At 41.8% G+C, this 111,492-nt stretch carries 100 protein-coding genes, 2 tRNA genes, 3 rRNA genes, 3 pseudogenes and 1 riboswitch; of the genes and pseudogenes, 37 read left to right on the plus strand and 71 right to left on the minus strand.

Annotation, left to right across the window (positions count from 1 at the left end):
* A partial coding sequence (locus tag E3K36_10605; GenBank protein ID MCF6155683.1) for a carboxypeptidase-like regulatory domain-containing protein occupies positions 1-1,016 on the plus strand: 1,016 nt, incomplete at its 5' end.
* Positions 1,017-1,175: 159 nt separating this feature from the next.
* On the opposite strand, the gene E3K36_10610 is transcribed toward E3K36_10605, so the two are convergent.
* The 4 genes from E3K36_10610 to E3K36_10625 all read right to left on the minus strand — a co-directional run bounded on the left by E3K36_10610 (position 1,176) and on the right by E3K36_10625 (position 7,114).
* Positions 1,176-3,248, minus strand: a complete 2,073-nt coding sequence (locus E3K36_10610; protein ID MCF6155684.1) for a glycogen debranching protein — start codon at positions 3,246-3,248, stop codon at positions 1,176-1,178.
* Positions 3,229-4,062 (minus strand): enoyl-CoA hydratase/isomerase family protein, encoded by an 834-nt coding sequence (locus E3K36_10615; GenBank protein ID MCF6155685.1) that lies wholly within the window; start codon positions 4,060-4,062, stop codon positions 3,229-3,231. The genes E3K36_10610 and E3K36_10615 overlap by 20 nt, the downstream gene beginning before the upstream one ends.
* 265 nt (positions 4,063-4,327) lie before the next feature.
* A complete protein-coding gene (locus E3K36_10620; protein MCF6155686.1) occupies positions 4,328-6,352 on the minus strand; it encodes an FAD-binding protein in 2,025 nt (674 codons plus the stop codon).
* A gap of 579 nt (positions 6,353-6,931) precedes the next feature.
* Complete coding sequence (locus tag E3K36_10625) at positions 6,932-7,114, minus strand: putative motility protein (protein ID MCF6155687.1); 183 nt, start codon at positions 7,112-7,114, stop codon at positions 6,932-6,934.
* A 355-nt stretch (positions 7,115-7,469) separates the two neighbouring features.
* On the opposite strand from E3K36_10625, the gene E3K36_10630 reads away from it, so the two are divergent.
* Together E3K36_10630 and E3K36_10635 are read left to right on the plus strand one after the other, a co-directional pair.
* Positions 7,470-8,786, plus strand: coding sequence for a hypothetical protein (locus E3K36_10630; GenBank protein ID MCF6155688.1), 1,317 nt, complete (start codon positions 7,470-7,472; stop codon positions 8,784-8,786).
* Between the two features lie 120 nt (positions 8,787-8,906).
* Positions 8,907-10,442, plus strand: a complete 1,536-nt coding sequence (locus E3K36_10635) for a hypothetical protein (protein ID MCF6155689.1) — start codon at positions 8,907-8,909, stop codon at positions 10,440-10,442.
* Positions 10,443-10,770: 328 nt separating this feature from the next.
* On the opposite strand, the gene E3K36_10640 is transcribed toward E3K36_10635, so the two are convergent.
* The 5 genes from E3K36_10640 to E3K36_10660 form a co-directional block, all read right to left on the minus strand.
* Complete coding sequence (locus tag E3K36_10640; GenBank protein ID MCF6155690.1) at positions 10,771-11,001, minus strand: methyltransferase domain-containing protein; 231 nt, start codon at positions 10,999-11,001, stop codon at positions 10,771-10,773.
* Between the two features lie 6 nt (positions 11,002-11,007).
* On the minus strand, positions 11,008-11,250 hold the full coding sequence (locus E3K36_10645; protein ID MCF6155691.1) for a methyltransferase domain-containing protein: 243 nt from the start codon (positions 11,248-11,250) through the stop codon (positions 11,008-11,010).
* Between the two features lie 38 nt (positions 11,251-11,288).
* On the minus strand, positions 11,289-11,477 hold the full coding sequence (locus E3K36_10650; GenBank protein MCF6155692.1) for a hypothetical protein: 189 nt from the start codon (positions 11,475-11,477) through the stop codon (positions 11,289-11,291).
* 598 nt (positions 11,478-12,075) lie between these two features.
* Positions 12,076-13,365 carry a site-specific integrase gene (locus E3K36_10655; protein ID MCF6155693.1) on the minus strand — a complete coding sequence of 430 codons (1,290 nt, stop codon included), beginning with the start codon at positions 13,363-13,365 and terminating at the stop codon, positions 12,076-12,078.
* 64 nt (positions 13,366-13,429) lie between these two features.
* The gene (locus tag E3K36_10660) at positions 13,430-13,879 is read right to left on the minus strand and encodes a hypothetical protein (protein ID MCF6155694.1); all 450 of its coding nucleotides are present in this window, start codon (positions 13,877-13,879) and stop codon (positions 13,430-13,432) included.
* A gap of 88 nt (positions 13,880-13,967) precedes the next feature.
* On the opposite strand from E3K36_10660, the gene E3K36_10665 reads away from it, so the two are divergent.
* On the plus strand, positions 13,968-14,162 hold the full coding sequence (locus E3K36_10665; protein ID MCF6155695.1) for a hypothetical protein: 195 nt from the start codon (positions 13,968-13,970) through the stop codon (positions 14,160-14,162).
* Between the two features lie 258 nt (positions 14,163-14,420).
* Here the strand turns inward: E3K36_10665 and E3K36_10670 are convergent, their stop codons facing one another.
* The 11 genes from E3K36_10670 to E3K36_10720 form a co-directional block, all read right to left on the minus strand.
* Positions 14,421-15,203 carry a DNA adenine methylase gene (locus E3K36_10670; GenBank protein MCF6155696.1) on the minus strand — a complete coding sequence of 261 codons (783 nt, stop codon included), beginning with the start codon at positions 15,201-15,203 and terminating at the stop codon, positions 14,421-14,423.
* Positions 15,204-15,316: 113 nt separating this feature from the next.
* Positions 15,317-15,526, minus strand: a complete 210-nt coding sequence (locus tag E3K36_10675) for a DNA-binding protein (protein MCF6155697.1) — start codon at positions 15,524-15,526, stop codon at positions 15,317-15,319.
* A 2-nt stretch (positions 15,527-15,528) separates the two neighbouring features.
* The gene (locus E3K36_10680; GenBank protein MCF6155698.1) at positions 15,529-15,759 is read right to left on the minus strand and encodes a hypothetical protein; all 231 of its coding nucleotides are present in this window, start codon (positions 15,757-15,759) and stop codon (positions 15,529-15,531) included.
* A 203-nt stretch (positions 15,760-15,962) separates the two neighbouring features.
* Positions 15,963-16,265, minus strand: a complete 303-nt coding sequence (locus E3K36_10685; GenBank protein MCF6155699.1) for a hypothetical protein — start codon at positions 16,263-16,265, stop codon at positions 15,963-15,965.
* The gene (locus E3K36_10690) at positions 16,225-17,583 is read right to left on the minus strand and encodes a hypothetical protein (protein ID MCF6155700.1); all 1,359 of its coding nucleotides are present in this window, start codon (positions 17,581-17,583) and stop codon (positions 16,225-16,227) included. The genes E3K36_10685 and E3K36_10690 overlap by 41 nt, the downstream gene beginning before the upstream one ends.
* Positions 17,528-18,064, minus strand: a complete 537-nt coding sequence (locus E3K36_10695; GenBank protein MCF6155701.1) for a bifunctional DNA primase/polymerase — start codon at positions 18,062-18,064, stop codon at positions 17,528-17,530. Before E3K36_10695 ends, E3K36_10690 begins: the two co-directional genes overlap by 56 nt.
* A 307-nt stretch (positions 18,065-18,371) precedes the next feature.
* On the minus strand, positions 18,372-19,604 hold the full coding sequence (locus E3K36_10700) for a hypothetical protein (protein MCF6155702.1): 1,233 nt from the start codon (positions 19,602-19,604) through the stop codon (positions 18,372-18,374).
* Positions 19,605-19,643: 39 nt separating this feature from the next.
* Complete coding sequence (locus E3K36_10705) at positions 19,644-20,381, minus strand: DUF72 domain-containing protein (protein ID MCF6155703.1); 738 nt, start codon at positions 20,379-20,381, stop codon at positions 19,644-19,646.
* Positions 20,342-20,899 carry a carboxypeptidase regulatory-like domain-containing protein gene (locus E3K36_10710; GenBank protein MCF6155704.1) on the minus strand — a complete coding sequence of 186 codons (558 nt, stop codon included), beginning with the start codon at positions 20,897-20,899 and terminating at the stop codon, positions 20,342-20,344. The genes E3K36_10705 and E3K36_10710 overlap by 40 nt, the downstream gene beginning before the upstream one ends.
* Before the next feature lie 36 nt (positions 20,900-20,935).
* Positions 20,936-21,181 carry a type II toxin-antitoxin system RelE/ParE family toxin gene (locus tag E3K36_10715; GenBank protein MCF6155705.1) on the minus strand — a complete coding sequence of 82 codons (246 nt, stop codon included), beginning with the start codon at positions 21,179-21,181 and terminating at the stop codon, positions 20,936-20,938.
* Between the two features lie 10 nt (positions 21,182-21,191).
* Positions 21,192-21,416, minus strand: a complete 225-nt coding sequence (locus E3K36_10720) for a hypothetical protein (GenBank protein MCF6155706.1) — start codon at positions 21,414-21,416, stop codon at positions 21,192-21,194.
* A gap of 778 nt (positions 21,417-22,194) precedes the next feature.
* On the opposite strand from E3K36_10720, the gene E3K36_10725 reads away from it, so the two are divergent.
* Positions 22,195-23,898: a tetratricopeptide repeat protein gene (locus E3K36_10725; GenBank protein ID MCF6155707.1), complete on the plus strand. Its 1,704-nt coding sequence runs from the start codon at positions 22,195-22,197 to the stop codon at positions 23,896-23,898.
* Positions 23,899-23,929: 31 nt separating this feature from the next.
* On the opposite strand, the gene E3K36_10730 is transcribed toward E3K36_10725, so the two are convergent.
* Positions 23,930-25,504, minus strand: coding sequence for a DEAD/DEAH box helicase (locus E3K36_10730; GenBank protein MCF6155708.1), 1,575 nt, complete (start codon positions 25,502-25,504; stop codon positions 23,930-23,932).
* Positions 25,505-26,032: 528 nt separating this feature from the next.
* On the opposite strand from E3K36_10730, the gene E3K36_10735 reads away from it, so the two are divergent.
* The gene (locus E3K36_10735) at positions 26,033-27,514 is read left to right on the plus strand and encodes a transporter substrate-binding domain-containing protein (GenBank protein MCF6155709.1); all 1,482 of its coding nucleotides are present in this window, start codon (positions 26,033-26,035) and stop codon (positions 27,512-27,514) included.
* Positions 27,498-28,253, plus strand: a complete 756-nt coding sequence (locus tag E3K36_10740) for an amino acid ABC transporter ATP-binding protein (GenBank protein ID MCF6155710.1) — start codon at positions 27,498-27,500, stop codon at positions 28,251-28,253. The genes E3K36_10735 and E3K36_10740 overlap by 17 nt, the downstream gene beginning before the upstream one ends.
* Before the next feature lie 76 nt (positions 28,254-28,329).
* Here the strand turns inward: E3K36_10740 and E3K36_10745 are convergent, their stop codons facing one another.
* The 11 genes from E3K36_10745 to E3K36_10795 form a co-directional block, all read right to left on the minus strand.
* Positions 28,330-29,076 carry a hypothetical protein gene (locus tag E3K36_10745; protein MCF6155711.1) on the minus strand — a complete coding sequence of 249 codons (747 nt, stop codon included), beginning with the start codon at positions 29,074-29,076 and terminating at the stop codon, positions 28,330-28,332.
* Positions 29,077-29,123: 47 nt separating this feature from the next.
* Positions 29,124-29,723 carry a hypothetical protein gene (locus E3K36_10750; GenBank protein MCF6155712.1) on the minus strand — a complete coding sequence of 200 codons (600 nt, stop codon included), beginning with the start codon at positions 29,721-29,723 and terminating at the stop codon, positions 29,124-29,126.
* A 141-nt stretch (positions 29,724-29,864) separates the two neighbouring features.
* A complete protein-coding gene (locus E3K36_10755) occupies positions 29,865-30,140 on the minus strand; it encodes a hypothetical protein (protein MCF6155713.1) in 276 nt (91 codons plus the stop codon).
* 85 nt (positions 30,141-30,225) lie between these two features.
* Positions 30,226-31,137 (minus strand): tetratricopeptide repeat protein, encoded by a 912-nt coding sequence (locus E3K36_10760; protein MCF6155714.1) that lies wholly within the window; start codon positions 31,135-31,137, stop codon positions 30,226-30,228.
* A 342-nt stretch (positions 31,138-31,479) separates the two neighbouring features.
* Complete coding sequence (gene mgtE, locus E3K36_10765; GenBank protein MCF6155715.1) at positions 31,480-32,844, minus strand: magnesium transporter; 1,365 nt, start codon at positions 32,842-32,844, stop codon at positions 31,480-31,482.
* 29 nt (positions 32,845-32,873) lie between these two features.
* The gene (locus tag E3K36_10770; GenBank protein MCF6155716.1) at positions 32,874-34,064 is read right to left on the minus strand and encodes a DUF362 domain-containing protein; all 1,191 of its coding nucleotides are present in this window, start codon (positions 34,062-34,064) and stop codon (positions 32,874-32,876) included.
* 203 nt (positions 34,065-34,267) lie between these two features.
* On the minus strand, positions 34,268-35,731 hold the full coding sequence (locus E3K36_10775; protein MCF6155717.1) for a radical SAM protein: 1,464 nt from the start codon (positions 35,729-35,731) through the stop codon (positions 34,268-34,270).
* A gap of 244 nt (positions 35,732-35,975) precedes the next feature.
* Positions 35,976-38,630: an EAL domain-containing protein gene (locus tag E3K36_10780; protein ID MCF6155718.1), complete on the minus strand. Its 2,655-nt coding sequence runs from the start codon at positions 38,628-38,630 to the stop codon at positions 35,976-35,978.
* A complete protein-coding gene (locus tag E3K36_10785) occupies positions 38,627-40,753 on the minus strand; it encodes a nitrate reductase catalytic subunit (GenBank protein ID MCF6155719.1) in 2,127 nt (708 codons plus the stop codon). Before E3K36_10785 ends, E3K36_10780 begins: the two co-directional genes overlap by 4 nt.
* A 446-nt stretch (positions 40,754-41,199) precedes the next feature.
* The gene (cobK, locus tag E3K36_10790; GenBank protein ID MCF6155720.1) at positions 41,200-41,958 is read right to left on the minus strand and encodes a precorrin-6A reductase; all 759 of its coding nucleotides are present in this window, start codon (positions 41,956-41,958) and stop codon (positions 41,200-41,202) included.
* An 88-nt stretch (positions 41,959-42,046) separates the two neighbouring features.
* Positions 42,047-42,271: a hypothetical protein gene (locus E3K36_10795; protein MCF6155721.1), complete on the minus strand. Its 225-nt coding sequence runs from the start codon at positions 42,269-42,271 to the stop codon at positions 42,047-42,049.
* Between the two features lie 27 nt (positions 42,272-42,298).
* Here E3K36_10795 and E3K36_10800 point away from each other — a divergent pair, with 27 nt between their 5' ends.
* The 5 genes and pseudogenes from E3K36_10800 (at position 42,299) to E3K36_10820 (ending at position 47,186) form a co-directional block, all read left to right on the plus strand.
* Positions 42,299-43,360 carry a DUF362 domain-containing protein gene (locus E3K36_10800; GenBank protein ID MCF6155722.1) on the plus strand — a complete coding sequence of 354 codons (1,062 nt, stop codon included), beginning with the start codon at positions 42,299-42,301 and terminating at the stop codon, positions 43,358-43,360.
* Complete coding sequence (lhgO, locus tag E3K36_10805) at positions 43,357-44,568, plus strand: L-2-hydroxyglutarate oxidase (protein ID MCF6155723.1); 1,212 nt, start codon at positions 43,357-43,359, stop codon at positions 44,566-44,568. The genes E3K36_10800 and lhgO overlap by 4 nt, the downstream gene beginning before the upstream one ends.
* 77 nt (positions 44,569-44,645) lie before the next feature.
* A pseudogene (locus E3K36_10810) lies at positions 44,646-44,868 on the plus strand (BrnT family toxin).
* Between the two features lie 3 nt (positions 44,869-44,871).
* On the plus strand, positions 44,872-46,434 hold the full coding sequence (locus E3K36_10815; protein ID MCF6155724.1) for a hypothetical protein: 1,563 nt from the start codon (positions 44,872-44,874) through the stop codon (positions 46,432-46,434).
* A gap of 87 nt (positions 46,435-46,521) precedes the next feature.
* Positions 46,522-47,186: pseudogene (locus E3K36_10820) on the plus strand (DUF2278 family protein).
* Positions 47,187-47,558: 372 nt separating this feature from the next.
* Here the strand turns inward: E3K36_10820 and E3K36_10825 are convergent.
* From E3K36_10825 to cobS, 8 genes are all read right to left on the minus strand, one after another.
* Entirely contained in the window at positions 47,559-48,044 is a 486-nt protein-coding gene (locus tag E3K36_10825) for a DUF1566 domain-containing protein (protein MCF6155725.1), read from the minus strand.
* Between the two features lie 96 nt (positions 48,045-48,140).
* Entirely contained in the window at positions 48,141-49,916 is a 1,776-nt protein-coding gene (locus E3K36_10830; protein MCF6155726.1) for a hypothetical protein, read from the minus strand.
* Between the two features lie 259 nt (positions 49,917-50,175).
* Positions 50,176-51,468: a replication-associated recombination protein A gene (locus tag E3K36_10835; GenBank protein ID MCF6155727.1), complete on the minus strand. Its 1,293-nt coding sequence runs from the start codon at positions 51,466-51,468 to the stop codon at positions 50,176-50,178.
* A gap of 94 nt (positions 51,469-51,562) precedes the next feature.
* Positions 51,563-52,777, minus strand: coding sequence for a HAMP domain-containing protein (locus tag E3K36_10840; GenBank protein MCF6155728.1), 1,215 nt, complete (start codon positions 52,775-52,777; stop codon positions 51,563-51,565).
* Positions 52,778-52,856: 79 nt separating this feature from the next.
* Positions 52,857-53,507, minus strand: coding sequence for a fructose-6-phosphate aldolase (gene fsa, locus E3K36_10845; protein MCF6155729.1), 651 nt, complete (start codon positions 53,505-53,507; stop codon positions 52,857-52,859).
* Positions 53,508-53,609: 102 nt separating this feature from the next.
* A complete protein-coding gene (gene holA, locus E3K36_10850) occupies positions 53,610-54,602 on the minus strand; it encodes a DNA polymerase III subunit delta (GenBank protein ID MCF6155730.1) in 993 nt (330 codons plus the stop codon).
* Positions 54,602-55,222 carry a bifunctional adenosylcobinamide kinase/adenosylcobinamide-phosphate guanylyltransferase gene (gene cobU / locus E3K36_10855; GenBank protein MCF6155731.1) on the minus strand — a complete coding sequence of 207 codons (621 nt, stop codon included), beginning with the start codon at positions 55,220-55,222 and terminating at the stop codon, positions 54,602-54,604. Before cobU ends, holA begins: the two co-directional genes overlap by 1 nt.
* Before the next feature lie 163 nt (positions 55,223-55,385).
* Complete coding sequence (cobS, locus tag E3K36_10860) at positions 55,386-56,216, minus strand: adenosylcobinamide-GDP ribazoletransferase (GenBank protein ID MCF6155732.1); 831 nt, start codon at positions 56,214-56,216, stop codon at positions 55,386-55,388.
* A 141-nt stretch (positions 56,217-56,357) separates the two neighbouring features.
* Between cobS and E3K36_10865 the strand changes: the two genes are divergently transcribed.
* The 3 genes from E3K36_10865 (at position 56,358) to E3K36_10875 (ending at position 58,807) form a co-directional block, all read left to right on the plus strand.
* Entirely contained in the window at positions 56,358-57,182 is an 825-nt protein-coding gene (locus E3K36_10865) for an ABC transporter permease subunit (GenBank protein ID MCF6155733.1), read from the plus strand.
* Positions 57,175-58,254 carry an ABC transporter ATP-binding protein gene (locus tag E3K36_10870; GenBank protein MCF6155734.1) on the plus strand — a complete coding sequence of 360 codons (1,080 nt, stop codon included), beginning with the start codon at positions 57,175-57,177 and terminating at the stop codon, positions 58,252-58,254. Before E3K36_10865 ends, E3K36_10870 begins: the two co-directional genes overlap by 8 nt.
* A 340-nt stretch (positions 58,255-58,594) precedes the next feature.
* Positions 58,595-58,807: a DUF2442 domain-containing protein gene (locus E3K36_10875; GenBank protein MCF6155735.1), complete on the plus strand. Its 213-nt coding sequence runs from the start codon at positions 58,595-58,597 to the stop codon at positions 58,805-58,807.
* Between the two features lie 201 nt (positions 58,808-59,008).
* Here the strand turns inward: E3K36_10875 and E3K36_10880 are convergent, their stop codons facing one another.
* The 4 genes from E3K36_10880 to E3K36_10895 form a co-directional block, all read right to left on the minus strand.
* Positions 59,009-59,929 carry a DUF1016 family protein gene (locus tag E3K36_10880; GenBank protein ID MCF6155736.1) on the minus strand — a complete coding sequence of 307 codons (921 nt, stop codon included), beginning with the start codon at positions 59,927-59,929 and terminating at the stop codon, positions 59,009-59,011.
* A gap of 285 nt (positions 59,930-60,214) precedes the next feature.
* Entirely contained in the window at positions 60,215-60,430 is a 216-nt protein-coding gene (locus E3K36_10885) for a type II toxin-antitoxin system HicB family antitoxin (GenBank protein ID MCF6155737.1), read from the minus strand.
* A 76-nt stretch (positions 60,431-60,506) separates the two neighbouring features.
* Positions 60,507-60,902 (minus strand): type II toxin-antitoxin system VapC family toxin, encoded by a 396-nt coding sequence (locus E3K36_10890; protein ID MCF6155738.1) that lies wholly within the window; start codon positions 60,900-60,902, stop codon positions 60,507-60,509.
* Positions 60,889-61,104, minus strand: a complete 216-nt coding sequence (locus tag E3K36_10895) for an AbrB/MazE/SpoVT family DNA-binding domain-containing protein (protein MCF6155739.1) — start codon at positions 61,102-61,104, stop codon at positions 60,889-60,891. The genes E3K36_10890 and E3K36_10895 overlap by 14 nt, the downstream gene beginning before the upstream one ends.
* Before the next feature lie 638 nt (positions 61,105-61,742).
* On the opposite strand from E3K36_10895, the gene E3K36_10900 reads away from it, so the two are divergent.
* Positions 61,743-63,782, plus strand: a complete 2,040-nt coding sequence (locus E3K36_10900) for a tetratricopeptide repeat protein (GenBank protein MCF6155740.1) — start codon at positions 61,743-61,745, stop codon at positions 63,780-63,782.
* 292 nt (positions 63,783-64,074) lie between these two features.
* Here E3K36_10900 and proB read toward each other — a convergent pair whose 3' ends face one another.
* Both proB and E3K36_10910 read right to left on the minus strand, forming a co-directional pair.
* Positions 64,075-65,217, minus strand: a complete 1,143-nt coding sequence (proB, locus tag E3K36_10905; protein MCF6155741.1) for a glutamate 5-kinase — start codon at positions 65,215-65,217, stop codon at positions 64,075-64,077.
* A 24-nt stretch (positions 65,218-65,241) separates the two neighbouring features.
* Positions 65,242-66,225 carry an integron integrase gene (locus E3K36_10910; GenBank protein ID MCF6155742.1) on the minus strand — a complete coding sequence of 328 codons (984 nt, stop codon included), beginning with the start codon at positions 66,223-66,225 and terminating at the stop codon, positions 65,242-65,244.
* A 145-nt stretch (positions 66,226-66,370) separates the two neighbouring features.
* On the opposite strand from E3K36_10910, the gene E3K36_10915 reads away from it, so the two are divergent.
* From E3K36_10915 to E3K36_10935, 5 genes are all read left to right on the plus strand, one after another.
* The gene (locus E3K36_10915) at positions 66,371-66,901 is read left to right on the plus strand and encodes a hypothetical protein (protein MCF6155743.1); all 531 of its coding nucleotides are present in this window, start codon (positions 66,371-66,373) and stop codon (positions 66,899-66,901) included.
* Positions 66,902-66,974: 73 nt separating this feature from the next.
* Positions 66,975-67,886 (plus strand): restriction endonuclease, encoded by a 912-nt coding sequence (locus tag E3K36_10920; GenBank protein ID MCF6155744.1) that lies wholly within the window; start codon positions 66,975-66,977, stop codon positions 67,884-67,886.
* A gap of 90 nt (positions 67,887-67,976) precedes the next feature.
* Positions 67,977-70,061 carry an ATP-binding protein gene (locus tag E3K36_10925; GenBank protein MCF6155745.1) on the plus strand — a complete coding sequence of 695 codons (2,085 nt, stop codon included), beginning with the start codon at positions 67,977-67,979 and terminating at the stop codon, positions 70,059-70,061.
* A 79-nt stretch (positions 70,062-70,140) separates the two neighbouring features.
* Positions 70,141-71,187: a hypothetical protein gene (locus E3K36_10930; protein MCF6155746.1), complete on the plus strand. Its 1,047-nt coding sequence runs from the start codon at positions 70,141-70,143 to the stop codon at positions 71,185-71,187.
* Positions 71,188-71,408: 221 nt separating this feature from the next.
* A complete protein-coding gene (locus E3K36_10935) occupies positions 71,409-71,825 on the plus strand; it encodes a hypothetical protein (protein ID MCF6155747.1) in 417 nt (138 codons plus the stop codon).
* Between the two features lie 827 nt (positions 71,826-72,652).
* On the opposite strand, the gene E3K36_10940 is transcribed toward E3K36_10935, so the two are convergent.
* Positions 72,653-72,853 (minus strand): hypothetical protein, encoded by a 201-nt coding sequence (locus E3K36_10940; protein MCF6155748.1) that lies wholly within the window; start codon positions 72,851-72,853, stop codon positions 72,653-72,655.
* A gap of 669 nt (positions 72,854-73,522) precedes the next feature.
* Between E3K36_10940 and E3K36_10945 the strand changes: the two genes are divergently transcribed.
* Positions 73,523-73,792, plus strand: coding sequence for a Uma2 family endonuclease (locus E3K36_10945; GenBank protein ID MCF6155749.1), 270 nt, complete (start codon positions 73,523-73,525; stop codon positions 73,790-73,792).
* Positions 73,793-74,063: 271 nt separating this feature from the next.
* Entirely contained in the window at positions 74,064-75,554 is a 1,491-nt protein-coding gene (locus E3K36_10950; protein ID MCF6155750.1) for a DUF853 family protein, read from the plus strand.
* Positions 75,555-75,611: 57 nt separating this feature from the next.
* On the opposite strand, the gene E3K36_10955 is transcribed toward E3K36_10950, so the two are convergent.
* Positions 75,612-75,851 carry a hypothetical protein gene (locus E3K36_10955; protein MCF6155751.1) on the minus strand — a complete coding sequence of 80 codons (240 nt, stop codon included), beginning with the start codon at positions 75,849-75,851 and terminating at the stop codon, positions 75,612-75,614.
* A gap of 28 nt (positions 75,852-75,879) precedes the next feature.
* Here E3K36_10955 and E3K36_10960 point away from each other — a divergent pair, with 28 nt between their 5' ends.
* Entirely contained in the window at positions 75,880-76,416 is a 537-nt protein-coding gene (locus tag E3K36_10960; GenBank protein ID MCF6155752.1) for a flavin reductase family protein, read from the plus strand.
* Between the two features lie 355 nt (positions 76,417-76,771).
* Positions 76,772-77,323, plus strand: coding sequence for a Uma2 family endonuclease (locus E3K36_10965; GenBank protein ID MCF6155753.1), 552 nt, complete (start codon positions 76,772-76,774; stop codon positions 77,321-77,323).
* A 176-nt stretch (positions 77,324-77,499) separates the two neighbouring features.
* On the opposite strand, the pseudogene E3K36_10970 reads toward E3K36_10965, so the two are convergent.
* The 12 genes and pseudogenes from E3K36_10970 to E3K36_11025 all read right to left on the minus strand — a co-directional run bounded on the left by E3K36_10970 (position 77,500) and on the right by E3K36_11025 (position 88,730).
* Positions 77,500-78,081, minus strand: a pseudogene (locus E3K36_10970) (Uma2 family endonuclease).
* A gap of 70 nt (positions 78,082-78,151) precedes the next feature.
* Positions 78,152-79,588, minus strand: coding sequence for an Asp-tRNA(Asn)/Glu-tRNA(Gln) amidotransferase subunit GatB (gene gatB / locus E3K36_10975; protein MCF6155754.1), 1,437 nt, complete (start codon positions 79,586-79,588; stop codon positions 78,152-78,154).
* Positions 79,589-79,614: 26 nt separating this feature from the next.
* A complete protein-coding gene (gene gatA / locus E3K36_10980; GenBank protein MCF6155755.1) occupies positions 79,615-81,090 on the minus strand; it encodes an Asp-tRNA(Asn)/Glu-tRNA(Gln) amidotransferase subunit GatA in 1,476 nt (491 codons plus the stop codon).
* A gap of 27 nt (positions 81,091-81,117) precedes the next feature.
* Positions 81,118-81,399, minus strand: a complete 282-nt coding sequence (gene gatC / locus E3K36_10985) for an Asp-tRNA(Asn)/Glu-tRNA(Gln) amidotransferase subunit GatC (GenBank protein MCF6155756.1) — start codon at positions 81,397-81,399, stop codon at positions 81,118-81,120.
* Between the two features lie 35 nt (positions 81,400-81,434).
* Positions 81,435-81,665, minus strand: a complete 231-nt coding sequence (gene rpmB, locus E3K36_10990; protein ID MCF6155757.1) for a 50S ribosomal protein L28 — start codon at positions 81,663-81,665, stop codon at positions 81,435-81,437.
* Positions 81,666-81,668: 3 nt separating this feature from the next.
* Positions 81,669-82,142 (minus strand): transcriptional repressor, encoded by a 474-nt coding sequence (locus E3K36_10995; protein ID MCF6155758.1) that lies wholly within the window; start codon positions 82,140-82,142, stop codon positions 81,669-81,671.
* 95 nt (positions 82,143-82,237) lie between these two features.
* A 5S ribosomal RNA gene (rrf, locus tag E3K36_11000) occupies positions 82,238-82,347 on the minus strand.
* A 71-nt stretch (positions 82,348-82,418) separates the two neighbouring features.
* Positions 82,419-85,422 (minus strand): 23S ribosomal RNA (locus tag E3K36_11005).
* 120 nt (positions 85,423-85,542) lie between these two features.
* Positions 85,543-85,618 (minus strand) — tRNA-Ala (locus tag E3K36_11010).
* Between the two features lie 21 nt (positions 85,619-85,639).
* Positions 85,640-85,717, minus strand: a tRNA-Ile gene (locus E3K36_11015).
* Between the two features lie 129 nt (positions 85,718-85,846).
* Positions 85,847-87,440 (minus strand): 16S ribosomal RNA (locus tag E3K36_11020).
* Together the 16S, 23S and 5S rRNA genes with 2 tRNA genes alongside form the textbook arrangement of a ribosomal RNA operon.
* Positions 87,441-87,749: 309 nt before the next feature.
* A complete protein-coding gene (locus tag E3K36_11025; protein MCF6155759.1) occupies positions 87,750-88,730 on the minus strand; it encodes an acetyl-CoA carboxylase carboxyltransferase subunit alpha in 981 nt (326 codons plus the stop codon).
* A gap of 204 nt (positions 88,731-88,934) precedes the next feature.
* Between E3K36_11025 and bamC the strand changes: the two genes are divergently transcribed.
* From bamC to E3K36_11065, 8 genes are all read left to right on the plus strand, one after another.
* Positions 88,935-89,420: an outer membrane protein assembly factor BamC gene (bamC, locus tag E3K36_11030; GenBank protein MCF6155760.1), complete on the plus strand. Its 486-nt coding sequence runs from the start codon at positions 88,935-88,937 to the stop codon at positions 89,418-89,420.
* 136 nt (positions 89,421-89,556) lie between these two features.
* Positions 89,557-91,353: an FMN-binding protein gene (locus E3K36_11035; GenBank protein ID MCF6155761.1), complete on the plus strand. Its 1,797-nt coding sequence runs from the start codon at positions 89,557-89,559 to the stop codon at positions 91,351-91,353.
* Positions 91,319-91,855: a hypothetical protein gene (locus tag E3K36_11040; protein MCF6155762.1), complete on the plus strand. Its 537-nt coding sequence runs from the start codon at positions 91,319-91,321 to the stop codon at positions 91,853-91,855. Before E3K36_11035 ends, E3K36_11040 begins: the two co-directional genes overlap by 35 nt.
* Before the next feature lie 248 nt (positions 91,856-92,103).
* Positions 92,104-92,213, plus strand: a riboswitch (cyclic di-GMP riboswitch).
* A 94-nt stretch (positions 92,214-92,307) separates the two neighbouring features.
* Positions 92,308-93,015, plus strand: a complete 708-nt coding sequence (locus tag E3K36_11045) for a hypothetical protein (protein ID MCF6155763.1) — start codon at positions 92,308-92,310, stop codon at positions 93,013-93,015.
* A gap of 80 nt (positions 93,016-93,095) precedes the next feature.
* On the plus strand, positions 93,096-94,157 hold the full coding sequence (locus E3K36_11050) for a radical SAM protein (protein MCF6155764.1): 1,062 nt from the start codon (positions 93,096-93,098) through the stop codon (positions 94,155-94,157).
* A gap of 397 nt (positions 94,158-94,554) precedes the next feature.
* A complete protein-coding gene (locus E3K36_11055; protein MCF6155765.1) occupies positions 94,555-95,424 on the plus strand; it encodes a prephenate dehydrogenase in 870 nt (289 codons plus the stop codon).
* 5 nt (positions 95,425-95,429) lie between these two features.
* Complete coding sequence (purL, locus tag E3K36_11060) at positions 95,430-98,321, plus strand: phosphoribosylformylglycinamidine synthase subunit PurL (GenBank protein MCF6155766.1); 2,892 nt, start codon at positions 95,430-95,432, stop codon at positions 98,319-98,321.
* A gap of 459 nt (positions 98,322-98,780) precedes the next feature.
* A complete protein-coding gene (locus E3K36_11065) occupies positions 98,781-99,167 on the plus strand; it encodes a hypothetical protein (GenBank protein ID MCF6155767.1) in 387 nt (128 codons plus the stop codon).
* Positions 99,168-99,756: 589 nt separating this feature from the next.
* Here the strand turns inward: E3K36_11065 and E3K36_11070 are convergent.
* The 4 genes from E3K36_11070 to E3K36_11085 form a co-directional block, all read right to left on the minus strand.
* Entirely contained in the window at positions 99,757-100,803 is a 1,047-nt protein-coding gene (locus E3K36_11070) for a DUF4209 domain-containing protein (GenBank protein MCF6155768.1), read from the minus strand.
* On the minus strand, positions 100,712-101,599 hold the full coding sequence (locus E3K36_11075; protein ID MCF6155769.1) for a hypothetical protein: 888 nt from the start codon (positions 101,597-101,599) through the stop codon (positions 100,712-100,714). Before E3K36_11075 ends, E3K36_11070 begins: the two co-directional genes overlap by 92 nt.
* 443 nt (positions 101,600-102,042) lie before the next feature.
* The gene (locus E3K36_11080; GenBank protein MCF6155770.1) at positions 102,043-102,228 is read right to left on the minus strand and encodes a hypothetical protein; all 186 of its coding nucleotides are present in this window, start codon (positions 102,226-102,228) and stop codon (positions 102,043-102,045) included.
* Between the two features lie 5 nt (positions 102,229-102,233).
* Complete coding sequence (locus tag E3K36_11085; GenBank protein MCF6155771.1) at positions 102,234-102,467, minus strand: hypothetical protein; 234 nt, start codon at positions 102,465-102,467, stop codon at positions 102,234-102,236.
* A gap of 429 nt (positions 102,468-102,896) precedes the next feature.
* Between E3K36_11085 and E3K36_11090 the strand changes: the two genes are divergently transcribed.
* Complete coding sequence (locus tag E3K36_11090; protein MCF6155772.1) at positions 102,897-103,376, plus strand: hypothetical protein; 480 nt, start codon at positions 102,897-102,899, stop codon at positions 103,374-103,376.
* An 11-nt stretch (positions 103,377-103,387) separates the two neighbouring features.
* Entirely contained in the window at positions 103,388-103,702 is a 315-nt protein-coding gene (locus tag E3K36_11095) for a hypothetical protein (protein ID MCF6155773.1), read from the plus strand.
* 112 nt (positions 103,703-103,814) lie between these two features.
* Here the strand turns inward: E3K36_11095 and E3K36_11100 are convergent, their stop codons facing one another.
* From E3K36_11100 to E3K36_11120, 5 genes are all read right to left on the minus strand, one after another.
* Complete coding sequence (locus E3K36_11100) at positions 103,815-104,453, minus strand: hypothetical protein (protein MCF6155774.1); 639 nt, start codon at positions 104,451-104,453, stop codon at positions 103,815-103,817.
* Positions 104,446-105,099 (minus strand): hypothetical protein, encoded by a 654-nt coding sequence (locus tag E3K36_11105; protein MCF6155775.1) that lies wholly within the window; start codon positions 105,097-105,099, stop codon positions 104,446-104,448. The genes E3K36_11100 and E3K36_11105 overlap by 8 nt, the downstream gene beginning before the upstream one ends.
* Positions 105,100-105,304: 205 nt before the next feature.
* A complete protein-coding gene (locus tag E3K36_11110; protein MCF6155776.1) occupies positions 105,305-105,874 on the minus strand; it encodes a hypothetical protein in 570 nt (189 codons plus the stop codon).
* Between the two features lie 24 nt (positions 105,875-105,898).
* Complete coding sequence (locus tag E3K36_11115; GenBank protein ID MCF6155777.1) at positions 105,899-106,972, minus strand: hypothetical protein; 1,074 nt, start codon at positions 106,970-106,972, stop codon at positions 105,899-105,901.
* A gap of 165 nt (positions 106,973-107,137) precedes the next feature.
* The gene (locus E3K36_11120; GenBank protein MCF6155778.1) at positions 107,138-107,470 is read right to left on the minus strand and encodes a hypothetical protein; all 333 of its coding nucleotides are present in this window, start codon (positions 107,468-107,470) and stop codon (positions 107,138-107,140) included.
* A 559-nt stretch (positions 107,471-108,029) separates the two neighbouring features.
* Here E3K36_11120 and E3K36_11125 point away from each other — a divergent pair.
* Positions 108,030-109,124, plus strand: coding sequence for a DUF2786 domain-containing protein (locus E3K36_11125; GenBank protein MCF6155779.1), 1,095 nt, complete (start codon positions 108,030-108,032; stop codon positions 109,122-109,124).
* Between the two features lie 75 nt (positions 109,125-109,199).
* A complete protein-coding gene (locus E3K36_11130) occupies positions 109,200-109,889 on the plus strand; it encodes an RluA family pseudouridine synthase (protein ID MCF6155780.1) in 690 nt (229 codons plus the stop codon).
* A 151-nt stretch (positions 109,890-110,040) separates the two neighbouring features.
* On the opposite strand, the gene E3K36_11135 is transcribed toward E3K36_11130, so the two are convergent.
* The gene (locus E3K36_11135) at positions 110,041-110,484 is read right to left on the minus strand and encodes a hypothetical protein (GenBank protein ID MCF6155781.1); all 444 of its coding nucleotides are present in this window, start codon (positions 110,482-110,484) and stop codon (positions 110,041-110,043) included.
* Between the two features lie 202 nt (positions 110,485-110,686).
* On the minus strand, positions 110,687-111,492 hold an 806-nt coding region (locus E3K36_11140; protein MCF6155782.1), incomplete at its 5' end, for a DEAD/DEAH box helicase.

Genomic DNA, 111,492 nt, shown 5'->3' on the forward strand with positions numbered 1-111,492 from the left:
TTGCTGCCGGAGATTACACCCTTACTGCGTCTGCAACAGGCTACACTTCTGCATCCCAGTCTGCTACGGTAATAACAGGCAAGAACACCAGGGCTGATTTCGCATTGACATCTGGAGGGACGCCCACACCAACACCCGGAACAGGCAATCTCGGAGGGCAGGTAACGGACACCGGGACAGGGGCAGGTATTGTTGGTGCAACGGTATCGACCGATACGGGGCTTACATCTACTACGGTCAAAAACGGTGCCTACGCATTCCGCAACATTGCTGCCGGAGATTACACCCTTACTGCGTCTGCAACAGGCTATGCATCTGCATCCCAGTCTGCTACGGTAATAACAGGCAAGAACACCAGGGCTGATTTCGCATTGTCATCCGGAGGGACACCCACACCAATACCAACGCCATTGTTAACCCCGACGCATGGAACAGGTAACCTTGGAGGTCAGGTAACAGACCTAGGAACAGGGGCAGGTATTGTTGGTGCGACGGTATCGACCGATACGGGGCTTACGACCGCTACGGTCAAAAACGGTGCCTACACATTTCGCAACATTGCTGCCGGAGATTACACCCTTACTGCGTCTGCAACAGGCTATGCATCTGCATCCCAGTCTGCTACGGTAATAACAGGCAAGAACACCAGGGCTGATTTCGCATTGTCATCTGTTGTAACGCCAACACCCGCACTGACACCGCCACCAACATGCGAAGCCAACCTGTTAGTGGCGTTTCCAAAAAGACTAAGGCTACAAACAGAGGAAAGCGCCGAAGAAACAATAACAGTGTTCTGTGAGAACGGTACCCCTCTTCCAGGTGAAATGATAACGTGGAATATTAGGTCTGGTAAAAAACGGATAACGATCACACCGAACAGTGCTGTAACAGACGCTAACGGCGAGGCCAGATTCACGATTACAGCTACAGACAGGATCGGTGGTGCAAAGATCAAATTTAAAGATGAATCAGCTGATCTTAAGATGACAGTAACCGTAAAGGTTATGAGTAAATAGACTCCCTGTTCAAATCAACACAGGGAAAAGTGAATTCCCTGTTGAAGTTTTTCTAAAAAAGCTAAAACATACGAATCTTCTCGTTAACTATTCGTATGCCAGATTCTGGATGGTTACCGGATTACGGACATGTCTTAACAATTTTTATAATACTCATTGTCAAGCCCCGTAAATATGTTCAAAATAAACCCGTAATATCTCCGCTACGCTCCATGCCTGTGAGATACACCCCCGGGGTGTATGCGGAGGGTCCCCATCAAATATCTCAGAAATAGTCCCCAGACCCGCTTCAAATAAGTGTGCATAAAACGGCCCGAATAATCCTTTGAGATATTTTGGGGTATCTTCACTGCCTGCATATACCCTGGCGTAGGCTGAAATGTATGGGCCTATCAGCCATGCCCATACCGTACCCTGATGATACGCCCTGTCCCTCTCATACTGATTTCCATGATATTGATTGATGTAGTCTTTGTCTTCCGGTGACAGGCTTCGCAAACCATACGGTGTTAATAAATGTGTTTTTACGATTTCTATCACGCTCCTTTGTCTTTGTATGGATAGCATCGAATATGGCAGGCTCACGGCAAATATCTGATTCGGTCGAATGGCCTTATCCCTTATTTCACCGTCGATACAGTCATAGAGATATTGTCCCTTATCAAACCAAAAGATGTTATGAAATGATTCGCTTACTTTTTGGGCCAGCGAATTATACTCATTACCTTCCTCGCTTAAATCCATCTCACGAGCAAAGAAGGCCATGATTTTCAAGGCATTATACCACAAGGCATTGATTTCCACGGCCTTTCCCCTGCGGGGAGTCACAACCCAATCACCCACCTTTGCATCCATCCACGTTAGTTGCACTCCCTCGGCACCGGCATGGATTAACCCATCTGAATCCATATGAATGTTATAGCGTGTCCCTTTCCTGTAATACTCAATGATCTCTTTTAACACACTATAGAGATCCTTACGAATAGTCTCCAAATCCTTTGCAAGGCGCAGGTACTGGTATACAGCATGAATGTACCACAACGATGCATCAACGGTATTGTATTCAGGCATCTCACCATAATCGGGGAATCGGTTAGGTATCATCCCCTTGTCAACAAACCGGGCATAGGAAAGTAATATCTCTCTGGCGTCTTCAAATCTGCCCCGTATGAGAGTAAGCCCGGGTAGTGAGATCATCGTATCACGTCCCCAATCGCCAAACCAGTGATATCCAGCAATGATGCTCTTTTTATTATTTCCCCGTTTCACAATAAAACTGTCTGAGACGGCCAACAATGATTCAACCAATTTGGCAAGTTCGTTGAAAGGTGTCGGCTGTCTGGTGCCAGGTGTCAGGTGTTCGTGTTCCTTTTTCTGATCCCTGATCCCCGACCCCTGATCCCTATTTTCCGTTTGGCTGAGACGATAGTTCAATAGTATGTTCTTCCTGCGGTCTATTTCTTTATTTAATAATTCAAAAACATCTAATGTGTCATATTCTTTTGTAGAGGCCACAACATAGCAATCCGTCCCTTTATTCAAATCAAAGTGCAGTGCAAAGGGACTGAAGTGGCCTTCGTGGGCATCCATACCGCGTTCGATCTCCTTTGGATATTCCATATTTTTATACCAAAATGAAGAATTATCCATTGATTGTGCATTAAAAAAGAGATACAGGGGTGGAAGTGTATCGTAAGGTTGTAAACATATTCCATTTGCCAGAATTTTGTAGTCCGTCTTAAAAGACGGATTTTCCCTGGTGAGCCAGTGATAGTCCCGAAACGCTACCATAACTCTCACCTTCATAGTAAGGGTGGACGGCAGTTTGTCTCTACTTTTTACCTGATAGAGGATTACGGTAGTGTTTTCTCCATGAACCATAAACACGATTTTTTTGACATGTATTCCGTCGATAGAATAATGAAATGTCGGAAACGGTGTTAAGCTAAACTGGGTAAGATTTTTATATCCGGAAGGATAGACAGCATCAGGATAGAGGTTTGTTGACAGCGGAAACTCTTTGTCTTCTATGGAAAGAAATTCTTCTAATTTGGAGAGCATTAGGGTACGTCCGAGGGGAGGTCTCGTTGCGGCCATGAGCAGACCATGATAACGTCTTGTATTGGCCCCGATTATCGTAGAGGAGGCATAACCGCCAATTCCGTTGGTCTCCAGCCATTCCTTTTCGATAGCCATAGAGACATTATGGCAGTTATCTTCGTTGAGTACCATCGTTATTTTGTTTGTTTTTGTTCACGAGCTTCAGGCGCATCATCTCTGCAAAGAGCCCTACCTCATATTCGATGCCTTTGAGAATATCGTTCTCTACAGCAAAGTTAATACACTTCTTCATCTCTTTGAGTGCCCTCGCATCCCTTTCCAGTAAAGTCTTTGCCAAAGTTACGGCATGATCTAACACCTCTTTATGAGGTGATATTTGGTTGACAAGACCCCACTCCAGGGCTGTTTCGGCACGAATCATCTTTCCCAGGAACAGCATCTCCTTGGCACGGGCTGCACCAATATAGCGAGGCAGGCGCTGTGTACCACCCAGGCCTGGGATAATGCTCAATTCAGGTTTTGCCTCTGGCAGACTGAAAAATGAAAGTTCTGATGCAACGCGCAGGTCACATAGCATGGCAAGCTCCAGGCCTGCCCCGATTGTAACACCGTTAATAGCGGCGATAACGGGTTTTTTGCAATTTTCAATTTCTACGAACATGTCATGTGCGCGTTTAAACCGCTCGTAGTTTTTTTCGGCCACAAGGCCAGAGATCCAGGAACCAAAGAGCTCGTCACGGTCAGCGCCATCGCTGAAGACCCCCCTAAGTTTGCTGGCAATGATAATAGCGCCAATCTTATCATCTCCCTCGTATTGATCCATTTTGTCGTAAATGGCATCCAAAAGCCATGAACCTATAGAGTTTCGCGGAGGTTTTTTCATGGAGATAATGCCAATTGCCTTACCATTATCTCCGGAAATTTCTTCAAATTCGATGTGGTTATAACCGGAGTTATCACCACGGTTCATACGGATGTCTTTCATTTTTATTTACAAATTTAGTATTTGTTCATGTAAGTTTTAAACACACATATATATATATGCACTTATTCACCAGATAATTTCGGAGGGGCTTGTAACCAGAAGAATAAATAATAAAGTTCATTGGTAAATTCGTAACTCCCGGGTCCGCGTTCTTTGTCCTTCTTTGTATTTCTTCGGTTCTGCCAATAAAAAATTCTAATGGCACAGGAACACCCGGCGTAAATGGTGAATATTCTTTAATCATAATTATATTTTCCGAATGTTTTTATATTTTAAAAGCCACTTCAAACCCTTCGTGAATGGCTTCAAGTGCGGTACGCACTTTTACACAATCGCCAATGAAGTATGTTTCCGGGAATTTACCTTCCAATTGCTTTTGTAGATCGGTATTAGGGCTGTATCCCACTGCAATGATAACGGTATCGGCCTTGATAAAATGTTCCTCTCCATTCTTTTCATATATCACGCCCCCATTTCTTCGCCCGTTTTCTCCGGGGTTGTTTACAATTTCTTTTACTTGTACTTCCGTTATCTCTTTTACACCCGCATCTTTTAACTCCTTGAGAATAATCCATCTTGTGGAGATGCCAAACCCACCTCCTATTTTTTTCCTCATCTCCAGCATAGTAACATTCTTATTTCCCCTTGTCGTATACTCAATTACGTCTTTGGCGTCAATAACCTTTTGTTTGAGGAGAAAGCAAGCCACATCCGGTCTCATTGCACCCTGTCTGGCCGCATGTAAAGCCACTTCACAGCCAACCGTTCCCCCTCCAATAATAACAACATCTTTCCCTACGGACACCCCCCCATCCAATACCGCACTGGCAGCATATACATTTTTCCCTTTTATTCCAGGGAAACCAGGCATTATAGGATTCCCACCCGTAGCCACAATTACCGCATCAGGGCACTCTTCTTTTATGATCTGTAAATCTGCCTCCATTCCGGTTTTTATCTTTACCTGAAGCTTTGAAATCTGCCTTTCCAGATACGTTATAATATTTTGTATTTCTTCACGTCCGGGAGGAATAAAGGCATATCGTAATTGGCCACCCAACTGGTTATTTCTTTCGTAGAGTGTAACTTCATGTCCCCTTAATGCCAGAACGCGGGCTGCTTCCATCCCGGCAGGTCCACCACCCACGACTACAACTTTTTTGGGTCTGTTCGTCCTGGTTATCTTATATTCACCCTCATGTCCTGCTATTGCATTATACGTGCAGGAAACGGGCTTAAAATTAAGCAGGGAATCGAAACATCCCTGATTACATGCAATACATGTCCTGATGTCATCAAGTTGCCCATTTTTATATTTATTCGGTAATTCGGGGTCTACGATGAGCGGTCTTCCGATAGACACCATATCGGCCTGTTCATTATCTAAAATCTCTTCAGCCAATTGAAGATCATTTATCCTCACAGAGGCAATCACTGGGACTTTTACCTGAGATTTGATCTTCTCTGAAAGAAATACATAAGCCATCCGCGGAATAACCATCAGCATGATCGGCGTCTTGCTCTCATGCCAGCCGGGAGATACGTTAAAGACGTCCACACCTGCCTTCTCTAAAATCCTGGCAATTTCTATACTCTCGTCTATCTTGAGCCCTTCTTCTACAAAGTCATCCCCTGACATCCTAAAAATAATAGGATAATCCTTCCCGACAGTCTCTCTTATCGCAAGAACCATTTCTCTGGCAAAACGGGCCCTGTTTTCAAGGCTTCCACCGTATTCATCATCACGTTTGTTGGTAGCTTTTGAGAGAAACTGATTAATGAGATATCCCATCCCACCGTGAAGTTCCACGGCATCGAAACCTGCCTTTTTTGCCCTCACGGTAGCACTGACATAGTTATCAATAACAATTTTGATCTCGGGAACCGTTAAGGCATGGGGTTCCTGCTTAATACTTCTATGTGTTAGTGAGGAGGGCGCAACAGGCTGCATCTTTGTAAAAAAAGACGATGCGCTTCTGCCACCATGGAGAAGTTGCGCTGCCACACGGACGTCATACAAGTGAATGGTATCGGTTAATCTTCTTAATCCGGGAATGAGTTCATCCCTATCCAGCCCAATAATACTCTTCCAGACTTTACCATTCATTTCCGGATAACAACCACCCACGACAATAAAACCGATGCCACCCTTTGCCCGTTCCTCGTAAAATTTGATAATCCGGCCATTGATAGTGCCATCCGAGGTAAATCCCAGATCCATGGCAGACATGATTATCCTGTTTTTTAAAGTCATCTGACCGATCTTTATTGTGTCAAACAGTTTGCTCATAATTCATTCTTAAATTAATCTGAACGCTGATTCTCATAAATATACAAGATAAGTATTTATCAATCATTTTTTAAAATTATTCCGTTATCAACGGCTATACATTTCCAACAATACTACTCTATTTACAATTTAAGCTATTTGCGGTATTTAATGAAGTGACCCTTTAATCGTTGAAACAATCAATGACCAATATTTCACAAAGGGCAAGGGAATAAGATGAAGATATTTGAAGCAACGTAGTTATCCTTCTTCGAGAATTTTTATGGAAAATATGTCAATAATTGTAAACAATAACATGTTCTCATTCTGAAATGTCAGGCACTTTGGGATTATAAGATTCACACCTGCTTTTGTCAAGTTTATCCTTACGTGAACGCAATTTCACATTCCCAATCAAAAAATTTAGGGTGTGCCGGTAAGGTATGGGATACGAGTGAAAAGGGTGGAAGTAAAGAAGAGTGGAAAATCTTTAAATAATTACATACTCAAAAGTATGCTTTGTATTCATCTTTCGATGGTGAAACATCAAAGATGAATTTCCGGATAGTTTTATCACAACAATTTCGGATCTAAACTCATTTAAGCATAAACATCAACATTTTTACCAACCCCTTCTGGATTGCTAAAACTTTCATTTGCCTGTTTTTGTTCTTCGATGAGCTTTAATACCGTTTCACCCTGCATCTTCATGAAGTCCATAGCTTTTTTTACCATCTCTATATTATTATCAACGGACATTTTTGGCGTAATATTGCCTATCATTATAATTTCCTCCTTATATTGATGAGGGTTTATGGATACAGCCGGAACTGGAAAATGATATTCTCATACCGTCCTGATCTATAAAAAGAATGACATGAAGCATTTTTTATTATCGGAATATTCCAGGAATTGTTTAATACTTTTTTAGAAAATTATTTTGACATTTTGATGACACATTTATCACAATAATACAACAAAATAATTTTCAATGTAAACCTTTATGATCGGAAGGCTCGCAGAAGCGCATGGGAATATATCCCCTCCCTGAAAGTCTTCCCATCGTTTGCAGAAAAGATTCCTCACCCCCTTGCAGGAGATGATAAAAGTGAGGGATAATTTCAGATGAAATATTACTGTGATTATCAATCCTGAACAAATCAAGACTTTTGTCAATACAAACTACCCTTACCTCGGCGTAAATAAACAGCAAGAGGTCTCCCGGCTTCTGTTTGAGATTGCCAAGCGTGAACGCATAGATTATACAGAGGTAGCTGAGCGCTTGCCAAAACCACCAAGTCGATTTTCCCTGCTGAAAGATTATCTTCTGAAACGACGTTATCCATCTCTTGCCGTTAAGGGCCATAAAATCAGGCCGTCTTTTCCCGATATTAGCATTAATCCGGCATTGCAAGTGGATGTTACTTTGAAACCGCGGATCAACCCCGGAAATCTGTTCATAGAAGAATCTGTTTTGCATACTGAAATGGTGAAAAGGGTAGTAGCTCAATTCCCAAAGAGCAATATTGAAATAATCAAGACTTATAAAGAACATACGGAGAAGAAACAGTTTAGCATCGAAGACTATAACAGAAGGTCAGAGAATTTTTACCTTGTGCGCGAGAACTATGATTTCTATAAACGGTGTCCTTGTTCCAGCAAATCTGCATCATGTGGTTATTTTATTGTTAATCTGGGAAGTGGATGTGTGTATGAATGCTCTTATTGTGTTTTGCAGGATTATATCAATTCACCCGGCATTATCCTGCCAGCCAATATCGAGGACTTTTTTTTGGCTTTTCAGAATTTGAAGCATGACATCCGTTGCGGCTCGTGCGAGTTAACCGATTCTCTGATCTTTGATCACATTACAGGATACTCACCGCAGATCGTCGAATTCTTTCGTCACTATCCCAGAAGCACGTTCGAGTTTAAAACAAAGAGCGATAATATCGGGCTTTTGACCTCAGTGCCGGGGGCAAACAATATAGTCGTCTCCTGGTCAATGAACCCCCAGCTTATTGTGGACACCGTTGAATATTTTACCGCTACGTTACCTCAACGTTTAGCAGCTGCACAGAAATGCGTTGATTGCGGATACAGGGTCGCCTTCCATTTTGACCCGATTATTTACTACCCAGAATGGGAAGCCGATTATGAAACATTGATTAATGACATCTTTGATACCATCGATGGAGGAGATATCGCATGGATAAGTCTTGGAACACTGCGCATGACACCACGACTGAAAAAGATCATTGAAAATCGTTTTCCAGATAACACAATACTCGATGAGGAATTTTTCGTTGGCCACGATGGCAAACTCAGATATCCACGGGATGTTAGGGCTTTCATATACAAAAATATGACATCCTGGATTCGCAAGCGCAGTAAAGACGTTCCTGTTTATCTGTGTATGGAAGAAAAGTCAATGCATTTAGACCATGCAACTTAAAATTAACCCTGTCAGGGTTCTAAACCCTGACAGGGTTGACTCACGAATTTCGTGCCTCTGATTTTGTCTTTTCCGACTTGTTCAGGTTAGGAATTTTCATTTTATTTAGATGGAGATAGTGTGAAAACTCTATTGATGAATACCCTCAAAACATCCAAAAACATTGCTTGTTTGATAACATGCAATTTTCTACTTCTTGTTCTTTTCGGTTGTGCTCAATCACCGCAGCATGACGAGACAGAAACATATTTCGGCGTCCTCGATAACATCAAAATAACAAAGAAAAGGCAAATAATCGACTATTTTAACAAGATAAAACAAACAGTTCATGGGGTGAACAAAGACGATAAAATATTACATTGTTTCACTGTAATGAGAAACTACTATAATTCAAATCCAACGAGGGCAGATGCCCCATCTCTTTACAAGTTAGAGTATGAAATGGATGTGCATTATGTAAAAAAATATGGAGATTTTTATGATATCCTTTTCGTAGACAATAAGGGTTTTGTTTTTCACAGTATCAAACATGAGGCAGACTACCACACAAATCTTTTTACCGGACAATTCTCTGATACGCAACTGGCAAAGCACATGAAAAATAATCCGGATAGTGAATTTGTGGATTATGAATTTTATTTCCCATCAGACGAGCCCGCTGCCTTTTTTCTGAAACCAGTACAGGAAAACAACGAAATGCTCGGGTGGTTGGCACTCCAATTCCCCATCAATAAAATCAACGCCATACTTTCTGATCATGAAGGTCTGGGGAGGACTGGTGAAGTTTACCTTGTAAACAAGAACAAACTCATGCTAACCGATTCGAGGTTTATTGAAGACAGTACTATTCTCAAACTGAAAATCGATACAGAAGCTATCAGATTAGCCCTTACCAGAGAAACCGGGAAAATGATAATAAATGATTACCGGGGCGTAAGGGTTCTCAGTTCTTTCGAACAATTTGATGTCTTCGGGCATTCCTGGATAATCATTGCTGAGATTGACGAAGACGAAGCTGTTTCAAATCATTATCAAAGACATAAAAAATTCTACCTTCCCAGGATAGTAGAGTATTATACCAACATGGCTTCCAAAATTAACGCATCTGGAAAAGAAATGAGCAGGGACAAAAAAGGGAAAAGGGTTGATATGAATGAGTTCTGTATGACAAGATCGGGAGAAGTACTTGAAACGCAAGGGGTTGGACCGTGTACTTCAATAATCATTTATTATCCAAAAAAATTTGGGTATCTTGTCCATATTAGCCCAACAGACGAAATTTATCAAAAACCTCTCCTGGTAAAATATTTGCCATGGGGGAAAAAAACGTGCCTTCTGGAAGAGTTAATAAAGAGAATCCAATATTATGACATCTATCCATACCAACTGAAGGACCTACAATTTGTCATAATTGCCACCCATGATAAGAGCCTTGAAACTATTATTAATCAACTATACAAAGCGGGAGTAAATCTTGCTCAAATAAAGTTTTTATATAATCCACTGGCGAATTATGCAAATGTTGCGTTCAATCAGTCAGATGATTCTGTTTCTGTAGAATGGCTATCTCAAAATGGGGGAAAAGCCTCCTTTTCTGAACATGCCTCTGCTATTGATTCGATTGGATCCATTGTAAAAAAGATAACAATTCAATGATTCAGTAGTAAATCAGATCCGAGGCAACTTTTCTGATCACCAGGACGCCGGGTTACAGCGAAAAAAACTATTCATCAATTTGTCATATACCAGAAATATTTCTTTTATAAGGCACTGTATTTTTCTCAAATAAGCCATACTTTGGAAATGAAAAACTCGTTTAGGAATGGCGTTTCTTTCATTTAAAAGAACCATTGCATGTCCGAAACGTCGCTCCGATTGTATACCTGGAGGTTATCATGCCGGTCGTCCCTGCATACTCCACCAGAACAAAGCCCACACTCTTCATTAACCCGACAAGATCCCGAACCGGGATCGCACCCCCAATTCAGTCCGACCAAGTCTCAAGACTGTTAATTATCCCGGCAGGAAGATCCAACTTCAAGACGATATCTGCAAACCGAAGACGGCCATTGGGCTTAAGGATGCGGTATATCTCCCGAAAACACCTCTCCTTCATTGGTAAGAAATTCAGCACGCCATTGGAAATCACCACGTCAAAGACGCTGTCGTAAGGGATCGCTTCAGAACCCGCAAGATGAACTGCGCCATTAGACACACCCGCTCATCTCAGGTTCATCCGGGCGCTCTCTACCATTTCCGGCGTAAGGTCAATTCCGCATACCCGTCCCGTTTTACCAATAAATCTACTTGCGACGATGAGGCCAAATCCTGCGCCACAGCCTACGCCCAGGATGGCCTCTCCAGGATTAATCGGGCCAAGGGAGAAGGGATTCCCTACATTAGCAGAATAAATGGCACCTACCCAATCTGGAAAGAAAAAACCTGATGTACCAATCTTAATCATACCTTATGAGGTTGAAGAATCTGTGTAATTTTAATGGTCTAGACATTGAGTTGCATAACTCCAACGCATTTCGTTCTGACATTTGAAACCCCTTCACACCCCGATCGAAACTGAGCTTCGAGGTTGCGAATGAGCAATGAAATTTGTTCATCCATTTCTTTTAGGTTTGAGGCAGCATGATTTTCTTTCCATTCTTGTTGCATGAGAAGTTCAACATCGCTTTTCATTTGCCTGCCCAGTAAAATGAATTCTTTATATAATTCTTTTTTTATTAACCAATGGTTTTTTAATCCCGAAGAGATAATATATTCTTGTTATTGTTGTTCTTGCTATTATATTCCACCTCTTCGGGGTTATATGATGTATTGCGGTTTTTTCCTATAAGCATATCATCCCTTCGGGATTTTTTTTCTTTCGCATTCCCCGAAAAGAGTTTTAACCACAAAACACGAAGGTCACGAAGAAAAGCTTACAAAAAGGCATGAAAAAGAACCTTTTCATACCATGCCGTGCAAAAACTCCTTCAGTTTTATCTGCATCAGATCTATGTCTTGTAAATACGTTGTTACTTTCCAGTGTTGTAAAAAACCCGGTACTTTTGTCGTACCGAATCATAAAAAGATATCGAAAAATGGTGAAAAGGGACAAAGATTAAATTCCTTTGAATGACCCAGAGATTACTGGTAAAATCAAGGCATACCGAACACAGTAAACGCGCATAAAAGCCTGAAAACAGCCTGGAAATAACTATTTGTTATTTGCCTGTCTTCTGTAAGTCTTACCGCAACAAGAGTATATAAAAACCTGTATTTGCCCATGTCGTACTTATGCCGTACCCGCTTGGGATATCATCGGTGTTACAGCCCTTTCACTCATGGTTAGGATATGGTCTGTTAAAGCCTGTGATGCCTTTCTCTTACTATCTAATCCAATATGGGAATATTTCAAGGTCATACGCAGATCGCTATGTCTCAGCATTTCCTTTACGGTAACGGCGCCGGTTCCCAAGTCACCCTGTAAACTGGCGAAGGAATGTCTTAGACAGTGGTAAGTAAAGCCATGAATTCTCAGTTGTTCAAACAACTCTTTAAAATGCTTACTACGGCATGTAATGAGCGACTGGTTTATTTCTGAATCCTCAAACAGATTATTGCTTTTACAATTGCCCTTATAGCCTGTTAGTTCCTTTAGCATGAAATCGGACAAGGGAACAGTCACTTGTTTTCCTGTCTTGGATTGAGTAAGCGTTAACAGGTTTCTGGTAAAATCAAAATTATCCCATGTTAACTTTAATGTTTCGTTTAGCCGTAATCCACAAAACAAGCCAAGTAAGACTGCCATACGGTCACGGCCTTGTAATGTGTTCAACAATATACGTATCTCTGATTCAGATAAAACCCTGTCTCTGGACTGCATTGCCTTTAGCCGTTTAACGTCCTTACATGGGTTTCCATCAATGACGCCCTCTTTTATGGCCGTATTGTATAAATGCGACAGTATAGCCAGGTCATGATTAACCGTGATAGCACCTACTTTGTCTGTTTCCTGCCTGGAAAGCTTGAATCGCTCAACGATAAACGGTGTCAATTTATCCAGCCGATAATCCCCTAAATACTTCGTTAAGGCATTTACCGCCCGCTCTCTTCCAAGTCGTGTGTTTTCTTTATCACTTTTGTAATGCTCTAAATATCTTTGGCAATATTCGGCAAGGGTAGAAATAACCTTTTTCTTTGGCAATTGCAGTTTGCCACGTTCCCGATCACCAATAAACATAGCCAGTCGTTTCTCTGCTTCCGTCTTGTTCCTTACGTCCTTGAAGGTCAGGGATTGCCATTCCTTCCGATCGTCAAAGAATTCAATGCACCATGTCCCACAGGTCTTATACTGTCCGTTTTCCTTCTTAGGCCGATCCCCTGGACAATACTTCCCCTGTCTGCCATTACAGGGAATAGGCTTACATTGCTGGAAATATTTGCGATACCTAACAGCCATTGTTTCACCGTCCTTTCTGAAATAAAAAAGGCAACTAACACCCTGTAGGACGGTACAGGATGCCGTTGCCTTCGCTACCTGGTAAGCCGGGTACCAGGTATTATATTCATGCGTTCCGTCCAACGCCTCATTTTCCGTACGTCCTACCGTACCTTTTCAGTTATTGCAAGGATATTTTTATTTCTTTTCATGTCTTTTCATGAGTCTTTATTTCTTCTACATGTATTTCTTTTAAAAGTTCCTCTTTGCGTTTACGAATTTCCTCTAACGATGCTTGAAATGTGAATTGGTCGTGAATCTCCGTTGCCTGGCCTTTTGTAAGCCTATTGGCGTTAAAAACTTGCTGGAACGTATAAGCAGTATTATTGAGACTAGCCTTTTGTAAAGTCTCTGGGTCAAGCATCTTCTGTAACATCTCCATTTCAATACTGCTTAGAATAGCCGACTTGTTTTCTTCGTATGCCCGGAGTACATCAGGGTCTTTGAGAATAGCCAGAAACTTGGATAAACGTTGTTGTACCGCTTGTGCGCTGCAATCGAATCTTTTCCCTATTTCCTCAAAGGATAATCTATGCTTAATACGCAATTTTAACGCTTCCTCAACATCAATCTTTCGCTCAATTTTAGGTAATGGCATTGTTTACCTTTCTTATTGTTAACTGTTTTTATCTATCCTTTTTTCTTTTGACGTGTTTTAGTGAAATTGGTATTATTCTATGAGACGTATGAATGAGAAACAAAAGACCAATCTTGCCAAATTCTTTTACGATATAGCCAAGATTGATTTTGCTGCCTTAGTGGTAGCTCAATTTGCAAACCCTGCTAATTTAAAATACTGGATATTGGTTGTTGGAATAATAGCAACCATAATCCCGGTTATCGTTGGTCTCGTTATTGATAAACAGGAGACAGAAAAATGACAGGACTTGGAATTATTTACGCCATAGTGATCGTATCTTGCCTTATTTTTCTTGCCTGGTTGAAATACAGCCAGAAGCATTCTAAGCATACGCATTAATGCCATTGCAAGACCGTCCAGATCATCCAGCAAACCGCCCTTGTTAGTTCAAAACTTATCATCCAGAATAGAAAGTCATACCAATTCATATTCATTCCTTAATTGCCGGAAAATAAGGACTTCTGTTTAACTGTGAAGTTGCAGAGTAAAATTTCTTTCGTTACTGGCTTAGACTCACCTGTAGACTTGTGACTACCCTTAAAAGATTGATACTCATACCGATTCCAGCCCTTGTATAATTCATCGTATAGGCCATTCTGATAGTGTGAGACATAACTTTACCCTTTACCGCGCTCAAGAGTTCTGCAAGCTTATAGTGGCCTTCCTGGCTAAAGAAATCATTACCGTAATAGTGTTCTGCATTCAAATAAGGGGGGTCACAATAAAACAGGGTGTCTTGACTGTCATACCGTTTGATACATTCCGCATAAGGTAAATTCTCAACGGTAACGTTCTTAAGCCTTCTGGCTACATCCTCAAAGGTATCAATTGCCGTTCTAAATGATTGTGCTGGATTACGGCCAGTTACGGAAGGTATTGCAAACCCGCCCCGCTTCTGATCACCGGCAAAGGTAGTTTTATTGAGATAATACCACCATGCCGCCCTATCAATCTCATCTACAGGGATATTTCCAGCCTTCCACCTAAAACGTATATCTTGCCAGAGTTTTCTTGAATACAGCATGCTATCAAGTGTTTGTATCAGCTTTGACCTTTTCGTATCATTCCTTAAGAGTTCAAAGAAACCTATCAAATAACCGTCAATATCGTTTATAACTTCCACCTGAGAAGGTTCTTTGGCAAAAAATAAATGTCCAGCCCCGCAAAACGGTTCACAATAAAGTGTATGCTGTGGTATATGCTGGACAAGAAAATCCCGCAAATAGAATTTACCACCAAAGCGATTAACAGGACTCTTTAAGGCATTACTCATTTTTGTCATTCTTTATTTGTTCTGGTTTCTTTATACCTTTTTCAATAAGCAGTTCATCAAATATCTTTTCTTGCTCTCTCTGAAACTCAGCCCATTCCCTTTGGAGTTCTTCCTTGCTCTTTCTAATGTACATCATTTGCCCCTTGAATATGCGATTCAATCCACTTATCCAAGTCCTGACGTCTGAATCTGTTTAGCCGTCCGATTTTCACAAACGGTATTTCACGTTTCATACACATTTGATAGACCTTGCTAAGCTTAATACCTAAATAGTCACCCGCTTCTTGTGGGGTAAGAAGCTTGCCGTTGAATTTTTCTATTTTCTCATCCATATTTAGCCCTCTTTATTAAGTTTTATATGTCCTTTTGCCTTTTGAAGTATGTTTACCAATTCGCTTATTTTTGCAGGTGGTAACGTTATACCTTTCTTCGTGAAACACCATTCGTCTTTATCGTTCAAGAAAAAGGTACGAATGTCCAGGTAATCAAAGCCCTTGTATTCCTTCATAGACACCAGTATCTTTTCACCTTCCTTCTTACAAATTTCGCCTATCACGTTCGACATTTTTTTTTACCTCTCAAAAAGTTAAAGCTGAATAAATCAAAACAAATAAAAGAAAATCAAAATAACTTCGTACCCTTACGTACCCTTGTACCCATAAGTCTGGAAAGTCCCTATACGAGAAAAATCTAAAAAACTTTAGAGAATTAAGGGTACATGGGTACGCATGGGTACGGATTTCACGTTTGTTTAATGCCGATACCTTTTCAAAAATTACCCCCTGATTTCACTTTTTCTAAACCCCGTTCTGCCAACCGTAATCCAAAAATACGTTGCGTTAACAGGAATTCACCATTACTTTCACACCATTTTTTATATAATTCATACAGGTCGCCTGCTTTAGCTTTTACCTCTGGTGTTAAAATGCAACATTCTGAAAGAAACGCCCCGATAACGTCCATTTCCTCACGACAACTATTCGTTGCGGATTTTACCTCATCGGGTGTTTGCAGTCCAATGCGCTGCCATTCAAGGCAACCCTGGACAGCCCAAACAAGTATCCCAGGCATTTCGTCTTTCAACTTCTCCAAAAGTTTGGGATCCTTTTTGTCTTCTGGAATGGTTACGGTAAATGGAATTAGCCGAATACGTCTCCTTGATATTAGGCTTATGGTTAGCGGCCAGCCATATCTTGAATGTTGGTCGAAAGTCGAAATACTCACCGAAAAGGAATCTTGCCGTAATGGTATCCCCGCCTGTTAGCTGTTTGATTAATACTTCAGCCAGTCGCCTTTCGCCTTCTGTTTCAACAGCTGAAATAAATCGTTTGCCTGTCATCCTTGCCAGGTCGTTTCGAATTGTTTCGTTTTTTCTGATAAGAAATGTTTCAAAATCCGCAGCCTGTGCATAGTCACCAAGCAACATCCCTAAACATGCCAAGAAAGTAGTTTTGCCGTTACTTCCTGTACCATGTAAAAGAAAAAGGCATTGTTCGGAAACATCACCTGTCAGGGCATACCCAATAGCCCTCTGCAAATACCGAATAAGGTCGTAATTCCAATTAAAAATGGTTTCAAGAAATTCAATCCATGTCGGACAGGGAGCTCTTGGATTGTATTCGGCAGGTATTATCTTCGTGATGAAGTCTTTCGGATCATGCGGTTTGAGTATTCCCGTTTTCAGGTCAATCAATCCATTAAGGCAATTTAGAAAGTATGCACCAACGTCAAGCTCTTGTGGTGAAATCGGAATACCCGGTTCACTTTGTGCAAGCGATACCATAGCATTTAATCTATGTTCTGATTCGCTAAATACTGCCCACTTAGCTATACTCTGCCGTTGTTGTGTATCGATGATCGTTGCTGCTTCCGTGTAGATTTGTTTAACGGTGTCCTTTGCAAGTCTCAGAATTTGGCCATTATTGTCAATGTGCCAGGTCTTGTCGTCCCAAATAAGCCATTTCTTCCAGGCAAAGCAATATCGGATTATGTGTCCGTATTGTGAAACCAGCCTTTTGGCGTTACCCAAATCAGTACAATTAAAACTAACAATTCCCGTTAGTTCATATCTATAAGCAGAATTGAGAATATTTTTAACTTCTGTTTCTGACAATGGCGGATTACACCGCTTTTGGTTTTCAGCTTCCAATGTGGATAATGCCGTATCATAGGACACATCCTTTGCCCTGAGACTACAGGCAAGCTTAAATAGCGTATCATTCCGTTGACCTTCGGGGATAGAATTATTTGCCGTTCTCGGAACAGTTATCTTTTCGCTGATATTCCGTCTGTTAAACACCCATGACGGCACTTCTGGCAAGACTATATCTGGATTAACACCATTCATAACGCCTCCCGCTAATATGTACACTGGGTGGGGCAACGACATAACCACCCTCTGCCTTTATATCGACCTTATTGACGAAGCCTGGCTGCGTTTTTATCGGCGTCTTTGACTTAAAATAGTAATGTACCCCCCGGCCTGTTCTCACGCATGGTACTGATTCATTTTGCAAGTCTTTAATACGTTCCCGACCTAAAGCCTCAAAGCCCTCATCGCCGTCAACATCGATGACCACAAGACCACTTTTACCACCAGTCACAAGACCGATATTGCTTGGTAAAGCTGATTCTTTCGGCCACCACTTTTTAATCTGCTCAATATCTGATGTGGCGTCCTTTAGTCCATTTTTAGTTTTTGGATGTTTACCTGGACTTTCACAATCTTTAGCCATGCCACAGGTACAATAGCCTTTCTGGTTAATTGTGTGTAATGGAATGACTGGCCACCCTAACGCTGCATAATCCAAAGCATATTTTAAAAATACTTCGCTTTCTGTTTCGTTGGTAAAATGATTTCTTTCAGGCATTTCTACTGTCTCCTGAACACTCACATTTTTTATTTTTCAAGAAAGCCTCAATCGCATTCCTAAGAGTTTCTGATCTGGATTGCCCCATTTTTCTGCTAACCTCAGTTAGTTCCCTATGCATTTTCGTTGGAATCAAACCTTGAACAAATCTGTAACCGTCTTTTACAACCATAACTTAAACCCCCAAATAAAAAAATCCTTCGCAAATAAAATCGTTAAGACAACGACCAATCTGCGAAGGATTTTATTAATTTATTAATACTTTTGCAAAATTATCGGGCAATAGCTTTAATCAGGAATAAAGCCATTACCTATCAGTTGTTGGTTTTAAATGATCATCAATGGTTTCTCCGTTTCTTACCGCTTCTTTAGCCATAATCTTGGCTTCTTCTTTAGGATAGCCACGTTCTTCGAAGTAATGAGTAAGTTTAGAAATTTTATTATTTACCTCACTTATTTTTTTACGCCTCTTGCATTCTTGTGAAGCCTTACTATTCTTTTTTCTGGAAGGTTGATTAAATATGTCTTCGCATCCTTTACAATACTTTCTAGGCTGTCCTTTGCTTTTAATTCTTATAAAGAATGTCCCACATAACGGGCATTGCTTTAAACGTGAGTGTAATTCCTTATTGTTAATTCCGAAATCCAGAATACAGGCATAAATCGCATGTGGTATCATACCGTAGTGTGGAAATGGTTTTTTATATTGCATACTATCCATTACCAGAGTATTCCTACCTCTGTATTTCCTTCCATCAAATGTTTCCTCGTCTTCTGCCGGTAATTCGTCCTCTTTCCACCATTCCAAATAAGGTTTTCTGATTGTTTCCATATAACTCTGTAAAACTTCACTTGCAGGACGTTCGTTATCATAAGTTTTTGTATTCCATACGAGATTAGCAAGAATTCTGGATAATTCACCCCGTATATCTAGTAATTGGCTGTAAAACCTATTTTCAAAATGTAGTTTCCATTCGTCAGAGAAGTTAAAACTTCCGGGAGGTTTAATTTCTGGGTTTAAAGATGACAAAGGACGTCCATCTTCCGTAACGAGTTCATCGCCTCTTTTAGGTGTTATTCCAGCTTTTAAAAAGAATTCCTTAAAATCCTTAAGACTTGGAGCAGCATTAATGCCGCCAAATATTATATCTTTTTTTGAATCGAGTCTTTTTAGTACTTCCGAATTGTTTTGCTTTGGAACAATTTTTTCACTTTTTTTGACCATATCCTCATAATAATCTATTAGTTCATGGTGTTCCTCTAGTAATTTTTTGCGCCTTTCTCTTAACTTTTTAAGTTCTTCTTCTATCTTGGAAATGTTAATAGTTGGCTTCTTTTTTATGATCTGCCATTCATAGCCTGTAACTTTGTTTATGATTCTGTCGTGTTCGAGTACAAGGTGTGATACATCCTGTGGCAATGGTGGACGCTTAAGGTATCTGCGTTCATAAGGAAACATATACTGGTTGGGATGCCCAGGTTTACTCTTTATGTTGAGAAAATCTAAAACCCATTGAACGGTCTCTGGTATGTCTTCCATCTGTCATTTCTCCAATAAATGACTCTCCAAGAGTAAGAATTAAGGGAAACCGTTGGAGTCGGCTTTTCCCTCAATTAACTTTAACATCTCAATTGCATTTTTAACCGACTTCCCTGCATGGCAGTTAATAAACAGAACTAAGGTATTCCTGGTAGTGCCGGATATATTCTTTATATCGGGTACGAAAGACTTCAATTCTTCTGACGTGTACAGATAGTCATATCGTTCTGCTACTGATGCATCAAACCAGTTCGTATTCCTGCCATGAAACCTGAAGTATCCCAGGTCGGTTGTTGCCGTTGGATTATATGGCATAAGACCTTTGAGTTTGGGTTCGTCTACGATACAGTATCCAATATTGTTCTCTTTAAGAAATGTCAGACCTCTTTCGCTATGCCAGTAATAGTTCCTAAACTCTACCAACAACGGTATGTCTTTCAGTCTCTCTTTGAAAGTCAGGAGGTAGTTATAGTTGTCCTTTACTGCATGAAAGCTATAGGGGAATTGAGCAAGGACTGCGGTTAGCCGGTTCTCTTTCTTTAAAGGTTCGATGGCATATAAGAAGCGGTCAAAGGCATCTTTATTATCAATGAATGCCCCTGTATCTTTATCCCGTATCTCATGGGTCATGGACTTATGCGCCTTGACGGTAAACTCAAAATTGGGAGACGTCTTTTTTAGCATGCCTTCAAAGGATTTTGGGGAGGGAATTGTATAATACGTGGAGTTAATTTCGGTTATTTTAAATCCAAGATGCTGTTCGTAATACGGAAGCATCTCTCCCTTCTTGATATTGTCAGGGCTTTTCCTGTGATATTGTTCCCATTTTGCTCCAGGTATGCGGTGACTGAATCACTACCCCATTCTGGAATTGTTAAATATCCTTTCCAAGTACCGGCAATATTTATTTGTGTTGAAGTTGCTATCGGTGTTGGTGTTGGCGTTGGTGTTGATGGTAGTTTTATTAATGTAACTCTTTCTAATTGATAGCTATACTCGGCTGATACAGTAGTAAAATCTATTTCTTTTGTTAGGCTCTGATATCCTGATTTTTCATACTTAAATGTATATTTTTGTGGTTTAATACCTTCGTAAAAACTGCCAAGAGTATACCAACCATTTGCATTTGTAGTGTCAGTAAATATATTATAATTATCTTTTGTGCTTACTTTAACATTTTCCAATGGTACATCATTTTCATCGTAGACATAACCATAAACTTGTAAGTCCGCATACGCATTTATCTGTGTGAATAAAACGAAAATGAATAATATTCCCCAAGTTAACCTTTTCATTTTTAACTCCTTAAGTCTTGTATACGAATCACATGCTTATTTATAAATATCCCGCCTGTGCCCTATTTTGTGTACGGTAATAACTTTCTTGTTATGGTCTATTTCATAAATAATTCTATAGTCTCCAACTTGTAATTTATAGAAATCAGCAAGGTTACCATGTAAGTGCAATAGGTTTAATGCCTCAACATTCTCAGAAAGCCATTTTAATTTGCTGGTAATTCTTTTCGCCGTTCTTTTCTCAATTTTTGATAACTCATCAATTGCTTTTGGTTGAATGATTACGCGGTACTTATTCAAGCCCCAGTTCCTTTACTACCGTTTCAAGTGGGATTCCCTTTTCTTTCTTCTTTTTTGATTTCAGCAATTCCTTTTCAACCTCTGGTCTCAATTCAAATCCATAATCAGGATCGATAACCTCTAAGACCGTGTCTTTTATAAGTTTCTTAAACTCTCTCACAGTCATATCACTTATTTTTTTATCTGATATTTTTTTACCTAATGTCTTTGAAGCCATTTCTTTTCCTCTTTATTCCAACAAAAAAGGCCAATTGCAGAAGGTCATGGCTTCCACAATCAGCCTTTTTTACATGGATGTTTCCATCCAATCTAATCACCGTCCTGTATGACCATGACTCATAACAGGTACAGGTTGTTTTGCCGGTATTCTAACAACTTTACTCTACTTGTCAAACCAAATACATCTTATCAAAGGTCTTAATTAACCTCTTAAATTCAAAAATACCCACCAAAAAGCTTTGGAAAACACATGTTTTTAACAGTCGGATTGCTTACATCGACCTAAACCACGTTTGCCATACTTAGGATCGTTTTTATCGCATTAAAACGCTATTTTAAACAGCAAAAATATTCCATCCCGCCGTTTTCCATGCAACCTGAAATGCGAAAATTTTTCGCTTAAACCCTTTTTGCTGTTTTTCTATCACAAGGGGGTATTATTAAAAATGTCCATGCATGTAATGTCCATACCCCCCTTATTCATGTCGTACTTATGCCGTACCTAATCATAAAAACATAGCAAAACTGGTAAAAACATACAAGAAGTAAATTCCCTTGCATGACTTGAAAATGCTGATAGAATCAAAAGAAATTAGAAAATATCAAAAGACATAGAAAAGCCTGAAAACAGCCTGGAAATAACTATTTGACATTAAGATACTACTTTGATAGATTGAATTTTTAAATATTTACGACATAGAGTTTTCTATGACGGGATATAACACAGTAATAATCAACGTTTATATCCGTCCATTATTTTGCTTCCTAAAAATATCGTGAAAAGAAATAAACAACTCTGGATATATCTCTTGCTGGCCATTCTTCCCATAGCATGCAGAACACCTTATTATGCCAAGGCGGAAAAGAAACCCAAGGGGGGGTATCTGAATTCGATTACTGACAAGTTCACCGGAGCAACTACACCAGGACAGCACAAGACCGTGGGGATTTCTTACTTCAAAAAAGGAATGACAGAAGAGGCCTTGGAGGAATTGAAGCTGGCTGCCGAAGGAATAAAAGAAGATGGTGAAGTGCGTCATTATTTGGGAAAGGTTTATTATGAAAATGACAAATTGGACGAAGCCATTGCCGAGTTGCTTGCTGCCATATCTTACTATAAACCGAATCAAATAACAGAAAGAGCAGATGCTTACAACGACCTTGGTCTCGCTTACAAAAAGAAGAATGCGTTTACGGAGTCTGTCTCAGCATTTAAAGAAAGTATTGAGTTGGATCCTTCCGTAGCAGATACACACTATAATTTAGCACTCCTCTATTACGAAGAAGATATAATGAACGAATGCATCACTCATCTCAAAAGGGCAATCAAAATCGACCCGAAAGAAGCCGATGCCCATTTCATGCTGGGATTAGCATATTACAAGAAGACATCAATTGACAAGGCTATGGATGAATTTAAACAAGCACTTGATTTAAATCCTAAAGATGCAGAGGCCCGCAATTATCTCGGCATATTGTATTATGAACAGGGCAATCTTGAAAAGTCAATCAGTGAACACAAATCTGCCATTCAATTGAATAGAAATTATACCGAGGCTTTTAATAACCTGGGGGTTGCGCTCTATGCAAAGGGTGATCTCCGTGAGGCAGCAGATGCTTTTCAAAAGGTGTTGGAATTAGAGCCAAAATTTGCAGAAGCACACTATAGCCTTGGACTCATCTATAGCGAAGAAGGCAGACCTGAAGATGCAGTAGCCTCCCTGGAAAAAGCAATCAAGCTTAATCCAAAAATTGCTGAGGCGCACGTTAAGCTTGGTGAGGTTTATACGGAAAAGGATATGTTAGAAGAGGCATTGTCAGAATACAACAAGGCCATCGATGTCAAGCCCAATTATGCAGAGGCCTATTACAATTCCGGCGAACTCTTTGCTACTGTGGGGAAACATGAAAAATCAATTGCTGCCTGGAGGAAGACCGTTGAGTTTAATCCCAAAAATACGGATGCCTATTTTAATCTGGGGGTGGCATATTATAACCAGAACAGGCTGGATAAGGCCATTTCCATGTGGAACAAAGTTCTTGAAATAAACCCAACCGATTTCGACGCCCAGACCAGTCTCGCTGACGTTTATGATATACAGGGTTTAACAGACCAGGCCATACAAACCTGGGAAAAGGTCACAGAAATCTATCCCGATCATGCAGAGATATACTATAAATTGGGCAATGCCTATGCGAAAAAAGATATGCATACTACTGCCATTCCTTGCTGGGAAAAGGCGGTTGAAATCGATCCGAATATTGCGAATGCCTTTTTCAATCTTGGGCTTGTTTATCAAAAGATCGGCAAACAGGACGAGGCCATTGATGCCTATAAAAAGGTTTTGGATATCAATGCGGATGATATAGATGCTCATAAAAATTTAGGTTTGCTTTACCAGGAAAAGGGTATGCATGTGGAGGCCGAGTCTGAATTTGCTATTTGCGACAAATTGAAATCTCACCAAGAGATTCGGTGACTATTTTATTATTGAATAGTTGTAAACATTCTCATCTTTTTGCTCTTTCAACAATTGGCCTTTTCCTGCCTTTTTTCTTTTTAAAAATATTCAGTATTATTTCTGCTTCTTCGAAAGGAACTGTTATAAAAGAGAATTTATCAAATATTTGAATATCTTTTATTTTTTCTCTATAAACTCTGGCTTGCTGTTTTATGAAGTCCGCTAATTTTTTGGGAGTCATACCGTCGATTTTTCCTAATCCTACAAAGAGCCTTGATGTCCCTTTTCTATCAATAGAAACATCTCTTATTTCATTATAATTACTTTCATCCAGTTCATCCTGAAAGGAATGTTTTAAAAGGGCAGCCAGAATCTTTTCTGCCTCATTTTCCTTCAGCATTTCTTGTGCAAGTCCAAGATATCCATTCATATCTTCTGACTTAATAATATTTGCAAGTTGTATCTTTATCCTGGATTTTTTTTGATTTATCACATCTGCTATTTTCGGCAGTTTTTCTTTTCGAATGTCAGTTTTTGCAAACTTTTTAATAAAAACAAGTCTTCTATATTCATCGGGCGTAACAAAAGTTATGGCAGTCCCTTCCTTTCCAGCCCTACCCGTTCTTCCTATTCTATGGACATACGATTCAGGGTCCTGAGGTAAGGAGTAGTTTATTACGTGCGTTAAGTTATGAATATCTATACCCCTGGCGGCAACATCTGTAGCCACCAGGATATTAATTCTTTGCTTTCTGAATTTCTGTAATATTATTTCTCTCTGATTTTGAGAGATATCTCCATGCAACGCTTCTGCGTCATACCCTCTTTCTATAAGCTTATTTGCTACAGTATCAACATCAATCTTCGTTCTGCAAAATACCAGGCCGTAAAATTCGTGTTCAAAATCTACGATCCTGCATAATGCATCAAATTTATCTGAAGGTGCTACTTCAAAATATATCTGATCTGTTAAATTTGTTGTAAGCTGCTCTTTTTTTACTCCAATCATCTCATATTTTTTCATATACTTTTCTGCTATACTTATTATTTTCCCTGGCATTGTAGCGGAAAAGAGCAGCATTCTCTTCATTGAACCGGTATTTTTAATAATTTCTTCCACATCGTCAATAAATCCCATATTTAACATTTCATCTGCTTCGTCCAGGACTAAATATGATATATTTTTCAGCACGAGACTTTTTCTTTTTATATGATCCAATATCCTTCCGGGAGTCCCTACCACTACATCAATCCCTTTTTTCAACCTCCTAAACTGTTCTTCTATTGACTGGCCTCCATAAATAGGCGCGATCTGCAGCAGTTTTTGTCCTTTATAAGAGTTTAACTCTTCTGAGACCTGGATAGCCAACTCTCTTGTTGGAACAAGAATAAGTGCCTGAACAATTTTTGATTTTTCTTTTATCCCTTCAAGTATGGGGAGTCCGAATGCTGCAGTCTTTCCTGTTCCTGTTTGTGCCTGCCCGATAATATCTACTTCTCCTGTCATGAGGGCCGGGATAGTCTTTTGCTGGATTGGAGTAGGCTCTTCAAAGCCTTTTTTCCTTAATGCATCTAACGTGTTTTCTGATAAACCCAATAGTCTAAATTTTTCTAATTTCTCCATAGTATTCTTTCAAATGTAAAATATTTTCTAAGTGCTTTCAATTGATTTCGGGAAATGAACAGGTATAATAAACACCTTGTATTTACAGCAGATTTTAGATCGATTTGGCTCAGCCTTGATATACCTTCTAGTTTATTGTGGGGAAGTAGAATGACTGCCTGCAGGATATAAGAAGAATTTCTTTCCTTGAGAGTTCCTTCTCATTTCTGTCAATAGTCCATGAAAACCTGAAAAACTCAAGGGTTTTTCTTTGAGATGCAATCGAAACCTGGAACCGTTTTGTCCTTTTGCAACCTGTTGAGGCTTTTATCAGGAAGGTAACTATTATTCCGCAAGAACTCTTTTGTAAAAATCACTTCCTCAAAAACAATGCCCGTCGTATAAAAGACGGCGTGTTTAGACCGACAAGATTATAGCCTAAATTCCTTTCTATTTCAAGGATTTATCTTGAGAAGATTTCATGAATGACTTATATTTGTTGCTATGAAGTATAGACTTTTTATAATTCGATACCTTGCTTTATTACAGATTTGCCTTTCGGTACTTTATTTGTCCATAACCAATGCATTTGCACATCAAAATACCCTTGAAAAGATAAAGAGTTCTGGTGTGATAACCTGGGGATTTGACGCAGAAGGGGGTGCCCCGTATGTATTTCACGATCCCGCACACCCTTCAAAAATCATCGGTTTTGAGGTAGAGCTTGTTGAGGCCATTGCCAGGGAATTGGGAGTAAAGGTACAACACTTCCAGAACGCATGGGACAACATCCTGCTTTCCCTCCAACGGGGGGATTTTGATATAGCGCTTAATGGTATTGAAGTTACTCCGGATAGGGCTCAGTCTGTATTGTTTACCCGCCCGTACTATGTGTATGCCCTGCAGATAGTTGTCCGCGCATCAGATAATCGCATCAATCGTCTGGAAGACCTTCGGGGCAAAAAGGTTGGTACCTTGTATAACACGGAAGCCAGGCGTCTCCTTGAAGAGATGGCAGGTGTTACCGTTAACACGTACAGTGGACAGGTGGAACCATTCAAAGATCTTTCTTTAAACCGTATTGATGCCGTCTTCGTAGATTTACCCATTGCAGCTTATTATGCCATGCCTAACCCGCAGTTGCGTATGGTGGACGCTCCGGTGGGTGAGGGGTACTATGCCATTGCCCTCCGGAAAGAAGATACAGCATTGGCCGATGAGTTAAACAAAATCATTGAGAGACTCTCGAAATCAGGGGAATTAAAAAAGATCTATAGCCATTGGGGGTTATGGAATGCCTCACAAGAAAAGCTCTTTTTGCATAAGGGGCGTTTACAAAAATACACAGAAAGTCCTCCGTCTGCTTCTGAAAAGACACCTGTTGCCGTAACCAGATTTTTACCTACCTTGTTAAAAGGAGCGCTGGTTACCGTAGGTATCTCCGTTTTGTCTATGATGCTGGCCATTATTCTGGGGCTTGTTCTCGTGGTTATGAGATTATACGGGAATAAGTGGTTACAGATGATTTCTACGGCCTATATTGAGATTTACCGCGGAACTCCGCTTCTTATTCAGTTGTATATCTTGTATTATGGCTTGCCGAACATTGGTATTGCCATGAGTGCCTTTGCCGCTGCAATCCTTGGGTTGGGTATGAACTACGCTGCTTATGAAGCTGAAATTTATCGTTCGGGTATCCAGGCTATCCCCAGAGGCCAAACCGAGGCTGCCCTTTCGCTAGGGATGTCGAGAAGTCTGACCTTAAAACGAATCATCCTGCCACAGACGTTCCGCATTACCATACCACCCATGACCAATGATTTTATTGCCTTGTTTAAAGATTCGTCCCTGGTCTCCGTCATTGCTATAACTGAACTCACAAAGAGTTATAGCATATTGGCGTCAGCCTCGATGGATTTTTTTAAATTGGGAATTATTACAGCACTCCTCTATTTTGGTATGAGCTATCCCCTTTCTCTGTATTCCAGAAAATTAGAAAAAAAACTAAAATCTCATGATAAAAATTTGTAATCTATTCAAGAAATATGATCATCAACCCTTATTTCAAGGACTGAATTTGGTAATAGAAAGAGGAAGTGTTGTTACCATTATTGGGCCGTCTGGCAGCGGCAAGAGCACACTCTTGAGGTGTATTAATGGATTAGAAACGTTTCAAAGGGGCACCATAACAGTAGATGGTCAAAAACTTTACGGCTTTCATGAACAGGGTTACCATAAGGAACAAGAAACCATCACGGTAAAAAACATACGACGGAAGGTAGGAATGGTCTTTCAGCAATTTAATCTTTTTCCACACATGACAGTGCTACAGAACATAACTGTTACGCCGATTTTTGTACTGGGTGTTCATCAAACTGAGGCCGAGTCAAATGCCTTCTCGTTACTCAAGAAGGTACATCTGGAGGAAAAGGCCACAAAATATCCCGGGCAGCTATCAGGTGGTGAACAGCAGAGGGTGGCTATTGCACGTGCCCTGGCAATGAAGCCTGAAGCAATGCTCTTTGATGAACCAACATCTTCCCTTGATCCTGAGATGATTGAAGAGGTGCTCCTGGTTATCAAGGATCTGGTATCGGAGGGGATGACTACGATAATTGCGACGCACGAAATGGGTTTTGCAAGGGATATTTCGACACAGGTGATCTTTTTAGAGAAGGGAGAAATTGTGGAACAGGGGAATCCTAATGTGCTATTTTTCACCCCCAAAAGTGACAGGACGAAGGTGTTTCTCAGTCGTTTCATGAAGTGAAACTTACCGCTCTTGCATTTGAGAAATTGACCATACTTGACATTCCATCTTCCTTTCGTTAGGAACAAACAACAAACTATTTTTCCGAAATAGATTTAATCTTTTCTTTTGCTATTTCAATATTAAATTTTGCCTCAAGATTCTCAGGGTCAATTACAAGCACTTCCTCCCATTTACCAATCGCTTCTTTATAATACCCTTCCCTGTAAAGAGTTAGTGCTTCATCCAACAGCTTCTGTGATGCCTCTTTTTCTTGGTTTGCAGCTATTGCCTCTATTTTTTCATCTTCTTCTGATTTTCTTTCAGCCGTTATCTCTTTAATCATCTCCCGTCCCTGCTCAACCATCTCTTTTGCCTCTTCTTTCATGGCCTCAGCTTGTTGATCAATCTTCGAACCAATAAGACGGGACCTCTGGGTCTGAAGACTCAAGAACTGGTTTTGCAAATCGGTTTTTGCTTTTTCAATATCAGTTAGCTTCTTTTCAAGATCGTTTATACTTTTTTGCGTCTCAGTGAGAATGGTTTCATAAGAGCTATCCTTCATCTCAACCCTGGAATTTAATCCATCCAGAGCGCTCTGAAGCTTCGAGTAATTTGTGTCCGCATCTGCAGCTCTTTGTGAAAGCTCTTCAATACGTTCTCCCAGATTTTGAGCAAAGCTGTTTAGATTCGATAATCCTTGCTCAAGATCCTGTATTCTTTGGTCGACCATAGCCAGACGGTCATCTTGGGGCGCTGACAATTTTGTAGAAAGTCCCGCACATCCCACTGACAATGAAGCTATACCCAAACTTATAAAAGTTAACAGAATACCTTTTTTCATAATTTATCCTTTTAGTTGTATTCGTAAGCGGAGGGATAAGAAGATGCCTATTTCATCTTTGAAAGGTTAAAATCATACAAGGTCTCTTCCCCGCCAGGAGCGACAACTACCAGGGTGATAACCGAATTTAAATCAACACCTTTTGTTGGGAACTTAAAGACAAGGCGGGCTGAATGGCATGGAGAATTGGGCCAAAATTCGCTGGCATCTGCTAATTCCGGTACAAACTCGAACTCGGGTTGTATTACATCGTCCTTATAATAAAGCTTGGCAGAATAATACTTAGAAAAATTATAATCATCACCATAGACTGTAACTGAAAAGGTAAGCGCATCTCCAATTTCTACTGCCTGCTGAATATCTTTAGGGGTAAATTCTCTGTGTTCCACAGCAGCTTTTCTTGCCTTGTAAGCAACATTGTGAAAAGGTGTAAACAACGTCGCAGACCCATAGCCTTTATCCTGAGAAATAGTCCATGGCCTTGAAAAGGTGGCAATGCTTACATGTCTGTTTTTCTGACAATATTCGATGGCTTCTTGTATCTGCTCCGTGGTCAGCTGCAAAAAAATGGCATGAGCTGGTTTTAAAATTAATAAACACAGAAACAGACAGAAAACGCACGTTAACAGGAATAGCTTTTTCATCACGAATTTTTCATCCTTAAACAGAATCAATAACTATATGAGAAATTCTTATTATACAAAAATTACGATTTACTTTGGAATGGTAAGATTGATGAAAATATCACTGACCGCTTATCTTAGGATTTCTGCGGATGCTTTTTGCAGCTATTCAGTACTCTGCTCGGTTGTCGTTGCTTCTTCCGTAGCAGCTGGCTCAGATGTTGCTTCAGTCTCGTGTTCTTCTTCTGCAGATGGTTTTACCACATAATTCTTGCCAGTCTTCATGAGGCTGGCACTGCATACGATAAACATAATGCCAAATACAACAGCACCAACAAAACAAAGTACCCCCCCTACATTATTCACAAATCCTTCTACTTTTTGATTGCCCATAATCTTTTCGGACTTTTCAGTAATTATTTGATTCAGCTTATCTATCATTTGCATTTCCTCCCATTACTTTTACAGTATCATTAAAACTTAGCTCAAAACAGACAACACTCTCCGTTTCTATGAATCCATATTTTCAACGCTTCACTAAATCGTTATATTTGGACAATTCCCTATCAGCATCTTCATTCATCCCTTTTTCACGATAAATAGACTCAAGATTTTTATATGCCTTTGCATACTTCGGGTTAATGGCGATGGCCTTTTTGTACTCAAGTACTTGTTCCTTATACATCTTTTTTTCACCGTATGCAATCCCCAAATTAAAGTGTGCCTCGGCGCTATTGGGATTCAAGTCCAATACTTTCTTATATTGCAGAATTTCATCATCTAACAAACCTTTTTTACCGTATGAAACACCCAAATTGAAATATGCGTCAATATAACTTGGATCGATTTCGATTACTCTTTTATATGCAGCAATGGATTCATCGTGCATTTCCTTTTCACGATATGCATGTCCCAGGTTATACAGCGCCTCAAAATTCTCATAATCGAGTTCAATAACCTTTTGATACGTCCTGATCTCGTCATCCACCATTCCTTTTGCACCATATGCGATTCCCAGATTAAAGTATGCATCTCTATAATTTTGGTCTAACTCAATCGCCTTTTTATATGCAATAATCTCTTCATCAAATAACTTCTTTTTGCTGTAAGCCACCCCCAAATTATTATAAGCCTTAGCGGAACAGGCATTCATTTCAATGGCCTTTTTGTATTCAGCAATTGCATCCTCAATCATCCCGCGCTTATTATATTCATTTCCCAGCTGATAATGTACATCAAAGTCTCCGAATTCATCTGCGTTGTAACTGTTAACAACATACAAAAAATTGAAAAGAATAATAACAAAAAGAATCTTTTTCATATACTCTCTTTTTAAATCAAACATGATAAAACCAATACATTTTTTCGTTCTCTGCGCAAATCTCGTTTGTAATGTTATAAAATTCTGTTTCAGAGAGGTCATCCAATTTTTTACCATATTTCTTTATGACCTGATTAAATTCCAATATCTTCTCAACGAGATTTTCGTGGGTTTCTGCAGAACCGCCCAATATGTAAAAATTCTCACCAGAGGTGATTCTTTTATGATTATCTTTATTGTCAAAGGCAAAACCACAAAGGATGGAATTTTCCCCGGACACATTTTCCTGACTATTCAAACCGTAGCTCCTTTCGATTGAATATCGTGCAACCTCATAATATTGAAAAAATCGTTTAAAGAATACCATTCCACCCAAAAAATGTCAAGCGAATATACCAAGTCTCCATGTATCGGGAAGGCAGAATTTGACAGCGACAATACCGTACTGATTGCTTATCCCTACGGAGCAGTAGCGGAGAGTATTCTGCTGGCAATCTCAAAATAAATAACAAGTCCCGTAGCGTCTAACAGCGTAGCAATGAGTGGTGCAGATACAAATGCCGGATCCAGTTTTATAAATCTGAAAAACAAAGGAATGGCAACACCAACAATATTTCCTACACTTACTACAATACACAGAGATACACCCACCGTCAAAGCGAGCGTTGTCTGTCTTAATGATATTTCAGCAATGGTAAAGGCAATCAGGCCCATGATGAGTCCCAGCGAAACGCCAACCTTAAATTCCCGTAATATAATTCGCCACCATTCCCGGGATTTTACTTCACCAGTCGCCAGCGCCCGGATAATTAAGGTAGAGGACTGTGACCCCGTATTGCCACCAGACCCGGTAAGCATGGGGATAAAATAAGCAAGGGCTATCACCGAACTTAAGACACCGGAATAATTTTTCAGTATGGTTTGAGATATGGTCGCAGCAATTACGAGAATGACTAACCAGGAAACACGGTTAATGACTCGCTTTGAAAACCCTACACGAAAATATTCTTCCTCAGTAGTTTGTATACCAGCCATCCTCTGAAAATCTTCTGTCACTTCTTCTTGCACAACGTCTAATACATCATCCACAGTAACGATCCCTACCAGTCTGTCCTCATTGTCCACCACGGGGACGGCAAGAATATCGTATTTTTGAACTACCTGGACAGCTTTTTCCTGATCATCCGTGGTATGAACATAAAAAACATTCTCATTCATGATATCCTTAATGAGTTGATCAGGGTTGGCAAGAATAATATTCTTCAGAGAAGCAACGCCGCGGAGTTTTTTTGTCTCATCTACAATATAACAGATATAAATTGTTTCACGATTTGGTCCGGTTTTACGGATGTGTTCCAGTGCCTTCGCCACGGTCATATCCATCTGGAGATCTACATATTCCGTGGTCATTATGCGGCCTGCGGAGTTATGAGGGTAGTTCAGAAGTTCATTGGCTTCCCTGCGGTCTGCGGGGGGGAGAAGTTTTAAAAGTTTTTCTACGAGATGGGCCGGTAATTCATCAAAGAGTTGTGTACGATCATCCGGCTGCATTTGCACTAAAATTTCTTTTACATGCTGCTCGGTAAACTGCTTAAGAAGTTCTTCTTGTTCGATAGGTTCAAAAAGGGCAAAGACCTCGGAAATCTTATTTTTGTCGAGCAGTCTAAAACTCATCACGCGTTCTGCGGGGTCGAGTTCTCTGAGAATATCTACAATGTCCGCAGGATGACGCTCCCGAAGGAAGTCCCGCAATCCCCTGAAATCCTTAGTTTCAATGAGTTCCTTAATTTCAGGAAGAAATATCTTTGTCCACTGCAGTCCCATTTTTTATTTACGATAGGAATAATTGCAATTTATTCAACCTTTTCTACTCCCAGTGCCTTTGCCATGCCCAGGAGTGTCCTACCCAGCAATGAACGTTTCATTTCAATTGCATTAAAATCGCACACCTCATCACAGCAAAAACATCCAATACATTTCTTTTTATCAACAACCACCTTGCCATTTTCTTTCGACATAGCGCCTGCAGGGCAATTCCTTACACACTCGTAACACCGTGTACAGTTCGAATGATTTACCGTAGAAAATGTGGAACACGTGCTATCAAACATCAAGGCCAGCAAAAAATCTGGCAGATATTTTCCCGCAAAATCCTGGGCACCGCTGGAAGGCTTTTGAAAATCCGGAACAGATACATTACTGATAGTTTCACCGACGACATCGATAGTATCCGGCTCACCTATACCTAAACCACGATGATGCGCAAACCGGATAGTAGGTATGGCCATAGGTTCAAATCCAATAATACTGCTGGCTACGGCATCTAATGCCACACTGTCACGGCTGGCGAGGATCAATCCGACCTTTTTCGGGGAACCGGCATTGGGACCATTTCCCTCCATCCCTACAATGGCATCCATAATAATGAGATGCGGAGGTACCATCTGATAAATGTCTACCAGCGCTTTCGCAAACACCGTAGGTTTTGGTGCAATTAAATGGACATTTTTTTTCCCATTGCCGGGGATAGCGCCCAACATATTCTTTATCGCACCTGTGTATTGCGTTAAACCATGTGTCTTGAGTTTGGGCACCGAGACCACAAAGTCCACCGCCCGCAACGTTCTGGCGATACGAAATTTATCCAAAATTTCATAATCCCTGTTATGAACATCAACATACTCATCCTTATCAAAATTAACAATCCTTGCCCCTGTTTCCTCTGCAATTTCATTGATGCGGGTAATGCGAAAGGCATTAAAGGTAGAAGCGTTCTTTACGCTGCCTGACGAGTCTCCAATATAAACCTCACAACCAAAGTCCCTTTGAAATATACGAACAAGCACCCTGACTACTGCAGGGTGAGTGTTGACAGCCCTTTCCGGAGGCTGTGAAGAAGAAAGGAGATTGAGCTTTAAAAGCACCTTCATGCCGGGCTTAATCAGCCTGTCAACGCCGTTGAGCAAGCTTAAAGATTTATGAATGGCATGGTAAACCTTTTCTGATTCATAATCATCACATTTAACAACTGATACGGTAGGCATAGAATAACCTCGTAAAAATTTTACAAACCAAGAAATCTGACTTCCGCTTTTCCTGCAGGCACTGCAACTTCACCTGTTATCTCGGAAATGGTTTTTACACCCTTTCGCTGACCCAAACTACTGGCGGTTTCCCTCCTCTATTTTTATGGTGTTGAACTCGATTCATAACTATAGCAAAGTAATGGAATATTACAACAAAATACTTAAAAGAATTTGTTCATGGCCTCCGCCCTTGCCATATCCCTTTTGTACAATTCCATTTCACTCAGATTATCTCCAAACAGCCTGTTTTTTAGCCTCAGGAACGGCCTCCTGAAATAATGCCGGTAATAATAGGCAAGGGGGTAATTTTTAATGAAGGCTGGTGTGGTGCAAATATAATTGGCGTATTTTTTGTTGTATTTCCATCTGAGAAACTGGAGGTCTTCCGGCCCTAAATGATTTGTTTTGACATTCGCCCAAAAGCAGTTGTAGCGACTATAGTCATATCTATTTGTTATCAGTCCGGCATTCAGTAACTCTTTACGCATACCCGTTTTGGGATAAGGTGTTAGTATCTGATCTGCAAAAAAATCTATATGCAAATCTACAAAGAATTCATAATTTCTTGCAATGTCTTCTTCCTTGTCATTGGGGTTCCCGATGATCATACCACCCACAATCATGATATCGTGTTCATGCAATCGCTTGACGGCAAGTTTGGTTTTTTCAATGATATTTCCCTTCTTCATAAGCCTCAGATTTTCTTCTGAGACATTTTCAATACCAAGGAATACGATTCGAAAACCCGCCTTGGCCATCTTTTCCACAAGGGTATTCGAGGAAGCGATCCCGGTACTGCTTGCCTGGATGATATAGCAAATATCATTATGGCCAGCATCAACGATAGCATCACAAAGGGTCTCAAATCCTTTGATATCTAACGTAAAATTGTCATCCGAAAAGACAATGAAGTTTGCACCATGCTGCTTGGCATTGGCAATATCCGCAAGTATCCTTTCAATGCCAAATCTTCGGAATGTTTTTCCGTACATCTTATCCATACTGCAAAAATTACAGGGCATAACGCATCCACGGGAGGATTCCACGATGTCGAGGGTAAAACCATAATATCGATACCCCTTCCATATCCTTTTGGAACGATCCGGAATTTTTATCTTCGTCAGGTCTTCCAAAGGACGCGGAGGATTGTGGATGAAACAACCTTCATTCCGGAATGAAACACCACAGATACCTTCTATGGCTCTTTCACCGTTTATGGCCTCTACTAATTCATGAAAGCACAAATCCCCTTCACCCCGAATAAGAAAGTCAAAAGGGTCAGACTCTTCACTCTTGCATATTTCATCGTACATGAGCGTAGCATGGTAGCCGCCTAAAACAATCTTAATATTATTATTGAGACCCTTTATAAGACTGGCTATTCTCCGGGCTGTGGCAAATTGGAAGCTCATTGCCGTTAGTCCAACGATGTCTGGCCGATACTTTGCGATCAATTCCCTGACGGTTTCATTAACCCGGTCTCTCCGCAATATAAGATCGGCTATATAAACGTTATGACCCTCAATATTACCCGCAATCGATGAGATGGCAAGGTTAGGTGGCTTCCACCGCTTTGCATTAAAGTGAGGGGCACAATCTGGCATGGACATTAACAGTATATTCATTGATTACCTTGTTAAAACAAAAGAAAATATAAGATAACTACCGATGTATCAAATATTTATACTTCACGAACAACTTAAATATGTACATTTTTCAACAATTATTTCAATGAGTTTTATAATATCAACACTTAAACGATTTGTAAATAAACTTGTAAAACCTATGAGTTGAAAGATTGATATGCAATAAATGAATTTCTACGCAGTTGGGATAAGAACCTGGAATGACTATTTGCGATGTGAATTTCTAAAAGATCACCAAAGGAGTGGAAAATAAATTTGATGACTCTTTATTATCACGAGCCATGCATACTTTATCCTGCGCCATTTTCCGTTCAAGCATTTCGGCAGGCAAGGGTTTACAGAATAAATATCCTTGAACCTCATCACATTGCAGTTGTTTGAGTAATGAGAGTTGGTCATCAGTCTCAACCCCTTCAGCAATAACCTTGAATTTCAGGCTCTGTGCCATAGCAATTACAGATGCCACGATCGCCTTATCATCATTATTTTTCACGATATCTCGAACAAAATACGGACTAAATTTAAGCTTGTTGATAGGGAACATCTTGAGATAACGTAAAGAAGAAAAACCCTCACCAAAATCGTCAATAGCGATTTGAATCCCCAAGCCGCTCAAACTTTTTACTTTCTGAATAGTAGTTTCAATATCTTGCATAGCTATACTTTCCGTAATTTCAAGTCCTAGTAACTGAGGATCTAAACCTGTTTTTTCCAGTATTGACTGTACTTTTTCCAACAAGTTTTGCTCCTGAAACGTATGCGCTGAAAGGTTTACAGCCACGCATATAGGCTGAAATCCGGCATCTTGCCATGCCTTGTTTTGTGTACAGGCGGTTTGCAACACCAATTCATCTAAAGAAACAATCAGCCTTGTGTCTTCCGCATACGAGAGAAACTCTGGCGGAGAAATAATCCCACGATCAGGGTGCTGCCATCGTACCAATGCTTCCATACCAATTATTTGTCCGGTATTAATGTCCATTTGAGGTTGATAGTATACTACAAATTCCCTGCGATTCAGTGCCCGGCGGAGCTCTGTCTCCATCGTCATCCTTTTAAAAGATTTGACATGCATTGCCGGAATGAAAAACTGATAGTTGTTTCTTCCCTGCTCCTTGGCATCATACATGGCAATATCGGCATTCTTCAGCAGTGTCTCAACATCTTTACCGTTATCGGGATAGAGGGCTACCCCGATACTTGCGGTAGCATAGAGTTCGTGTCTATCGATCACCCACTTCTGTTTGAAGACATTGAGGATTTTACGCGCAATATTGTGCACATCTTCCACGCGAGTAATTCCTGTTATCAGCAAAGAGAATTCATCACCGCCAAGTCGGGCAACAGTATCCCCTTCACGTACACATTTCCTCAGTTTTTCAGCAATACGGTACAGCAACTGGTCTCCAAAGGTATGTCCCATTGTATCGTTAATAATCTTGAACCTGTCCAGGTCAAGAAACATTACGGCCAGCTTTTCTTTCGTACGATGTGCCTGAGCTATCGCTAGAGTAAGACGATCATTGAACAATAATCTGTTGGACAAGTTGGTAAGGGGATCGTGAAAGGCTATGTGTTTGATTTTTTCTTCAGATTGTTTGCGCTCGGTGATATCCCTGAAAATACCCATCAAATATGTTTTTCCTGCAATGGTTATCAGTGACGAGTTAATATCAACATAAAAAATACTGTTGTCTTTTCTTTTCACCGGCATATCTCTGGCAAATGTATTTTCACTTTTCGAGTACTTTTCAAACTCATCCATTACTTGAGATAAAGCTTCCCTGGGATGAATATCCATAACTGTGAGTTTTTCCAGCTCTTCCATGGTATAACCCAGCATCCGGCAAATCTTTTTATTCCCCGTATAGAGTCTTTTGGTCTCCACATCTACCATGAGTATTCCGTCATTTGCGCTGTTAAATATGGCCTTAAATCTACTTTCCGATTTAATGAGCTCCTCCTGATTTTGTTTGTGAACAATGCCAAGGGCGATTATATCTGCAACTGATGCCAGTGCCTTGAGTGTAAATTCGGTAAGAAGATTACGGGAAAACATGACCATAACGCCGATCAGATGATTCCCTATAATCAGAGGATATCCGGCAAAGGAGACCATTCCCTCCCGTTTAGCCCAATTCTTGTCACTAACATCCGGATCATCAATAACAGAGTTTGTCAGATGGGATTTGCGCTCCCGGGCAATACGCCCGATCTCGAATTTGCCAAACGGTATTCGGCTATGGAAACCGTTTACGTGAGTATACATACCGGCACTGGCCTGCAATTCCAAAACATTTTCTTTTTCGTTAAGTGTCCAGATACGCGCAAACGCTGCACCAAGATGATTAACTACTGCCTCTGCACAATAGCATAAAATTTCCTGTAAAGTGCTACCCCTGGTAAGCGCAATGCTTACATCTTTGACAAATGTAGTCAGACGCATCCGTTCCGCCAATTCAATCGTTCGCTTCTGTTCTGTTATATCTCGCCAGATGCTCATAATGACACCAGCATCCTCAGTTCCAACCCTCTCAATAAAAGAAACATTAACGCTGAGGTATCTTACCCCATTGCATGACGTTAAAACAAACTCTACATCATGGCACGAACCTTCGACGTGAACGCGATTCTCCATTTCAACCCAGCGTTTTGGCCCATCGGAACTAATCTGCTCTAACCAGAGGAATAAGTTTGTTTCGAGCACCTCACATCGGTGCTTCCCAAAGAAATCGCAAAATGCCTCGTTGACTACTATGATATTGTGCGTTACGTCAGTAATAACAATCCCATCGGTCGATGCACGCAGCAGCGTTTCAAAAAATTCAATTGTCCGCTGTGATACCTCAATTTTGCTTTGATCATACAGTTCACTCATAACAATCCTTTGTCATCGGTGTATACAATTTTAGTTACCTTAACTGCACAGTACTTGAATTCCGGTTGCTTTGAATGAATATCGTAAATCGGGTTACAGACAAGGTTCGCAAGTTTATCATTGCCTGCGGCAGATGCACTGCCATAATGGAAATTCATGTAGACCGTGCCAGCAAGTACACGATCTCTGACAGAGGCAACTCCTTTGACATTGCCCTGACGTGAAGATATCTCAACCGCGTCACCTTCAGCAATTCCAAGATGGGCAGCATCAACCGGGTGAATCTCTACCAAATTATCCGGCGCAACATTATTAAGACTAGCAACACGACTGGTACGGGTACCCGTATTGAAGTGACAGGCAAGACGCCCGGTAATAAGAACAAAGGGATATTCATTGTCTGCCATTTCTGCTGGCTCCCTGTAATCACGGGCAAGGAGTGCAGCGCGACCGTCCGGTCTGGAAAATCGCAGATCAGTAAATAACCTCGGCGTACCAGGGTGATCAGCTTCCGGACAGGGCAGTTGAGGACCTATTTTATCACGGAGACGGTTGTAACTCACACCGCTCATATCACACATACGCCCGCGTGAGATTCCCCTCCATTCCTCGAATACTTCTTCTGGTGAGGCATAAGGAAATTCTTTGTGAAATCCCATTGCTCTGGCTATCATCCAGATGATCTCACAATCAGACTTTGCCACTCCAGGCGGTTCAACAATCTTTTCTGTCAGTTCAACACGCCTTTCCGAAGAAATAAGCGTACCTGTCTTTTCGCACCACTGGGCGCCAGCGAGGATTACGTCTGCCAGCAGTGTCGTTTCGGTGGGATGAAATATGTCCTGAACAACAAGGAGTTCCGCCTTTGAAAGTCCTTCTTCCACCCATCGCGTATGGGGAAGGGATGCCGCTGGATTGGAAGACATGACCCATAGCGCGCGCACTTTACCAGAATGGAGACCATGAATAATTTCAATGATTGAGTGACCAGGTGTAGGCTGAATTTTTTCGGCTGGAATGCCCCAAAATTCGGCTATCTCTTGCCTGTGCCTGAGATTGGTAATCATTCGCATGCCTGGCAGAAGATGTGATAGCGCCCCAACCCAGCGACAGCCCATGGTGTTAGCTTCGCCTGTGATTGAGAGTGGACCTGCTCCGGGACGACAAAAATCACCTGTCAACAATGATAAATTATGCAGAGTGTTATTTTTGAAAACTGCTTGTGGCGATTGGTTGTAACCCTGGAACCAAAAGGTTAACATCGTTTTCGCTTTCCCAATGATCCGTGCGGCCTCGTAAATTTGATTCTCCGGACAACCGGTAATCTGAGCAACAAGAGACGGATGGTATTTTCCCACCTTTTCTTTGAGATCACTAAATCCAGAAGTATAATGTTTTACAAATTCTTTATTAATAAGACCCTCTTCCAAAAGCACATGAGCAATGGCATTATTCAGGGCAACGTCCGTACCTGGTCTGAGCTGAAGATGGATATCAGCTATCGAGGCGGTCTCTGTTCTTCGAGGATCAACGACAATAATCTTTGCGGCATTTTTCTTCCTTGCGGAGTAAATACGTCTGAATAAAACAGGTAATGATACTGCCATATTATTGCCTGCAATAAAGAACAGATCGGCATCTTCAATGTCGGAATAACAAGTGGGTGGCGCATCGGCACCGAGAGTAGAAATAAATCCCATTGCCGTACTCGCCATGCACAAACGGGCAGTACTTTCCACATTATTAGAACCAATAGCCCCTTTCATGAGTTTGTTTATGAGGTAGTACTCTTCGTTAAAACAAGCCGCACCACCAAAGAATGCGATTGAATCTGGGCCGTGTTCCCTGATGATTCGGTTGAACCCGTTCGCTACATGCTCAAAAACCTCATCCCAGCCTGCAGGTACTAACTCATCATTACGGCGAATCATTGGCCGGGCCAACCTTCCCTTTGTAGTGAAAAGTGGTGGGTAATTGGCAGGCAATGCACAAATGTCCCCGTCGTTAACGGGATGACCCTTCATTCCCTGGACTTTAATAATCTTTCGTTCTTCGAACCCCACCATCAGGCCACAGCCGAAGCCACAGTAAGGGCAGGTTGATTTCTTCCATTGAATGGCCATGTCAAAACCTCTCTTACTAAAACCAAACCAAGGAACACGATACTTGCTCCCAACCTCTGTTTGGGAACAAGCAAAAGTACCGCCGAGTACTTTAATTATTCCAAAACTGGTTTTTAATCCCTTATAAACTCGAAATTTTAAGACAGTAATGATTTCTATGACAACAGTGAATTAGAACAGCATCTACCTGATAAGGTAATTTACGTACCGTTAAGGACTTTTTTATCCCAAAATGCCAGAAATCTTAATGACTAAGATAAGATGCCAGGGGTTGCTTAAAAAGTTTTCACTCCATAATATAGCTGTAGAGCAAAATGACATTTCGCTCTATATACTGTATATACAAAATGATTTTTGCCAATTTCCCCGTATTGCTCAATGGTTTTTGAGAAGTTTCTGGTTTTCGCTTTCCTGCCATAGTTTCTCCCGGCGAAATACTACAATGACTATGGTATTTTAACCATATTTATCAACTCATCAATAGACGAGTATTTTTGGGGAAATTCTAGTTGAGGGCGCTCGAGGACTATGGTATCTATTCCTTCTTTAAGTGCCGCATGAATTTTTTCCAGTACCCCTCCTGCCTCCCCACTGTCTTTAGTTACCACCGTATTAATGTGATACTGTCTGAACATCGCCCGGTTCAGATCCTCTGAAAACGGGCCATGCATGGCAATAATGTGGGTTGGCGGAATCCCCATATCCAGACATGAAACAATGTGTTCGGGCACAGGGAGGATACGCACATACAATTCCTTTTCATCCTTCAGGAGGATAAATTTGGAGACGCTCGATATACCTGTCGTCAGAAATATTTTTTTTCCGAGTGTCCCGGACTTATCTACAGCCTCCGCCATTGTTTTAACCTTGTGGATCAAAGGATGTGTTGGAATTTCTATCCCCTGCCTTTCAAAACGGAGATATCGGGTATTGGTTTTTTTGCAGGCATCCATGGCATTCTGAGACACCTCTATCGCATAGGGATGAGTAGCATCCACTACAATGTCTATTCCCTTTTCTTTGATTAACCGGGAAAATCCCTTTGCATCCAAACGACCTTGCAGGCAAACGTTTTCCAAGCCCATCTGTTCAAACATCTTTTTGCCGTATTGCGTTGCAACAGTTGTCAGGATGCCCAATCTCTCTTCATGAAGCCTTCTGACAATCTCTTTGCCTTCTTCTGTACCTGATAGCACAAGGATCATGTTTTAATGCCACTTAGAAATTTTTCTATATCTCTTGTATTCGAAAGAATATCGTGAAGATATTGGGTAATACGTTTTTTTTCAACGTTCATCGATACGCCTCGCCAAAGATAAAATAATTAACCCTGTATTGATCTGATATCCGTTCTCTATAATCAGTCCTCAATCCCCGATTTTTATCTACAATGAGAGGCGTTATGCGGTCTTTTTCGATTTGAGACACGATATGTATATTGTCTATTATCTCTGAATCTATGAACTTGAACCTTTCTTCAGGCTTTGTTATAGTACAACAAATGAAATTTATGGTCAATTATAAAACTATCTTCCTGAAATAATTATGATCATTATCAAATCCCGGCTTTTCTACAAAATCGGTGTATCAATTTTCCTCTTTTTAAAACTTCGATGGAGGGACCTTTTCAAACTTCTTTTAGCAAAACCAAAGACAAAAGTACCAAATCGCAACCACATCCAGAACATTTTCAAGGAGGAGAATAAGGCACTTGTCTCCATTGTTCAGGGTGATGATATTTATGCAATGCTGAGGAAAGGACTGGAACTCCTGGGTGGATTGGAAAAGTTAGATATTCAGGGCAAAACTGTCCTTATAAAACCCAATATCGTCAACCGTTATCCGAGCCCTGCCAATACAAATCCGCTACTCATAAAGTATCTCACAAAACTCCTGCACGAGTCCGGGGCTTCCAAAATATTTGTAGGTGATATGTCTGCAATATATGCGCTTCCAACGAAGAAAAATGCCATGAAATCAGGCATATGGGAGGTTATTCAAACAGAAGAAGTGACATTTGTCCCCTTTGAGGATCATGGATGGGTAGAGGTAGAAATACCCAATGGAAGATTCGTAAAAAATGCAATTGTATCAGAGATTATTTATCATGTTGATAGGGTTATCAACGTCCCTGTCATTAAGACTCATAGCTTTGCCAATTATTCCATATCACTCAAAAACTTCATTGGGGCTATTCATGCACAACAACGTCCTTACTTTATTGCACCTGAATTTTGGGACGAGGTCGTTGCTGAACTGAATGTAGCCTATACACCCCACCTCAATATTCTGGATGGAACAAAGATTTTTATAAAGAAGGGTCCTACGAGGGGAACTGTAGCCTCACCGAACCTTATTGCTATTACCGGAGACAGAATCGCGGCCGATGTCGTAGGACTGAGCATTATTAAAGCATTCGGAGGAGAGGAAAAAATCAGCAATAAAAGTGTGTGGGAACAACGGCAGGTTAAAAGGGCTATCGAACTGCATCTTGGTGTCAGTAGTTCTTCCGAGTTAAAAATTGTATCCAGGTGTCTCGGTACCAATAAACCCAATTATGAAAAACTTATTAAGGAGATCCAACACTATTTGAATAAACAAACATGATAACAACCGATATATTAATCGTTGGAGGTGGAATTGTAGGTATTTCCATTGCCAAAGAGCTAACGAGCAGGTATCCAGATTTAAATATTACATTGATAGAAAAAGAAGCCACGGTGGCATGTCATGCAAGTGGAAGAAATAGCGGGGTACTTCATGCCGGTTTTTATTATACACCTGACAGTCTCAAGGCAAAATTTACCGTAGAAGGAAATAGGCTTTTAACCGATTATTGTTTAAAGCATAATCTTACCATAAATAGATGCGGAAAAATTGTAGTCGCAAAGGATGAAAAGGAACTCGAAGGTATTTTTGAGCTAAAAAGGCGTGGAGATAAAAATGGTGTAGAACTAGAGATAGTAGATGAAAAAAGATTTACAGAACTTGAACCAAATGCCAGGACTTTTGATAAGGCCTTATATTCACCGACAACTTCAGTCGTAAATCCCTCCGAAGTTGTCGAACATATCGCTCAGAATTTAAAAGGAAATGTAAAAATCTTACTTAAAGAAAAGTTTATAAAAAGAGACGATGTCTCCACAGTGAGTACGAATACACAAAAAATAAAATTTAAACATTTAATCAATTCAGCAGGCTTATACGCTGATAAAATAGCCCATCAATTTGGGATCGGGCAAAAATACACCTTAATTCCTTTCAAAGGTCTATACCTGGAATACAAAGACAGTACTTTAATTCGCAAACATATCTATCCTGTACCCAATTTAAAAAATCCATTCCTTGGTGTCCATTTTACCATAACTGCGGCCGGGAAAGTTAAGATAGGCCCAACATCAATTCCTGCCTTCTGGAGGGAAAATTATCAAGGCCTTTCGAATTTTAGCCTGAATGAATTCTTTGAAGTGTTATTTCATGAGGCAAAGCTTTTTGTCACCAATGCCTTCAATTTTAGGAGTTTAGCCTTTGAAGAAATGAAAAAACATTACCGGAATTATTTTATACAGCAGGCGTTACATTTAGTAAAAAAGATAGACACAAAGAATTTCGGCAACTACCTGAACCCAGGCATACGGGCACAATTATTAGACACAGAAACCCTGAAATTAGTGATGGATTTTGTCGTCGAACACGGGGAAAATTCCATACACATATTAAATGCTGTTTCACCGGCATTTACCTCAGCCTTTTCGTTTAGTAAATTTATTGTTGATGAAGTGGAAAAGAGAATGGGACTTAAAACTACACTGTAGCATTCATAACGCAGATTGATTATGGCGGGCGATGCCCCGTCCTACCTGACTGGTTTGACGGCATTATCGAAAAACTCATCGGAAGACATAATGTTCAACAAAATGAAGTCAGGGAGGTTTTGTCAAACAAACCTCATTTCAGATTTGTTGAAAAATGACATCGGTCAGGTGAAAAATGTTTATGTAGCTTTGGGACAGACCCTTAGCGGTCGTTATCTTATTGTCTTTTTTATTTATAAGACAGATAAACGTGCTTTGATATTATCAGCACGGTATATGACAAAAAATGAAAGGAGGTAAGGGATGTCTACGATGGATAACGATGTTCTCTGCACGGCTAAGCAAGACCCCGTGAATATCAGTGTCTATGGAAATCCTGTACTAGATGTCATCGTAGATGTCAGCAATACATCGCGCCATTTGGCGGAGCGCGATGCCGTTCAGAAAGTGGCAACAATCCACAGCAGCGGGGATCTTGAGTTTCAGCCGAACACGTATTTGGGATTCTTTTTCCAAGGTAAACCCGTAGTGTGGGGGCCCTTTAATCTAAACAACGGGCAGAAGGTTTATTCTGTTGGTAAGAAATTTCCCGTATTCATCAGTATGGGTTCCGAGGCTGAAAATTTGTTGAAATCGTGCACAGTAGCAATCTTACCAGGCCCAGTGCAGCGCATTGGCGGTGGCGGACCAAACGTTCTTTTTGGATTCTACGACGTCTTCGCCAAATTGAGAGTTGAACTGCTGGCGACCGTTGAAAAACCAATGCCGGGAGGTAGAGCCAAACTGGACGTTTTCGTGAAACAACTTACGAAGAAAATTGGGCTTTACACCCCTATCCCGATATACGATTGGCCTGGCGTGAACCTTTGTATCGAGGGATTGGGCCCGAAGAGCGACCGTACGATTTTCACTGCGATGCTTCCGCCGCCGCAAGTGTCACCTTCAGCCCTCCCAATGCCAAGCGGCCGGGCGATTATGGTGAATACGGTGTACGCTCCAGCAGTCGCCCTTGACGCCCTTGCATACGCTTGTGAGAATGAGCGGATGGGCATCCTAGCACTTACTAAGCGGCTTTGCAGCAAGGATACAGTTGATAAAAAGGTCTTTGAGGAGGTTCTTGCGAATCACCCGTTGATGCGGCGTGAGGCAGGTATTGAGTACGCTAGCGTCCATGACTTTGTGATCAGATACGTACTCCCTCACGGAGGCTGTATCTGCATAATGAATGAGGACGAGATCCAGCACCTCACGGGCAAGTCCGTCTGCATAGAAAGAGACAGTATATTTTATCCCACCCTCGGACGTGTTGTGGAAGTATTAAGAGAGGTGCGGAATTTACAAATGGGGAAGAAGGATCGTTTTTATGTAACCCTGGGAGCAGATGGCAGCGTCGTGCTCGATGAGCACAATGAGTTGATTTACTGTGGCATAGTAAACGACCCGAATAGACAACAGCAAAATAAGACGGCCATCGGTGATACATTCGCAACCTTTATACTAGCTCTTGAGACCATCGGAATGTATAATAGACAGTACAACATACCTGCTCAAGACGTGATCAAGGCAGCTGCTGCGGGCGCAGACTCCGGAGTATATGATGGCTTTGGAAATCTCACAGTTGACACGGTCAACTATTTCCTCAGAGAGAAGAAACGGCGTCTGGTCGGTCTTGGCAGCCTGGATTCCTTTCCAAGCAAAGATTGGGTGGATAAACCGATAGCTCACTTGCGTGAAGTGGACTGGGAGCCACTCATTAGTGTGAATCATGCAGGAGAAGGCTATGTGCCCACTACCTTGCAGAAGGTCATCGGCCAGGCGTTTCTTAAGCTCCCTGTTCCGGAGAAAGAGGCTGGCCTAGGACGTTGAAACGCATAACGACCGCTTGCAGCCGACCTCGCTAACGCTCGGCGGCTGAAGCGGAATGTTATGCAAAAAGAAATGGAGGAATGAGACATGCCACTTAACGATGGCTACGGCGTCATCATCGGAACCTTACACAGTTTCTACCGTGATCCGGTAAATGACTACGGGCAGTACTACCACGGCAACGTTGAGGTACAGACCCCTGCCGGCATCTATAAGTGCGCCATCGACGTCGATAGCAAGAAACTGCCCAACGGCATCGAATGGCGCGTGGTTGAACTGGGAAAGGCGAATCTGAAGGGTGTTGCAGCATTAGCCAATGGTTGGCATTACCCGCCATCAAGTGCCACGTCAGGGGCGCTGGATTATGTCCGCAGCCCAGAATTTCAACCTAAAGCGGGATGTGTTTTCGTGGTATCAACCCCCTTCTCGAGGCGCTTCGCCGGCTTCTCCAGGCCGTAATCAATCCTCCGTGGAAAAAAGGAACGAGCATCGATGCGCTAGCCGACCTCGAACCCTTGCTGCAAAAGTCAAAAAGGTTGTATATCTTTGGCGAACCTTTCGTCAATGACCTCGGCGTGCACAACATTCATCAAAATCAGGGCGACCCAGCAGGCAGCCAATGGTGGACGGAAAACGGCATCTGGCAGGACGGCGCCACCCTCATCCAGCGCCAGGACGACACCATCGCCGCCTTCCTCAACAAGTTCAAAACCCAGTCCAACAAAACCGATATCAACGGCCACCCTGTGTAGCCTCTACAACGGATCGCGTTTGTAACTTGATAGTATAAGGAATTTTCATTTTATTTATGCGGTTTTAGGATATCAGATAGCCGCTCAGGGCCGGTTCAATCTTGCAGACTTCGTCGTAATCATAGTAGAACGATTTCCAACCCTTACATTGAAATTTCTGTGTCTGCTTAATTCAACCGATAAAGTAAAGGCATGTCCATACTGATTGAAATTATGAAATGCCTAAATCTCCTTGCAAATCAGTACAAGCACCTTCAACCCCTCCAGCCTATCCAGCAATTCAAGGAGCAATGATCTGCTTTCCTTCGTGAATTTGCGTTAAAAGATCAATCAAACAATCTCGCGACTCTTTTCTCTCAACTTACTCCCTGGTTATATTTGTGGTATCGGTGGAAGTTCCTGACCATCATACCCGTATCCTCCTCGCACACACCATACATAATGGAGGCTGTCGCTGCTGCCTCTATCGTCGTTACTCACAAAGTCAGCTTGGAAGCTCACGGTTAATGCGAAATTGGTATTGTTGGCATGGATAGTAGCAGACCAATAGTGGTCTAACTGCACATTTGTAAAGGGATGGCCGCCTGGCAAGAACAAGGCAGGAAAAGTCTGTGTTGGATCCACCAGGCTTGCCAATTCTTCCACCGTAGGCAGTCGCCATCCTTTACGACCACCCACCGTTTTTCGATAGGCATATAAAATAGCATCAGCCCAAGTTCTCCGTGTTGTATCCGGAGATTTCTCCCAGACGAGTCCTGTCTCCTTGTCATATATGGCCTCATCATCCAATACCAATACAAACCGGCTAGCGGCATCAAGCTTCTCACTCCAGTTGGGTGGTTTGAGCATCTCTTTCATAAAATGAACTAAAATTTAAAAATTTGGCCCCTCTGCCGTTATACAACGAATATTCAGAAACCATTTTCATTAAGTTTTGAATTCCTTATCATGAACTTAGAAATACTGCTTTATACCCCAGAAGGCGGAACTCTTGCGGAATGCCTCGTCAAGATCGATCTCGACAATCATCCCCCATTCGTATTCCGGAATCCAGCACCAGCTCCCCAATACTGGTACCCCCCGATAGTCGGGATATCCTGTATCATCGTACCCCTCAACCCCGCCCAGACATTCGGCAATCCCCTTTGTCAACCTTCCTGTCTCCGGGTTAATTCCTTTGAGTTCCAGAGATGTTCTGTCTTTTATCATGCCATTGCGTTTAAGCTCAATGACAAACCGGGACTCTGTAATAAAAACCCCATCTGAATTAACAAGATACATCTCGCCACTTTCACCGATCTCAGCACTCTGCATGAGTTTGTTCAACTCCATGGTGTCGATCCGAAGAACCACGACACCTGCAAACGCCCCGGTGCTATCTTTGACTACAACAGAAACAAACAGGGTAGGCACATTGCGCTCAACCTTGCCAAACTCATTTAAGATTGGTGTGGCTGATGGCACTACATCACTGACAAAAACATCGCGCTTTTTTGCCTCGGAAAAAAAGTCTTCCTTAGAAATATCCATATTCACCAGGTTTTTTTCAGTGGATAGCTTTATAATTCCAGCAGAATCACAAATAAATATCCCTTTATATCCATACTCATCTCTGATAAACTCCAGATAATTCAAGGCATTCACAAACTCATCTACCGTTACTACGCCTTTTGTGTAAGGAAGTGTCTGAGGCTTTTTGGCAATTGCCCTGGCATTATTCTTGTGTCCTTCCATACACATCTTTACCAGGCTGACTTGACGATGCATAAGACCGCGCAGATTTTTAATGGTGGTATCCTGAAAAAATTTACGGACCTCGTTGCATGCCTCATCGATGTCAATTTCGGAAATAATACCCCAATTCAGATACGGCAGCCACATCCAGTAACCTATCACACTAGTACCTCGATAGTCGAGGTAGCCCGTATCATCATATCCTTCCATTCCTTTCAGACATTGCTGAACCGCCAAAGTCAGGTTTCCCGTTTTGGGATTTACTACCTTCAACTCTAAGGGCGCCCTCTTTTTTATAAGACCGACTTCCTTAAGTTCGGCTGTAAACCTGGAGTCGGTTAACATGTGCCCGTCTTTGTTAATTAAATAAATCTCCCCTGTTTCAGTAGCTTTCATTGGCATAATCAGTTTTATGAGTTCATTCAAATCGAGCCTATAGACCAGGACCCCCAGGACCTCCATTTTTTCATTAGTAACCTGGGTTGCTACAAACATCGTGGGTAACCCCAACTCCGGCTCACCAAATTCATCTTCAATAGGTACTGTAGAAGGCACAATATCGGAAAAAAACGTTTTCCCCTTCATTGTCTCCTGAAAATATTGTGCAGAGGATACGTCTTTCCCGATATTATTTTTATCCGTTGAAAGAATAATCGTACCCGTAGGATTTGCAATAAAGACTTCCTTGTAATGATATATATTTTTTATAAAAGTGATATATTCAATGGATTTAGATAAATCCGGCTCCTTAATTTCCCGAACTGCCGCACTACGGTCAATCGGTAAATTATAGGCAGTAACCCTTATATCTTTCTTTCTTGCATCAACCCATGCCGTAATAATATCCGCCTGCTTTCGTGTAATGCCCTGCAGATCCCTCACGATACCTTCCCTAATAATACTCAGGGTATCAGAAAAGTTCATTTTAACTACAAACAGAGACAATAAGGAAAATGAAACAAATGCTGTTATGGTAGATTTGGTTGTTTTAAACATTGCCTTTCCTCCTTACGAAAAAAGAGTATTTATAGCATCGTTACTAAGAGAAATATAACAACCAACAATAATTATGATGTGTGAGAACTCTATAATTCCAAGTTCCTTTCAACCAAATTTGGAAGGAGACTGCAATTTTCCAGCCTGTCGTTCGAGGGATTTATTATTCAGAAGTATTATATCTTGTTTTTCATAATTTTCAAATTAGTTAAGGAATTTAGTATAAATAAACTAATTGAAGATGCGAAATCACCTTCTTTCACTGTTTGCGCTCTCTCTTATAAAGTGCAAGCCGCTCTTTGATCACTTTATCAAATCCGTTGTCCGTTGGTTTGTAGTATTCCCTGCCACGAAGTTCATCTGGCAGATAAGCCTGTTCTACGTATCCTCCAAAACTATGAGGGTACTTGTAACCCATCCCATAACCAAGGTCTTTCATCAACTTCGTGGGAGCATTACGGATATGAAAGGGTACTGCCAAGGCACCTTTCTCTTTCACATCTCTCAATGCCCCGAAATAGGCCATGTAGGAGGCATTGCTCTTGGGTGCACACGCAAGATAGGTCACGCACTGAGCCAAAGGTATCCATCCCTCCGGCAATCCCACAAAATGAAAGGCATCCTTGGTTGCCACGGCCAACTGAAGAGCTGCAGGGTCTGCATTTCCAATATCCTCTGAAGCAAATATAATCATACGGCGGGCAATAAAGAGCGGATCCTCCCCGGCATCAAGCATCCGCGCCAGCCAATAAAGTGCTGCATCAGGGTCGCTCCCCCGCATAGATTTAATGAAGGCAGAAATTACGTTATAATGTTCTTCTCCACCTTTATCGTAGAGGAGTGCTTTCCTTTGCATGGCTTCCTGGGCAATTTCTACCGTTACAATCCTTTTTCCCTCCTGGTTGGGTTTTACCAGCATAACAGATGCCTCAAGGGTATTTAATGCCACACGTGCATCTCCGTGAGAAAAATCTGCAATAAAAGCAAAGGCATCATTATGAATTTCCACATTCAAACATCCAAGACCTCGCTCCTTATCCCGTACGGCATTTGTCATAATGGTCTTGATATGGTCTTCAGTAAGTTGTTCCAGCACCAACACCTTGCAGCGTGATAAGAGGGGGGCATTGACCTCGAAGGAAGGATTTTCTGTTGTAGCACCAATTAAGGTAATAGTGCCATCCTCTACCTGATGCAGGAATGCATCCTGCTGGGCCTTGTTGAACCGGTGAATCTCATCCACGAAGAGGATAGTTTTTTTGCTGTAATATTTTAGTTGATTCCTGGCATCTTCAATAACCTCACGAATATCCTTGACCCCCGATAATACCGCCGAAAAGGCGACAAAATGGGCATCAGTTGCCTGGGCGACAATTGAAGCCAGCGTTGTCTTCCCGACCCCCGGAGGTCCCCAGAAGATCAAAGAGATCAATTCCTTATTGTCCACCAATCTCCGCAGTATTTTATTGGGCCCAACGAGGTGCTCCTGACCCACGAACTCCTCCAAACTTCGTGGTCTGATACGATCGGCCAGTGGTGGCTTTTTTATCATATTTGCCCTTGCATCAAACAAATCTCTTTGTGTTTTTTTTACTGTCACCTAAACTCCCTTTATAACCTAAATTTTTTCAATGTAATCTGTGGTTTCACATGCCCTTTTCATCGGTCTGAGACTTTATCATTTGAGACCTTGCCTCCAGAGTCTCTGCCATCTTATTTATAGCGCCTGCAAGCTCACCAATCTCATCACTTGATGTGTAAGAGACCCTCGTTTTGTAACTGCCATTGGCAATTGTTTTTGCTGTTTCTATAATGTGATAAATCGGTGCAGAAATTTTTTTGCTCAAAAAAAAGGATACAATAATAACTCCCATTGCAACCATCCCGAAGATGAGCAAGACATAATTTCGTAATTCGTAAAGGTTCCCGTAGCCTTCATTGACATCAATCTCGGCAATCACGCCCCATCCGTAATCTGGCATCCATTTCCAGAATCCCAATACAGTTACGCCCCGGTAATCGGTATAGCCATTGGCATCAAACCCTTCCGAACCTTTCAGGCATTCACGAACTCCCCTGGTTAAATTATTTGTGCCTGAATCGGTAACTTTCAATTCCAGGGCAGACCGCTTTTTTATTCGCTGCCTGCTCTTCAAGTCTTCAGTAAACCGGGACTCCGTCAGCATGTATCCATGTCCGTCAATCAAATAGGTTTCCCCTGTTACCCCAATATGGACATTTTGCATCATCTTGTTGATCCCGGAGGCGCCTATTCTGAGTGTCACCGTTCCCACAACAGAATTCGACTTATCCTTTATTGGCGCAGAAACCAGCATGGTGGGCACACCGACTTCGGATATACCGGCCTCATTTTCAACAGGAACATCAGAAGGTACGATGCTCGAAGTAAATAGGGCTCCATTCATAGCAGACCGAAAATAGTCCTTTGTTGAAATATTTACGCCCACCAGTCCCTTTCTGGATGCAATCCTTACAACACCTTTATGATCTGCAATAAATACCTCTTTCCCTCCGTACTCCTTCCATAGATAATCAAAGTATTTGATTGTATCCAGATATTTGAATAATTCCGCATGTTCAGTGTTTTCCGTAGTAAACGATTGGAGTGCAATAAGGACAAAGGGATTATTTGCGATGAACTGAGCATCAGCCGTACGCTCTTCCATCCATTTGGCAATCAGTTCTGTCTGTTTTTGTACCGCCCCTTCCAGGTTTTTGATAATTTCATCTTGTAAGGCATGAAAGGTAATGGGGTAAACTACCAATCGCATGACAAGCAAAGGAAGAAACGTTAAGACCAGAAAAAAAATACTCAGTTTACTCTTTGTAGGCTTGAACATGTTTATTCATGGTAATATTGTAAAAATAGCAAGTATTGCCATCACTCTGTCAAAAATAGTACCTCGCCTTGCCAGCCATTTATTTATTTTTTGGCACCTTTTCCCAATCGGCCAGAAATCGCTTAACACCATCATCCGTTAATGGATGCTGAACAAGCAAATCAAACACATTAAAAGGAATGGTGGCAACATCGGCCCCCATCAAAGCTGCATCACGTACATGAACGGGATTACGAATGCTGGCGACAATAATTTCCGTTTGAAAACCATAGTTGTCATATATAGTACGAATATCCTGGATCAGATCCATACCTACCTGCCCCCTGTCGTCTAATCTCCCGACAAAGGGACTCACATAGGTACCACCCGCTTTTGCTGCCAAAAGGGCCTGATTCGAGGAAAAACAGAGTGTCACGTTGGTTTTAATGCCTTCTTCCGCTAATCTTTTTACTGCTTTTAAACCGTTTTTTATTAACGGAATTTTGACCACAATATTGTCGGCAATCTTTGCCAATTCTCTTGCCTCCTTAAGCATACCTTCTGTATCAAGACCCACCACCTCTGCGCTAACAGGGCCTTCCACAATAGAGCATATCTCCTCAATCGTTTCACGAAAAGGGCGTCCGGTCTTGGCTACCAAAGATGGGTTTGTTGTTACCCCATCCAATATGCCCAAACTGTGCGCTTCTCTGATTTCTTTTACATCTGCCGTATCAATAAAAAACTTCATTTTATTTCCTTTCTTAAAAGTTCAAAATTTTCACCTTCAAAATCAGATTCTTTTATCATATCCTCTGCCAGTTTACAAGACTTGATAAATCTATTTCACTATTTACGTACATAGTTTATACACGAGCAGTTCCAGTAACATTCTCGTACCAAAAGAACTCGTTTTGCTCTTCACATCAGTTTCTAACAAAAGCGCATGATTTTTCATGAGATTTTCTTCAGTATATAGTTTGACCTGTTCAAAAAACCGTTTTGCAAAGAATGGTATTATCTGTAACTCCGATGCGATTTTTTGTTCATTTCCACCCTGCTGCAACATCTGCTTTGCCCTCCACAGTCGTTTTATTTGCCATGCCAACAGACTAATAATCCTTACCGAATCTTCTCCATGCGCCAGCATTTGGCTGAGGATTTTTAGCGCCAATGTCACATTCCTTTGCGCAACGGCATCGGTCAGTTCAAATACGGTACGATTCCTGTCCACACCCACAAGGGCATCTACGTCCCTTTCGTCAATAGTAACCTTTTCACCCAGGTAAATGGATAACTTTTCAAGGTGTTTATCCAGGATCGCTAAATTGTTCCCCACATCATCAACCAGTCTCAGCGCTGCCTTTGCAGTGATGTCTTTTTTGTAAAGCTTCGTATGAGTATGCACCCAATTTGGCAAGAGATGATCCTTTAGCCTTTTACACTCAACCGATACACCCACCTTATCAACAAGGGATGCCAATTTCGTTCGCTTATCCCATTTATCACAGACAAGAACCAGATTGGCATGACTTGCGGGTGCCAGTAAATATTTTTCAAGTGTTTCTCTATTCTTATCAACAAAATCATCTGCCTCTTCTACAATCACCAATTTGTGCTTGCCCGAAAAAAGCGACAAAGTCCTTAATTCATCAAATATAACGCCCCCGGAAATTTCATCGCCATCAAATTCAACCAACGCCATACCAGGATCGCTATCTTTAAATGAATTAGCCTTTACTGCTGAAAGCGCTTCATGGATAAAAAATTCTTCATCTCCATAAAATATATACACGGGAAAGGTCTTATCCTTATTCATTAAGGCCTTAAACTGGTAAACATCCATTACTTTATCCTCTGGGCAATACCTGCCACTATGAAGTACACTTCGTCAGCCTCTTCCGCCAGGGTCTGGTTCGCAAAACCAGCAATATCCCGAAAAACACGGGACAAGGCATTGTCAGGCACAATACCCAGTCCAACTTCATTCGATATGATAATAACATCTGACCTCGATTCACGACACACACGGCTGAGTTTACTGATCTCAGCAAGGATTTGCACCTGCTTCTGTTTTGAATTTTCCTCAGGCGCGGCCAAAAGATTCATCATTTTTGTCATTTCACCAGAAGATACCGCCCCATGTCCCTTCGTTTGCAAAGGAAGAGATTCTTCATACAAAAGCAGATTCGTAATATAGAGGGTAATACAATCAATAAAAATAAGACCCGCCTTGCCATTTAAATCCGCCACAACCCTGTCCACATGATACGGAGACTCAATGGTCTTCCAGTTAAAGGGACGTCTGGCACGATGAGCCCGAATCCGTTCCCGCATCTCATCGTCCTTAACCTCAGCTGTAGCTATATAAACCACATCATTATACTTTTTGGCAAGTTCTTCTGCAAAGGCAGATTTGCCGCTTCGTGCACCACCAAGGACAAAGGTTATTTTAGCCATTTTAATAAAATGTAATCATTTTGTCACTAAGGACCAGTCATAAAACACAACCATTTCTAAGTACTCTCTAGCATTTTAAGTTGGCGGTAGGCAGTAGGCAGTCGCCAACTGCTTACTGCCAACTTTGTTCACTCAATCTCGTATCTCGAATATCCTTGTCATCCAATAGTTACCTATTCCATCCGTTGCATACGAAAAGACTTAACAAAAACACCAGTTCTGCGATCTCATTGATGGCACCCAGAGTATCTCCAGTCATACCGCCAATTTTCTTTTTAATATACCAAATCCAACTAAGAGTGAAAATAATTATTATTGCAAATATCACAAACCCACTTAGGTTGTAAAAAAACCAAAACAGGAATACTGGAAAAAGCGACACAAAAATTACCTGTTTCCATGTAGTACCACTAGTAATAAAACTTCCTGTACCCGATCCACTTCTGGCATACGAAGACAATCCTGCAGCACAGACCTGCGCCCATCGTCCCACAACCGGCATTACCATCAACGCAACACATTTATTCACCAAGGCCGGTGAGATAAAACAGGAGACGCATTTTACACTGATATTAAAGAATAAAGTATTTGCCACCAAGATGTCTCCGATGCTTAGCAAACTAACATATTTGAGCCCGAGGAGGGAAATCAGACCAATGGCTCCAAAGCCACCAATACGGCTATCCTTCATGATTTCCAGACGTTTTTCCTTATTCCAACCACCCCAGATGCCATCACAGGTATCTGCAAGTCCATCGAAATGCAATGCACCGGTTATGGCAATAGAAACCAGGATAATTAATGCATCAGCAACAAGGGGAGGAAAGAAAAGATAGAGTGGCAAGTATGTGACAGACAGAAAAACACCTATGCATAAACCTACAACGGGAAACCAATATACCACATTGCCATGGCTATGTGGTTTTATCCTACCTTCTTTATCAATAGGTATAATGGTCAGAAATTTAAGCGCCCATAAAAAGTTGTCCATTTTCTTCATTTCTTTATTTTGTTCATGTAAATTTGGTATAAACTATTATACTGTAAAAGTTTGTTCTTGTAGCAATTTAAAAAAAAAACGGATAACCAGGGAAGCAGGAACAAGTTCAACCATTATCCTTAAATAATTCGAAGTACCTCCATGGGTAAATTTGATCAAAAAATGGTGAATCGGGGATTTGAGGGCGTCAATTACTTCTTTTCCTTCATCCTTATTGCTTTCATGTTTTTAATCATCGGGTCACTGTTTTTTACGACAACCCCCTCTGCTTTCCTCCAACAAATTAGTAGCCACGTGATACTTGTCTCCATCGCCGTGACATTCGGTTCCTCTTTTATTGCATCTCTGATAGTTTTTATTTTCAGTGTACCCGCGGCATATGTGCTTTCACGGAAAAACTTCCCGGGAAAACGTGTCCTGGAGACTGTGGTGGTTGATTTGCCACTGTCATTCCCACCGGGCGTAGATGGCCTGATCCTCCTGCTTTTGTTGTCCAAAACGGGCATCCTGGGTAAACTTCTTGGACGGTTTGACATTTCTATCCCTTATACCTTTGCGGCTGTAGTCCTGGCCAAACTCTTTGTGAGTATCCCCTTTATGGTCAGCTTTGTCCGTGAGGCGTTTGATCATGTAGACAAAAACATTGAGAACGTGGCATGTACATTAGGTGCGAGTCCATTTCAGGTATTTTATAAGCTCACGTTCCCTCTCTCTGTTTGGGGAGTTCTGAAAGGACTCATCATGGCCCTTTCAAAGAGTTTGGGAGAGATCGGGGCTACGTTAATCCTTGCGGGTGGTTTGACATCTTCTACCGGCACCATGTCGGTATTGATCTATTTTGCCACCCAGAAAGGGGAAATGGATAAGGCCATCGCCCTTGCCATTATCCTTGAGTTTCTGACCTTTATCTTGCTAACGATTATTAAATTATTATTTAAGGAATCTACCCACAAAATCCGTGCATAAATTAGAATTGATCGGCACATCAAAATCTTTTGGCTCACAAACTGTCTTAAAAGACTTATCGTTAGAGATTTCGCCCGATGAATTATTTGTCATTCTGGGAAGCAGCGGCAGTGGAAAGACGACATTACTCCTTGGTATCCTGGGTCTTCAGAAATTTGACAGTGGCCGTGTAATCATCAATGGGAGAGATGTCACCAATCTTAGCCCCGGGGAGCGGAATATCGGGTATGTACCGCAAAACTACGCCCTTTTCCCCAATTACACGGTCTTTGAAAATATTGCCTTTGGGTTACGATTGCGCAAGGTCTCGAAACCTATTATACAGACACGAGTAGGGCAGATTATCAACGATTTTGGCTTGCAGGGGCTTGAATACCGTTTCCCAGTTCAATTGAGTGGCGGACAAATGCAGAGGGTGGCATTGGCAAGGGCGTTGATTATTGAACCATCGCTTTTATTACTGGATGAGCCTGTAAGTGCCCTGGATATAGAAACGCGACAAAAGATCAAGGCGGAGATTAAAGAGCTTCAAAAGAAGTTCCACATCACTATGGTTTATATTACGCATGATCAGCAGGAAACATTGGAGTTGGCAGACCGGCTTGGTATCCTGAACAACGGTAAGATAGAGCAGTGTGGAGGTCCGGACGAAGTTTTCTATAGACCGAAAACCCTGTTTGTTGCACGCTTTCTGAACACTGAAAATATCCTGAGCGGGAAGATCGTTCACAAATTGGGAAATACGGTAACAATTCAGACAAATAATATTGTTTTAAAAACGTATACTTCCTTAGAATTGTCTGAGGGAGACCTGGTGACGGTATGCATCCGCCCCGGTGCCATTCATCTTCGCACACATCGTATACACCCGAGGAAAAACGTTTTTGCCGGGACCATAGAATCCATTCACCCCATCGGAAGGGATCTCGCGGTTAAGGTGTTAGTTACACCGCATGAAGTCCTTAAAACACGTATAAGCCGGATCGTGGCCAAGGAACTCAAGCTCACTCATGGAATGCCAGTCAGTCTCTCCATCGATGAGGCATTTGTACATCTAATCCCTGTCCAATAAAAGTTGACAGTAATTCATTATCCAATGAAAAAGGCTGACAGTTCTTTGCCTTTCTCTTTTCGACCGGATCTGACCATTGATGCTAGAACTACGGCTATCCATCGACAGAATTAGAAATACCTTGATAAGGAATTTATTGCATTTATAATATGTTTATGTAGCAAGTTGCATGGTAAAGAGGGGTATAAATGAGCCCAACAGTGTTTCGTTACAATCAATATAGATTTTTATTTTTTTCACGAGAAGAGCGAAATCAGCGAATTACTTACCATAACAAAGGAACGAATTCACGAAATCAAAGAAAGCTGGAGAAAACACTTCTTACGCTGAGGTAACCAATATATCTAATCACGGGATATGGCTGTATGTCAAAGATACTGAGTATTTTTTACCATTCGAAGATTTCCCGTGGTTTAAAGAAGCGAAGATAGGTGAAATAATGGAAGTAGAGCTTTTCCATGATAATCACCTGAGACGGGAAAAACTGGATATAGATCTTGAAATAGAATCAGTGGTAGAACCTGACAAATATCCCCTCGTATATCACAACTAACCATTCAATGTATCTGTGATTTTATTTGAGAGGATTATTTTCGCTTGACAAAGCCTTCTAAAAGTGACCCAAGGAGCATTTTTTGGTTTGCATTGTAAAGTATATTCATTAATCAAGGCCTTACGTCGCGGGTTCCCCCTCACTCTCATTACCTCACTCTCGGCATCAACCGCGTCACAAAACTCCATTCGTTGTATGTTGTTATGGAGTCTCCCTAAGTTTGAACGACACACTATAGTACCGAACGTCTATATTGTTAGTCATTTCCAGTGCGTAAGATAGCTTAGGATCGGGATCACGGCAGATGACAAGACCTTTCACGGTTTGTCCAGCCGTGCAGAGATTCTGTTTGACCCATCCCATGTAACGAAGAATTTGACCAATCACTGAATCGGATGAACGACCCTTCTTTAGCTCAATTACAACGAACGATTTTGATTTCGGTTCAAACGCCAGAATATCTATCGGGCCGATGTCGGTAACATACTGCTGACCGTCGTTCCCCTCTGTATCCTCGTATATCTTCAAATCTCCTTTGAAAATCGTTTGGAAATTGCTGACGATGAAGTCCTCTAAATACTTCTCAAGGACAAATGCATTTTGGTCTTCGATAGTCTCAGTAATTTCCGAAGAAATGGGTTGTAGTCCCGATCCATCGAGTAGGTTATGGAATTGTTCCTCCGAAAGTTCAGCAAGAGTGTGCATCGGGAAAACGATGCTTGAAAAAACCTTGTTGCGTGGCTGTTCTTGCCATGCAACCTCTAAGAAATTGGGATGCTCATGAATAGGATTCTTCCCCGGAGCGTAAAATGCAGATCGGGTAACTTTGCCGATAGCGGTGAGGGTTTTGCGTCCTCTTCGAGCTATAATGAGGTCGCCTGGACATATCTCATGATAGAATGCCCAAATCATATTCGCATAGAGACTCTTTGTTGCTGGAGGTTTATCGGGATAGGTTGATGTGACGGCCTCGGAAAGTTCCTCTTTGCGCATCTTAGACACATCACCAAGCATCTTCCATCCAATGGAGATGAGATTGTTGGCAAGATCGAATTGCCACACCTTATCGAATAGCTCCGGCGGATTCGACTCGACTGGGGCAATTACCCAGTAGCATGACATTGACGTTCTCCGTAACTCTGTATTGATGACTTCCGAACTTCAATCTCTTTCTAGAATTTATCTATTTTACCTTAAAATTACAGGAACATCTTATATAACTTTGAAGATTTTCTTTTGAGTTCCTTTTATCTAGTTTTCTGCCTGCGTAGTTAAGCAATATGGGTTAAACAAAGTGAACCCATTGGCATAACCTCCCCCTCCGTCCCCTCCATGAGGGGATAGGGGGAGGAGTGCGCTTCGTCCCTTCGAAAAGCTCAGGATATGCTTTACCCAACGGCCAATATGTTATGCATACATTAAACGGCCCTTGGGCACTGGTATTTGAATACCATCTTCTTTTGCCGTTTTTAACCAAAGCTCTACTGCTTTTTCTGCATTTTCAAGTGCCTCTTTTTTTGACTTACCATGCGCCATGCACCCAGGAAGTTCCGGTACGTCAATAACATAAATATTGTCTGTTCTATCCCAATAAATAATCATTTCATATTGTGATTCACTCATCGCTTCTCCATATATCAAATTTATATGTTGTTAATATTTTAGTAGCATGTCAAGTGGAGACCTGACAAAAGCCTTCTTATGGGTGACCCTTAGTTTTTTGTTTCTTCGGAAAATATTTAACCTCATCAATTCCTTTAAAATCAACATCCTCAGTCCAGATAACAGCTTCGTAAACACGAGCAGTAGCAAGAATTATACTATCGGCCATTGGAATTTTAAGATCAGTGCTGATTTTTGCAGCCATTATAGCTATTTCAGAGGTTAGCTCCACAACTATACCCTGTTTCATTAAGGCAACAGCCTGTAGCGCGTCTTCTTCTCCTCGTTCACGCAAGACGAGATTAAAAACTTCATAGATGCAAACAGTAGGAACAAGCAAATTGGCTATATCGTTGAGTGGAATTGAAAAAGTATCCGCGTTGGGGTCGTCGGTAAAATATTCAAGCCAGCCAGAAGTATCAACCAGATTCATATCTATCTTCGTCACGTTCAAAATGAGCATTAATTCCTTTAAGAAAACCGCGCATTTTTTTTATCTTTTGTTCGGGTATTAATTCAATGCGGTTGCCGAAGACGATAACCTGTATCTTTTGACCCGGAGAAAGTTGAAGCTTTTCTCTGACTTCACGTGGTATAACGATTTGGAATTTGGGTGAAATTGTTACAGATTTCATACTTGACCTTCATCGATATTATCGTATTACGATATATCAATCGATAGAGAAAGTCAAAAAATACTTTCCCGTTCTTAACTTCATCATAGGGATATGACCTTTATTCAAAGGATGAAGTGGTAGTTAACCGATATCATGAAGGTGAAGCCGTATTAAATAAGGAATGCGGAGATTTGAATATATCTTCTTCATTTAAACTCACAGGACTAAAGCTTTATGCTGGAGGGGGATAAACTCAGCGTTGTCCGGTTAGAAATTTGCATGTACGGTTTTGTCATACCCGAACGTTTTTATCGGGTATCCAGTGAACCCTAAACCTCCTGGATTCCCGCTAAAAACATGCGGGAATGACATCTCGAGTGCAATAAAACAGGACATGCAAATTTCTAACCGGACAACGCTGGGATAAACTTAAATTTAAATTCAAGAAGTTCCTTTAGTTCCAGGATGTGCATTTACATTAGATATAGCATTGTGTTTATATAAAAGTATTTGGCTTCTTATTGGTATTTTATTACCGACTCTTTTCAGTATTTACGAATTTTTACGGCCAGAATGTCAATTGGTTGTTTTTCCTTTGTGTTCTTTGAGTCTTTGTGGTTAAATTCTTTCTCTATTCACCACAAACAGACACAACCATGAAACAGATGTATTTAAAAAAAATCCTGCCCCTTCTTATTTTTATTTCAGTACTCTTATACATAAACTCCTTGTCCAATACCTTTGTTTATGATGATGTCTATATCATTACTGAAAATCATTTTATAAAATCTTTAGGAAATTTACCAAAACTGTTTCAAAAAGAGTATTTACTCCTTTCAGGGGAGTTAAGTTATCGTCCGATTGTAACACTATCATATTTCATCGATTATGCAATTTGGCAGCTCAATCCACTTGGTTATCACCTCACAAATATCATACTGCATACCATCAACGTATTTTTATTTTATTATCTTATAAAAAGCATCAGCAAAAAGCATATCATTTCCATACTCGCCACCTTACTATTTTTATCCCACCCCCTTCTTACAGAAACAGTGAATGCAGTTTGCTACAGGGAAGACATTCTTGCTTCCATCTTCTTCCTTCTGGCATTTATTTTCTTCATGAAAATTAGTATCCCTTTTCAAGGAGAGAGAAATTCTTTACAACAAACCAATACACGATTTATCCTTTACTACTTTCTCTCGTGTGCCTCTTATTGCCTGGCCCTCTTCTCAAAGGAGATGGCCATTACACTGCCCATCCTCTTCATTTTATACGATCTTTTACATACCCGCCAAATTAAGTTTAAAACATCCACTATCTCGCCCCAATTACTATGGACGACAAGGTGGATAGCATTTTATGCCGGATATATTGTAGTTACCAGCTTTTATCTTTTTATCAGATTTGCTGTATTTAAAAATACTTTCAAAACTATCAGCGTTTCCCCAAGTAACGCTATTACCATGACGAAGGTCGTTGCATCATACATAAAACTATTGTTTATACCTCTCAATCTGAATGCAGACTATATCGTACCTTACACGAAAGGATACGGTCTCTCATTCATCCTCTCCGCCTTAATCATTGTCTCTGCATGTATTCTTATTGTGCAGCTTTCCAGGAGGGATAAACTCCTGATATTCTTTAATCTGTGGTTTTTTATCACCCTGTTACCCGTACTTGGTATCATTCCGATCGGGAATATTATGGCAGAAAGATATTTGTATCTACCCATCGTAGGTTTTTGCAGTACTATCGGGTGTATCTTAGCAAACTATCTATCACAGAGAAAATACATGGCTATTATTTTCGGGGGAATTCTTTTATTCATGCAGATTGGTATAGTATACAGGAATGGCGTGTGGCGAGATGATGCCACTTTATGGCATTACACTTACCAACGTGAACCCAATAGTGCGCGTGCATGCGGTAATCTAGGCAATGCGTACTTTAAAAATAATCGTTACGAAGATGCCATTCAGATGTATAAAAAATCACTTACCTTTCAATACAGCTATCCCTTTATCCATTATAACCTTGGCGCTACGTACGAAAAAATAGGACTGATTGACAAGGCCATCGAAGAATATAAGGCCTCCCTATCGAAACATAATGACAATACACTCGCCTTCAATAATCTCGGAACCATTTACGATAAACAAGGATTGTATGACATGGCCATTGAGGCATACAAACAAGCGCTTACGAACAATCCTTATTTCCCACTTTCCCATAATAATCTTGGGAATACCTACGAACGGATTGGGGATTCTGAAAAAGCACTCGCCGAATATCAGGAAGCTTTAAAAATTGATGATACTTATGCAGATGCCCACAACAACCTGGGAGCAGTGTATTTAAAAAAGGGGATACCAGACAAGGCGCTTGTTGAATTTCAAAAAGCAACCCAATTAAACCCAGGCCACAGAGATGCACATTACAATCTTGGTATCGCCTATGCTGGAAAGGGTCTTTATGGGGAGGCGATACATGAATTAACCCTTGCCACAAAATACAATCCAACTGATTATTCCGCTCATAAAGATTTGGGCATTCTCTATTTTAAATACGAAAAGGACATGAAAAAATCACTCTACCATTTACATGAATCGCTACAATTAGTAAAAGACCCTATCGAAGCAAACAAATTAAAAGAGTTTATTCATACCATAGATGCCGAACTAAAGTGACTATTCAGCGAAACTGACAGAGAATATTTTCTCAGAATAGTTAAGAGCCAATAGAGAAAACTGGGCAGACGGGCAAATCCCGAAGGGATGACATGATTATAGAGAGAAAAACACACCACAATATTCAACCCCGTAGGGGTGAAATATCGTGATAATAATGATACCATGCCACCTCTGCGGGGTTAACCATAATTGCATAACGATTATGCTATAATTTAGTTGCGGTATGCGGATTTTCGATATTCAGTGCAATTCTTTGAAACTCAGTGAAAATCAGTGTGGTTTTAATATTTTACAAAATTACCATATTGTCCCGGTGAATAACCTCATCATATAACTTATAACCAAGCACTTTAGCAATATGAGAAGTACTGCACCCCTTAATCCTTTCTATCTCTTCGGAAGAATAGTTTGTCAGGCCACGTGCAACAACTGCGCCGTTCCCCTTTCCACAAATCGATATAATATCCCCCTTACTAAACGTACCTTCCACTGTTACAATGCCTGAGGCAAGCAGACTCTTTCCCTTATCTCTCAAGGCATGCATTGCCCCGTCGTCCACATAAACCTTCCCTTTGGGTTTTATGGTGTACCCTATCCATCGTTTGCGACTGGACATCCTCTCTTCCTTTGGGAGAAAGAGGGTGCCAATATGCTCACCCTGTACGATCTTTTTCAACACACCATCTGTTCTTCCATTGGCAATAATAACAGACTCTCCGGCGTTTGTCACCACAGCTGCCGCCTCCAGCTTGGTCTGCATCCCCCCCACCCCTCGTTTGGTCTTTAAATCAAATGCCAATTGCCTTATCTCATCAGAGACATTTTCTACCATAGGGATAACCGCGGCCTTACCCTTTCCTGTTGGATACTTATCATACAAACCATCAACGGAAGAAAGGATAATCAGCAACTCTGCATTCAGGAGGTTCGTTACCAGTGCAGAAAGCGCGTCATTGTCACCGAACTTGATTTCATCCACAGAAATCGTATCGTTTTCATTCACTACAGGAATGGCATTGAGATGAAAGAGCGTATGGATCGTATTGCAGGTATTCAGGTATCTTTGCCGATCCTCAAAGTCCTCACGGGTAAGGAGTAACTGGGCCGCATGATAGCCGTGTAATTTAAAACAATCATCATAGGTGCTGATCAATTTACTTTGACCGATTGCAGCAACCGCCTGCAACTCCGGTAAGGTACTTGGCCTTTTCTCCATACCAAGCTCCCCCATTCCGGAACCAATAGCGCCTGAACTCACGACGACAACATGGTATCCCATCTTCTTTAATTCCACAACCTGTGCTGCAAGTATCTGTATCTGCACCTTATCCACGTATCCATCATCGGTAGTGAGCACACCCGTCCCGATCTTGACAACGACCTTTTTTACCTTAGATAGAATCTGATTCCGAATATCTTCTTTGTATTTCATATTGCGCTAATCTATCATGAAAATTCAAGCATGAGATACCGGTATTGTGTCTAATGGGCTCTTGACACTAATCCCTGGTCTATTTAACACGTGGGTGTAAATCATGGTAGTGCTAACATCTTTGTGACCGAGCAGTTCTTGTACCGTTCGGATATCATGTCCTGCTTCAAGCAAGTGAGTTGCAAATGAATGGCGAAATGTGTGCACACTCACCTGCTTCGTAATCCCAGCCAGATGTACTGCATTCTTTACAGCCTTCTGAAGACTGTTTTCATGCAGATGATGCCGTCTCATTTCACCGGTTCTCGGGTCTTTCGACACGCCCTTTGCAGGAAACGCATATTGCCATCCCCACTCCTTGTCAGCATTTGGGTATTTCCTTGCCAGTGCACACGGCAGATAGACATGCCCAAATCCTTTGGCCAGATAGTGATCATGCTGCATTTTTACTCGCCGCAGATGTTCTCTCAGCAAAGGTTTCAAATTTTCGGGAAGTACAGTAACCCTGTCCTTCATACCTTTTGCATCGCGAATCACTATGTGATTATTATCAAAATCAATGTCCTTCACCCGCAGCCTCAAACACTCCATCAACCTTAATCCACTCCCATAGATAAGCTTCACCATCAGTTGAAAATCACCCGAAAGAGCGCCAATGACTTTCATTGTCTCTTCTTTCGTCATAACCGTTGGTAAACGTCTGGGTCTCTTTGCCCTGATTGCATGAATTGATTCGTCTAAATCTTTCTTCAGAACCTCCCGGTAGAGAAATAACAAGGCGTTGAACGCCTGGTTTTGAGTCGATGCCGACACCTTTAAATTCACAGCAAGGTGAGAAAGAAATTTTTCAATCTCAGCGCTTCCCATGTCATTGGGATGTCTTTTATTATGGAAAAGGATGTATCTTTTCATCCAGGAAAGATACGTTTGTTCTGTCCTGATGGAATAGTGTTTTAATCGAATAAGATCCCGGACCTGTTCTAAAAGCTTTTTCGGTTTATCACTCATCGTTTTCAATTGACTAAAACAAAGTAAGTTATTAAAATTATAAAAATTTTATATAGATTTCTGTAAAAGTCAAGAAATATTGTGATATGCAGAATTTATTCTGTATACTTAATAGTTATGCGTAACAAGAGACCGAATATAAACAATGGACATTGAGACTCTGGCTAGTATTGCTGGTGTCCTAGGCTTTTTCATAAGCGTTGCAACTTTCGTCCTGACAAGAATTGAACGAAGAAAAAATGTTGTAGTGGAAGTATATAAAGGTGACTACTCGAAATTCCGTCAAGCTGCGGACAATGAGCTGATCGATAATGATGAAGAATTGATAAAAATTAGGCTGACTAATATCGGTGGAATCCCTGTCATAGTTAATCCTGAGAGCTTTTTCATCAAAGGTCTCGGAAAGGCAATAAAGATTCACGATACAGATTGGGTGGGTATTGAAGAAGTTCCCTCGCCACTGCAAGTGGGAGGTTCTGTCGAGGTTGCGATATTTCGAAGTGCATTTGAAGGTTTGCTTAGTCTCAAGGCGCTAGATAGGTATTCGAACACGCAAGAATATGGAAAAACAGTTGTCCCATTAGAGGTTGGTTTTAGAGACCATCAGGGTAAACTTTTTAAAAGTAAGTTGTTTAGGTATTTTTATTATGTTGGTGAAATTGAGCGTCGCGCATAACAAGCTCTTGGAGCCGACGCCCTAAAGCGGGCGCGGCTCAAGAGCGCGTTGGCCCGATCAAGTGAGGTGAAATATGGCAGTGCCCGATTTCCAATCATTCTTTAAACCACTTCTTGAACTTTCTGCCGATGGCAACGAGCATTCTGTTAGAGAGGCGCGCGAAAAAATTGCCGAAACAATGGGCTTAAAAGAAGAAGATCTTGCGGAATTATTACCAAGTGGCACTCAAGCAAAATTTGACAACCGTGTTGCTTGGGCAAAAAGTTATTTTATTCAGGCAAAGATCCTTGAGCCTACCCGGCGCGCCCATTTCAGGATTACTGATCGAGGGAGGCAACTTTTAGCACAAAAACACCCGCGCATCGATATTGGTATCCTTGATCAATTCCCAGAATTTGTGGAGTTTCACTCTGTTAATAATTCCGGCGAATCCTCACCCCAAGAAAATAAACTACCAACGCCCTCCGAAACACCTGAGGAAATTTTACAGAAAGCTCACCAAGGAATCCGTAATGAGCTGGCTGCTGAAATACTCACACGAATAAAAACAAATACCCCAAAATTCTTCGAAACCCTGGTTATTGACCTAATGATCGCTATGGGTTATGGCGGCTCAAGAGCCGATGCGGGTAAGGCGATAGGTCAGACCGGCGACGAGGGTATTGATGGAATTATTAAAGAAGACCGCTTGGGTCTGGATACCATATACCTTCAGGCCAAAAGGTGGGATGGTACCGTTGGCCGACCCGAAATCCAAAGGTTTGTGGGCGCCCTGCACGGCAAGCGTGCCAAAAAAGGTGTTTTCATCACCACTGGCCGATTCTCCAATGATGCATTTGAATACGTTGAAAGCATCGATCCCAAAGTTATTTTGATCGATGGCAGGGCACTTGCAAACTATATGATCGACTTTAACCTTGGAACCACGACTGCAGCGAAATATGAGGTTAAACGAATTGACTCTGATTACTTTGGTGAAGAATGATCGGGCCAACCAATCAATGTAGCGGACGGCACTTCGTGCCGCCGCTAATTTCTATTCGTTGACTGCCATAAAACGGGTGCCACCATCGCAATGACAAAGGGACAACGCATAACAATCTTCCTTGGCACCATGCTGGTCCTCGGGATCGTATATTGGGTTTACAGAAATCCAATCTCCGCAATGGGAGACCGGGCAATCATAGTGCTCTCTGCCTTGGTGACTCTTTCGTTTGTCAGCCTGCTTGCGGAACACTATTTCACTCGTCCAACTGATGTGGTTGCTTCGACTCTCTCTGTCTTGCTTCTCTTATCGCCTATTCATCCGCTCCTTGCCGAAACGGGCGGGTGGTACTGGGCGCTCTGGATATACAGTGCGGTATTTTTGGTTTTTTCCCTGTTGTCGCTTCTTTTGTTAAATCAGAACCGTTCCGCATCTTCAACTGCAAACAGAATTTCCAATGTTCTATACACGGCATCAATCACGTTTGCGAACAGCCGGGTTATATGGTTCTCGGTTTTTATTGTCACAACCCTGTTCTACGTTGATAGCCAGTCTTCACTGTTCGTTGTTTTGTTGATTTATGCAGCAATCCTCCTTGCCGTAGACCCTGCTAAGGTGTTGCGTATATTTCGTTTCCCCAAACCAATAACGGAAGAGATGGTTGCGGAGATTTTCAGCGTGCAATCGGATAGTGCGTTCTTGGCACGCACCTTTCCTGACTCACCTTCAATTCAACGTTTCGACGTAGTGGGGTTTTCTTCCAAAGCGGTAAAGGAAGGTGCGTGGATAACCGGCTTAGTTCTGGATACGTATCAGTTAAATCAACAACGATGGTTAAGGATTCTTACCAGCGACTCATTCGCTGAACTTAGAGAGAAAACGGCACAACCAGAATCCATCAAAGATGCCGCCGTTTACAAGCTCACTCCCAGCAACGACATTCAGTTACTTCAAACATTGGTCGGCACCGTACGTGAAGGGTCCGACATACAAAAAATAAAGTTTGAGTATGCGTTCCAAGTGCCCGTCGAAGAAGGTGAGTTGGTCGAGGTGGAGACTCGCAACCTCCGTGTACTGTATCAAGTTGTGGAAGGGATAACAGAGACGGAGCGACTTGAGTCCCGGGATGAAGCAGGGATGATAGTTGGGGAAGCAGTCCAGTTGGGAACGTGGAATCCCACTACTAGGCGTTTTGATAGATTCGGGTGGGTCCTCGTCATGAACTCTCCGGTCGTCAAGGCAAGTCCAGTTGAGGTACCGCAACCACAACCAAACGAATACAAAATTGGCGATATACCGGGAACCCAGTTTCCGGTTTTCATTGACCTTGAATCTGCGGTAACACACCACCTTGCAATTTTGGGTGTAACGGGGTCGGGCAAATCGGTTTTTGCGCGGAACCTAGTGCGTCAAATTGCGGATCACGGAACAAAAGTAATATGTGTCGATTTCACCAACGAGTACAGCCAGAAGTTGGCCGACATCATCGGAGGTACGCTAATCGATGGCAAGACCGACGCAGAACTCTTTCAGGCAATCGACCAAATAGGCGTTCAGTTAGACGAGTTTCCGAACAAGAGAGATAAGACGTTAATCGCAAAATGCGAACAAGCTCTAAACAGAGGGTTCCGTCAGGCGATAGAGGCTTTTGTCGCTGATGACCGAAAGGCAGTTTTATTCGAGCTGCCTGACGTAACGAACTCGGTAGGTATCCTTGAATACACGAAGTGGTTTTTCAAGACATTATTTCAACTAGCCAAAGAGAAAGCGTTTCATGGAAGAAGAATCTGCGTGGTGCTTGAGGAAGCGCACACAGTGGTTCCTGAATGGAATTTCCTGGGCGTCGAAGATAAGCGGTCAAGTACTGTCGTCAACAGCATCAGCCAAATCGCCCTGCAGGGCCGAAAGTATGGCGTTGGATTCATGGTTATCGCACAACGTACAGCCAATGTATCAAAAACTGTATTGACCCAATGTAATTCGGTGGTCGCCTTTCAACAGTTCGACAAGACAAGCGCGGATTTTCTAGCCAATCATATGAGTTCGGATTATCTTGCGACGCTAACGCGCCTCAAGTCCCGACATGCGATCGCGGTCGGAAAAGCATTCAGCAGTGGCACCCCGATGATCTTTCAAGTCCCGGAAATTGAGGAGCCGGACCAGAATGGCAGCTAACAAGGCGCTTCTGCCGTCGTTGGCGCTGACGCGCCGCCGCGGCAGAGCTTAGGCGTTAGGCTGCCAGAAAGAAGGATGTATGACTTATTGTGCAGGATGGAAATATCGTGGATCTGTCTTCTTGATTGCGGATACTGCGATAACAAAGCCTGATAAACCAAGCCTAGACTATTCTAGCTTCGGACAACTCCATTCCGATACTAAAGATGGGTATGTGCAAGAGTCCTTGTTGAAGCTAGTACCAATCAGTGAAGGAACAGCTATTGGCTTTGCAGGAAATGTTGCCGTGGCGTCGGAAATAATTGGCTTACTAAAAGATAATGTTGCATACGCGGAGTCAGCCAGAGAGCTAACACGTTTCGCTGACGGCATGGGGCCATTCGATCCTAAGCGAGGAGTAGCTCTTCTTATTGCATCGTCAACCCCAGATGGAAAAAGTGAATTGATTAAGTGGGATACAGCAAAAGGACTCGATAAATCCGATGCTGATTACTACGAGATAGGAAGTCTCACGTCGTATCATGCCGCGTTAACCCCCAGTGTGCTAAAAGTTTTGGCATCCGGCAGTCTTGCGGTTGATCGAGTTCTAGCAATAATTGCGGCAATTGTCCAATCTTATGGCGTTCACGATGATTTGATCCAAATGAATGTAGGTGGGTTGATATTCGGACTATCTACCGCTCAAGGAAAGGTCAGTTGGCAAGAAGACACCAACTATTTACTCTATGGCCCTAATATTAGCTCAGTTTCCTACATTTCAGCCATTAGCCGTGAGAATGCGGTAATTGTGAATTCGTCCCTAACCAATGATACTCGAGTCTTTTCTCACTCTGTATCCGTGGATCAGTCTACGCTCTTGAGCCAAGATTGGCGCAGTAAGGTTCGAGAACAGCTTGATTCAGATAGTTTTCGTTACTGGGTATTCTTTAGTCTGCAAGGTAAGGTGATTACGATCGTAATCCGACACAACCTAGAAACTCAGAGCAAGTATGTTCGCTTATCCCACCTGGGTGAGGGTAAATTTGATCTAGCGATAAGTCCTGAACTACAAGCAATTCTTTGCCAGCCTCTAGAAGAGAAAAACGATGGTAGTATTCCGTTTCGGCTAAATGTACGAAATGATTAGTGCAGGCAGCCTAACAATGCGTGCAGTGGACAGGTGGGTACGTGCTGCGTTATTTGAGCGTTCTCGCAGCTTTGAGCTTTGTCCCGTTTCGACGGCGAGTCTCGTCCCTCCCACCTGCCACTAACGCGAGCCGTTATGCCGCTTGCGTGAAGTATGTGTTCTCTGCCATGCCGTTTGTAAACCAACAATCGCTTTACAATTCCAGGAAAGGAGAATCCGACATGAATCCGTCAGATGAACTGAAAAATGTCATGCTTCGTTACTACCAGAGCATGACATCGGGAGATGTGAGGGCCGTTGAACGCATATTCTCCCTTCAAACTGGTGTCCTTGCAATCGGCAGTGACCCGAACGAGTGGTGGGAAGGGTATGACACGATTGCCCGAATGTTCAAAGCACAATTGCGGGAGATGGGCGGAATACAAATCAAAGCAGGTGAAATGAATGCTTTCATTGAAGGCACAGTGGGTTGGGTTGCGGATCGCCCGACATTCCGCCTGCCGAATGGTCAAGAACTGACATTTCGTGGGACTGCCATCTTTCATAAGGAAGATGGAGAATGGAAAATTGTGCATCTCCATCACTCAATCGGCGTGCCCAACGAAGATGCGGTAGGCAAAGAATTGACCACAAGGTGAAGAGACCCGCCGCCAAAAGGTGTACGACCAAGACGCACGACAGAGAACACACTCAAGCCGACCACGTCACGTACGTGGCTTTCCGGTGAAGGCGGTTTTATTTCGCGTGACATTTTGGACGCGGTGGAGCGCTGAGACGTTATCTACTTTGGTGGGCGTCGCTTTCGAGGCAAATGGCGGTCTAACACGTGTTTCCAGCCGACCGCCTACGCGCGCTGCGAACAATGGTTACTCGCTATTAGTCGTCCTGTGCGTTGAGTCGCCATCTGCCCACTCCGGCGGCTGAAGCGCCCGTCGTTCGTTGAACGAAACCGCTTCGCGGTAGTATTCCAAAGAGTAGGCGTTCGATAGTTTATTCTTTGAGATGGGAAGAATTATTTACCAGGTTGACTGGGATTGATCCACAGATATGCCCTTGTTGTGGAAAAGGCACGATGGTGAGGAGAGAAACATTACTTCCCCTCATTCATGCACCTCCTGGGAAGGGGTAATTCAGTCTTGATTTATCCCAGAGGGAAGTGTATTTTTACTGTACAAAGGAGAGAGGTACGCCCTTTTTGAGCAAATGTCTTTAAAGAATACCAAAGTTTTCAATATATTTTCCTGAAAAACATGATGTTTCCGAAAGCATTATTGACAAATATCTACTACACATGTAACAAAAAATGTATTTTACATAGAAGCCGTATGATTGAATCCCCATAGTATGGGGGCAGCGGCTTCGTTCAACGGTATTTTATCCGTAATTGAGCTTGCGAAGAGGAAGGTATAAACCTCTTTCTCTTTTCACAGGTTCAGGTATAATCAATACGCTTTTTTCATTCCGCTCAACTACGGATAAAATACTTAATGTTGTACGTCGACTCTACCACGATTCCTTGTATCTCCTTCTTAAACGGCTTCAATTCCTTTAATATCACGCCAAGGTCATTGGGGAGTTTCTTCCCAAATATCCGAATGCCTTTCTTATCTATCACCCCTATATAACTATTATCTGAATGTAAATCTATTCCTACATAATAACTCATACATGCTCCTCCTGTTTATCAGTTTTAACAGTTTATTTCACGATGCTTTTATGATACCATTTGGCATATGATTGTTAAGGAGCCTTCTATATGATTACCACATCTTAAACATTAAGAAATTAGCAAAGAAATAAAAACCGCCTAATTGGTATTCAAAAAATTGATTCATTGCATATATCTTGTGCTATTTTCTCAAAGTGTGATTATTTTCTAACTACGGATGATAAGATTTTACAATGGGCAGATCAAATAGACTATATTAAAATTAATGATCCAATTGGTTTCATAAAGGAGGTTCTGTCATGATGACTGATACAGAAATTAGACCATAGATTGGGGGTCAGGTCTTTACAGGCTGTCCGAGAATTCACTTTTTTGCGATTTTTCAAGTCATAAGTCCTTATAAATCAATATCCGAACTTTCGCGAACTTGTATTCTCGGACAACCTGTTTAATCTTGATAATAGTCTTGATGTTAAGCTAAACAACGAAGGTAATTTTATACTTTCGTCACCTCAAAAATCTCCCAAAGCTTTACACTTATTTCTTCAAGCAATTTACATTGACTTTATTTCTCATTTCTGTTAATTTCAGCAAAAAGCATGTTTTATATGTTGTAATAAAGCTGTTTTAGATACCTTTTACTTAAACCAACCTTACAACACTCCCATGACGAAAACGCTTCCAAAGGTAAAATTTACCTATCAGGATTATCTCCATATGTCAGAAGATAGGCGATATGAGCTTATCGAGGGGGAGTTTTTTATGGTGCTTTCATTAAATGAATATCATCAGCGCATATCAAGGGAACTCGAATATGCACTGCTTGGTTACGTAAAAAAGAATATGTCTGGTTTTGTTTATGATGCCCCGTTTGATGTTGCTCTTTCTGATGAAGATGTCGTGCAGCCAGATATTGTCTATGTGTCAAAAGAATGAAAAAACGGCTAGAGATAGATTTGAACCTTGTATTTTCATAACACCATAGAGAAGAGCTCTTTATTTCATCCTTTCCAATGCAACTTTTTCTTTTGAAGGAACACGGGAACACATTGTTGCTAAAGGTCGAGTTGAGGTGGCCGTGCCCCTTTAAACCCGGTTACGCACAGTCATTGGGCGTGAACCATACACTAAAAGAACAAAGTGGTCAACAAGCTCCGAATCATGAAGGTTGGGTGATAGTATTCGCATCGACAGAGAGGAGGAGTGCGTGAAACAGATACTTATCGGCAAGGGCGAACAGCCTGTTTACTTACTCGCGAAGTATGGCAACCGTCATGGTTTGGTCTCAGGAGCAACCGGTACCGGCAAAACTATTTCTCTTATGGTGCTGGCAGAGGGCTTCTCACGTTTGGGCGTGCCGGTATTCATGCCTGACGTAAAAGGTGATGTCGCTGGCCTGGCAATGGCTGGCACCGCCAACGAGAAGATCCGGCAGCGTATTGCCCAAATCGGTGTTGAGGGCTATACCAATGAGGCAAACCCGGTGTTGTTCTGGGATCTGTATGGCAAGGCTGGTCATCCGGTACGCACCACTATTAGTGAAATCGGCCCAGAACTGCTTGGCCGCATCCTCGAAATTAACGATACCCAAGTTGGGATGCTTGAAATCGTTTTCAAGTTGGCGGACGACCATGGCCTTCTATTGCTTGACATCGAAGACCTGCGTGCCCTGCTCGGATTCGTCACAGATAATCGCAAAGAGATCTCGACGCGATATGGCCTGGTAAGTACACAATCCGTAGCCGCCACACAACGCGCTCTGTTGTCGCTGGAGCGGGAAGGCGGGAAATCATTATTCGGCGAGCCTGCACTGGAGCTTAACGATTTGCTGCGTACCGATCTCAGCGGCCGCGGTATCATTAACATCCTGGTCGCAGACCAACTTATCCTGAAACCACGATTGTACTCGAGCTTTCTCCTCTGGCTGCTTTCAGAACTGTTCGAGAACCTGCCTGAGGTGGGCGACCTTGACAAGCCAAAGCTGGTCTTCTTCTTCGATGAGGCCCACCTGCTGTTTGACGATGCACCTCCAATGTTGCGCCAACGGGTGGAGCAGGTCGTGCGAATTATCCGGTCTAAGGGCGTTGGGGTGTATTTCTGCTCGCAATTCCCTGACGATGTGCCAAACGAGATCCTGGGGCAGCTCGGAAACCGCATTCAGCATGCACTGCGGGCTTACACGCCTCGAGACCAGAAGGCAGTGAACACCGCCGCGGAAACCTTCGTTCCAAATCCGAAACTTGATGTCGCCAGAGTCATATCCCAACTCGGTGTTGGCGAGGCTCTGGTTTCCACACTGCAGGAAAAAGGTGTTCCGATGCCGGTAGAACGCACTTTGATTTGTCCGCCGCGTTGCCGGATGGGAGCGGTGACGCCCGAAGAACGTTCGATAGTGCGGGCGCGCAGTCCTATAAGCGGCAAGTATGACTCGCCAGTAAACCGTGAGTCAGCTTACGAGATCCTGAACCGGAGGGCATTGGAGAGGGAGACAGCCGATTCTGTACCGAGCCAGGCTAAAGTAGAGAAACCACCCGAACGTGGTGGACTGGTTGGCGAGTTGCTCTGGGGCACCAGACGCCGGCAGGGCATGGTGGAAACTTTGGCCAAACAGGCCGCGCGTACCGTAGGAAGTCAGATAGGTCGCCAGATCTTACGCGGCGTGCTAGGTGGCATATTAGGCGGATCGCGCCGCCGTTAGTATCCTGGGCTTTAATACCATTTTGGCCGCGCTACTCAAAGCGCTCCTGTGGACGGCCTAATATCCGCCAATGAGTCTTGCCGTAGGACGTAAGACATCATGAAACCCCGAAAAGTTACCGTCTGATTCGTTACGGGATCCATGGCACGGTTGCAGTGGACTGACCTGAAGAGCCTGAAACGTGAGAACGGCAAATGGCCAGTTTGTGACGCCGGCACTTGCTCTGAGCCTGTCAATTGCTTCGCCAGCATCATCAAACTTACCTCGACATTCATAAGGAGAGACAAAGGTACTCATGAAAGCCGCCAAAAATAATGGTTCTAAAATAGTGAAAAAATCGTTTCCCTTGTCCAAGGTCTATGGTCTGCTCGAGCCGGGACCAGTGGTAATGGTCACGACTGCCAGCAAGGGGCGGGCAAACATCATGACCATGTCGTGGCACACGATGATAGATTTCGAGCCGCCAATCGTGGGTTGTGTGATTAGCAATCGAAACTACACGTTCGACATCCTGAAGGCAACCAGGGAATGCGTGATCAACATCCCGACGGTGGAGTTGACGAAAAAGGTGGTAGGCTGCGGGAATACCTCCGGACGAAAGGTCGACAAGTTCAAGACCTTTGGGCTCACACAAGTACTCGCCTCGTGCATCAAGGCACCGCTCATCGGCGAGTGCTATGCGAATCTTGAATGCAAGGTCGTTGATGGGAAGATGGTAGCCAAATACAACCTCTTCATCCTTGAGGTGCTCAAGGCGTGGATCGACCCCGCAAGCAAAGACCCGAGGACGGTTCATCATCGCGGGAGAGGCACGTTCATGGTAGCCGGCGAGACGATCAAGTTACCCTCCAAAATGAAATAGCCTCACTTGCGAAGCCGGAAATGCTCGTCCGCTTCCAATTGGACTCGCACCACCCCACGACTGCTGTGTTGTGTATCTGGCGGTCAAGGTGACCTTTTATTTTCTTTAATTTGAAGAAGAAGTTAAATTATTATTTGAATTAGTGCAACCATTTAAGTATTTGCAAATCATAGAGTTTTAACCCTAAATACTCTCTTGACTTTATTTCTTATTTCTGTTACTTTCACAAACAAAAATCAGTTGGGCGCATCCCCGATTTTTTGTAAACCGGATTAACAAGGCAGGGTGGGCGATGCCTACCCTACTACTGTTTATTTGTGAATTGTCTTTTACGTTATCATTTGTCAGCAAAACCATGGCTAAAACACTTGCAAAGGTAAGATTTACCTATCAGGATTACCTCCATATGTCAGAAGATAAGCGATATGAGCTTGTCGGGGGGGAGTTTTTTATGGTGCCTTCACCAAACGAATATCATCAACGTATATCAAGGGAACTCGGATATGCACTGCTTGGTTACGTGAAAAAGAATAAGTCTGGTTCTGTGTATTACGCCCCGTTTGATGTCGTTTTTTCTGATAAGGATGTCGTGCAGCCAGATATTGTCTATGTGTCAAAAGAGCGAAAAAATATTATCACAAAAGACAATATTCAGGGAGCGCCTGATTTAATCGTAGAAATTATCTCTCCAAAGACAGGGTATCGTGATAGGGAGATCAAACGCAAGCTTTATTTTAAATACGGTGTTAAAGAGTTTTGGATCGTTGATCCGGCAAAACAAACGATAGAGGTATTAACACTCACCAAAAATGGTTACAAGACAGAAAAGTTGTATCCTGCAGACGCTGTCTTGTATTCGCCACTTTTGAAAGGTCTGGAAATAGATTTGAACCTTGTATTTTCATAACCCTAATCCGAACGAGTCGAAAAAGACAAAATCCGAAGCACGAAATTTGTGAGTCAACCCTGTCAGGGTTTTAAACCCTGACAGGGTTAGTTTTTATTCATGTTTTTGCTAAAAATGTCAAAACATTTTTATAAGCGCCTATATAGAGAAGAGCACTTTATTTCATCTTCTCTCATTCAATCTTCTATTTTCTCAATCTCAAAAATCTCCCAAAGGTTTATCTCAATCCCTTCGAGCACTTTGAAAGGTAAGACTTCCTGAGGACCAAATACTTCACCCTTACTATAAGCCCCCATCCACATCCAACAAAAATTTTTTTACATATTCCTCAACAGGATCAATAATGATATATTCTTTTATGCCGGATTTTTCATAAAGACACTTCTTTTCCCTCAAATCCTTTAAAGCTGTGGCAGGTGAAAGGACTTCGATAACAAGATCAGGAGCCCCCCGTATATTCGCATCGCTAATTTTATTCTTATCACAAACAACAAAAAGGTCAGGCTGGACTATATCATATTCGGTAAGAATTACATCAACGGGGGCTATAAACGGTTTGCATGTTTTATTGGTAAGCTTTTGCGTAGCTGACTAAAGAAATTACCTGCAACAATCTGATGCTTCACCGATGGGGCTGGTGTCATGTTATAAGCCACGCCATCAATAATCTCCCATCTCTCATGCTCTGGCCACGTAAGATAGTCATCCCATGTATATTTCTGAGTAGCCTTTTTAACCAAAGGATGTCCCGTTTGCATTTTCCTCTCACATACGTCGTTATCTATAAAAGGAATCATATACAAACAGAATTATACCAAAACTAATTCTTTATGCACCGACTTTTTTCACTAACATCTCATTCACTATTTTTGGATTTGCCTTACCTTTGGTTTCCTTCATCACTTGCCCTACTAAAAAGGTAAGGGCATTTTTTTTGCCCTTTTTGTAATCCTCTATCGCGTCTGGATTGCTTGATATAACCCTCGTTATTACCGCTTCAATCAACCCTTCATCACTGATCTGCGCTAATTTTTTCTCATCAACAACCGTTTTCGGATCCTTTCCCGTTAAAATCATCTCAGAGAATACTTCCTTTGCAATGGTACTGCTGATGGTACCTTTTTCTATTATTTCAACTAAAGCTGCCAATTGTTTGGGCTTGATTTTCAAATTATAGATATCTAATTTTCTATCCTTTACCTCTCTCAACAAATCATTCGTAATCCAATTACAGAACGCCTTAGGGCGATTCACGACTTTTACGCATTCTTCAAAAAAATCTGCAAGTATCTTTTCATCGGTAAGCAAACTAGCATCGTACTCAGAAAGCGCAAACGTTTCCATAAACCTTTGTCTTCGAGCTAAAGGAAGTTCAGGGATCGTGTCTTTTATTGCTCGCAACCATTTTTCATCAATCAAAACAGGCAAAAGGTCTGGTTCCGGGAAATAACGATAGTCCTGGGCTTCTTCTTTTGAACGCATCCGAGCACTCCTCTCATTTAGTTCATCCCATAACCTCGTTTCCCTATCAACTTTTTCTCCCCGATCTAATACCTCTGACTGTCTCTTTGCCTCATATTCTATAGCCTTCAAAACAGACTTCATCGAATTAAGATTCTTTATTTCTACCCTGTCGCCCAGTTTATCAGAGCCTTTCTTCCTGAGCGAAATACTTGCTTCAAACCGAAGAGACCCCTCCTGCATCTTGCAATCTGAAATTCCTGTATATAAAAGTATTTTTCGTAAGGTTTGCATGTAGCTTTCCACCTCATCCACATTTCTCATATCAGGATATGATACGATCTCAAGGAGTGGGACACCCGCCCTGTTAAAATCAACAAGACTGTAATCTGCACCAATTTCTTCGGGATGGATGAGTTTCCCTGCCTCCTCTTCCAGATGGACATTGTGGATACGAATCCTGCTTATGGTGCCATTTACACCGATATCCATGTACCCATCAACACCCAAATTATAATAATTTTGGGAAATCTGGTAGTTTTTTGGCAAATCAGGATAGTAATAACTTTTTCGATCGAAATTTGTAAATTCATCGATCTTACAATTGAGTGCTATAGCTGCCTTCATCGCATACTCAAAGGCCTTTTTGTTCATTACAGGTAAGACACCCGGCATACCAAGGCATACAGGACAGACCTGCGTATTTGGCTCAACACCAAATTTTGTGCTGCATCCACAAAATAATTTCGTGACAGTCGCTAATTCTGCATGAGTTTCTAAACCAATAACAACTTCGTATTCCATACACGAAAGCCTTTTGAATATTATCCTTACACTGAAGAAACCTTCAATACGGGTTTCTTTAGATGGAAATCAGTCTCCCGCTCGAAAGCATATGCGATTTGTAATAATTTTTTCTCTTCAAAATGTTTTCCAAGAATCTGCATTCCAATGGGTAACGCTTCTCTTGAAAACCCACAAGGAATCGAAATACCAGGAATGCCAGCAAGATTTGCCGGAATGGTATAGATATCGGAAAGATACATCTCTAATGGATTATTAGCACGCTCACCTATTTTGAAGGCGGGCACAGGAGAGGTAGGACAAATGATGCAATCAACCTCTTCAAAGGCAATATCGAAATCATTTTTTATTAAATTCCTGACCTTTGATGCCTTCAAATAATAAGCATCATAATATCCGGAACTCAGCGCATAGTTTCCTAACATGATACGCCGTTTGACTTCGTTACCAAATCCTTCAGACCGGGTACGGCAATACATGTCTATAATTCCGTGTGATTCGGATGTCCTGTGTCCATATCGAACACCATCGTAACGTGCTAAATTTGAGCTTGCCTCTGCATTTGCAACAATATAATAAACTGCAACAGCATATTCGGTATGTGGCAAAGATATATCAATAACTTTTGCACCAAGACGTTCATATACTTTCAAAGCATCTTTAAGTGCTTTATGAACATCTGCACTCAAACCAGTTGCAAAGTATTCTTTTGGAATCCCAATCCGTAAGCCATCAATACCGGAATCAATACCATTTAAATAATCAGGAACAGGTACATTTGCAGAAGTAGAGTCATGCAAATCATAACCTGCGATTACCTGTAATATGAGAGCCGCATCGCTCACATCTTTTGTTACTGTGCCAACCTGATCGAGAGAAGAGCCAAAGGCGACCAGACCATACCGTGATACCCGGCCATATGTTGGCTTTAAACCTACGACGCCACAAAAGGCTGCAGGCTGTCTGACAGAACCACCAGTTTCAGATCCTAAAGCCATTATTGAAAGATCAGCAGCTACGGCCGCAGCAGAACCGCCGCTAGAGCCACCAGGGACATAATCAAGATTCCAGGGATTGCGTGTTACTTTGTAACGAGAATTTTCTGTAGATGACCCCATTGCAAATTCGTCTAAATTTGTCTTGCCAATGATTACGGCATCTTCTTCTTTTAGACGATTAACAACAAAGGCGTCATAAGGAGGAATGAAATTCTTAAGTATTTCTGAGGCGCAGGTGGTATATAAATTTTTGGTGCAGATGTTATCTTTAACGGCAACCGGGATACCTGCAAGCAAACCGACTTTTTCGGCATTTTCAATTTTTTTATCAATTTCCGCTGCTTTTTTTAATGCCTCTTCTTCATGTATCGTTATGTAAGCCTGAATATTCGGCTCAACATCTTTTATCCGTTTAACAAAATGCTTAACAAGCTCTGTTACATGTATTTCTTTTGATAAGATTTTTGCTTTTATTTGAAGTGCGGTGGATTCAAAAAGTCTCAAAGACACGTCTCTTTAATTCAAATATCCTTATTCAATTACCTTTGGTACTTTAAAAAAAACACCTTTTATGGCAGGGGCATTTAACTGAACATCTTTTAAAGGAATCGAAGGTTCTAACATATCTTCTCTAAATACATTAGAAGCATTTGTTGTGTAGGCCATCGGTTTAACATTTTCGGTATTTAACTTATTAAGCTTTTCTATATAAGATAGAATATCGCTGAGTTGGTGAACAAACATCTCTTTTTCTGGCTCAGAAAGCTCAACTCGAGAAAGACTAGCTATATATTCAATAACTTTTTTATCTATCTTCATGAAGGCGGACACACCATGCTCTAGTTTTTTTACAAGGCCTTCGTCACTTTACCGGCACTGATACATCGGGTACAAACTCTAATTTTTTTGACGGTGCCACCAATTTTCGCTCTTACTCTTTGTAAATTTATTTTAAATTTTCTTTTGGTTTTACCAGTAATTTTCCTACCAACACCGCCCTTCCACTTAGCTAACCCTCTCCGTTCAATCTGATTTCCAACCTGTGTTTTTTTCCCACATATTAGACATACCTGAGACATAAATCACGCCCCCGCAATTGGATTTTTCTTCCTCGTTACAATATCATTTTTTTTAGTACAATCTTCACATAAACCTTGTATCTGCAAACGATGCGATTCCGGTTCAAACTTATTCTTTCTGCAAACCTCATCTTGAAGTTTTTCTATTCTATGTTCAACGAATTCAATTATCTTTCCACAGTTGTTACAAACCAAGTGATCATGATGATCATTCCCATATACTTGTTCATAGTGCGCATGCCTCTCACCAAAAATAACTTCTCTCAATAAACCACCTTTTACAAGCAAAGAAAGTGTACGATAAATAGTAGCCTTAGAAATTCTTAACTTGTGCAGTCTGAGATCAACCAATAATTCATCTGCTTCAAAATGTTTCGGGTTTGCAAATACCCGATTAAGTATTGCTTGCCTTTCAGGTGTAAATTTTAGATTTTTCGATTCAAGATATTCTTTAAATTTATCCTCATTTGTAAGCATAAAAAATGTGACTTAACGATGATTTTCCGTTTAAAAATCTTTATTAAACAAAAAACCCATCCCGAAATTACGGGACGGGTTTTTATGTAAATAATTCCCGGCAGTAACCTACTCTCCCGACTTTCGCCAGTACCATCGGCGTAAGAAGCTTAACTGCCGTGTTCGGAATGGGAACGGGTGTTTCCTTCTTACTATACCCACCGGAAAAATTAAAAAATCAGGAATAACTTAACGGTAACAATTGATACTTTGCATCGCAGACTAACAAGATAACAAAAAGTCAAGCTTTTCGACTAATTAGTACCAGTCAGCTTAGTATATTACTATACTTATACCTCTGGCCTATCAACCTCGTAGTCTTCAAGGTGTCTCTCTTTCTCTAAGAAAAATGATATCTAGTTTTGGAGTAGGCTTCATGCTTATATGCTTTCAGCATTTATCCTTTCCGTACGTAGCTACCCAGCTATGCCGTTAGCACGACAACTGGTGCACCAGAGGTACGTCCATCCCGGTCCTCTCGTACTAAGGACAGATCTCCTCAAATATCAAACACCCACGGCAGATAGGGACCGACCTGTCTCACGACGGTCTAAACCCAGCTCGCGTACCGCTTTAATCTGTGAACTCCAGAACCCTTGGGACCTTCTCCAGCCCCAGGATGCGATGAGCCGACATCGAGGTGCCAAACCGCCCCGCCGCTATGGACGCTCGGGGGCGATCAGCCTGTTATCCCCGGAGTACCTTTTATCTGTTGAGCGATGGCGTTTCCACACACAACCACCGGATCACTAGGCCCTGCTTTCACATCTGCTCGACTTATAGGTCTCGCAGTCAAGCTTTCTTCTGCCCTTACACTCTACGTGCGGTTGCCAAGCGCACTGAGAAAGCCTTTGGACTCCTCCGTTACTCTTTAGGAGGAGACCGCCCCAGTCAAACTGCCCACCTAACACTGTCCCAAAACCGGATTCACGGTGTTTGGTTAGAATTTTAACATAGTAAGAGTGGTATTTCAACGTCGACTCCATTCTGGCCAGGGCCAGAACTTCTTAGTCTCCCACCTATCCTACGCATACTGTGCCAAAACCCAATAATAGGCTACAGTAAAGGTTCACGGGGTCTTTCCGTCTTGCCGCGGGTACGTGGCATCTTCACCACGACTACAATTTCGCCGAGTCCCTCGTTGAGACAGTACCCAAGTCGTTACGCGATTCATGCACGTCAGTAATTATCTGACAAGGAACTTCGCTACCTTAGGACTCTCATAGTTAGAGCCGCCATTCACCAGCGCTTCGGTTCTGAGCTTCGCATCCTTTCGGACACTAACCCATTCCCTTAACGTTCTGGCATCGAGCACGCGTCAGTCTCTATACGTTGATTTTAAATCTTAGCAGAGACTTGTGTTTTTAGTAAACAGTCGCCCGGGCCTTTTAACTGCGGCCTCGATTTTACTCGAGGCACTCCTTTTCCCGAAGTTACGGAGTGATTTTGCCGAGTTCCTTAACGAGGGTTCTCTCGAGCGCCTTAGGATCCTCTCCCCGCCTACCTGTGTCAGTTTTAGTACGGACACCATAATAGCTCGCAAACGAGGCTTTTCTTGAAAGATGCTCCGGTTACTTAAAGGCATACGCCCACGTACTCACCTTCGGTGCCATGCGTCTCGGATTTGCCTGAGACAACACCTCCGGCTTGAACAAGCCGTGTCTATTAGGTTTGCTAACCTTCACACCTCTGTCCCCCCATGTTCAACGCTATTATGGTAGCACAGGAATATTAACCTGTTGTCCATCATCTACGCCTTTCAGCCTCGACTTAGGCTCCGGCTAACCCTGGGCGGATTTACCTTCCCCAGGAAACCTTAGGCTTTCGGCGAATAAGATTCTCACTTATATTATCGCTACTTATACCGGCATAATCACTTCTATATCGTCCAAGAGTCTTCACAGTCTCTCTTCAACCTAACATAGAACGCTCTCCTACCACTATCGAATCATAAATAATTCGATAATCCGAAGCTTCGGTAATAGACTTAGTCCCGCAATATTTTCGGCGCAAGAATGCTCGGTTAGTAAGCTATTACGCACTTTTTAAATGATTGCTGCTTCTAAGCCAACATCCTAACTGTCTTAGCACTCTCACTTCCTTTATCACTTAGTCTATTTTAGGGACCTTAGCTGTCGGTCTGGGTTGTTTCCCTTTTGACAATGAAGCTTATCCCCCACAGTCTGTCTCCTATGACTTATACAATGGTATTCGGAGTTTGATTGGACTTGGTAGCCTGGTAGGCCCCAGAATCTATTCAGTATCTCTACCCCCACTATATTCACGCCATAAGGCTAGCCCTAAAGCTATTTCGGAGAGAACCAGCTATCACCAAGTTTGATTAGACTTTTACTCCTCCCCTCAGTTCATCGCCTCGCTTTTCAACGCAAGTGCGTTCGGACCTCCACGAATTTTTACATTCGCTTCATCCTGACCAAGGGTAGATCACATGGTTTCGGGTCTATTATGCACTACATACATTTCGCGCTTTCACACTCGCTTTCGCTGTGGCTTCGTCCCATAAAGACTTAACCTGCAATACATAATAAGTCGCCGGTTCATTATGCAAAAGGCACGCGGTCACACATTATTCTAATTAAAGAACCATAGTGCTCCCACCGCTTGTAAGTTCACGGTTTCAGGTTCTATTTCATTCCCCTAACAGGGGTTCTTTTCATCTTTCGCTCGCGCTACTTGTACACTATCGGTCGCTGAGTAGTATTTAGCCTTAGAGAGTGGACTCCCTAAATTCACACCCGCTTCCACGAGACGGGTGTTACTCGGGTAATTGCGTTAAAAGTGCATTTTTTTTCACTTACAGGACTATCACCTTCTGCGGTTAATCTTTCCAGAACTATTCAGTTAAAAAATGCATTTGTAACTTCCCAGACAGGCCTTGCCCTGTCTCATGCAATCCCCGCGACCCCGGCTATGCAACGCACAAGGGCTTGACACATAACCGGTTTAGGCTTTTTCCTTTTCGCTCGCCGCTACTCAGGAGATCAAAATTTTTTTCTTTTCCTGGAGTTACTGAGATGTTTCACTTCTCTCCGTTACCTTTGATATCCTATATATTCAGATACCAATTCTATGGCATAAACCCATAGAAGGTTTCCCCATTCGGAAATCTCCGGCTCACAGCTTGTTTGACAGCTCCCCGAAGCTTATCGCAGTCTTCCACGTCCTTCATCGTCTCTCAGCGCCTAGACATCCACCATGTACCCTTTTGTAGCTTGACAATCTGTGTTATCTTATTACCCTTACAAACAAAGAGGATCAAATTGCTACCCGTTAAGTATTCACTTTTCAAAGAACAACTTCCACAAACAACACACCTCAAATCTTTTACGACGATTCAAAGTGGTGGAGATGAGCGGGATCGAACCGCCAACCTCTGCCTTGCAAGGGCAGCGCTCTCCCAATTGAGCTACATCCCCTGCTTTAGAATCTTATGAGGGTGATGGGCCTAAGTGGACTCGAACCACTGACCTTTCCCTTATCAGGGGAATGCTCTAAACCAACTGAGCTATAGGCCCAAAACTACTGGCCAACATTTTGGGCCCGCAATCCCACTCTAACAAACTCTCCCTACCACATACCTCGTAAAGAGACTACAAAAATAGAAGTCTTATGCGTGCGTAGCAGCACATCTTTTTTTACTTCCTTAGAAAGGAGGTGATCCAGCCGCAGGTTCTCCTACGACTACCTTGTTACGACTTAGTCCTCCTCACAAAACACACCTTAAGCACTTCCATCCCTTACGGGTTTGGCCGGCGATTTTGGGTGCATCTTGCTTGGGTGGCTTGACGGGCGGTGTGTACAAGGCTCGGGAACATATTCACCGCGGCGTAGCTGATCCGCGATTACTAGCGATTCCTACTTCATGGAGGCGGGTTTCAGCCTCCAATCTGAACTGGGATTGGTTTTATGGGTTTCGCTCCGCTTTACAGTTTAGCATCCCTTTGTACCAACCATTGTAGCACGTGTGCAGCCCGGGACATAAGGGCCATGATGACTTGACGTCATCCCCACCTTCCTCCGTCTTGACGACAGCAGTCTCTTTAGAGTGCCCAGCTTGACCTGATGGCAACTAAAGACAAGGGTTTCGCTCGTTAGGGGACTTAACCCAACGTCTCACGACACGAGCTGACGACAGCCATGCAACACCTGTGGTAGTTATGGACTGGATACCATTCGTCGCCCTTTCGGGTTTCTACTTCTACCATGTCAAGCCCCGGTAAGGTTCTTCGCGTTGCATCGAATTAAGCCACATGCTCCACCGCTTGTGCGAGCCCCCGTCAATTCTTTTGAGTTTTAGCCTTGCGGCCGTACTCCCCAGGCGGGGCACTTAATGCGTTAGCTCCGGCAGAGAGATAATCAAAACCCCTCTACTTAGTGCCCATCGTTTACGGCTAGGACTACCGGGGTATCTAATCCCGTTTGCTCCCCTAGCTTTCGCACACTCAGCGTCAGTTACGGCCCAGAGAGTCGCTTTCGCCGCCGGCGTTCCTTCTGATATCTACGCATTTCACCGCTCCACCAGAAGTTCCACTCTCCCCTACCGCACTCAAGCTATGCAGTTTCGGCCGCCATTCTTCCGTTAAGCGGAAGGCTTTCACAACCGACTTACATAGCCGCCTACATGCTCTTTACGCCCAATAATTCCGAACAACGCTTGCCGCCTCTGTATTACCGCGGCTGCTGGCACAGAGTTAGCCGTGGCTTCCTCCGGAGCCTTAGTCAAGTAAGAATACTATTAACATCCTTACATTTCTTAACTCCCGACAGTGGTTTACAACCCGAAGGCCTTCTTCCCACACGCGGCGTCGCTTCGTCACCCTTTCGGGCATTGCGAAAGATTCTCGACTGCAGCCTCCCGTAGGAGTCTGGGCAGTGTCTCAGTCCCAGTGTGGCCGACCACCCTCTCAGGCCGGCTACCCGTCTTTGCCTTGGTAGGCCATTACCCTACCAACTAGCTGATAGGACATTGACCCCTCTCTGAGCAAATGGAATCTTACGACCCCATCTTTTTGACTATCAATACCAAGGTATCAACAGTTTTATTGAGTATTAGCAGCCCTTTCGGTAGCCCCAATTGCTTGGGACGCTGTTATTCCCATCTCAAAGGCAGGTTATCAATGCATTACTCACCCTTACGCCACTCGATTTGTACCCCTTTCGGGATACTCCCTCGTTCGACTTGCATGCCTAATCCACGCCGCCAGCGTTCGTTCTGAGCCAAGATCATACCCTTCATAATAATATTACAAAGGAGACAGGCAAAGCCTGTCAATCTTAACTTCTTTTAACTCAAAAGCTGACTATATATCAGCTTCACTACTCGCACGCATTTGACTTCTGATTTTTAAAGAACATTTACAATCAACTACAGATCAAATATTTTACATGTATTTCCAAAAGAGTCAAGAAAAAATTTATTTTTCTTAATAACTCTTTTATCTCATTTAATTATACTTCTAAAAATTACAAATGCAAGTACAAAATCTTTTCCCTTTAATAAAGAGCAAAAAACCTCACCAAACTATCACTCTTTAAACAAATCCAGAGTCACAAATTAACGCCAATACCACTTTCCACGTATTTGCCTATTTTCCTATACCTTTCATATCGATTTTCTATAAGTTTGGTAACCGGAATGTCTTTTGTTTCTTCTAAATACTTAATTAAGCGTACCTTAAGTACACTAGCCATTGCTTTAGGATCCTTATGTGCCGCGCCCAGAGGTTCTGGAATAATTTCATCCACTATACCAAAATTTAACAAATCTTTTGAGGTTAATTGCAAAGACCTGGCCGACTCCGGTGCATTTTCGGCATTTTTCCATAATATTACAGCGCAACCTTCAGGGGAAATTACTGAGTAATACGCATATTCCAAAATTGCAAATTTATCGCCAATACCTATACCCAATGCACCACCACTACCGCCTTCGCCTATGACAACGTTAATAATTGGTGTTTTCAATCGACACATCTCATATATATTCTCTGCAATTGCATGTGCCTGTCCCCTCTCTTCAGCTCCAATGTCTGGATTAGCACCAGGTGTATCTATCAACGTAACAATCGGCAAATGGAACTTTTCTGCAAGTTTCATTTTTTGCAGTGCCTTTCTATATCCTTCAGGATTTGGCATCCCAAAATTACATGCTATGCGCTCTTTTGTACTCTTTCCCTTCTGTTGGCCTACAAACAAGAGCTTTTCCTGTCCAATTCTTCCTAGTCCACAAATAATCGCTTTATCATCCCCAAAACGCTTGTCTCCGTGAAGTTCTACAAAATCATCCATTATCATATTCACATAGTCTGCAGCGAGAGGGCGCAAGGGGTGTCGCGCTATTTTGACAATGTCATATGGAGTTAATTTAGAGCACAACCGCATTTGAAGCCTCTCCCGCTTTTCTCTCAGATATTTTATCTCCGCACTCCTGTCAATGTTATCCTTTAGGGAGGTATTTTCCAAATCTTCGATACGATGCTCAATCTCTAATATCAGATTTTCTAGCTCTGTAACAGTTTTTTCAGACAAAAAACATCCCCCTTATAATTACTTATTCCAAAAATGTTTTCAGTGATCTTACTTTACAACAAAAATACCGTTTTTTTAAAGACAATGGCTTTTTGTTTAAATTTTATTAATTTTTCAACCTATTGCAAGTAAATTACTAAATTACAGAGAAGTTCAACAAAGTGTTTGTAAAAGACCGTTATTTTTGTTATTATTTTTATCTTTATGAACCACAAAGGATTATCAAGTACAGGATATGGTATTATAACACTGCTATTATTGATTTTTCTACTGACTGCCACCTTCACGGGATGTGCCACGAGAAGTTGGGGCTATAGGAATATGGCAGCTGTTTCCAGATATTTTGATAGAGATAAGAGTACTGTATGGGATGCAGTACTCCTGTCGTCCGAAGGTATTCCCATTGAAATCAAAGATAAGGAAAATGGCTTTTTAAAAACCCAGTGGGTTAAGGGTTGGTCGACAAAAAGGACGTCTGGGTTACTCCTGGAAGGGAGATGGCAAGAACGTTATCGTCTATTAGTTAAAGTAACCGAAGAACGGGACAAAACCTACGTTTCCATAGACACCCAGATCGAGGAAAAGGCACCGGGTGGTAGTCAGGCATACCGATGGAAACGTATTGTATCGGATGGTACTATTGAGCAAGAATTTTTAAAAAAACTGGAAAATATCCTTAATAATCAATGAATATTGCACAATAGCGCGGCAAACTACAATTGAATTACCTTCCGATTTCCCAAGAATTGACAAGTATGTATCATAGGAACTTATTAAAATATTAAGGTTAGATTTATAAAAAAACGAACCCTTTCAATCAAATTTTATGATGATAAAACGTATATTCTTCATACTCACAATATTTTCTTCTTTACCATTTATCCTAGTACCATTCATTTCAAGAACAGCAAAGGCTCAGAGAGAAGTCGAGCCGTCTGAAAATTTCCAAATACAGACTTATCTCACAGAAGAACAAGCAATTGCCCTTGTCTTTCCTGAATGTGATGAAATTGTTACTGATGTATTTTTAATGACTTCGGAAGAAAAAGGTAACCTTGAAAAACTTCTTGCCAGAAGACTTTACGAAGATGGATTTAAGGTTTATATTGGAAAAAAGGAAGGGGTTATTCAGGGATATGCAATTATTACTGAGGAGATTGGAAAGTTTCATCCATTTACCTTTATTGTCGGCGTAAACCCAAATGGGAAAATTAATAATATAGCCATCCTAGTTTATCGTGAAAGCCGCGGCGGGGAAATTGCAAAAAAACGTTTTCTCTATCAATTTATTGGCAAGTCTCTTAAAAATCCAATTAGAACAAATAAGGATATCATCAACATTACAGGGGCAACCATGTCCGTACAGTATATGTGCGCTGGTGTGAGGAAGGTACTTGCTGTCATCAGCGAATATTACCTCACTGGCAAAAGAAGTGTCAATAATATTAAACTATCAGCCGGAAATACAGTGACACTTGAAAAAGAAAAATCCTTAGATACGAAAAGCGGATCTCAAAATACAAAGGGTAATGAGATCAATGTTCAAAAAACAACCAGAAACCTGGAGCAAAACAAAAAAAAGAACAGTAATCCCGAAGAGTTACCATCTGACATAAAACTCTTGAAACAAACTCGCATGATCATGGGCACCTTTGCTGAGGTGTCAGTATATTCAAGTGATGAAAAAACTGCTGGCAAGGCCATTGAAAAAGCGTTGGATGAAATGGAACGCATGGATCGCATTATGAGTAATTACAAAAACAATACTGCACTTTCCCAATTAAACAGAAAGGCAGCAAAATCACCTTTTCCCTGCCAAAGAGAACTTCTCGACGTAATTGAACAATCGCAATATTACAGCGAATTAAGTAACGGTGCCTTTGATATTACTGTCTCACCAGTCGTCGCCTTATGGGGATTTTTTAACGAAAAAGGTCATGTCCCATCCGATAAAGAAATAGAAAGGCTTCTACCGGCAGTCTCTTACAGGAACATTGTAATAAGGAAGAATAACGACCCGAAAAAACCAGACACTGTATTCTTAAAAAATACAAAAACTCAAATTGATTTGGGCGCAATAGGAAAAGGGTATGCCGTAGATAAGGCATTGGAAATCATAAAAAAATTTGGCATAAACAATGCCTGTATTAATCTTGGAGGTAATATTTATGTACTTGGCACACCTGCGGGTAAAAATGAATGGAATATTGGCATACAACATCCGCGGGACAGAAATGAGATTCTAGGCTATCTGGGACTTAAAAATGAAGCCACAGCCACGTCAGGAGATTACGAACGTTTTTTTATAATCAATGGAAAACGGTACTCCCACATCATAGACCCCAGGACAGGAAGACCCGTAAATGGGACGATAGCAGTAACGATCGTCGCTCCCACCGGTACGGAGGTCGATGCGCTATCTACCAGTGTCTTTGTCTTAGGTCCAGAAAAAGGCATGAAGCTTATCCAGGATATTCCTGATACTCATGCCATGATTGCATATGAGGGAAAGGATGGAAAACTCATGATTGATATGACAAGGGGTTTTGCAGACAAATTCAAAAAAACCAGTGTTCAAGGAGAAGACAATGTCGGGTGGCATGTGGTCGCTTCCAATCAGTAACAAGATTTTTTTTACTTTTTTCCTATCTATCATGGCCATTGCCATCGGCATTGGCTTCCTGAATTATTATGAGAGGACGGGCTTTTCCGCTCAAAAAACGATACGGTACTATTGTGGTGATAAAGAGGAAGAACTCGATACCCCACTATCGGCTGAAGAAAACAGATTAAAACTTGAGGAAGGGTTGTTTTTCCCAAAATCCTATCGGGAGCTACTAGAAGTTACCCACACGCATATTTTTTCAATCCCCATTGTCGTATTTATTCTCTCCCGTATTATGGCCATGACTCATACACGCGAAGGATTAAAGATTACGATATATGGAGTTTCATTTATGGGGATTCTATTGAATATTGCAGCCCCGTGGCTTATCAGATACGCATCCCCTTACCTTGTGATCACCTTTACCATCTCCAATATACTCCTCATTCTGAGTTTTGGGGCATACATCTTTATCCCCCTTTACGAAATGTGGTTTAGAATAGATCACAGTGCAACATAGCCTCAACCAAATTCACTTCCTCCACAATTTCATCAGTAAAAAAATTTAGCACTTTTAACTCAAGAACAGGCATTCCTGCTACTTCTTTAGTAGGTATTTCCCTCATAAGCATTTATGTATTTTTGTAATTACGTAATTAGCGCAAAGGATCAAAAATGTTTTGTTTTTTCTTGACATAACACATTATATATGCTATAGTTGCGCACCTTTTTCGATTCAGCAATAACCTGCGAACCAATAATAAAAAATCCCGATAAAGGCAAACCCTGAGTGATTGGGGGGCGCAAAGGAAAGGGTCTTTTGTAGAGATGCATTGCAATGCATCTCTATTTTAATAAAAGACAGCCTTACTGCCGAAGATGTTCTCAATGATATCTTTGCAGTAAGGCTTTTTTATTTTATAGGTAACCACAAACTATAGCCAATCTTTATAAAGAAAGGAGCGGATAATTATGGAAGAGAAAGAAAAAAGAATCAGGGTCAAGATTCCCATGCCATCCATTGCGTTAAAGCGTTTTATAGAACGGACCATAAAAGACGATGATTTCTTCCTTCTGGCCCTGGAGAACCCTATGGGGGCCATGAAGGAGTGTGGCGTCAAACTCGACACTTCGGCATTTATTCCTTCCGACTTTGCCACCTTATTTGGGGCATTATCAGGTCTCAGAGAAATGATAAAGAAGAATAATATCAAGGACTTAGGCTTTGAAAGGATATTTGGGTATGCAGCGGAAATTCATGGGGCATCCCTGAGGATGGAGATATCGCAGGGCTTTTTCAAAGAGTGGGATAACAGAGATGCCTTAGCGCAAAAAGGGAAATGTTTCTCGGCCCTCCAAAATTTTGAGGCCGACAGGGAACGCAGCGCCACCAGCGCAAAAGAACTCTGCCAGAGTCAGGAAGTAAGGATTGAAATGGAATTTGTGGGTGTGACCAGCTCATCATCTGAGACTTTTAGAAATCAAAATAGAGAATGGGATAATGCAGATGCAGTTCAAACACGAAGAAGCGAAACAGGCACTACCCAAGGCTTCCAAAAGGATGGGCAAAGATCCCTGGAAGATCTCCTCAGCGGCCCGCTTATTCACCCTCAGGACCTGGCGACCATCTCTGCCAGGATAGATGCTTTTGTAAAGATTAAGGAGGAAACCGGCCTTTGATAAACTTATTGAAAATATTTCTCGTTTCTGGAGTTGCTTCCGTGAAGTAGGGAAAACGTGAACGAAATAAGGAGTGTCGTATGCTTTCGAATCTTGTTTTTTCAACTACCTACCAATGTCCCATAAGTTGCCGTTACTGTGGGGCTGAGTGCGGCCCCAGGGAAACAGCCCGCCTTTCCTTGCAGGACATGATTACGATCGTCGATCATGTCTTTTCTTACGGAAAACTAGAACTGGTTGTCTTTACCGGCGGAGAACCATTCCTTTTAGGAGAAGACCTGAGAAGGTGTGTAGAGTATTGTGCGAAAAAGGAGCTTTTAACCAGAATTGTCACGAACGGGTTTTGGGCTAAAAATCCACAGACTGCAAGAGAAATTATGAAGATTTATAAGGATGCCGGATTGACCGAAATAAATTTTAGCTGCGATGATTACCATCAGGAGTTTATACCCCTGGAACGGATAAAATACGCCAACGATGCCTGCCTTGAGCTTGGATTCCCTGCCCTGATCGGGCACAAAACGATGAAAGGGTGCACGCTTTCGATAGATTATCTTGAGCAATTTCTGGAGGTTAAACTCGCACGTTTTGACCCGCGGGAAAAGAATCCCGATAATAATGTTGTTTCTACAGGTTATACGGTGCCTGTTGCAAAAGACATGCACCTCATCCCCGATGACGAGATCCTGTACCCGCCTTCTGATTACCACTGGAAGGCACCGTGTTCATCCATCCTTCAGCGGGTGATAATTACCCCCCGCAAAGAACTCTCCATCTGTTGCGGTATGATCCCAAGAGGCGTGAAAGAGATCGTATTCGGAACTCTTGACGACTATACACTTGAAGAACTCATAACCATGGCACACAATGATCTCATCGTAAACTGGCTTGCACTGGAGGGTCCCTATGGGCTTATGAAGTTTATACTCCAGAAAGACCCAAACATACCCTTTCGCAAGCAGTATGTTAATATCTGCCACTTATGCAGCGAAATCTTTACCAGGAAAGATTGTAGAAAAATCCTTTCTAAATATGCTCATGAAAAAGCGCTAGAAATCTCTCTGGAAAGATGCCTTTATGATTACATAAGAACCAAAGAATTTAAAGAAGGCACCGTTTTAACAGAGTCAACGCCTCTGTAACCTGCCACGCTTAACCCTTGAGGGTTAGAGAGGCACATCTTGATTTCTATTTGTTCTTGATTTTCTTACGACGTTTTTCAGTATTTTTACTCTATGGCAAGGCAATGGCGTATAGCAATTGAAAAGTCATAATTAAGTGTCACCACTTCACAGGCTGTTTTGAGAATCAACTTTTTGCTGAATTTTCATCACATAAGTCTTATAATTCAATACCTGAATTTTTGCAATCTTGTATTCTCGGACAGCCTGTTCATCTCTAATTACAAGCCTGTCTATTTTATCACAGTTAAGAAAATTTATTTTCCAAACCACTTAAAAATATTGACAAAAACAAATTTGACAGGTAACATTTTACGTTCTTTGTTTATTCACAAAATTTTATATCTATCATGATTCAATGCAATTCGGAACAATCTGTATCATTGGCCCGGGACTTATTGGTGGATCCATTGGTCTGGGACTAAAAAAAAGAAATTTGGCAAAGACCATTATCGGCGTGGGTCACAGGGCTTCATCTATCGAAAATGCCCTTAAAATGGATGCCATTGATATCGGGATTTTAAATCCTGAGGAGGCTGTAAAAGATGCGGATATTGTAATACTAGCTACAGCCGTAGACAAAATTATTGATACGGCAAAAAGGGTTATCCCGTTCATGAAATGCAACGCCATCCTCACTGATGTGGGGAGCACAAAAAATCATATTGTTGAACACATAACAAATAATATGAGAGAAGACATCGCCTTTATCGGTGCTCATCCCATTGCAGGCTCAGAACAAAGAGGTGTTGATTTTGCCTCGCCAGACCTTTTTGTAGGCTGCAGCTGCATCATAACGCCTCCAAACAAAAATTTAAAAGGGTTGGAAACAATTTCTTCTCTGTGGCAACTTTTGGGAGCTAAAATACTATATTTAACTGCAGAACAACATGATGAAATACTTGCGTACGTAAGTCACCTGCCCCACCTGATTGCCTCATGTCTGGTGAATTCCATCAAACAAGAACATCTCGTTTATGGCGCCAGTGGATTAAGGGATGCAACAAGGATCGCATCCGGTGACCCGGAGCTATGGATAAATATCTTTGATCAAAATCGCGAAAATGTTATAAAATCAATTGACCAATTTATAGCGGAACTTGCTGGATTTAAAAACGATCTCCTGAAGAAAAACAAGCCTATGGTACTCGACAGATTGCAAAAGGCAAAGTTGGCACGTGATAGTGTGTTTCACAACAATTCAGAAAACCAAGGTACAAACAAATAAATCCTGTGTACTCAAGAATTGAAGTATTTTTTAAAAACGAATTCCCCGACCCTTTGGGAAACAATATACGGTCAGAGATCGAGGCATTTGGTTTCCAGGGTGTTACAAACGTCAGGGTCCGCCAGGTTTATATCATCTTTGGGAATGTAAGGAAAAACGACCTGGACACTATTGCAAAAAAACTCCTGGTGGACACCATTACGCAAGATTATCAGATTTCGGACTTCGTTGTGAGCGCTCAGTCGAACGATTTCGGATCTCGGATTGGGGATTTGGGACATCATATTCTTGAAATTAGCCGTAAGCCCGGCGTCATGGACCCTATCGAGCAATCGGTTTTGAAGGCACTTCGTGATATAGGAATAAGCATAGATGGTGTTAAAACCGCCCAAAAGTATCTAATCGATGGAAATATATCAAAGGAAGCAATCCGCAGCATAGCAACTAAAGTCCTTGCAAACACAAAGATAGAAGATGTCTTTATTTACCCCAAAACACCCAATTACGATCATGGCAATATTCAGTATTCCTTTAAAAAACAAACCATACCTCTATTACATGCAGACAATAAACAATTGGAAGAGATAAGTATCCGTGGTCAGTTATCCTTAAATTTACCAGAGATGCAATCTATCCAGCGATATTATCAGTCCATGAACCGGGAACCTACCGACATTGAACTCGAGACAATTGCCCAGACATGGTCTGAACACTGCGTCCATAAAACCTTCAAAGGTATCATAGATTTCGATGGAAATAAAATCGATAATCTCCTGCAAAACACCATCATGAAGGCCACAAAAGAACTGAATAAACCCTGGTGTGTCTCTGTATTTAAAGACAATGCGGGCATTATTCAGTTTGATGACTATTACAATGTTTGTTTTAAGGTAGAAACCCATAACCATCCGTCCGCTATTGAACCTTATGGGGGCGCCAACACGGGCGTTGGAGGTGTAATCAGGGACATTATGGGTACAGGATTGGGGGGCAAACCCATCCTTAATACGGATGTATTTTGTTTCGGTCTCCCGGATACCCCGCTGGATAAAATCCCCAAGGGCATTTTACATCCAAAAAGGATTTTCAAGGGCGTTGTTGCAGGGGTTAGAGATTATGGCAACCGCATGGGCATCCCCACTGCCAACGGCGCCATCTTCTTTGATGAGCGATATATTGGCAATCCATTAGTCTTCTGCGGAACTGTAGGTCTTATACCCAAAAACAAGTGTCAAAAAGAGGCCCATCCCAATGACCTCATCGTTGTTGCCGGTGGCAGGACGGGACGCGACGGCATCCACGGTGCCACATTCTCCTCAGCAGAATTACATGAACAATCTGAACAGATGTCCGGAGGCGCTGTGCAAATCGGCAATGCCATAACGGAAAAGGCGTTGTTGGACGTGCTTTTACAGGCCCGTGACAAAGGACTGTACAATTGCATCACCGATTGTGGTGCGGGTGGCCTGTCCTCTGCTATTGGGGAAATGGGTCAAGACCTGGGAGCCTTGGTAAATTTGGAAAAGGTACCTCTGAAATACGAAGAGCTCTCCTACACCGAAATCTGGATCTCCGAGGCGCAGGAACGTATGATACTCGCCGTCCCACCAGAAAAAGAAAACGACATCCTTGACCTATTTAAGGCTGAAAACGTTGAGGCAACGGTCGTAGGAAGATTCGCCAATGATAAAATATTGCGCCTGTTTTACCATTCTAATCTGGTTGGCGAAATAAAAATGGATTTCCTCCACAAAGGTATACCAAGATTAGAACGCAAGGCTACGTGGCATAGACCTGTCTTTGAGGAACCTGCACTACCCGAAAAAGAAGATTTTGGAACCGATTTAAAAAAGATACTTTCTGCATGGAATGTCTGCAGTAAAGAATGGGTCATACGCCAATACGACCATGAGGTACAGGGCGGAAGTGTACTAAAACCCCTTCAAGGTATACAGAATGATGGGCCAGGTGACGCCTGTATTGTTACCCCGGTGCTGGGGTCTAAGAAAGGTATCATCGTATCCAATGGGATGAACCCCCGATACGGCGACATAGACCCCTATCACATGGCCGCCTCCGCTATTGATGAGGCGTTGCGGCAGATCATAGCCGTTGGTGGGAGTTTAGAACAGGTTGCACTTTTAGATAACTTCTGCTGGGGCAACACCAACAAACCAGACCGACTCGGCAGCCTTGTGAGGGCGGCACAGGCCTGCTACGACATTGCTGTCGCATACGGAACCCCATTCATCTCCGGGAAAGACAGCCTGAATAACGAATTCGTTACTGATAAGGAAACGATTGTAATACCCCCGACCTTACTCATCTCTGCTGTTTCGGTGATGGAGGACGTGCGGAATGCCGTATCCATGGATGCCAAAGAACCCGGCAACCTGGTCTATATTGTAGGTCTCACCCGACCAGAATTGGGTGGTTCACACTATTATCATATACATGGATACAAAGGGAACAATGTCCCAAAGGTAGATGCCGTCTTAGGGAAAAATGTGATGAATGCCCTATCACAAGCAATAAAATGCAGGATTGTAAAGTCGTGTCATGACTGCTCAGAAGGCGGTCTTGCCGTTGCTACCGCAGAAATGGCATTCTCAGGAGGATACGGCATGACACTCAACCTATCTGCAGTGGCTACAGAAGGGACTATTCACAGAAACGACACCATTCTCTTTTCTGAATCAAACAGCCGTTTTATTGTTGAAGTACGACCTGAGCATCAGAAACAATTTGAAACACTCGTAAAAGATATTCCATGGGGACTATTGGGAAAAATCACATCTGAACCGATCATCAAAATCACCGGTCTAAACAAAAAACTCGTTATCCACGAAAACATTTACGATCTCAAAGAAGCGTGGCAAGTACCGCTCAGATGGTAAAATGTAGTGAACGTTTTAAATAAGTTGACATGTAATAGTCATTGCGAGCGACAGCGAAGCAATCCCACCCTTAAGATTGCTTCGGGCTAACGCCCTCGCAATCACAACTTTCCTTTTGCTTTTACTATAGTTAATTTCCGTTTGAAAATTGTCTTTAAATAAACCACCACTGCTTGTTCCCGAACTCCTGTTTGGGAACACACTTTTAGAGAAACTGAGTTTCTCGTCCATTACACTCCCAAACAGAAGTTTGGGAGCAAGCAGTTGAAAGATATCTTTCAAAAAGCTAAATTGTTACCCAGTTCTTATATTCACTGAATCCGGTCTTGAAGGACTGACTTCGTCGTGAGCACTCAGTCGAACGATTAACCATAAGCAAATCCACCCTATTACCCACAAAATACACGAAAAATCACGAAATTCAATACCAAAGAATGGAAGGGTTGTAAATATATTTATATGTGCTATACTAACTTCATGAAAAACGGGAAAATTAAAAAGTATACAAATTTAAACGAAAAATACTTACGTGACGCTGAAATACTCCTGCGTAAGGGCAATCTGTCACAGGCATCTGAAAAACTCTGGGGTGCAACGGTCACGATCGTTAAAGCAATTGCCGCACAACGCAGGAAAACGCTGAAAACCTATGAGGGTATGAAGTTCTTCATGGCAGAGATTGCACGAGAGATCAAAGACGAAGGCGTCAATAGCATATCACTCATAGCGGAAGGGCTACATCAAAACTTCTATGAAAACGCAGAACACCCAGATTCTGTCAAAAAAGGTGCAAAGACGATAAAACAATTTGTCACACTGATGCGCAACCGGTTTGGCCTTAACTAATCCACCTAAAATTTATTGAAGAGTTCAATTTAAGGAAACTATGCCGAATATAAGACAGTGGGTAGAAGGAAACGCCGGGACAGGATTTATCCTGCTGCCATTGGAGTTACACAAGGTACCGGCTTATGCCTGAAATATCTTCCATGTCAAGCAGAGATTTGACGCGATTGCCGGAAAAAGGCAATTGAAATTTACCGATGAAAAACTCGGAAAACTCCTTGCTAGGTAAGCTTGAAAACTATAAAAGGATTCTGATAATTGATAAATGAAGGTTTGATCCTTACCACCCCCAACGCAAGAAAACCCTTGCAATCATCTTTTTTTTCATATTGAATTTTTTGGAGAAGATGTTTTTAAAATTGATCCATCTTCAGATACACCTAAAAATGACTGCAACATCAAAAAACAAGTCTTGCCCCCCGCAGCCTATACCAAAAAACACTTCAACACAAATATTCCCCTCTTGTGAGGAATAAAAGATAATATCTGAATATTGAGGAGTTAGTTCTTCAGTCACATATTTTTCCTCCAAACAGGTGGAATTGAACATCTATGCCCTTCCAGTTCCTCAATGGTGTACCGTTCTATTTTACTTTTTGTGATTTTGCCAAGGAATAGAGTTTATCATAAGGCGAAGGCATAACCACCATAAGTAAATTGCATAAACAGACTCCGCCCTATCGGCTTCCAGTAATCCGTGTGCCATTTCATTTCGTAGATTCGGACCAACAGCATCCGACAATAATGCCTTAAATTCAAAAATTAAATTCTTATCCATGACTTTTTCAATATCAGGATTATCCAGTAAAGCGCTCAGTCCATTTTCTGTCTCTATACCATTTGAATCCAGAGTCGTCGTTTTGAGTCCGCTTTGCTTCATAATCATTCTGACAAGATGTTCTAATTGAGGAATGAGTATATGCGTGGACACAACGAAATCACGCTCAAATCCAAAGAAAAGACCTTTTGCCCATAACACTTCACGACCAGGAGGAATTACGTGAGAGCTGCGGCATAATGAAAGCAGAGTTACTTCTATCAACCTATGTTCTGCATTGACTACTTGCAATGCAGGTAAGATATGCGCTTGAATAACCAATCCGATATCCGATTGATAATGCTGAAGCATTTCTTGCCAGATAGGCTGCTGCGTTTCTGGACTATCCGTATTATCAAAGCTAAATCCAGGTGACTTTGCAGCAACTCTCCCCTCTCGTGTTATATGTGTTGATGTACAAAGCCGGCATAAAATAGAGTGTTGCATGCCTTTCTTAGCACTCTCGCGAATTTGATCAACGTTCGCTCCCGGATATATGTTTGCGAATGCCAACAACACATCCGGGAAGTTGCGTCCCGCGACATAGTTTCGGCTTGCTTCAACAGACTGGCTAATATCAAGTCTAGGCGTTTCAATTCGTCTCATTTCACCTAATGCAAGTTTATTCGCTTGATTCATCTTTTTGTGGAGATTTTCGATACGCTCATCAACTTTGTATGCAGCTCTTTCTTTTTTTGGTATTTTCCTGAGGATCTGAATTGCACGCTCAAAAAAAATTACCCGCAACCATATTGCTCGGGTTATCACCTGAAGCTCTTTGCTCGGCCTCCGAAACCCATATTTCAGCCATGTTGACATACAGGTAATGAACCTCTGTCTCTTTATTGATTCTTTTATACCACCTTATCGCACCTTCAAAATATTCCATCGAACAATGCCAGTCCCGGGCATCTTTGGCGTTTTGAGCAAAGATACTTAGTTTAGCGGCAACATCATTTGACCTGCCTTCCTCCAAATAGGCTATCTCAAGCAGGTCGGCCAACCAGAGAGCATGAGATTGACCGCTGAAGTCGGCCGCTTGAAATTCGGAGAAAATGGAATCTTGGATGTTTTGAAGTCGGTTACCGGTACCGTGCTTCAACATCAGTGCCAGCCTTGTTGCCCTACGCCATGCCTCTTTTCCATCTTTTAGAAGGTTTTCTACATCAAGTGGAAATTGTATATACGAATCAATTGCACTTAAGGCATATTGTACTTTGCGCGGTTTCCCCACAAGCCAAAGTATGTCAGCAATGCGAGCTTTTAAATGGTAATCCTCAATTTCAGGCAAAATGCCTTCGAAGAAAAAAAGGTCAGTGTTAGTAAAATCTGCGGGGACTGCAGAACGCTTTCCATGTATAACCATAAAAGGCTGAAACGGTTCATTAAAGCTTTCAGGGTTCAACATCATTGAACATGCATCAGCAAGAAGCCACAAAACTTTTCCCTTCGCTGAGTTACCATCTTCCATAGCGTGGCGTGCAGCTTTCGAAAATGAGTCCCAATAACTGGAATAGCCATGCTCACCTGCATTCTCAATTGCTTCACGCCAATTAGAACTTCGAAAATCATCAACTGTAATAATCAAATCATTTGGGTAACGTTCGGTACTCATACTTTCACACTCACTTCTCTACTCATCAACAAGGAATATTCATAGAAAAGACCTTTTATAATTTCTTATTAAAAGTTTAAGTAGAAATCAAAAAGAAAATGGCGATAAAGGGTCTTGCCGTTTACCTCTTTCAAAATGCTTTGCTGCACGAACAGATTAACCAGTCCATTAGCTGCTTTTGTGCTCTGTCTGCATATTTCCTCTGCCTCCGATCCGGCTTGAGGAAAGTGCAGGGTCAGGAAAGTGCAGGGTCAAGACCTTCATATTTTAATTGCCAAATATGTCCGAATTAGGAAGGTCTGATCCTTACTGACCTTTAAGAATTGAACCCATCATTTCACCGCACGGCGCAGATGGTTCAAAGTTGAGCATAAAAGATAAGGGCGAATACTCAGACTCGCCCTTTAAACTGAAGTTAATGCTTGTTCAACTTCTACAGGAAGTTAGATCAATATAAAATGACTGCGATGATAAAGATAGTCTTCCCCACTTTCATCAATTACCCGAAAAAAGTCATCCTTCTCTGCCCTTTCATCAGGGATGACTTCATAAATCTTGCGTATGATGAGAGATGCTTCGTAATCTGTGTTATCAATACAAATAGCAAAACGTTTTTTGGCAGTGTTCATCGTTATCAATCCAAGTAATGCTTTATTTTAATATCCTTTCGACCAATACCATGAGCTTCATACCAGTGTAATTCTACTCGTCTAATGTTGCCATTGGGTAATTTAACGAGTGCAATACCCTTCAGTTTTCTCCATCGACTATATCCATAAGTCTTTTGTAAGTAGGCCAAATTACGGATACTTGAACCGATGGCAATGACTTCTATATCCTTAATTTTGCTGACGATCTCAAATTTCACAGATATAATTCTGTACGTTTAGTTGAGTGAAGCAAAACCCAACAATTAAGATCATTCATGCCCCTATTTCCCCATCAAAGGTAATCTCAGTACTTGCTTCCCAACCGCTAGCATAATCGCCTTACTCCTTTACTGTCAAATAAAACCATACATCATCTGGATAAAGACAGTCTATCTTAAGGCCAAAGGAACAATCTGAGCCTTGAATATATATCTTAATGATTCTAGCATTCTTTCAAGTTCATGTGTGAATTTCAAACCGGCAGCAACACCCTATATATGTTTGCAACTGTCACAGGCATAAAATCCGCAACTAATAAAAATATCCTTTTCAGTAAAGGAGCACCTTATTAGGCGAACCTATCTGTTAATCCTTTGATGATTGTAAGGTATTATAGTTGAATAAATTCATACAATCAATGTGAAAAAGTGAGTATACTAAAGGGAAAAAAAGGCAATCCAACGAATGACAAAGAAAGGCGCAATGCCATAATATCATCCATTTCACATAAAGAATCCCGTCTCGCTGAACTCGACAAGGAACGGAACAATGTACTTGCTGAATTGAAGTCCCTTAATGCCGAACTTTTAAAACTCGTCAATCATACCCCTGATATCACAGGCAACGAAACCGATTCTCCCCACAAAAATATCTCTAAAATATCACGCTCTGAGGAAAAGATTGCCTTATTTAGAAGCCTTTTTCGTGGGCGTGTTGACGTCTACCTCCGCTTATGGATAAGCAGAAAGACCAGCAAAAAAGGGTTTAGCCCGGTCTGTAATAATGAATGGGTCGATAGGGCATGTGAAAAACCCAGGGTAAAATGTAGTGAGTGCTCTCACCGGTCTTTTGCTCCTGTGGAACAGATAGCATCGTCAGGGAACATCTTGAAGGCAAGCATACCATAGGCGTCTATCCGTTGCTTACCGATGAGACCTGCTGGTTTCTTGCAATAGATTTCGACAAGGAGTCGTGGTCTAATGACGTTACCGCCTTTATGGAGACATACAGAAGTCTAAAGATTCCAGCAGTCCTGGAAAGATCCCGTTCGGGTAAAGGTGCTCATGTATGGATATTTTTTCTGCACCTATATTGGCTTCAAAGGCGAGCAGATTTGATCTTGACAGGCGGTGCCTGTCATACCCCTGAAAGAGGTCTGGCATGCACCGCTAAGATGGTGAAATATTTCACTTTTCACTTCTACTTCATTCGGTTTACACGAAAAGAGTTGTAAATCTAAGGGCATGGGCGGAGATATTGCGTGTACAAGACAATTTTTAAGAAAGTCTTGATCCGGACGAGAACTCCGATTTTCGTGTGATCACCATATTGTCTCTTATTGAACATTAATGCTCAGAAGATCCTGTAATAATTTCTGCCGTTGTCGTGTAAACATAATCTTTAACAAAACCGTCACTGACAATTGCTTCGACCCCTGCAGCATAAAATGTTATCGGGTCGGTGGCATTGCTGGGGGCTACCCATTTGAACTTCCACTGTTTCTTTTTGATGCCCTTGTAAGTATGCTCGATATATTTTTTTTTGTCCTCTTTTTTAAGCCCGCGATAATCGTTTGGGGGAATGACCTGCGTGGTATTCCCTATTTTTTTGAAAACTCCGACCCTTTTCCCGCTGGCATCAACTGCAGTCATCTCAAACCCGTACGATATCCCCTGTGAATTGCTAAAGGATACCTGTATTTTGATTCTCTTGCCGGCGGAATACGTGGACGGTGCAATAATTGAAAACTTTGCATTACCAGAATTGAGGCTGTAAGAATTATGACACTCGTTCATATTACAAGTACCCTTGTCACCAACTGCACCTGTTCGATAGGCTGGAGGACCTTCAGGCCAGGCTCCTAGGGGATTTGCAAGCAAAAGATAGGTTGCCATGTTCAATATAAGGCACAAGATAGATTTTCTTAAAATTTTCATGTGATCACCTGTTTTCGTAAACTTAAAATTGATCCGATCTTTAGTCATGATGCACAGCTTCGCGATGTATGTTCATTTTCCCGGCAACTTTCAAAGGGTACTCTTTTTTATTCAGATAACCCGCGTCGTAGGTTTTAAGCGTAGGCTTTATTTTAAAACTTATTGTAACAAAAGACTCGGTAATGACTGCTTGACACTTTGAGATATATGCGTTTGCAAATCTCACTATTTTACCGCTTTTTGTAACACCACCACCATTGGTTATAGAGAAACATTCATCCAAACCCAACGCATCCTGTACGGTTTTCCCATATTTGTTCAAAATCCTTTCTAAGACGTCAGCCATGCCATCTTCGCACAAATCTAACGGAAATTTTTTGCTAGTCACACTATATTTATTTTTCCTGTAAGCATTTACCGTTGCAGTTCCCGCATTCAGGATGCTACCACACTCTGAGTCCTCAGATGCCAACTCAAATTTGAATATCGCCTCATCAAAATTACCGTTGGTTTCGTCATGCCCCCACTGAGTAATATCCGCCACTCCTTTGACCGACCCTACTATCTCCTCATTCAACCCGGATATCGTGATAGTCCCGTCAAAATTAACCGTCTGATGGGCAAATGTTTGGCACTCGAAACCAAAAGCAACCACAAACAAAAAAACAAGAATACTCGCAAGACATTTCTTCATGTAATCCTCCATTCGATAATTAAAATATGTCAAATTTATATGAATTATGATGTTTTTTCCTCTGATTTTATCTTTTTACTGTTCGGCCGCTGAAATCCAGTCCGTAAGGTTGAGTTGATGAATTCCCCAAAATTATACCACGAGGTACCGGACGGTTTTTTTCCGCCCAGTACCTCTTACAAACCTAAAACCTTTTTAAAACTCTTTAATAAAGTACTATTCCACCCCCTTTTTCAAGCAGGTTGTAATCTTCAATTTCACCGAAGGAGGTAGAAATGTCACCATAAACAGGCGATGGGTACGCGTATGAAACCCAAGCCCTTGCCCAGAAAGGCCCTTCCCTGGTATGTTCTGGTACGGTAAAACTATCCCTAAATTCATACACCCTTTTGCCGCGAATCTTGTTCTTAAAAGAATCTATAACCATTTCTCCGATATCGTCCCAATCGCCATCGTGATTCCAGTCAATATATAACCTGAAATATACACCCTGGGGATAAAATCTTCTCTCATTAGTTGTGTTAAGTTGCCAGGTGACTTTGACTTTTTTCCCAGTTTTCCATTTTCCGGTAGCTGGTCTGAAAAAGACACCATCGTCGGTATGGGAATCTTTGCCCAGAAATTCGTATTGTTGATTAAAGGCAGCAGCATCTGGGTATGGAGAGGGAGCAGAACCCAAATCTATCATAGTGTGCCCTTTTGCCGGCAAAGTCAATGTAGGTAAAACAAAGAATAAAGAGCCAGCAAAGAAAGTAAGCATTTTATTGCGAGTCATAGAAAATTCTCCTTTCTTAAGATATTATTTGCCATTTTGACAATCTATGTATTGATCCTTTTTTACAGCTTCCTCAAACACAGAAACAGCCCAATCAGTCAACGACGCAGGCTTGTACAACAGATAATTTGCCAGCGTATACATCCCTGCATCCAGCAAATCTTTGGTCCCCAATTTTTCCCTCGCACCCTGGATGCTGCAATCCTGCGGATCCCAATGCTGATCGTGGACTTTACTCCAACTGGAAATACGAACTGGCACCCATATAACTTTATGACCATCATTATATGCAGCGATAATCTTATTTCTGATTTCCTCTACTGCTGAGCGTTTTTTATCGCACCAATCCTCACGAAGTGTTCCATATTGGACATCGTAAAATCCACCCATACCCTTAACATCACTTGCATATTTCGCTAATACATTGTCACGGTAATCCTGGTCTATGCCGTCGTCTCCATCTCCATGTCCGATCAAGAAGACTACTTCATTGTCTATATCTGTACTAAATTCCAAGGCTCGTTCTAAAAGTATATTTGAAATATCTGCGTGATAATCTATTGCATTGGTAGCAATATATTGAATATCGCTAAAATCATGAAATCTCCTATGTACACCACCCATATGCATGCACAAATTGTTCTCAGAATCATATGACTCAGGACATTCTACTATTTCTTCTAAATAGTGAGTTTTACCCGGATCGCCGTCAACCTGACAACCAATACTCCACTTGATAGCATTCACAGTGCTGGAATTTGTATTCAAATACAACGGAATTACGATCACTTTTTTCACCCTTTGAGATTCAAGACGCCGGATGGCCTCATCTTCTGTTTGCCACATCTTGTTCGTCTGCATATCCATAACCATATGCAGACCACTATCTACCGGATATTCCGGCAATCGTTTTTGCACTTCGTTTACAAACTCATAAAATTTTTGATCCTGACTAAAATAGCCGTGCCCAATAATTAATATCCCAATCTCTGAACTGCACCTGGCCATTACCTTATGCAGAGATACACCATTGATGCCAACAATTACAACACAAAAGAAAATCCACGACAGGAGTCTCGTTTTTATCATCGATTTCATATACTCTCTTTTTAAAATTTAGTGTGTAAACATTTCGTACTCTTTAGAGAATCTTTATTCAGTTCATAAAGTTCATAATGTAAGTATCTCCTCCTAAATGAACGAAAACACAAAGATTGCCTCCTCTTCCTGAATGCGGAGGACCGGCTGAAACTCATCTATCTTTTATGAAATTACAAATCTTTTTTTATCTCTACCATCTGTCTGATCACCTCCTTTTCCCAGTACATCAGGCGCATTATTGAGGTGGCACCTGATAAAACAAAAAAAGCCCGGCAAAGAGGATAGACATACCATCCTTGCCTGATCCCAGAGATTGTCAGCTATACTATTAGCCGGTCTGCTGACAACCTCATCACTATCTTTAACCAGAGATGCAGAGGACACAAAAAAAACGGAAAACGGTTGTTCTTTTTTTTCTATCCTGAATGTCTCTGAAAAAATCCAATAAAAAAGCCCAGCAAAAAGAGGAATCCCTTTTCCCTGCCATTGTCCCATTTGTTTAACAGTTGTACATATGAGCCGGTCTGCTGTTAAACAAAATCTTATTGATACTGAGTCTTAATTGCTCTTATATATAGCAAAATAAAAATTAATGTCAATGAAAATATTAAGAATCCTATTTTCGTAATTTCGAACTGTCGTTGAATTTTGTTTATTATTGACATTGATGCAAACAATTTTTAAAATTATAAAAAGGCCTAGCAAAGAGGTGTTAAAAACCTCCTTGCCCTGGTCCCAGGGGTTAATAACTGTACTTTAGCCGGTCGGTTATTAATCCCTTTTTTAAAATTCACCGCTTCATGCTTTTTCAATCTTTGCCATTCCTTTTGCCTTCAGGCTTACCTTAATTTAATACAAGTTACTATCCGAACCTTTTTCAATTGCTGCATGGCGCAGGCCGAAGATGGAGAATATCTTGAACTATATGCCTCTGAAAAGAGATGCCTTGTAACACCAACAGGAATGATTTTACCTGCCTGATCGTTCAATTCTTTCATGAGCACTTCTCATATTTCCATTGACATGCCAACCGTTATAGGGATAATCTCATCTTATGCCGAGAACTGATATAAACGATAAGCTAAAAACCGCATGGATCAGGCAATTGAATGAAGACTGGAAGACGGCAAATTTCCTTTACTTTAAAGACTCTATGCGCCCCCCAAACTTTGAGCTATCGTATTCAGGGGTGGCGTTGGGCAGATGGAAAGGCGGTTGTCACCGGCGTCTCTCCATCAGTATTGTTCTGATCAATATATATGTTTGGGAATACGTCCAGGAGGTCCTTTACCACGAAATGGTGCATCAGTACGTGGAGGAGGTTTTGGGCATCCGCGAAGAACTTCCTCACGGAGAGGCATTTAAGAGGATTTGCCAGGAAAAGGGGATTGATCCAACGGCTACGGGTGACGTTCAAACATGGATGAAAAAACGCAAAAGCAGATTCACCGCAAGTTCGGAAAACCACCAGATACTGGATAAGGTTCATAAGCTGCTGGCATTGGCTCAAAGCCCCAACGAACACGAGGCACAGACTGCCATGTCCAAGGCCCATGAGTTGTTATTAAGACATAACCTGTCACTCCTGGATACTCAGACGAAATGGAATTACATCCATAAGCAAGTCGGTGAAATAGGGCGGAGAGACCCCGTGAAGTCCCTAATCAGCGCTATGCTTTGCAAATATTTTTTCGTAGAGGCCATCTGGACGTTCGGGTACGACCAGCATAAAAACCGGCGCGGCCGGGTTTTGGAAATTTATGGGACACTGGAAAACGTCGAGATGGCGGAATACGTGTATCATTATCTTCAAAACGTCTCTGAACTTTTATGGACGGAGTACAAGGGAAAAAATACTATCACCGGTAACAGGCATCGAAGGACGTTTATCTACGGCCTCTTAGAAGGTTTCTATCATAAGCTGGAAGGCAGGGTGCGGGAAAATGTGTCTCAAAAACTGGTATGGAAGGGAGACCCACGGCTCAGTGAATTTTTTCGCCGAAGAAATCCCCGGTGTACCCGAACCTTTTCCCGGTATTCCAGAACCTGTCAGGATGCCTATAATTCCGGAGTATCTCAAGGGAAAAAACTGATTATTCACAAGGGCGTTCGGGAGGGCGGCAACGGGGAAGTCAAGTATTTAAACTAACCATTTCAAGGCAGGAATGCCTGTGGCATCCTGAATTAATCAATCTGACCCGATTATATTCGTACTATGAAAGAAATGAAGCCAATACCTTTTAGGCACAGACCCAAGGGCTTAACGATTATCTATGAAGACCGGGATATTATTGTTATCGATAAGAGCGCCGGCTTACTGACGGTAAAAGCAACGTATGAAAGAGAAAAAACAGCCCACCACATTTTAACCAACTACATACGTAAGGGCAGCTTTAAATCAAAAAAACAACTTTTTGTTGTACATCGATTGGACCGTGACACCTCCGGTGTTCTGGTGTTTGCTAAGAGTTCTGAAGCCAAGGAAAATCTTAAACTACAATGGAAAGACGTGAAGAAAAAATATGTAGCGGTAGTTCATGGGATATTAACTGAAAAATGCGGGACAATCATCTCATATTTAGCTGAAAACGAAGATTATGAAGTTTTTTCTGTTAAGGATTCGAGAAAAGGGGAATTAGCAAAAACCCGTTACAAAGTGTTAAAAGAAGCAAAAAGATTTAGTTTGCTTGAAATTGAATTATTAACGGGCAAAAAAAACCAGATACGGGTTCATTTCTCTGAGAAAGGACATCCACTCGTTGGTGATGGCAAATACGGTAAAAAAGGCGAGCCGAAGAGCCGTTTAGCACTTCATTCACACCATCTAACGTTTCGGCATCCACATAGTGGCAAAGAATTAACCTTTGAAGCCGAGGTGCCTGGTTTCTTTAAAAGTTTTTTTGATAGCGTATAAAAAACAAGTTTTATAACTATTTATGATTTTTTGCAAAGGTGAAATATTTTGCTTGATGTGAATCTTCTCATGAACCTGCAAATTAACCTTTATATCAAACTGTTTTATTCTCGCATATTCAAGGTCAGGCACCAAGAGAACTATATTCTACCTATTTCATGACAAATACGCGTAATCTTTTCTTGCCGAATCGCAAGGCTTTTTTGTGTGACTCCATCCATATCTCCATTCGTCTCCCTTTGACCGCCTTGCCAACATCTTCTGCCCTGAAAACCCTGTTACCAAACCCTTCTATTTTTAACTTCGTTCCAAGCGCTATCATCTTCGGGTCTACTGCAACGGTACCGCGTGAGGCTACTTTTCCACTTTTGGTTATTCCATAGGCTTTATGCCTCGGGGTTTTCCCTGTGCATACTTTGCAATTATCATAAGCCCTTACCGTCATAATATACACTTCAGCCAAAACTGCTTTCAGGGGCAAAAGCATAAAAACAAGCATATAAATAATCTGTGGTTTCAAACGTTTTTTCATCGGTCTGATTGTAGCCTGGCTGATACCTTTAGAAACGTTGAAAACGACCCTTGACTGAATCATGGATAGGCACTATTTACCCTGCTTTTGTTTCTCCGGCCTGCCTATTGGCAAGGCACTTAATATTCTTCCTGCCTTTCTACCTGTATCACAAAGTACTATATCCTTAAAACCTAATATCTATTTTTATTCTATAATTACCAACATGTTATTTTATGTCATAATGGATGTCAAGCGGAATCAGCGGAATTATGTAGGATTTCCTTTATTCCGTTTTCCTTCTTCTCTGAGCAGACAGTGGCAGAAAGGGTCTTTTTCTTTCGTGGGTTTTCTGTTCCCGATGTGCGTTGTTTTCACAGAGAGGGTCTTTTCCAACCCAGCAGGGTGTAATCTTTTTACTGCGAATCAGTTTGCGAAGAGGTGAAAGATCATGTTTGGACACAAAGGTAAAAGCCTTCCCCTTTCTCCCCATACGGCCGGTACGGCCAGTACGATGTGTATACTGCTCTCCGTCTCTCGGAAAATCCCAATTAATCACGTGCGAAACATGCGAAAAATCAAGCCCCCTCGCAGCAACATCGCTTGCAATAAGATAGCGGAGTTTCTGACTCCTGAACTTCCTGATAATCGAAGAACGTGTATCCTGACCAAGTCCCGCGTGCATAAAGTCAATATCTTGAAAATCTTTCCGGAGAGAGCGAAACAACGCATCAACCATGTGCCGGGCATTACAAAAAATGAGCACCTGATTAATATCCTCTCCGCCAAGATACTTTACGAGTTCTGTATGCTTTTGTTTTGGATGGGAATAGGCGAAATAATGCTCAATGCTTTCTGGCATTGCCCTGTTTGTAAGAAGAGAGATATGCTGGGGATCATGCAAACAGTCATGTGCAAGTTTTTTGATATCATCAGGCATTGTCGCAGAGAAAAGGAGCGTTTGATGTTCATGCAGAATACATGACATGATAAATTCAATATCCTCGAGAAATCCCACCTTTAACAGTTCATCCGCCTCATCAAGGATAGCACACTTCACCTGCGCAAAAGATAATATCCCTTCGTACAAAA

This window comes from Candidatus Brocadia sp., from assembly GCA_021646415.1.
In the GTDB taxonomy this organism is placed as follows: domain Bacteria; phylum Planctomycetota; class Brocadiia; order Brocadiales; family Brocadiaceae; genus Brocadia.

Excerpts from the sequence above, each read along its gene's own strand:
- E3K36_10610 (MCF6155684.1), bottom strand. The coding sequence starts at position 3,248 with ATGGTACTCAACGAAGATAACTGCCATAATGTCTCTATGGCTATCGAA.
- E3K36_10615 (MCF6155685.1), bottom strand. The coding sequence starts at position 4,062 with ATGAAAGACATCCGTATGAACCGTGGTGATAACTCCGGTTATAACCAC.
- E3K36_10620 (MCF6155686.1), bottom strand. The coding sequence starts at position 6,352 with ATGAGCAAACTGTTTGACACAATAAAGATCGGTCAGATGACTTTAAAA.
- E3K36_10625 (MCF6155687.1), bottom strand. The coding sequence starts at position 7,114 with ATGATAGGCAATATTACGCCAAAAATGTCCGTTGATAATAATATAGAG.
- E3K36_10645 (MCF6155691.1), bottom strand. The coding sequence starts at position 11,250 with ATGATTAAGATTGGTACATCAGGTTTTTTCTTTCCAGATTGGGTAGGT.
- E3K36_10650 (MCF6155692.1), bottom strand. The coding sequence starts at position 11,477 with ATGAAAAGCGATGTTGAACTTCTCATGCAACAAGAATGGAAAGAAAAT.
- E3K36_10660 (MCF6155694.1), bottom strand. The coding sequence starts at position 13,879 with ATGCCATTACCTAAAATTGAGCGAAAGATTGATGTTGAGGAAGCGTTA.
- E3K36_10665 (MCF6155695.1), top strand. The coding sequence starts at position 13,968 with ATGAATGAGAAACAAAAGACCAATCTTGCCAAATTCTTTTACGATATA.
- E3K36_10670 (MCF6155696.1), bottom strand. The coding sequence starts at position 15,203 with ATGACAAAAATGAGTAATGCCTTAAAGAGTCCTGTTAATCGCTTTGGT.
- E3K36_10675 (MCF6155697.1), bottom strand. The coding sequence starts at position 15,526 with ATGGATGAGAAAATAGAAAAATTCAACGGCAAGCTTCTTACCCCACAA.
- E3K36_10680 (MCF6155698.1), bottom strand. The coding sequence starts at position 15,759 with ATGTCGAACGTGATAGGCGAAATTTGTAAGAAGGAAGGTGAAAAGATA.
- E3K36_10685 (MCF6155699.1), bottom strand. The coding sequence starts at position 16,265 with ATGCCTGGGATACTTGTTTGGGCTGTCCAGGGTTGCCTTGAATGGCAG.
- E3K36_10690 (MCF6155700.1), bottom strand. The coding sequence starts at position 17,583 with ATGTCGTTGCCCCACCCAGTGTACATATTAGCGGGAGGCGTTATGAAT.
- E3K36_10695 (MCF6155701.1), bottom strand. The coding sequence starts at position 18,064 with ATGCCTGAAAGAAATCATTTTACCAACGAAACAGAAAGCGAAGTATTT.
- E3K36_10700 (MCF6155702.1), bottom strand. The coding sequence starts at position 19,604 with ATGGAAGACATACCAGAGACCGTTCAATGGGTTTTAGATTTTCTCAAC.
- E3K36_10705 (MCF6155703.1), bottom strand. The coding sequence starts at position 20,381 with ATGCTTCCGTATTACGAACAGCATCTTGGATTTAAAATAACCGAAATT.
- E3K36_10710 (MCF6155704.1), bottom strand. The coding sequence starts at position 20,899 with ATGAAAAGGTTAACTTGGGGAATATTATTCATTTTCGTTTTATTCACA.
- E3K36_10720 (MCF6155706.1), bottom strand. The coding sequence starts at position 21,416 with ATGGCTTCAAAGACATTAGGTAAAAAAATATCAGATAAAAAAATAAGT.
- E3K36_10730 (MCF6155708.1), bottom strand. The coding sequence starts at position 25,504 with ATGGAGAAATTAGAAAAATTTAGACTATTGGGTTTATCAGAAAACACG.
- E3K36_10740 (MCF6155710.1), top strand. The coding sequence starts at position 27,498 with ATGATAAAAATTTGTAATCTATTCAAGAAATATGATCATCAACCCTTA.
- E3K36_10745 (MCF6155711.1), bottom strand. The coding sequence starts at position 29,076 with ATGAAAAAAGGTATTCTGTTAACTTTTATAAGTTTGGGTATAGCTTCA.
- E3K36_10755 (MCF6155713.1), bottom strand. The coding sequence starts at position 30,140 with ATGATAGATAAGCTGAATCAAATAATTACTGAAAAGTCCGAAAAGATT.
- E3K36_10760 (MCF6155714.1), bottom strand. The coding sequence starts at position 31,137 with ATGGTAAAAAATTGGATGACCTCTCTGAAACAGAATTTTATAACATTA.
- mgtE (MCF6155715.1), bottom strand. The coding sequence starts at position 32,844 with ATGGGACTGCAGTGGACAAAGATATTTCTTCCTGAAATTAAGGAACTC.
- E3K36_10770 (MCF6155716.1), bottom strand. The coding sequence starts at position 34,064 with ATGCCTACCGTATCAGTTGTTAAATGTGATGATTATGAATCAGAAAAG.
- E3K36_10775 (MCF6155717.1), bottom strand. The coding sequence starts at position 35,731 with ATGAATATACTGTTAATGTCCATGCCAGATTGTGCCCCTCACTTTAAT.
- E3K36_10780 (MCF6155718.1), bottom strand. The coding sequence starts at position 38,630 with ATGAGTGAACTGTATGATCAAAGCAAAATTGAGGTATCACAGCGGACA.
- E3K36_10785 (MCF6155719.1), bottom strand. The coding sequence starts at position 40,753 with ATGGCCATTCAATGGAAGAAATCAACCTGCCCTTACTGTGGCTTCGGC.
- cobK (MCF6155720.1), bottom strand. The coding sequence starts at position 41,958 with ATGATCCTTGTGCTATCAGGTACAGAAGAAGGCAAAGAGATTGTCAGA.
- E3K36_10800 (MCF6155722.1), top strand. The coding sequence starts at position 42,299 with ATGATCATTATCAAATCCCGGCTTTTCTACAAAATCGGTGTATCAATT.
- lhgO (MCF6155723.1), top strand. The coding sequence starts at position 43,357 with ATGATAACAACCGATATATTAATCGTTGGAGGTGGAATTGTAGGTATT.
- E3K36_10815 (MCF6155724.1), top strand. The coding sequence starts at position 44,872 with ATGTCTACGATGGATAACGATGTTCTCTGCACGGCTAAGCAAGACCCC.
- E3K36_10825 (MCF6155725.1), bottom strand. The coding sequence starts at position 48,044 with ATGAAAGAGATGCTCAAACCACCCAACTGGAGTGAGAAGCTTGATGCC.
- E3K36_10830 (MCF6155726.1), bottom strand. The coding sequence starts at position 49,916 with ATGTTTAAAACAACCAAATCTACCATAACAGCATTTGTTTCATTTTCC.
- E3K36_10835 (MCF6155727.1), bottom strand. The coding sequence starts at position 51,468 with ATGATAAAAAAGCCACCACTGGCCGATCGTATCAGACCACGAAGTTTG.
- E3K36_10840 (MCF6155728.1), bottom strand. The coding sequence starts at position 52,777 with ATGTTCAAGCCTACAAAGAGTAAACTGAGTATTTTTTTTCTGGTCTTA.
- fsa (MCF6155729.1), bottom strand. The coding sequence starts at position 53,507 with ATGAAGTTTTTTATTGATACGGCAGATGTAAAAGAAATCAGAGAAGCG.
- holA (MCF6155730.1), bottom strand. The coding sequence starts at position 54,602 with ATGGATGTTTACCAGTTTAAGGCCTTAATGAATAAGGATAAGACCTTT.
- cobS (MCF6155732.1), bottom strand. The coding sequence starts at position 56,216 with ATGAAGAAAATGGACAACTTTTTATGGGCGCTTAAATTTCTGACCATT.
- E3K36_10865 (MCF6155733.1), top strand. The coding sequence starts at position 56,358 with ATGGGTAAATTTGATCAAAAAATGGTGAATCGGGGATTTGAGGGCGTC.
- E3K36_10880 (MCF6155736.1), bottom strand. The coding sequence starts at position 59,929 with ATGTCATGCTACTGGGTAATTGCCCCAGTCGAGTCGAATCCGCCGGAG.
- E3K36_10885 (MCF6155737.1), bottom strand. The coding sequence starts at position 60,430 with ATGAGTGAATCACAATATGAAATGATTATTTATTGGGATAGAACAGAC.
- E3K36_10890 (MCF6155738.1), bottom strand. The coding sequence starts at position 60,902 with ATGAATCTGGTTGATACTTCTGGCTGGCTTGAATATTTTACCGACGAC.
- E3K36_10895 (MCF6155739.1), bottom strand. The coding sequence starts at position 61,104 with ATGAAATCTGTAACAATTTCACCCAAATTCCAAATCGTTATACCACGT.
- E3K36_10900 (MCF6155740.1), top strand. The coding sequence starts at position 61,743 with ATGAAACAGATGTATTTAAAAAAAATCCTGCCCCTTCTTATTTTTATT.
- proB (MCF6155741.1), bottom strand. The coding sequence starts at position 65,217 with ATGAAATACAAAGAAGATATTCGGAATCAGATTCTATCTAAGGTAAAA.
- E3K36_10910 (MCF6155742.1), bottom strand. The coding sequence starts at position 66,225 with ATGAGTGATAAACCGAAAAAGCTTTTAGAACAGGTCCGGGATCTTATT.
- E3K36_10915 (MCF6155743.1), top strand. The coding sequence starts at position 66,371 with ATGGACATTGAGACTCTGGCTAGTATTGCTGGTGTCCTAGGCTTTTTC.
- E3K36_10920 (MCF6155744.1), top strand. The coding sequence starts at position 66,975 with ATGGCAGTGCCCGATTTCCAATCATTCTTTAAACCACTTCTTGAACTT.
- E3K36_10925 (MCF6155745.1), top strand. The coding sequence starts at position 67,977 with ATGACAAAGGGACAACGCATAACAATCTTCCTTGGCACCATGCTGGTC.
- E3K36_10930 (MCF6155746.1), top strand. The coding sequence starts at position 70,141 with ATGACTTATTGTGCAGGATGGAAATATCGTGGATCTGTCTTCTTGATT.
- E3K36_10935 (MCF6155747.1), top strand. The coding sequence starts at position 71,409 with ATGAATCCGTCAGATGAACTGAAAAATGTCATGCTTCGTTACTACCAG.
- E3K36_10940 (MCF6155748.1), bottom strand. The coding sequence starts at position 72,853 with ATGAGTTATTATGTAGGAATAGATTTACATTCAGATAATAGTTATATA.
- E3K36_10945 (MCF6155749.1), top strand. The coding sequence starts at position 73,523 with ATGACGAAAACGCTTCCAAAGGTAAAATTTACCTATCAGGATTATCTC.
- E3K36_10955 (MCF6155751.1), bottom strand. The coding sequence starts at position 75,851 with ATGAGTACCTTTGTCTCTCCTTATGAATGTCGAGGTAAGTTTGATGAT.
- E3K36_10965 (MCF6155753.1), top strand. The coding sequence starts at position 76,772 with ATGGCTAAAACACTTGCAAAGGTAAGATTTACCTATCAGGATTACCTC.
- gatB (MCF6155754.1), bottom strand. The coding sequence starts at position 79,588 with ATGGAATACGAAGTTGTTATTGGTTTAGAAACTCATGCAGAATTAGCG.
- rpmB (MCF6155757.1), bottom strand. The coding sequence starts at position 81,665 with ATGTCTCAGGTATGTCTAATATGTGGGAAAAAAACACAGGTTGGAAAT.
- E3K36_10995 (MCF6155758.1), bottom strand. The coding sequence starts at position 82,142 with ATGCTTACAAATGAGGATAAATTTAAAGAATATCTTGAATCGAAAAAT.
- bamC (MCF6155760.1), top strand. The coding sequence starts at position 88,935 with ATGAACCACAAAGGATTATCAAGTACAGGATATGGTATTATAACACTG.
- E3K36_11035 (MCF6155761.1), top strand. The coding sequence starts at position 89,557 with ATGATGATAAAACGTATATTCTTCATACTCACAATATTTTCTTCTTTA.
- E3K36_11040 (MCF6155762.1), top strand. The coding sequence starts at position 91,319 with ATGTCGGGTGGCATGTGGTCGCTTCCAATCAGTAACAAGATTTTTTTT.
- E3K36_11045 (MCF6155763.1), top strand. The coding sequence starts at position 92,308 with ATGGAAGAGAAAGAAAAAAGAATCAGGGTCAAGATTCCCATGCCATCC.
- E3K36_11050 (MCF6155764.1), top strand. The coding sequence starts at position 93,096 with ATGCTTTCGAATCTTGTTTTTTCAACTACCTACCAATGTCCCATAAGT.
- E3K36_11055 (MCF6155765.1), top strand. The coding sequence starts at position 94,555 with ATGCAATTCGGAACAATCTGTATCATTGGCCCGGGACTTATTGGTGGA.
- E3K36_11065 (MCF6155767.1), top strand. The coding sequence starts at position 98,781 with ATGTGCTATACTAACTTCATGAAAAACGGGAAAATTAAAAAGTATACA.
- E3K36_11070 (MCF6155768.1), bottom strand. The coding sequence starts at position 100,803 with ATGTCAACATGGCTGAAATATGGGTTTCGGAGGCCGAGCAAAGAGCTT.
- E3K36_11075 (MCF6155769.1), bottom strand. The coding sequence starts at position 101,599 with ATGAGTACCGAACGTTACCCAAATGATTTGATTATTACAGTTGATGAT.
- E3K36_11080 (MCF6155770.1), bottom strand. The coding sequence starts at position 102,228 with ATGAACACTGCCAAAAAACGTTTTGCTATTTGTATTGATAACACAGAT.
- E3K36_11100 (MCF6155774.1), bottom strand. The coding sequence starts at position 104,453 with ATGACTAAAGATCGGATCAATTTTAAGTTTACGAAAACAGGTGATCAC.
- E3K36_11105 (MCF6155775.1), bottom strand. The coding sequence starts at position 105,099 with ATGAAGAAATGTCTTGCGAGTATTCTTGTTTTTTTGTTTGTGGTTGCT.
- E3K36_11110 (MCF6155776.1), bottom strand. The coding sequence starts at position 105,874 with ATGACTCGCAATAAAATGCTTACTTTCTTTGCTGGCTCTTTATTCTTT.
- E3K36_11115 (MCF6155777.1), bottom strand. The coding sequence starts at position 106,972 with ATGAAATCGATGATAAAAACGAGACTCCTGTCGTGGATTTTCTTTTGT.
- E3K36_11120 (MCF6155778.1), bottom strand. The coding sequence starts at position 107,470 with ATGGGACAATGGCAGGGAAAAGGGATTCCTCTTTTTGCTGGGCTTTTT.
- E3K36_11125 (MCF6155779.1), top strand. The coding sequence starts at position 108,030 with ATGCCGAGAACTGATATAAACGATAAGCTAAAAACCGCATGGATCAGG.
- E3K36_11130 (MCF6155780.1), top strand. The coding sequence starts at position 109,200 with ATGAAGCCAATACCTTTTAGGCACAGACCCAAGGGCTTAACGATTATC.
- E3K36_11135 (MCF6155781.1), bottom strand. The coding sequence starts at position 110,484 with ATGATTCAGTCAAGGGTCGTTTTCAACGTTTCTAAAGGTATCAGCCAG.